Raw genomic sequence first — 113,717 nt, 5'->3', positions numbered from 1 at the left:
GCCAGGCGTCCCAGGCCATCAGGCCGACAAAGCTCAACAGCACCAGCAACGCACAACGCACGAACACCCGGCTACTCAGGTGAAACAGGCCGAACAGCAGAATCAAGGGGTAGAACATCAAGAAGGTGCCACGACTCTGGTCAAGCTGGGCCAACAGCCAGGTGTGCCAGGCGATCGCCAGCAGAATCTGCAATTGGGTCAGGCTCGGGTCATTGAAACGCAGGTTGCGCCCGCTGACAAACACCCAGCCGAGCACCACCTGGCACAACAGCAACAGGCCACCGCCAAGCAGCAAGACATCCAGGGAGGCTTGCAGGTGCCCGCTAAAGCGCGCGCCCCAGACCAGCGCCAACACCAGCACATAAGTGCCCGCAGCCAATAGAAAGCGTTTGAGTAGAAGTGTCTGCAGCGCTGTTTCGGTCACAGGTGACTCACCGTGCTCTGGCCAGGGCAGAGAAATGGGGCATGGCCAACCGCCACTTTAGGGTCTGTAGCGAATAATTGCCATTATTCGCCCGGATCGGTAAGAGGCTCAAGCAAGATCAGGCAAGAACAGTGCCCACGCCTTGCCGACCTTGGTGGGGACCTTTGGTACGTGTACCGGCGGCGGATGCGCGCTATACTGCCGCGCCTTTTTTGCGCCGACAGCCTTGCGTTGGCGCCTGTTGAAGGTCGTTTCGACACCTCGGCCAGTCCGCGTCGGAATACCTTAATGAATGTTCCCGTCTTTAAGAGGAGCGCGCTGCATGACCGTGATCAAGCAAGACGACCTGATTCAGAGCGTTGCCGACGCCCTGCAGTTCATTTCGTACTACCACCCCGTTGATTTCATCCAGGCCATGCATGAGGCCTATCTGCGTGAAGAGTCGCCGGCTGCACGCGATTCCATCGCCCAGATCCTGATCAACTCGCGCATGTGCGCCACCGGCCACCGGCCGATCTGCCAGGACACCGGTATCGTCACCGTGTTCGTGCGCGTCGGCATGGATGTGCGCTGGGATGGCGCAACCATGAGCCTGGACGACATGATCAACGAAGGCGTGCGCCGCGCCTACAACCTGCCGGAAAACGTCCTGCGTGCGTCCATCCTGGCCGACCCGGCAGGCGCGCGCAAGAACACCAAGGACAACACCCCAGCGGTCATCCACTACTCCATCGTCCCGGGTAACACCGTGGAAGTGGACGTGGCGGCCAAAGGCGGCGGCTCCGAGAACAAGTCGAAGATGGCCATGCTCAACCCGTCCGACTCGATCGTCGACTGGGTGCTCAAGACCGTTCCGACCATGGGCGCTGGCTGGTGCCCACCGGGCATGCTCGGCATCGGCATCGGCGGCACCGCCGAGAAAGCCGCGGTGATGGCAAAAGAAGTGTTGATGGAATCCATCGACATCCACGAGCTCAAGGCCCGTGGCCCGCAGAACCGCATCGAAGAGATCCGCCTGGAGCTGTTCGAGAAGGTCAACCAGTTGGGCATCGGCGCCCAGGGCCTGGGCGGCCTGACCACCGTGCTCGACGTCAAGATCATGGACTACCCGACCCACGCAGCCTCGTTGCCGGTGTGCATGATCCCCAACTGCGCCGCCACCCGTCACGCCCACTTCGTGCTCGACGGTTCGGGCCCGGCAGACCTTGAAGCGCCATCGCTGGACGCCTACCCGGAAATCGTCTGGGAAGCAGGCCCTTCGGCCCGCCGCGTCAACCTCGACACCCTGACCCCGGAAGACGTGCAAAGCTGGAAGCCGGGCGAGACCATCCTGCTCAACGGCAAGATGCTCACCGGTCGCGACGCTGCGCACAAGCGTATGGTCGAGATGCTCAACAAGGGCGAAGAACTGCCGGTCGACCTCAAGGGTCGCTTCATCTATTACGTAGGCCCGGTTGATCCGGTCGGTGACGAAGTGGTTGGCCCAGCCGGCCCAACCACCGCGACGCGGATGGACAAGTTCACCCGGCAGATCCTTGAGCAAACCGGTTTGCTGGGCATGATCGGCAAATCCGAGCGCGGCCCTACCGCTATCGAAGCGATCAAGGACAACAAGGCCGTGTACCTGATGGCCGTCGGCGGCGCTGCCTACCTGGTGGCCCAGGCGATCAAGAAGTCCAAGGTCCTGGCCTTCGCCGAACTTGGCATGGAAGCGATTTACGAGTTCGACGTCAAGGACATGCCGGTAACTGTCGCCGTCGACAGCAACGGCGAGTCGGTGCACATCACAGGTCCCGCGATCTGGCAAAGCAAGATTGCCGAGAGCTTGGCGGTGGAAGTGAAGTAAGTTACTGCGATTGCGCTTGAAGAAAAGCGGCAGCGGGCTGAACCCTCTGCCGCTTTTTCGTTATCGCGAATACAAGGTCACCCGCGACGATGCTGCCCGAACGTGCCCGGGAGTGTCCGGCAATACACGACAGAATCGGGTGGAAAGCGGCTCCTCCGTGAAACCTCCATGGAACGCATACAGCAACACCTTGCCATCCGCTTGTGCATGGACTTCCTGGATGTGATTCAGTGCAGTTCGCTGACTGCCTGCGAACCCGTGGCTACTGCCATTGCCGAATGCCGGATCAATGTTCCCTTGCGCGGTGATACACCATAGTTCAGTCACATAGCCGATTGTTGTCCCATCCCAACCTAAATCCCTACACGTTGCCAAAACGCTTCCCTGAAGTCCTGAACAGAGAAAATAGAAGCCATCACCTCGACGTACCCCCAGCAGACCACCTTCGGCAAATCCCGGGTCAAGATGACCGTCCTCTTCAAGGCCGATCAGGAGGCTGCCAAAAAAAGCAGGATAGGTGTCCATGTGACCACCGACCAATAGCCTTCCAGTATTGCTGGAGAGTAAGCTATGGAGACGGATTCTGTGGTCCGGTTGTTCGCCCGCGAATATACAGAAGCCACTGCCTTGCGCACCAAAACTGGTGTCCGCAGCGCCTTGCGCGGTCAGCCTTACCACAAAGCTGTAGTTCGCAATCTCGCCACACGCGACAATCCGCTGCTGTTCATCGAAGATGACGCTCCCAATTCTTGCCAACCTGCCACTCTCGCCGACCTGCACATATCCCCCCTGAAACGTCTCCTCCAGTTCTCCTCGTGCATTGACCTTGACAATAAAATCACCGTAGGACGAAAAAAAGCCGTCCCTGATTGAAAAAACCAGACTGCCATCCTGCGCTACCTGGCCTGTTGCGACCTCCCGGAAATTGGAAACACTCCCGAGCCTGGGCCTTGTTCCTACCCTCTCGGTCGCTGCTGCGTACAATTTAGAAACAGCCTTTGATGTGTCCACCTGAAGTTTGCCGCTGCTCGCCTCCACCAGCGTGAACGTCGCCGTTCCAGCCTGGCCATAAGCGAGATCTGGCTCACCATTGGCGTGCACCTTGGAAACAAATGCTCGTGCAGTCATACCCGCGATGAGCACGCCAATGACCAGACAATCATCAGCAGCCGTGCGCATGGCATAAAGGGGTTTCACATAACGAACATTTTCTTCCACCGGCCTGACAATTTTCAGGAACCTGGTCCCTGCTTCACCAAACTGGGAATCAACCTGACCATTGGCCAACCGCCCTTGAATATAAAATCCACTGACGGTCAAGCGATGATCTAGATAGAAATTGCGAATAGCGCCTGTGGCGAGACTGCATACCGCACCGGCCGCCTTGTCGCTGTCCGTGATGACATACCCTTCATCACCAAATGAAAGATCGATGTTTCCGTGATTAACTTGCGTTTTCATTGCATGCACTCATAGGGTCATGGGAGCACTCATTCGAACGTAGTCATACGACACGCAACAACTGACAGAAATACTAGTTTCGACGATCGAGCAGGTTGACCACCAACCGGTCGAGCCAGCCCCACAAGCGTTGCTGCACCCGCTTCCACAATGGCCGCGCATGCCAGTGCGCCAGGTCAACGGCCAGGCTCTGGGCAAAGTCGCGCTCAAAACTGGCTGCCACGTCTGCGGTTAATGGCGGGTCGATGGCTTCGACGTTGGCTTCAAGGTTAAAGCGCAGGTTCCAGTGATCGAAATTGCACGAGCCGATGCTGACCCAGTCATCGACCAGCACCATCTTCAGGTGCAGAAAGCACGGCTGGTACTCGAAAATTTTCACCCCGGCACGCAACAGCCGTGGGTAATAGCGATGGCCGGCATAACGCACCGAAGGGTGATCGGTGCGCGGCCCGGTCAGCAGCAGCCGCACGTCGACACCCCGGGAAGCAGCGCGGCGCAGCGAGCGACGGACCTTCCAGGTCGGCAGAAAATACGGTGTCGCCAGCCAGATCCGCCGCTGGCCACTGTTCAGCGCGCGCACCAGCGATTGCAGGATGTCCCGGTGCTGGCGGGCGTCGGCATAAGCCACCCGGCCCATGCCGACGCCACTGTCAGGAACCCGTGGCAAGCGTGGCAGGCCGAAATGGGTAGGTGGCCGCCAGGCGGTACGGCGCAAGTTGGCGCGCCACTGGCGATCGAAGAGCATTTGCCAGTCGGCCACCAGCGGGCCTTGCATCTGCACCATCACTTCGTGCCATTCGCTGACGTCTTCACTCGGGGTCCAGAACTGGTCGGTGACGCCAGTGCCACCGACCACCGCCCAATGCTGATCGACCAGCAACAGCTTGCGATGATCGCGGTACAGGTTGCGCAAGCCCCGACGCCAACGCAGGCGGTTGTACCAGCGCAGCTCGACGCCAGCAGCCAGCAAACGCTGGCGCAGACTGAGGGTGAAGGCCAGCGAGCCGTAGTCATCGAATAGGCAACGTACCTGTACACCGCGCTCGGCGGCCTGCACCAGGGCCTGGACCATGGCTTCGGCGCAGGCCCCCGCCTCTACCAGGTACAGCTCCAGGTCAACCTGGTGTTCGGCACGCACGATGGCGGTGAGCATGCGCGGAAAGAATTGCGGACCGTCGATCAATAGCTCGAACTGATTGCCATCGCGCCAGGGAAAGACCGGCCCGGCCATATCAACGCGCCGTGAAAATCAGCACCGCAGCCACCGGCACCGACGGGCTGATGGACTTGAGCCCGGCCAGCTTGCGCAGGGTGGCAAGGCCAGGGAGCAAGTCGAAATCATCGGCGCGCAGCATCAACGGCTCCAGGGTCACGACCTGAAAACGCCGCTCGTCCAGGCGGGTCGCCAGCAACAGAGCGCTGTAACTGTGCTGCTTGCCATGCAGACCGACGGTCAGCGGCAGGCGCAGTTCCACCTGGGCGCCGTTGGCCAGGTCGTTGATCGGGCGCAGGTCGATCTGCGCGCTGACGGTGGCCTCGGGAAACTTGGCGAACTCGAACAGCTCTTTGCGCATGCGCTCGTCACGCAGCGGTACGCCACTGCTGTTGGAGTCCATCTCGATCTGCAGTTCGGCGGCGCCCTTGCGATCGACCTTGCCATGCAAGACGAGGAAGCGATGCACCTCGGCCGTTTCGCCGTTCTTGCTGGAGATAAACGACAGGCGCGACGATTCGCCGTCCAGGTGCCAATTGGCCTGGGCAGGGAGGCTCAAGACGACCAGCAGGGTAAGCAGAAGACGCGGCAGACTGAACATGTGAAATCCTGTAACACAATGGTCGTCAACCTTACCCGGCTGCCTTCACGGCAGCAAGCGACAGCCCACGTGCGGCCCTTGCCATTGCGCTTGGCTGATTACTCCCAGCCCTTCAGCGCTGATCAGCCGCTGCTGGGCATCCTCGTCCAGGCGACTCAACGGCAGGTACTGCTGCACATAACCCCGGCAATAGCGGGGGTCGAAATTCATGACATAGCGGCACGAGCAATACTCCTTGGCCGAATAGGCGCTGAGAATACCGGGGAAATCCGCCAGCGCCTGACGTTCGTACCAACCCCAGGCGCCTGCCAGCAGGATCAGCACCAGCCCTACGCGCTTCATGGTCGTGCCTCGCTGGTCGCTGCCAGTACCCGCTTTAGTAGTTCGTTATGGGCGAAGCTATCGTCACGATCATCGGCAAAACGCACGATCACCAACTTACGCGCAGGCAGTACATACAGAGCCTGGCCCCAGTGCCCGAGGGCTGCGTAAGTGTCGGATGGCGCATCCGGCCAGGGTTGCGGGCTGCCGGGCAACGCCTGGTTGAGCCACCAGTGCCCACCCGGGTTTGCTTCGCCAGGTTGCGAAGTGGCCTGCACGAACGGCTGGCGATTGAACGCAACCCAATCACTGGCCAGCAATTGCCGTGATTGCCAACGGCCTTCACGCAGCATCAACAACCCGATGCGCGCCAGATCACGGGCACTCAGGTACAGGTAGGAAGACCCCACCAGGGTGCCAATGCCATCACGCTCCCACACGGCACTGCCAATGCCCAGGGGCTCGAACAAAGCATGCCAGGGGTAGTCCGCATACCCCGCTTCGCCGACCATACCGCGCAAGGCGGCCGCCAGCACATTGCTGTCCCCGCTGGAGTAGAGAAAGCGCTGCCCGGGACTGGCCGCCTCAGGCCTCGCCGCGGTGTAGCCAGCCATATCACCGCGGCCGCGGGTATAGAGCATTGCCACTACCGATGACTTGAGCGGCGCGTATTCGTAGTCTTCCTGCCAGTCGAGACCGCTGGCCCAGTGCAGCAGGTCTTCGATACGCATCTGGGGATGGGCGCGCATGGGCGGGTAGAAACGCGCCACCGGATCCTGCAGGTCAAAGCGGCCCTCGGCGTGGGCGACACCCAAAAGGGTCGCCAGGACGCTCTTGCTGATTGACCAGGTCAGGTGCGCGGTGTGCGCCGTGTTGGGCGCAGCATAGTGCTCATACACAATGCGCCCGTCGGCGATCACCAGCAGGGCGTCGGTACGCACGCCCTGGCGTTGTTGATCATCACGTGGCGCGAAGGCATAGCGTTCGACCGCCTGCCAGGCGCCTGGGTTGGCATTATCGGCAACCGGCCAGTCAGGTACAGGCCAGTACTCTGCGGCCGACACGGCCTTGCTGAAGGCAAGAACAGCCAGTATCCACCACGCCACTCTGCTCATGCCGCTCACTCAAGGCCAGGATTCGCCTAGCCTGCCAGCGGCTCATGACAATCCGGCGGCGGCCCAGGCCTTGGCCAGGCGCTTGGCACGGGCAGCGCTGGCGATCTCCAGCAGGCCCTGGTCGCGTTGCCAGAGGCTGGCCCACTCGCCGGGGCCTGCCAGCAGGACCTGGTTGATTTCCTCTTTCAAGGCGTTGAACTGGGCAAACAGGCCGCCCAACAACAAATGGCTGGCCGCGACATCAGCGCACTGGCGAGTGCTTTCTGCACAGCCGCCGAGCAGGCCGATCAGGCGCAACTGCAAGCTTTGCGGCCAGCCGCTTTCCTGGCCGACGCCATACAGCCAGGCACTCAGGGCGCTGAGCACATAAAGATCCTCCAGCGAGCGGAAGGGTTTGACGTAGGCATCCCAGCCGTCCCCGGCCAAGCGCTCGCACAATGCACCGTCCAGGTGCAGGCGGGCATGGCCGACTTCCGGCATCAACGGCAAGGCTGGCAGGGTTTCCAGGCGTACACCCGGCTCGCCGGCATAGACCACCGCCAGGCTCAGTTCCACCGGCTGCCCGGGCGCTTCGCAACGCGCCGCCACCAGCAGCCACTCGGCATCGAGCCCGGCGGTGACAAAGTCCTTGCTGCCCGTCAGGCGCAGATCATCCAGACGCACGTGCATGTCCGCCGGGCGCACGCTGCGCCGCTCACTGGCGCACAGGGCGCCCAGACTCTGCGGCGCACTGGGCCACAGCACCCGCAGCGCCGCCTGGTAACCGACCAGGAAGGCCAGGCCCGGGGTGTTCATGGCCCGCCCACCGAGTACCGCCAGCTCGAAAGGGCTGACCGGGCCCAGGCGCGCCAGCAGGCTGGAATAGGTGTCGGCCAGCGTGGCCGCCTGTGAGTGTCGTTGTCGGTCGTTGAGTCGTTGCAACCAGGCCATCGAAGCGCTCCTTGGGGGCTGTCATACAAGCATCACCAATTCTTCACGGGGGTGACACCGCATCTACCTAGGCTGAGCTTGCACAACAAAGTCGACCGGCCGCAACCCCATGGCTGGCTTATGGAGACACGCAATGACTCGGATCGCTCGCTCTGGCGACAACAGCACTGAACGCCGTCTGCAAGCCGAACGCCTGGTCGGCCCGGCCGCCCTGCAGGAAGCCCAGGCCCTTCGCTTCAGCGTATTCAGCGGTGAATTCAAGGCCAAGCTCAAAGGCGCCGAACTGGGCCTGGACATGGATGACTACGACATTCATTGCCGCCACATCGGCGTACGCGACCACAGTAACGGCCGTCTGGTCGCCACTACCCGCTTGCTCGATCACCAGGCCGCCAACAGCCTGGGGCGCTTCTACAGCGAAGAGGAGTTCAGCCTGCACGGCCTCGGCCACCTGCAGGGGCCAATCCTGGAGCTTGGCCGCACCTGCGTCGATCCGGCCTACCGCAATGGCGGCACCATCGCCGTGCTCTGGGCGGAACTGGCCGAAGTGCTCAACGAAGGCCGCTACAGCTACCTGATGGGCTGCGCCAGCATTCCCATGCAGGATGGCGGTGTGCAGGCCCACGCGATCATGCAGCGCCTGCGCGAACGCTACCTGTGCACCGAGCACCTGCGCGCCGAACCGAAAAACCCCTTGCCCAGCCTGGCCCTGCCGAACAACGTCATCGCCGAAATGCCGCCGCTGCTCAAGGCGTACATGCGCCTGGGAGCGAAAATCTGCGGCGAGCCGTGCTGGGACGAAGACTTCCAGGTCGCCGACGTGTTCATCCTGCTCAAGCGCGACGAGCTGTGCCCGCGTTATGCCCGTCACTTCAAGGCGGCAGTCTGATGCAGCGCCTGCGCGTCTATGCACGCGTAGCACGGGTGCTGTTGGTGGTGCTGTTCGGCCTGGGCATGGCGGCACTGTTCAGCCTCTATGAACGCTTACGCGTGCCGGCCTCGATCGAGCGCCGCCAACGCTGGTCGCAACTTTTCATGAACACACTGAGCAACGCCCTGCCGTTCAAGGTACGGGTGGTCGGCAAATTGCCGCAGCAGCCAATGCTGTGGGTCAGCAACCACGTGTCCTGGACCGACATCCCGCTGCTGGGCAGGCTGGCACCGCTGTCGTTTCTGTCCAAGGCTGAAGTGCGCACCTGGCCGGTGGCCGGCTGGCTGGCACTCAAGGCCGGCACCCTGTTCATTCGTCGCGGCGGCAACGACAGCCAGTTACTGCGCAAACAGATCAGCCAGCACCTGCAACAGGACTGTGCGCTGCTGATTTTCCCTGAAGGCACCACCACCGACGGGCGCAGCCTGCGCACCTTTCATGGCCGTCTGCTGGCCAGCGCCATCGACACGCAAACACCGCTACAGCCGGTTGCCCTGCGTTACCTGCGCAACGGCCAAAGCGACTCGATCGCGCCATTTATCGGGGATGATGATCTGCTCTCGCACCTGTTCCGGCTGTTTGCCAATGATTGCGCCGAGGTCGAGATTCATTTGCTCGCACCGATTGCCAGCACCGGTGAAGAACGCGCCGCGCTGGCCTTCAAGGCTCAGCACGCGATCCAGCTGGCACTGTTCGGCAGCGAGCCGGTTGTCCAGGCGCAACGTCGGGCCAAGGCTGCTTAGGTGTTGGCCCTGGCAAAGCGCTGCAGCTCTGGATAGAAATTACGAAAGTCTTCCAGCAACGGCTGGTACAGCGCCGCCACCTCCTCCACCGCGCCAGCCATGCCTTCGGGTCGCGACAGGCGCCGGGCGATCCCGCGAAACACCTGCTCAAGCACCGCGAACTCGCGGTAAGACCCTAGCCAGTCATCGGCAGCCATGAAAGGCGCAATCTGCGCCAGACGTCCAGGCAAGGCCGGTTCTGCGGCCAGCACCCGGTACACATGGTCAGTGAACTGGCCCAGCGGCTGCTCGGCGTAATCCTGCCAGTGCAAGGCCAGGCAGTGATCGAAAAACACATCAAGGATTATCCCGGCATAACGCCGCCGCTCCCGGGGAAAACGCGCCAGCGCCGCCAGTACCAGCGGGTGGCTGTCGGTGTAGACATCGATTTGCCGGTGCAGCCGGATGGCCGCTTCCAGCGGCGGGGGAAAGTGCCCCTGCAACGGTCCTTTGACGAAATCGCCATACAGGCTGCCGAGCAATTGCTCGGGCTGCTGACCGCCAAGGTGAAGGTGTGCAAGGTAGTTCATGGAGAGGGATTCTAGCACCCCGGCACCCCGGCACCCATATCGTTATAATCCGATATAGCGATTTACGCTGAGCTCAGAACCACATCATATTTGTATATCGCGAAATACCGATTTATATTTCGCCACATCGCGATATAACGCTACACACACCACGAGCCCAACCATGCCTCTCGATCTCGACGAAATAATAAAAGCCCTGGCCCACCCAGTACGGCGAGAAATCCTCAACTGGCTGAAGGACCCCGACGTGCAGTTTCCCGACCAGCACCACAGCACCGAACACGGTGTGTGTGCCGGGCAGATCGATCAACGCTGCGGCCTGTCGCAGTCGACCGTCTCTGCCCACCTGGCCACCTTGCAGCGCGCAGGCCTGATCAGCAGCCAGAAGATTGGCCAATGGCATTTCTTCAAACGCAACGAGGAGACCATCCAGGCCTTCCTCCAGCAGATGAGCCAAGAGCTCTGACAAGGACCTTGCAATGCCCCTTTCACTGATAATCCTGGCGCTCAGCGCCTTCGCCATCGGTACCACCGAGTTCGTCATCATGGGTCTGTTGCCGGAAGTGGCGGCAGACCTGGGTGTATCGATTCCCGGCGCCGGCTGGCTGGTCACCGGTTACGCCCTGGGCGTGGCCATCGGTGCGCCGTTCATGGCCCTGGCCACCTCGCGCCTGCCGCGTAAAGCGGCGCTGATTGCGCTGATGGGCGTATTTATCGTCGGCAACCTGCTGTGCGCGGTGGCCAGTGACTACAACTTGCTGATGTTCGCCCGGGTGGTGACAGCCCTGTGCCACGGCGCCTTCTTCGGCATCGGCTCGGTGGTGGCGGCAAGCCTTGTGCCGGCCAACCGTCGTGCTTCGGCGGTGGCGCTGATGTTCACCGGCCTAACCCTGGCCAACGTTCTGGGTGTGCCACTGGGCACCGCGTTGGGACAAGAATACGGCTGGCGCTCGACCTTCTGGGCGGTGACCGTAATCGGCGTGATTGCCTTGATCGGCCTGGTCCGCTTCCTGCCATTGCGCCATGACGAAGAAAAACTCGACATGCGCGCCGAACTTGCCGCACTCAAAGGCGCCGGCATCTGGCTGTCGCTGTCGATGACCGTGCTGTTCTCAGCCTCGATGTTCGCCCTGTTCACCTACGTGGCGCCGCTGCTCGGTGACGTCACTGGCGTTTCGCCTCAGGGCGTGACCTGGACCTTGCTGCTGATCGGCCTGGGCCTGACCCTGGGCAACATCCTTGGCGGCAAGCTCGCCGACAAGCGCCTGAGCGCCACCCTGATCGGTGTATTCGCCAGCATGGCGGTGGTTTCCACGGTACTGAGCTGGACCAGCGCCGCACTGATTCCGGCAGAAATCACCCTGTTCCTCTGGGCCACGGCAGCCTTTGCCGCCGTACCCGCCCTGCAGGTCAATGTGGTGACCTTCGGCAAGGCGGCCCCCAACCTGGTCTCGACCTTGAACATCGGCGCTTTCAACCTGGGCAATGCCCTCGGCGCCTGGGTCGGCGGAACCGTCATCGCCCAGGGCCTGGGGCTGACCCGCGTACCCCTGGCCGCCGCCGCGCTGGCCGTGCTGGCGCTGATCGTCACCCTGATCACTTTCAGCCAGGGCGGCAATAAAGCCCAACTGGCACCTGCCACTCACTGATAAGCCTTGAGGTATTTATGACGACGCTTTTTGATCCGATCACCCTCGGCGACCTTGAACTGCCGAACCGCATCATCATGGCCCCGCTGACCCGCTGCCGCGCCGACGAAGGCCGGGTACCCAACGCGCTGATGGCCGAGTACTACGTACAACGGGCCAGCGCCGGGCTGATCCTCAGTGAGGCCACCTCGGTGACGCCCATGGGCGTCGGCTACCCGGACACCCCGGGTATCTGGTCCAACGATCAGGTGCGCGGCTGGACCAACGTGACCAAAGCGGTGCATGGCGCCGGCGGGCGGATTTTCCTGCAGCTGTGGCATGTGGGACGTATCTCCCACTCAAGCTACCTCAATGGTGAAACCCCGGTCGCGCCGAGCGCCATCCCGGCCAAAGGCCACGTCAGCCTGGTGCGACCACTGGCCGACTACCCGACACCCCGTGCCCTGGAAACGGCAGAAATCGCCGACATCGTCGAGGCCTACCGCACCGGTGCCGAGAATGCCAAGGCAGCCGGTTTCGACGGCGTTGAAGTACATGCCGCCAACGGCTACCTGCTCGACCAGTTCCTGCAGAGCAGCACCAACCAGCGCGATGACCAGTACGGTGGTTCGCTGGAGAACCGCGCACGGCTGCTGCTGGAAGTCACCGACGCGGTGATTGAGGTCTGGGGCGCACAGCGGGTCGGCGTACACCTGGCACCACGGGCCGATGCCCATGACATGGGCGATGCCAACCGTGCCCAGACCTTTACCTATGTCGCCCGGGAACTGGGCAAGCGCGGCATCGCCTTTATCTGCTCACGGGAGAAGGAAGCCGACGACAGCATTGGAGCGCTGATCAAAGAGGCCTTTGGCGGCCCGTACATCGTCAATGAGCGCTTTACCAAAGCCAGCGCCAACGCGTCACTGGCCAGCGGCAAAGCTGATGCCGTGGCCTTTGGTATTCCGTTCATTGCCAACCCGGACCTGCCGGCGCGGCTGGCGGCGGATGCGCCGCTGAATGAACCGCACCCAGAGACCTTCTATGCCAAGGGGCCGGTGGGTTATATCGATTATCCGCGGCTGTAAGTGCCGAAAGCATCGCGGGGCAAGCCCGCTCCCACATGGTGGGGGCGGGCTTGCCCCGCGATGAGGCCCTCAAGGCCGGGCGTTGATCTGCTGTTGCAGGTTCTGCACCTGGCTTTGCAGGGTGTTGATGTTGCGAGTCACCTGACCCCGAAACGCATCGAACTCCACCGTCGATGCACCACTACCGGCCGCTGGCGCCGGACGGTTCTCCTGCTCGCTCTTGAGCACGATCAAGTCCTGCTCCAGGCGCTGAATCGCTGCCGCCGGATTGCCCTGTTTCTTCAACACCGCGACATCGCCACCGAGGCTCTTGAGTTCACCCTCAAGCTTGCCTCCATCCACCTGCGCCGCCTTCAACGCTGCCAGCTCAGTGCTCACCGCTTTCAACTGCTCCTGCAACTGCGTTTGCAGCTTGGCGTTGGCCGCCTGTTGCTCGCTGGCCTGGGCCAGGACCTGCTCCAGGCGTTTGCCCAGATCACCCGTCTGCCCGGCCACGCCCTGCTGTTGCTTGCCCTGCTCGCTAAGACTCGTCTGCAACTGCCTGATCTGCAACTTCAGCGCCTCGCTGTCGGTGCTGACACTGCTCTCACTGGCGGCAACCTTGCCACTGATCGCCTGCAGGCGCCCCGCCGCGTCTTCACTGATGCGGGCAAAGCTCTCCTGGGTGGCAACCAGTTGCTGCTCCATCAGGGATATCTGCTGAAAACTCCACCAGCCAAGGCCAGCCAGGGCAATGAACGAAGCGCCGAGCAACGCCCACAAGGGGCCGGTGCTGGCCGCCTTGAGTTGAGCATGCGCAGCCGCCGGACCACCACGGCGCACTCCCGCTACCGGGACGAAATCGTCGTCATCACGGTTACCGGCACTCAAGGTCGGCACGTTATCGAAATCATCTGGAGCATCGTTACGCATGGGATCCCTTCAACCACGGTGATAGCAAATGGTCAGTAGTATAAAGCCTGATCAGCGCACTGATCGACCGCAACGTCTGACTTCAGTTCAGTGCTTACCGGATGCAAAGTCCTGGGCTTTCCACCAACCGCAAAACTCATCCAGCGCCGACCACAGGCTGACGCCGGGGCGGTAATCAAGAAACTGCCGGGCGCGACTGATGTCGAGGGTGAAGTCCTTGCTCATCACCTGCATCCCCAGGCGCGACAGTGTTGGTTGCGGACGCCCCGGCCAGAGCAGGCAGGCGCCTTCGTTCAAGGCGGCAAGGCTGTAGGCCAGGCCGTAGGAGCGATAGCGGGTGACCTGTGGCAGTTGCATCTGCCGCATCACGTAATTGACTACATCCCACAACGGTAACGGCTGACCATTGCTGATGTTGTAAGCCTGGCCCAACGCGGCATTGTCAGCGAGCAAAGCGCTGATCAGTGCTTCGTTGAGGTTCTGTACGCTAGTGAAGTCGACCTTGTTCAGGCCATTGCCGATAATCGCCAGGCGTCGCTTGCGCTGCATCTGCAGCAAGCGCGGGAAGATGCTGACGTCGCCGGCACCGGTGACAAAACGCGGGCGCAGGGCCAGGACCTCAAGACCGAACTCCTGGGCGCCGAAGACTTTCTGTTCTGCCAGGTACTTGGTGGCCCCGTAATGGTCGTGCAAGCGCCGCGGCACTTGGTCTTCAGTGATGCCCAACTGCGAACGGCCATTGAAATAGATCGACGGCGACGACAGGTGCACCAGGCGCCGCACATGCTCCTTCAAGCAGGCCTCGACCACGTTTTCAGTGACCACCACGTTGCCTTGATAGAAATCCTGGTAGCGCCCCCAGTTGCCCACCGCCCCCGCACAATGCACCACCGCCTCGACGCCTTGACACAGGCGCCGGGCCAGGTCCGGTTCGTTCAGGTCACCGGGGATGAACTGCGCGCCGCGCCGCACCAGGTGCTCGACGCCTTCGGCGCGACGGCCGTTGACCCGGACGTCAAAGCCCTGCTCCAGGGCAAAGCGCGCAAAGCGCCCGCCAATGAAGCCGCTCGCGCCGGTGACCAGAATTCGCATGTAACACTCCGCCTAAACCAGGTTTTTCAGATACTGCTGACGCCGCCGGTGCCTACAAGGGCACCAGCCATTGCCCGGCCGTGAGGCGCAGGTGTTCCGTCAGTTGGCCAAGCAACTGCCCGCCGTTGCGCCAATGATGCCAGTACAAGGGCACATCGATGGGTTTATCCGCGGATATTTCTACCAGCCGTCCGCTGGCCAACTGGTCGCGCACCTGCAGCTCCGGCACGAGGCCCCAGCCCAGGCCCGCCTCGGTCATGCGCAAGAAACCCTCGGATGAGGGGCACAAGTGATGCAGGAAACCATCTTCAATCCCCAGCGACGCCAAATACCGGTGCTGGAGAAAATCATCCGGCCCGTACACCAGCGCCGGTGTACGCGACAAGCGGGCGGCGTCGAAACCTGCTGGAAAGTAGCGGGCCATGAACGCCGGGCTGGCCAGGGCGCGGTAGCGCATGGCCCCGAGCAGCAAGCTACGAGCACCGGCCACCGGACGCTCACTGCCACACAGGCACGCTGCCACTTCACCCGCACGCATGCGCTTGAGGCCAACCTCCTGGTCTTCGACCACCAGGTCCAGCAGCACCTGTTGATCGGCGCAGAACTCACCGACCGCCCCTGCCCACCAGGTCGCCAGGCTGTCGGCGTTGAGGGCGATGCGCAGGCGCTCGGGCATGCCTTCTTCGTCCAGCGCCGGCACCTGGCTCTGCAGGTCGCGCTCCAGCAGGCGCACCTGCTGCACATGGTTGAGCAAGCGCCGACCGACATCGGTGGGGCTCGGCGGATTGGCGCGCACCAGCACTGGCTGGCCAACCCGCGCCTCGAGCAACTTGATGCGCTGGGAGATCGCCGACTGCGACAAGCCCAGTACCTGGGCGGCCCGCTCAAAACCGGCCTGCTCGATCACCGCCGCGAGAGCAGAAAGCAGTTTGTAATCGAACATTATTTTTCCTAATGCCTGATCAGCTTTATTTGTTTTTCTTATACAGATGAAATCCCCACAATGGCCAGTATCTTCTTTTGCATTTGCGCCCGCGCCCCGCGAGCGTCCGTGGAGTCTTCCCTATGTGGCAAAGCTACCTGAACGGCCTGCTGGTCGCCTTCGGCCTGATCATGGCGATCGGCACGCAAAACGCCTTCGTCCTGGCGCAAAGCCTGCGTCGTGAGCATCACCTGCCGGTGGCGGTTCTGTGCGTGGTCTGTGATGCCCTGCTGGTCGCCGCCGGCGTGTTCGGACTGGCCACCGTGCTGGCACAAAACCCGATGCTGCTTGCGGTAGCGCGTTGGGGCGGCGCGGTATTCCTGCTCTGGTACGGCGCCAAGGCCCTGCTGCGTGCCTGCTCCAAACAAAGCCTGCAACAGGGCGAAGGCCAGGGCCTGCGCTCACGCCGGGCAGTGTTGCTCAGCGCCCTGGCGGTAACCCTGCTCAACCCCCACGTGTACCTCGATACCGTGCTGCTGATCGGCTCGCTGGGCGCCCAGCAGACAGTGCCTGGCGCCTATGTGGCCGGCGCCGCCAGCGCCTCGTTGCTGTGGTTCTTCACCCTGGCTCTGGGCGCGGCGTGGCTGGCCCCGTGGCTGGCGCGGCCGGGCACCTGGCGGCTGCTCGACCTGATGGTGGCGGTCATGATGTTTGCCGTGGCGGCGCAACTGATCATGACCTGAGACGCCGCTGGTCTGCCACCGGCAAAGGCTCTGGAACCTCTTTCCCATACACTTGTTGCGTGGTTAAGCACTGGCCCCGGTGCTATGATCGAGCCCTTGCGTCGCAAAGAGTACAGACTCGCCGACGCACTCCGGCCGCCCGTGATCGGCCTTGCGCTCACCGCAACAGACCTGATTAGGAGAATCACCATGGCTTTTGAATTGCCGCCGCTGCCTTACGCCCACGACGCCCTGCAGCCGCACATTTCCAAGGAAACCCTGGAATACCACCACGACAAGCACCACAACACCTATGTCGTGAACCTGAACAACCTGGTGCCAGGCACTGAGTTCGAAGGCAAGACCCTGGAAGAGATCGTCAAGACTTCCTCGGGCGGTATCTTCAACAACGCCGCTCAGGTCTGGAACCACACTTTCTACTGGAACTGCCTGGCGCCAAACGCCGGCGGTCAACCAACCGGCGCCCTGGCTGAAGCCATTACTGCTGCGTTCGGTTCTTTCGACAAGTTCAAGGAGGAGTTCACCAAGACCTCGGTCGGCACTTTCGGTTCCGGTTGGGGCTGGCTGGTGAAGAAAGCTGACGGTTCCCTGGCCCTGGCCAGCACCATCGGCGCCGGCAACCCGCTGACCAATGGCGACACCCCGCTGCTGACCTGCGACGTCTGGGAGCACGCCTACTACATCGACTACCGCAACGTCCGTCCGAAATACGTCGAGGCGTTCTGGAACCTGGTCAACTGGAAGTTCGTCGCCGAGCAGTTCGAAGGCAAGGCCTTCACTGCCTGAGACGGCTGCTGATCGAAACTTTTCAGCACGTATCGAGCGCCCGAAGAGCCCACCCTTGCGGTGGGCTTTTTTGTTGGCGACTGCGCTGCAACATTTTTCATCCTATTTCCCGCGCCAGGTATCTTGCCGCGAACGCAGGGCGCGCTAACATCAAACGTTGGGAAACTCGTTCCTACCGATTAAAGTCGCAAGGCCGGGCAACCGATACAGTGATCGCGGGGATGCATCCTGCGCCTGGAGTTGGACCACAGCACCTTGATGGCGCTGGAGAAGTCCTGTTGACGGCCGATAGTGGATTGCCAAGTTTGATGGCAAAATGATGCCATGCGCATGGATTAAGGAAACCCCATTGAAGCTGGAACTCAAGAACAGCTTATCGGTCAAGTTGCTCAGGGTAGTGCTGCTCTCGGCGTTGATCGTCGGTGTAGTTCTCAGTTGTGCGCAGATCGTCTTCGATGCTTACAAGACCCGCCAAGCCGTCGCCAGTGACGCCCAGCGGATCCTCGACATGTTCCGTGATCCTTCGACCCAGGCGGTATATAGCCTGGACAAGGAAATGGGCATGCAGGTCATGGAAGGTCTATTCCAGGACGAGTCCGTGCGCATGGCCTCCATCGGCCATCCCAACGAAACCATGCTCGCAGAGAAATCCCGCCCGCTGCAGGAAGTGTCCAGTCGCTGGCTGACCGACCTCATTCTGGGCCAGGAGCGCAGCTTCACCACCCAACTGGTCGGCCGCGGCCCCTACAGTGAATATTACGGCGACCTGAGCATCACCCTCGACACCGCCTCTTATGGCGAAGGCTTTCTGGTCAGCTCGGTGATCATCTTCATTTCCGGGGTGTTGCGCGCCCTGGCCATGGGCCTGGTGCTGTACCTGGTCTATCACTGGATGCTGACCAAACCGCTGTCCAAGATCATTGAGCACCTTACCCAGATCAACCCCGACCGCCCCAGCCAGCACCAGTTGCCGCTGATCAAGGGCCACGAAAAGAACGAACTGGGCGTGTGGGTGAACACCGCCAACCAGTTGCTGGCATCCATCGAGCGCAACACCCACCTGCGCCACGAGGCCGAGAACAGCCTGTTGCGCATGGCCCAATACGACTTCCTCACCGGCCTGCCGAACCGTCAGCAGTTGCAACAGCAACTGGACAAAATCCTCGTCGATGCCGGTCGCCTGCAACGCCGGGTGGCAGTATTGTGCGTCGGTCTGGACGACTTCAAGGGCATCAACGAGCAGTTCAGCTACCAGGCCGGCGACCAGTTGCTGCTGGCCCTGGCCGATCGCCTGCGTGCCCACAGTGGCCGGCTCGGCGCCCTGGCGCGCCTGGGCGGCGACCAGTTCGCCCTGGTCCAGGCCGACATCGAGCAACCCTACGAGGCGGCCGAACTGGCCCAGAGCATCCTCGATGACCTCGAAGCGCCCTTTGCCCTCGACCATCAGGAAATCCGCCTGCGCGCCACCATCGGCATCACCCTGTTCCCCGAAGACGGCGACAGCACCGAGAAACTGCTGCAAAAGGCCGAGCAAACCATGACCCTGGCCAAAGCTCGCTCGCGCAACCGCTACCAGTTCTATATCGCCAGCGTCGACAGCGAGATGCGCCGGCGTCGCGAACTGGAAAAGGACCTGCGCGAAGCCTTGTCTCGCAACCAGCTGTTCCTGGTCTATCAACCGCAGATCAGCTACCGCGACCACCGCGTGGTCGGTGTCGAGGCGCTGCTGCGCTGGCAGCATCCGGAGCTGGGCATGGTGCCGCCTGACCAGTTCATCCCCCTGGCCGAGCAAAACGGCAACATCATCAGCATCGGCGAGTGGGTGCTCGACCAGGCTTGCCGGCAATTGCGCGACTGGCACGACCAGGGCTTCAGCGAACTGCGCATGGCGGTCAACCTGTCCACCGTGCAGTTGCACCACAACGAACTGCCGCGGGTGGTCAACAACCTGCTGCAGATCTACCGCCTGCCCCCACGCAGCCTGGAGCTGGAAGTCACCGAGACCGGCCTGATGGAAGACATCAGTACCGCTGCCCAGCACCTGTTGAGCCTGCGCCGTTCCGGGGCGCTGATTGCCATTGATGACTTTGGTACCGGCTACTCCTCGCTCAGCTACCTGAAGTCGCTGCCGCTGGACAAGATCAAGATCGACAAGAGCTTCGTCCAGGACCTGCTCGATGATGACGACGATGCCACAATCGTTCGCGCCATCATCCAGTTGGGCAAGAGCCTGGGCATGCAGGTCATCGCCGAAGGTGTGGAGACCGCCGAACAGGAGGCCTACATCATTGCCCAGGGTTGCCACGAAGGTCAGGGCTACCACTACAGCAAACCTCTGCCAGCCCGGGAGTTGACCGCGTTCCTCAAACAGGCGCAGCGCAACCAGGTTTCGATCCTGTAACCCTTGTCTGCATGGCCCGAAGAGGCAGAAACACGCATTTGAATATTTACGTGACTGCCTCTTTACAGAAAATGCAAATCTTTCGCATTATGTTGCAGTTTTGCGTGCCCCGGTACGCTTGTCCAACCTCTCGACGCAGGAATTCGCCATGATTCGTATGCCTCTGGCCACCGCCAGTCTGTTGGCCATCGCCATCTCTCTCGCCGGTTGCGGCGACAGCAAGGACAAAGCCGCCGCACCACAAACGCCGGCCGCCAGCACCTCCGCTGCCGCTCCTGCCGCCGCAGGTGCTGTCGACGAGGCAGCGGCCAAGGCCGTGGTCAAGCATTACGCCGATATCGTCCATGCGGTCTACAGCGACTCGCTGAGCACCGCCAAGACCCTGCAAACCGCTGTCGACGCCTTCCTCGCCAAGCCCAATGCCGAGACCCTGAACGCTGCCAAAGCTGCCTGGATCGCCTCCCGCGTGCCGTACCTGCAGAGTGAAGTGTTCCGCTTCGGCAACACCATCATCGACGACTGGGAAGGTCAGGTGAACGCCTGGCCGCTGGACGAAGGCCTTATCGACTACGTCGACAAGAGCTACGAGCATGCCCTGGGCAACCCTGGCGCTACCGCCAACATCATCGCCAACACGCAAATCCAGGTCGGCGAAGACAAGATCGACGTCAAGGACATCACCCCGGAGAAACTGGCCAGCCTGAACGAGCTGGGCGGTTCCGAAGCCAACGTTGCCACCGGCTACCACGCGATCGAGTTCCTGCTCTGGGGCCAGGACCTCAATGGCACCGGCCCAGGCGCCGGTGCCCGTCCAGCATCCGATTACCTCGAAGGCCAGGGCGCTACCGGCGGCCACAACGAGCGCCGTCGTGCCTACCTCAAGGCCGTGACCCAACTGCTGGTCAGCGACCTCGAAGAGATGGTCGGCAACTGGGCGCCAAACGTGGCAACCAACTACCGCGCCACCCTTGAAGCCGAGCCTGTCGCCGACGGCCTGCGCAAAATGCTGTTCGGCATGGGCAGCCTGTCGCTGGGCGAACTGGCTGGTGAGCGCATGAAGGTATCCCTGGAAGCCAACTCGCCTGAAGACGAGCATGACTGCTTCAGCGACAACACCCACAACTCGCACTTCTACGACGCCAAGGGCATCCGCAACGTCTACCTGGGCGAATACACCCGCACCGACGGCACCAAGCTGACCGGCCCGAGCCTGTCCTCGCTGGTCGCCAAGGTCGACGCCGCTACCGACAGCACCCTCAAGGCTGACCTGGAAGCCACCGAAGCCAAGATCCAGGTGATCGTCGACCACGCCGCCAAAGGTGAGCACTACGACCAACTGATCGCCGCCGACAACACCGCCGGCAACCAGATCGTGCGTGACGCCATCGCTTCCCTGGTCAAGCAGACCGGCGCGATCGAACAAGCCGCAGGTAAACTGGGCATCACCAATCTGGCACCGGACACCGCTGATCACGAGTTCTGATTCGGCAGCGGTTTAAAGAGGCGGCCTTCGGGTCGCCTTTTTCATTTACAGCATCGCGGGGCAAGTCGGGTCGACGCATCGCCGCTCCCACAGATTTCATCAAGCAAACGCAAATCCCTCTTATTCAATTACCCCGACCCTGCTAAGCTTGCACGCCGGTTTTTGCCCAAGCCCCAGGATCATTGATGTCCTCGTTGCTTCCCCGCCTCAGTCCCCTGCTTCTGGCCCTGTTCCTGGCCGGTTGCGACGACGCCCCGCGATTCACCCAGGCCGAGCCCGGTGAAGCACTGGCCGGTGGCAAGGCGACAGTGAACAAGCGCGACCAGAATGCCTACTCCATGCCCTCGGCCAACCTGGCGCCGAGCCGACGCCTGGACTTCAGTGTCGGTAACAGCTTCTTCCGCAATCCCTGGGTGATCGCCCCGTCGACCACCACCGCCCGCGACGGCCTCGGCCCGTTGTTCAATACCAACGCCTGCCAGAACTGCCACATCAAGGATGGCCGCGGCCACCCGCCCGGCCCAAACGCGACGAACGCGGTGTCCATGCTGGTACGCCTGTCGATCCCCGACCAGCCGCAATACGCCAAAATCATCGAGCAGCTGGGTATCGTTCCAGAGCCAGTTTACGGCGGTCAGTTGCAAGACATGGCGGTGCCCGGTGTCGCCCCGGAAGGCAAGGTCCGGGTCGAATACGAGCCCCGGCAGGTCACCTTCAAGGACGGCACCACAGTCGAGCTGCGCAAGCCCCGGCTGCAAATCACGCAGCTAGGCTATGGCGCCATGCACCCGGACACACGCTTCTCGGCCCGCATCGCCCCGCCGATGATTGGCCTGGGCCTGCTTGAGGCCATCCCCGAGGCGGCGATCCTGGCCAATGCCGATCCGGATGATCGTAACGGCGATGGCATCCGTGGCCGTGCCAACCAGGTGTGGGACGATGCCCAGGGCAAGACTGTGCTCGGGCGCTTTGGCTGGAAGGCCGGGCAGCCGAACCTCAACCAGCAGAATGTCCACGCCTTCTCCGGCGACATGGGCCTGACCACCAGCCTTCGGCCTATGGACGATTGCACCCAGGCGCAAACCGACTGCCTGAACGCACCCAATGGCAACGGTGCCAATGGCGAGCAGGAAGTCAGTGACAACATCCTGCGCCTGGTGCTGTTCTACACCCGTAATCTCGCCGTGCCGATGCGCAAGGATGTCGACTCGACCCAGGTGCTGGCGGGCAAGAACCTGTTTCACCAGGCCGGTTGCCAAAGCTGCCACACCCCGCAATTCACCACGGCCAGCGACGCCGCCGAGCCGGAGCTGGCCAACCAGCTGATTCGCCCCTACAGCGACCTGCTGCTGCATGACATGGGCCCGGGCCTGGCGGACAACCGCAGCGAGTTCGCCGCTAGCGGCCTGGACTGGCGCACCCCGCCGCTGTGGGGCATCGGCTTGAACGAGACTGTCAGCGGTCACACCCAGTTCCTTCACGATGGCCGCGCCCGCAACCTGCTCGAAGCCGTGCTCTGGCACGGCGGCGAGGCCGAGGCGGCCAAGCAGCATGTACTGACCTTCAATGCCGAGCAGCGCGCCGCGTTGCTGGCCTTTCTGAATTCACTTTAAGCAAAGGAGCCGGGCATGTTCCGTCCCAAACTGTTGTTCACCAGCCTTGCCGCCCTCGCCCTTGGCGCCTGCTCGCCGCAAGACCCACAAGCGGTGACCTCGGCGGCGATCGCCAAACAGGTGATCCTGCCGACCTACAGCCGCTGGGTCGAAGCTGACCGGCAACTGGCCGTCAGCGCCCTGGCCTTCTGTGAAGGCAAGGCCGATCTGGCCACAGCCCGCGCCGACTACCTCCACGCGCAAAAAGCCTGGGCCGAGCTGCAACCACTGTTGATCGGCCCGCTGGCCGAAGGCAACCGCGCCTGGCAGGTGCAGTTCTGGCCCGACAAGAAGAACCTGGTTGGCCGCCAGGTCGAGCAACTGGTCAACGCTGACACGCCGGTCGATGCTCAGACCCTGGGCAAATCCAGCGTTGTTGTGCGCGGCCTGTCGGCTTACGAATACATTCTCTTCGACAGCAAGCCAGACACTGCCAACGCCGAACAGAAAGCCCGCTACTGCCCACTGCTGGTGGCCATCGGCGAACACCAGAAGACTCTGGCCGAGGAAATCCTCAAGGGCTGGAACAGCACCGACGGCATGCTCGCGCAGATGACCAAGTTCCCCAACCAGCGCTATGCCGATTCCCACGAGGCCATCGCCGACCTGCTGCGCGCCCAGGTCACCGCCCTGGACACCCTGAAGAAGAAGCTTGGCGCGCCCATGGGCCGCCTGAGCAAGGGCATCCCACAACCACTGCAGGCAGAAGCCTGGCGCAGCCACACCTCGCTGAAGAGCCTGGAAGCCAGCCTGATCGCCGCCCAGACCGTCTGGGTCGGGGTCGATAACAAGGGCCTGCGCGGCCTGCTGGGCAAAGACCAACAAGCCCTGGCCGACAAGATCGACGCCGCCTACGCTGACTCGATCAAGCTGCTGGCCAGCAACCAGAAGAGCCTGGGTGAGTTGCTCGACGACGAAGCCGGTCGCCAGCAGCTCAACACTCTTTACGACAGCCTCAACGTCGTCCACCGCCTGCACGAAGGCGAACTGGCCAAGGCGCTGGGCATTCAGCTGGGCTTCAACGCCAACGACGGTGACTGATCATGTTGCGACGCCAGGCTCTCAAACTCGGTAGCGTTGTGCTCAGCGCCCTCACCCTCGGCGGCTGGACCCTGTTTCGCAACAAGAGCGGTACACCGCTGCTGCTCTCGGCGCGCGACGATGGCGACGGCAGGCACTACGCCGTTGGCTACCGCCTGGACGGTACTCAGGTGTTCGCCACCCAGGTGGGCCAGCGTTGCCACGACATCATCAACCATCCCGAGCAGCCGATTGCCCTGTTCGTCGCCCGTCGCCCCGGCACCGAGAGCTACCTGATCGACCTGCGCGACGGACGCTTGCTGCAGACCATCGCCTCGCAGCCGAACCGGCATTTCTACGGCCATGCGGTGATCCACAAGAGCGGTGAGTGGCTGTACGCCACAGAGAACGACACCACCGACCCTGGTCGCGGCGTACTCGGTGTCTACCGCTTCGACGGCGAGCGTCTGAACCATACCGGCGAAATCTCCACCCATGGCATCGGCCCGCACCAGGTGTCGTGGATGCCTGACGGCGAAACCCTGGTGGTGGCCAACGGCGGCATCCGCACCGAGGCCGAAAGCCGGGTGGAGATGAACCTCGATGCCATGCAGCCAAGCCTGGTGCTGATGCAGCGCGACGGCACCCTGCTGAGCAAAGAGCTGCTCAGCCAGCAAATGAACAGCGTGCGCCACCTGGCAATTGCCGCCGATGGCACCATCGTCGCCGGCCAGCAGTACATGGGCGCCAGCCACGACACCGCCGAGCTGCTGGCGATCAAGCGGCCGGGCCAGGCGTTCACAGCCTTCCCGGTGCCCGAGCAGCAGTTGCAGTCAATGGCCCACTACACGGCCAGCGTCGCCGTTCATAACCAATTACGCCTGGTCGCCCTGACGGCGCCCCGGGCCAACCGCCTGTTTATCTGGGACCTGGACAGCGGCCAAGTACGCCTGGACGCCCCTATGCCAGATTGCGCCGGGGTCGGCGCCGTGGCAGATGGCTTTGTCGTGACCTCCGGCCAGGGCCGTTGCCGCCTGTACGATTGCCGCAAAAGCGAGTTGATCGGCCAGCCGCTGCAACTGCCTTCGGGGCTCTGGGACAACCACCTGCATCTGGCCTGAAAATAGCCTGGAACACAGGCTTCCCTGCCCCGGTCAACAGAGTACTATTCGGCTACAGCGCACGTGGGCAGGAACGCCCGTTGTCGTGCCAAACGAACAATAACGAGTTTCCAAGGAACTGGACTATGCTGCGCCGCCGCATGCTGATCATGTTGGGTGTTGTCCTGTTGCTCGTGCTGATTCTGGGGGGCTACAAGGCCTTTACCATCTATCAGCAAATCCAGTTGTTCTCGGTCCCCAAGCCTGCGATCAGTGTAGCGGCGACCGAGGCCAGCGAGCGCGTCTGGCAGAACCGTCTGCCTGCAGTCGGTAGCCTCAAGGCGCTGCAAGGGGTCGACCTGAGTCTGGAAATCGCAGGCACAGTCAAAGCCCTGCTGTTCGAGTCCGGGCAGAAGGTCAGCAAGGGCCAGCAGTTGCTGCAACTGGACAGCGATGTCGAAACCGCACTGCTGGGTACCGCCCTGGCCGACCTGGGCCTGGCTCAGGTCGACTACAACCGCGGCAGCCAACTGGTCGGCAGCCAGGCCATTTCCAGGGGTGAGTTCGATCGGTTGAGCGCACAGTTCAAGCGCAACAAGGCGGTGGTCGAGCAACTCAAGGCGGCACTGGCGAAAAAAAGCATCAATGCGCCTTTCAACGGCACCATCGGCATCCGCCAGGTGGACGTCGGCGATTACCTGGCCAGCGGTACGGTCATCGCCACCCTGCAGGACCTGAGCAGCCTCTATGTCGACTTTTTCGTCCCGGAACAATCGATCCCCAGGCTAAGCATCGGCCAGCAGGTGCTGGTCAATGTTGCCGCCTACCCGCAGGAACATTTCCCCGGCAGCATCAGCGCTATCAACCCCAAGGTCGAAGACAGCACTCGCAACGTGCAGGTCCGCGCCACCCTGGCCAACCCCGACGGCAAGCTGCTACCGGGCATGTTCACCAGCCTGCAGGTGCTGTTGCCCGACCCGCAGCCGCAGGTGGTGGTGCCGGAAAGCGCAGTGACCTACACCCTGTATGGCAACTCGGTGTATGTCGCGGTGCCGAAGGAGGCTGAAAAGGCCGAAGACAACACCCAGGTCCAGCCGCCCCTCATAGCCGAACGCCGCTTCGTTGAAACCGGCGAACGCCGTGATGGCCTGGTGGTCGTCCACAAAGGTCTCAAGGCTGGCGAAACCGTAGTCACCGCTGGCCAACTGAAACTGACCCAGGGCGCCTCGATCAGCATCAGCCCGGATAAGGCCCTGCAAGCGCCAACCAGCCCGCCGCGCGGCAACTGATCAAGGAACCGTCATGGCCTTTACCGATCCGTTCATCCGCCGTCCGGTGCTGGCCAGTGTGGTCAGCCTGCTGATCGTACTGCTGGGCTTGCAGGCCTGGAGCAAGCTGCCGATCCGCCAATACCCACAGATGGAAAACGCCCTGATCACCGTGACCACCGCCTACCCCGGGGCCAACGCCGAGACCATACAGGGCTATATCACCCAGCCACTGCAGCAAAGCCTGGCCAGCGCCGAAGGCATCGACTACATGACCTCGGTGAGCCGGCAGAACTTCTCGGTGATTTCGATCTACGCGCGTATCGGCTCGGACAGCGACCGATTGTTCACCGAACTGCTGGCCAAGGCCAACGAGGTCAAGAACAAGCTGCCCCAGGATGCCGAAGACCCGGTGTTGAGCAAGGAAGCCGCCGACGCCTCGGCACTGATGTACGTAAGCTTCTACAGCAGCGAGCTGAGCAACCCGCAGATCACCGACTACCTGTCGCGGGTGATCCAGCCCAAACTTGCGACCCTGCCAGGCATGGCCGAGGCAGAGATCCTTGGCAACCAGCTGTTCGCCATGCGCCTGTGGATCGACCCGGTGAAGCTGGCCGGCTATGGCCTGAGCGCCAATGACGTGACCCAGGCGGTGCGCGGCTACAACTTCCTCTCCGCCGCTGGCGAGCTCAAGGGCGAATACATTGTCACCAGCATCAACGCCACCACCGAGCTGAAAACCGCCGAAGCCTTCGCCAACATCCCGCTCAAGACCAACGGCGACAGCCGGGTGCTGCTCGGCGATGTGGCACGGGTCGAAATGGGCGCGGAAAACTACGACACAGTCAGCTCTTTCGATGGCACGCCATCGGTGTACATCGGCATCAAAGCCACCCCGGCAGCCAACCCGCTGGAAGTGATCAAGGAAGTGCGCAAGCTCATGCCCGAGCTTGAAAGCCAACTGCCATCGAACCTCAAAGCCTCGATTGCCTACGACGCGACACTGTTCATCCAGGCCTCGATCGATGAGGTGGTGAAAACCCTGGTCGAAGCAGTGCTGATCGTCATCGTTGTGGTCTTCCTGTTCCTAGGGGCCTTGCGTTCGGTGCTGATCCCGGTGATCACCATTCCGCTGTCGATGATCGGCGTACTGTTCTTCATGCAGTTGATGGGGTATTCGCTCAACCTGCTGACACTGCTGGCCATGGTGCTGGCCATTGGCCTTGTGGTCGATGACGCCATCGTCGTGGTGGAAAACATCCACCGGCATATCGAAGAAGGCAAATCGCCCCACCAGGCGGCCCTGGAAGGTGCACGCGAAATCGCCATGCCGGTGGTGTCGATGACCATTACCCTGGCCGCCGTCTATGCGCCAATCGGCTTTCTCGAAGGCCTTACCGGCGCGCTGTTCAAGGAGTTCGCCCTGACCCTGGCCGGCGCCGTGGTGATCTCTGGCATCGTCGCCCTGACCCTGTCACCAATGATGTGCGCCCTGCTCCTGCGTCACGAAGAGAACCCCACGGGCCTGGCCCACCGCCTGGATGTGTTGTTCGAGCGGCTCAAGCAGCGCTACCAGACAATCCTCCACGCCACCCTCAACACCCGGCCGGTGGTGCTGGTGTTCGCGTTGATCGTGCTGTGCCTGATTCCGGTGTTTTTGATGTTCACCAAGAACGAGTTGGCGCCGGACGAAGACCAGGGCGTCATCTTCATGATGGCTACCGCCCCGCAGCCGACCAACCTCGACTACCTGAACAGCTATACCGACGAGTTCGTCCAGATATTCAAGGCGTTTCCCGAGTACTACTCGTCGTTCCAGATCAATGGTTTCAATGGTGTACAGTCGGGCATCGGCGGCTTCCTGCTCAAACCCTGGAACGAACGCGAGCGCACCCAGATGGAGCTGCTGCCGCTGGTCCAGGCCAAGCTTGAGGCCATCAGTGGCCTGCAGATCTTTGGCTTCAACTTACCCTCGCTGCCCGGTACCGGCGAAGGCTTGCCGTTCATCTTCGTGATCAATACCGCCAATGACTACGCGTCATTGCTGGAGGTTGCAGAACGGGTCAAAGCGCGCGCGCAGGCTTCCGGCAAGTTCGCCTTCCTCGATATCGACCTGGCCTTCGACAAACCCGAGGTGGTAGTCGATATCGACCGGGCCAAGGCCGCGCAGATGGGGGTGTCCATGGATGCTCTGGGCGGCACCCTGGCAACACTACTGGGTGAAGCGGAGATCAACCGCTTTACCATCGATGGGCGCAGCTACAAGGTCATTGCCCAGGTTGAACGCCCCTACCGCGACAACCCCGACTGGCTAAATAACTACTACGTGAAGAATCAGCAAGGACAGATGCTGCCGTTATCGACCCTGATCAGCATCAGCGACCGCGCCCGACCGCGCCAGCTCAACCAGTTCCAGCAGCTGAACTCGGCGATCATCCAGGGTTTTCCAATGGTCAGCATGGGTGAGGCGCTAGATACCGTACGTACCATCGCCCGTGAAGAAGCGCCAGAAGGCTATGGCTTTGACTATGGCGGCGCGGCGCGTCAGTTTGTCCAGGAGGGCAGTGCCCTGTGGGTAACCTTCGGCCTGGCCCTGGCGATCATCTTTTTGGTGTTGGCCGCCCAATTCGAGAGCTTTCGCGACCCGCTGGTAATTCTGGTGACTGTGCCGCTGTCGATCTGCGGGGCATTGATCCCGCTGTTCCTGGGTATCTCGAGCATGAACATCTATACCCAGGTGGGCTTGGTAACCCTGATCGGGCTGATCAGCAAGCACGGTATCCTGATCGTCGAGTTTGCCAACCAGTTACGTGTGCAGAAGGGCCTGAGCGCCCGCGAGGCAGTGGAGGAAGCCGCCTCCATCCGCTTGCGCCCGGTGTTGATGACTACTGCGGCAATGGTTTTTGGCATGGTGCCGCTGATCCTGGCCACTGGCGCCGGAGCAGTCAGCCGCTTCGATATCGGCACGGTGATCGCAACCGGAATGTCGGTGGGCACGCTGTTCACCCTGTTCGTGCTGCCGTGCATCTACACCTTGCTGGCCGCTCCTGCAGCGCTCAACCGCTAGCGCGAACGCCCTGGCTCAGGCCGAACAGCAATAACAGCAGATCGTGGTCTGGCTTGGCATCGACCTGGGGCTTTAATACCCGTGGCAACGGGCATTGCGCGCCGGCGTCGATCTTGCTGAAGATCTGCGGCCGCGGCTCTTCCCACGCCGCCACCGCAGCGGTTGCCACGCCCAGGGCGACGAGCAGAAACAGACCTCTAGCTATTTCTAGTTTCATTACTCTAAACCTTTGACAGGGCTGCCAAACGCCTTTTGGTAAAAATAGAGCAGTTTTTGCCACTCTGCGTCGTTGAAAGACGAGTGGCGGCGCAATTGTTTAAGGTCATTGGCGGCAGCGCGCTGGCAACTGATACGCCGGCGGCACTTTTCCAGGTCCAGTAGCGCCACTTCAGCACGGGCTTGGGCGCCTTCGCCAATGACTTTGACGAATACATGCTTGCCATACAAACAACCGTGCTGCCAATGACCACGGTGCATGCGCGCCAGGTTGCCGGCCAGGTCCTGCAGCACTCGCTCAAGCAGCGCCGGGTGATAGCGCTCACGAGCGCCATCGGCGAACCAGCTGTCGATATCCTCGAACCCCTCCAGTGCCTCGCTGACCAGCAATGCCCGCCACTGGTGCTCGGCGTCGCGCTCGACACCGCAATAGACAATATGCGGCACCCGCACCCCAAGCTGCTCGAAACTGTTCAGGGCATCGTATTCGCGCAGCACGGTAGGGCGGCCGAAGGGATGCAACAGGCTGCGATAGATGTGGCCTATCTGGCGCTTGGCATAAAACGTATGGCCAGTGTCGTCGCTCAGCCGCTGTACACCACTCTCGCCGCCGCGGCGCTGGTTGGGCTCTTCCACCCATTCGCCCTGCTGCTGCCAAAAATGATCGAACTGATCCTTGTTCGTCGTTGCTGCTGTGCGCTCGAACCCCATGCCCCGCTTACCCCTTACGCAATAGATAGACTCGCCACATGGCATAGAACGGCAGGAAATCCAATCGTTCCTGAATGCGGAAACCTGCGGCCTCAAATTCCTCTTCAACCGTAGCAACTGGTAACACAAAGCGATTCTGGTAACTGCCCTCCCCATTTTTCGCGGAACGCTGTTGCTCGAGTTTTTTGCGTCGCCAGGCTTTGAAATTGCCGTCCACCCACAGCGAAACAATCACGCTGTCGCGGGTAACCCGTTGAAATTCAGAAAGTAATGTTTTTCGGTGGGCTGCTTCGCCGATGTGGTGCATCAGCCGCATGCAGAAAATACTGTCGACCGCGTTATCCGGTAAATCGATGGCGAACGCAGATGTCTGCAAAGTACGTACCCGTTCCACCACATGCGCCGGTTGCGAGGCCCGTGCGGTCTCGAGCATGGCTTCGGAGTTGTCGGCACCGATGATCACCCGGTTGGGCTTTTCCGCCAGCAATGGCCAGAAGCGCCCGGCGCCACACGGCAGGTCAAGGACCAGCCCGGGTTCACCCGCCAGAGCCAGGGCGCGACGGGCCAACTGCTCGTCACGCTGATGGGACATCCTGCGCGCCATACCATCATGATGCTTGAGGAAATACTCTTGGGCGTGCTGTTGGTCGTACTTTTCCGAAAACTCGAGTTTGATGGGACTACGCATGGTGCATCTCCTGACTCCAATGCGCCCACCTTAGGTAGGCAAGCGTTGGCGTCAGGTCATGCCGGTGTGAAAAATTTGTTAATTGCCGTGACAAAGGTTTCAATTAATTACAGAAATTTACAGCTGGACGATCACCCTATTGCCCCTCTGGCCTGTGCTCGGGGGCCAGGCTCAGATCCACATAAAAACGGCACCCGTGGGGCACCATGGCCGTTAGGCTGACGGTCCAGCCCTGGTCATCGCAAATCCGCTGGACCAGTGACAAGCCCAGGCCCAGGCCTTCGCCGCGCCTCTCATCACCGCGTACGAACGGTCTGAACATCGCTTCACGCTGCTCTTCAGGAATCCCTACACCACTGTCCTCGACCAGAAAGCCCGCAGGTTCCAGCGTCAAGCGTATGAAGCCCCGATCGGTGTAATGTGCAGCGTTGCGCAACAGGTTGCCCATGACCGCCTGGAGAAAGGTGGCGTTGTACAACATCGAGGGGGCGGCGTTGGCGTCGTACATCAAGGTCAGGCCTTTCTGCTCGATGGTGTCACGCCAGACGCCAATCAGGTCGTCCGCCACTTCCTTCATGCTCGCTTGCGAGGCGACAGCGCCTTCATCGCGTTGGGCGCGGGCAAGCATCAGGAAGGTTTTCACCAGTTCCTGCATCTCTTCGGTAGCCCGGGCAATGCGCTCGACCTGCGAGCGCACCCGGGGCTCGATGTTCGGGTTGACCAGCAACAGCTCACAGGAGCTGGCCAGTACCATCAGCGGGGTACGCAGCTCATGGCTGACATCACTGGTAAACAGCCGTTCTCGGGTCAGGGCATCGCGCAAACGACCGAGGGTGTCGTCGAAGGCTACCGCCAACTGACCCACTTCGTCCTCCGCATAATCCGGCGCCAGTGGTGGCGCCAGGCCAAGCAATTGATCACGGTGACGGACCTGGCGAGCCAAGCGAACAACCGGTGCCATTACCCGTCGCGCCAGAACCCAACCCAGAAACACAGCCAGCGCCAGGCTCAGGACGAAGCCGACTACCACAACCGCAAACAGCACCCGCTCACGCTCTTCGAAATCACTCTGGTCCTGGAGCAACACGTAACGCCGGCCATCAACGATCTCGACCATCGCGTGATAAGACAGGTCTTCACGAAACACTTCATGAAAACCGCGATCAAGATGGCGCAAGTCTTTGGGCAATTCGAATTCGTCGCGCCCGCCGCTGAAATAGAACAATTGGTCCGGCCGCGGGCGATGGCTCCAGTCGCCGACGCTGTCCATGCGCAGCAAACGCTGCAGATCACCGCCCAGCACGGCGGAAATCAGCCGCTCTTCAACCAGGTGTACCGTGGCGACGATGCCGAAGGCGAACGCTCCGGCCACCAGCGCGCTCATCAAGGCAAAGGCAATAATGATCCGCTGGGCAAGGCTCTGCTTAAACTCCATCACGGCCCTCGGCCAGGCGATAGCCGACGCCGTGGACGGTGTGCAGCAAGGGCTTTTCAAACGGTTTGTCGATCACCTGGCGCAATTGATGAACATGACTGCGCAGGCTGTCGCTGTCGGGACAATCATCTCCCCACAGGGCCTCTTCGAGCACTTCGCGACGCAGCACATGTGGGCTCTTCTGCATCAGCACCGCCAGCAGTTTGAGGCCAACCGGGTTGAGCTTGAGCAACTTGCCTTCGCGGGTCACCTCCAGGGTGTCCAGGTCGTAGATCAGGTCGCTGATCTGCAGGGTACGCCGGCCCCCGCCTTGGGCTCTGCGCAGTACCGCCTCGATACGCGCAGCCAGCTCCGACAGTGCAAACGGCTTGAGCAGATAGTCGTCAGCACCGGAGCGAAAGCCCTGCAGACGGTCATCCAACTGGTCCCGGGCGGTGAGCATGATCACCGGGGTGTCGCGCCGGGCATCTTCGCGCAGGCGCTTGCACAGGGTGTAACCGTCAATGCCTGGGAGCATGATATCGAGCACGATCAGGTCATAGTGCTCGGTGGCGGCCAGATGCAGGCCGGACAGGCCATCCTGTGCGCAATCGACGGTGTAACCCTTGAGGCCCAGGTAGTCAGCCAGGTTGGCAAGGATATCGCGGTTGTCTTCAACCAAAAGAATTCGCATGGAGTGTCTCCTGTCCGGCGTTTTTGCCCGCTTGGCAGGCGCAGCTTAAGGCCATCAGCCACGCTCGGCTAGGGCGCGGCGACTTTATTGAAGGTTAACGTTTTTTTCACTCAGACTTCACGCACAAGCGATGGCGAAGCCCAGAGAATCACCGGTCGAACTGACCTGCCTGGACCTGACATGCTCCTACGTGCCCCTTCCCGCCCGCTCAACATGTGGATTGCCCTTGGCATCCCGACCATCACTGCGCTGATCTTGATTCTGCTGGAGCTGACCTCACTGGACATGGACCTGGCCAAGCTGGCGTTCGACCCGGTGGCCGGAGAGTTCATTGGCCGTCACAGCTACTTTCTTGAAGATATCCTGCATGATCGGGCCAAACAGGTGGTGATCGCCATGGGGGTGGCAGCTATCGTCGCCTTCATCGCCAGTTTTTTCTGGCCACGGCTGTTCAGCTGGCGCCGCGAACTGGGTTGCCTGGTCCTGGCCATGGGGCTGTCGACCGGCTTTGTCACACCGGTCAAGGCGGTGACGGCGGTGCAATGCCCGTGGAGCCTGAGCGAGTTCGGTGGCAAGCAAACCTACAGCGAGTTGCTCAGCCCGCGTCCGCCAACCGACAAGCCCGGTCGCTGCTGGCCAGGTGGTCACGCTGCCACGGGGTTCACCTTATTTGCGCTGTTCTTTGTCCTGCGTGACCGTCGTCCACGACTGGCACGGGCGGCATTGCTGATCGCATTTGGCCTGGGCACGCTGTTTTCGATCGGGCGCATGCTGCAGGGCGCGCATTTTTTTTCGCACAACGTCTGGACCGCAGTGTTTTGCTGGCTGATCAGCCTGGGTTGTTACTACTGGGTGCTGTACCGCCGGCCTGTTGAACTGAAGCAGAATGCACTGGCTCCTACGGTGTAAAAATCAGGCATAAAAAAAAGCCCCGCACAAGGCGGGGCTCTTTAGCGAACGGGTAAGGCTGACTTACATCATGCCGCCCATGCCGCCCATACCACCCATGCCGCCCATGTCTGGCATGCCGCCTGCACCCGCTTCAGTTGGAGCATCAGCAATCATGGCTTCGGTGGTGATCATCAGACCGCCGATCGAAGCTGCAGCCTGCAGCGCCGAACGGGTTACCTTGGCAGGGTCGAGGATACCCATTTCGATCATGTCGCCGTACTCGCCAGTAGCAGCGTTGTAACCGAAGTTGCCGGAACCTTGCTTGACCTTGTCGACCACAACGCTTGGCTCGTCGCCGGCGTTGGCGACGATCTGGCGCAGTGGCGCTTCAACAGCGCGACGCAGCAGCTGGATACCAACGTTCTGCTCTTCGTTGTCGCCTTTGAGGTCGGCAATGGCTTGCAGAGCGCGAACCAAGGCAACACCACCGCCAGGTACCACGCCTTCTTCGACGGCTGCACGGGTAGCGTGCAGGGCGTCTTCAACGCGAGCTTTCTTCTCTTTCATTTCGACTTCGGTGCCAGCACCGACCTTGATAACGGCAACACCGCCAGCCAGTTTGGCCAGGCGCTCTTGCAGTTTTTCACGGTCGTAGTCCGAGGAAGTCTCGGCAACCTGAGCGCGGATCTGGGTGATACGTGCCTGGATGTCGGCTTCTACACCAGCGCCGTCGACGATGATGGTGTTTTCCTTGGACAGGGTGACACGCTTGGCGTTACCCAGGTGCTCCAGGGTAGCGGACTCCAGGCTCAGGCCGATTTCTTCGGAGATCACAGTACCGCCGGTCAGGACAGCGATGTCCTGCAGCATGGCCTTGCGGCGGTCGCCGAAGCCAGGGGCCTTGACCGCAGCAACCTTGACGATGCCGCGCATGTTGTTGACGACCAGGGTCGCCAGCGCTTCGCCTTCGACGTCTTCAGCCACGATCAGCAGCGGACGGCCGGCCTTGGCAACGGCTTCCAGCACTGGCAGCAGTTCGCGGATGTTGGAGATCTTCTTGTCAACCAGCAGCAGCAGAGGGCCATCCAGCTCGGCGACCATGGTGTCTGGCTTGTTGACGAAGTAAGGGGACAGGTAGCCGCGGTCGAACTGCATGCCTTCGACGACCGACAGTTCGTTTTCCAGGCCCGAGCCTTCTTCGACGGTGATCACGCCTTCTTTACCGACTTTTTCCATGGCTTCGGCAATGATGTCACCGATGGAGTTGTCAGAGTTGGCCGAGATGGTACCGACCTGAGCAATGGCCTTGGAGTCGGCGCATGGCTTGGACAGGGACTTCAGCTCTTTGACGATGGCGATGGTGGCTTTGTCGATACCACGCTTGAGGTCCATCGGGTTCATGCCGGCAGCAACGGCTTTCAGGCCTTCGCTGACGATAGCCTGAGCCAGGACGGTAGCGGTGGTGGTACCGTCGCCTGCTTCGTCGTTGGCCTTGGAGGCTACGTCTTTGAGCAGTTGGGCGCCCATGTTTTCGAAGGCGTCTTTGAGTTCGATTTCCTTGGCAACCGACACACCGTCTTTGGTGATGGTCGGAGCGCCGAAGCTCTTGGCCAGAACAACGTTACGGCCTTTCGGGCCCAGGGTGGCTTTTACAGCGTCAGCCAGAACGTTGACACCAACGAGCATTTTCTTACGGGCGGAGTCGCCGAATTTTACGTCTTTAGCAGCCATGATCGTTTAATCCTTGAATACTTTGGAGTAACGGGAAACCAGCGGAATCAGCCTTCGATGACAGCGAGAATCTCGTTCTCAGCCATCACCAGCAGGTCTTCGCCGTCAACTTTCACAGTGTTGCTGCCCGAGTAAGGGCCGAAAACCACCTTGTCACCCACTTTCACGGCCAGCGCACGCACTTCACCGTTGTCCAGGATGCGGCCGGTACCTACAGCAAGGACTTCACCGCTGTTGGCTTTTTCGGCAGCCGAACCTGGCAGAACGATACCGCCAGCGGTTTTCTTCTCTTCTTCGCTGCGACGGATAACGACGCGGTCATGCAGAGGACGAAGCTTCATTGTCGATCTCTCCTAATTGTGGTTTTCATCGGCCGGTATCGACACCGGCGGGTTGATGCATGCGGCTTGGCCGCTCGTAGCCCGCGGTGCGGACCACACATGTAATGTCTGGTGCAAATCACCAGAAACCTTGCGGTGACCCATACATGAGGTCGCCAAGGGCAATTACAAGGCTTGCAGACGAAAATTTTTAGCGATCGCCCCTGCGCAATGCAAAACGGCCCCACAAGGGACCGCTGGCAAACCACAGGTATCTGTTACAGATCTCGCGGGCCCCGCAGGTTGGGCTGATCGGGGTCGTCACGGCCCACCACCTCGCCTTCAATCACCGTTGGCTGGTGGCCACGACCTGTTGGGCCGGGGCGCGTCATGAACGGCTCGTCACCAAAGGCACGCTGGTGCATGGCCTGGGCTTCGGCGCGCTCGCGCATCTTGCGCCCGAGCAGGCGACGCGTGAATGGTAGCAGGCACACCAGGCCAAGCACATCGCTGATAAAGCCCGGCAACAGCAGCAAACCGCCACCGAGTGCCAGCATCAGGCCGTGGAACATGTCTTCGGCAGGCAACTCGCCACGCTGCAAGCTCTCGCGGGCACGCAGGGCGGTGGCAAGACCTGCCACCCGCACCACCAGCACACCCAGGGCGGAGCCGGCAATGATCAGCAGCAGCGCCGGGAAAAAGCCGATCGCGGTGCTGACCTTGAAAAACACATACAACTCCAGCACCGGAAAAATCAGAAACAGCAATAGAAAAGCACGCATCAACGGTTCCTCTGCGCAAGATGTCCTTGCAGTAGACCTTTAATGGATGCGGTCCATCGCCATTTCAAGCCTCGGTAGTTTCACGCGCCGGCCATTGATCGGCGCGAGCCAGAAAAACCAGGGCTTCGCGCACTTGTATCGGCGTATTGCAAGGCGCCGCGAAGGGCAACCAGTACAGCCCCTGGCCAATGCGCAGGTGCATGCCCTCGCTGTCGATACCGACCATCTGCGCCGCCCCCTGTGGCAAGCCACTGAGCTGGACGTAATGTTCAATGGCGTTGGCATGATCGCTGTTCATGTGTTCGATCATGCTCAGCTCGGCCTTGCCGGCAAAGGGGTTGGCCAGGTTCAGGTGATCGATCCAGTGGATCGCGCCGAAACCGCCAATGTAGCGATGGCGTACCGGTTTGAGCACCCAGAAGTCAAAATCGTGGGCTTTATGATAGTTGGCCGAATCGGGAAAGTAGCGATAGTAACGTTCTGCCGCAGCGTCCACCGCTTCAGGATCGACCAGTTTGTGTGCCTCGGCCAGTACCGTCAGGCGGCCCACGGCCTGGACATCTTCGGCGTCACGCTCGCCTACCAGCAAAGAGCACTTGGGGTCTTTTTGCAAGTTGTGGGTATGCTGGGCAATACGGCTGATAAGGATCATCGGGTTGCCCTCCGCGTCCAGGCAGTAGGGCACCACCGAGCCGAAGGGAAAGCCCGGCATCGACTTGGAATGGGTCGACAGCACCCCACGGTATTCCTTGAGCAGCAGCTCCCGTGCCTGTGTTGCGGCTTTAGCGCTCACTGTATGACTCCCCGCTCGATAATCATCGTAATGCTGGCCGTATGTGCAAGCACTCGACCAGGTCAGTTAACCGACAAAATAATCATTATCGCCCGGGGTTGCCAGCGCGCTTACCAGGCGACGCCGAAACCTGCGGTATAGCGGGTCTTGTCCAGGTCGCTGTCACGGGTGCCGCTGATGATGTCTTTCTCGGCCTTGAGGTTGAGCGAGGCCCATTCGGTGACCTTGTAGCGCAGGCCCATCTCTGCATCCAGAGCATACTCGGCGACGCCGCCCAGTGGCTTGCCAACTTCGCCGTTGGTGAAGAACTCGACGCGCTTGCCAATCAGGTAACGGTTGTAGTCCCACTTCATGGCCAGTGCGTAGAAGTTGTCTTTGCCACCGTCGGCATATTCATAGTCAGTGCGGTTGACCAGGGAGCCGAGGGAGAACGCGCCCAGTTCGTCATCCCAGAACTGGTAACCCGGGCCGGTACCCACGGTGCGCTGGCGGGCCAGGTCTTCGACATGGTCACGCTTGAACTCCAGGCGGCCCTGCCAGAACCATTTCTCGGTGATGAACCGGTCCAGCGCGTACTCGGCACTCCAGTTGTTGGTGGTGGTGACCTCGTCCTTGCTCTCGCGGTTGTACTCGCCTTCGGCCTGGTGCCGCCAGCGGCCATGGCGCGCTGAAGTCTTGAAGTCGATGTCGTAGTCGTCGCTGTCGGTCTCGGCGCGCTTGTAGTCCAGCGCCAGGTCGACGTTGCCCTTCCACGACAGGTCTTCAACCACAGGCTTGGGCTTCATGATCTGCTGGATACTGGCCAGCTCGACGGTTTTGGGCACATCACCATTGGCCAGGATGACCTTGCCGTTGTCGGCCGCCTGCAGCGACTTGGCTTTCTCACCGGTATAGGCGTCCTGCTTGACCAGCAGTTCCTGATCGCTCTCCAGGGTTTTCACCTGCTTCCAGTCCAGGGCAATGGAGCCGCCGTAGGATGTTTCGAGCAACAGTTTGCCGCCATCGAAGACCTTGATCTTGCCACTGAGCTTGTCACCGTTCTTCATCCATACGGTGTCGGCAAGGGCTGGGGAACAGGCAGCAGCGAGGGCAACGCACAGCAGGGCTCTAGAAAACATAAGCAGCAACGGACTCGGGTTGGCGAAAAAGTCGGGCATTATCCAGATACCCGCCATCAGAGCAAGGACTGACCAGCAACCATGTCGATGAGTTCAATTCTTATTTGCCGGCCTGACCCGGCGTTCCCCGCACCACACGGGCGCATCCGTTGATGAACGGGACGCCTGGCGATCCGACCGCCAGCAGCGAAGCCCGACGAATGGCACTGTATCTGGTGCTCGGGCAAGTCCCTGCAGGCAAGGTCATCAGCTATGGCGAGCTGGCCCAGTTGGCCGGCCTTGGCCGCGCAGCGCGCTGGGTCGGGCGTACCCTGAGCCAGCTACCCGGCGATACCCAACTGCCCTGGCACCGGGTGCTGGGTGCGGGAGGCCGCCTGAGCCTGGCCCTGGGAACCCCCTCCGGCGACGAACAGCGTGCGAGGTTACGGGCAGAAGGCGTCACCTTGCACAATAATCGTGTGGATATGTCGCGCCATGGCTGGCGCCCAATGGAGCACAGCGGTTAGAGTGCGCGCTTTGTTTTCGTAAACTTGAGGCAGATGTTGGCCCATGCCCCGTAAAACCTGGCGCGCTGCGCTCGCTGCCTATGCCAGCCCGTCGACACTGGTGCTGTTGTTGCTTGGCTTTGCCGCCGGCTTGCCTTACATGCTGGTGTTTTCGACCCTGTCAGTATGGTTACGCGAAGCGGGCGTAGCCCGTGAAACCATCGGTTATGCCAGCTTGATCGGCTTGGCTTATGCCTTCAAGTGGGTGTGGTCGCCTCTGCTCGACCAATGGCGCCTGCCATTGCTTGGCAAACTCGGGCGCCGCCGTTCCTGGCTGGTGCTGTCACAGATCCTGGTGGTTATCGGCCTGGTCGGCATGGGCTTCTGCGACCCGCAAAAGCACCTGTCGTGGCTGATCGCCCTGGCGGTGCTGGTGGCCTTTGCCTCGGCGACCCAGGACATTGCGGTTGACGCCTACCGCCTGGAAATCGCCGACGACCAGCGCCAGGCGGCCCTCGCTGCCAGCTACATGGCCGGCTACCGGGTTGCCGCGCTGCTGGCCACCGCCGGTGCGCTGTTCTTCGCCGAAGGCTTCGGCTCCACCGGCTTCAGTTACCTGCACAAGGCCTGGACCGGCACCTACGTGCTGTTCGGCGTGCTGATGCTGCCTGCGCTCATCACCACCTTGCTGATGCGTGAACCCCCGGTACCGTTGCGTACCCAGCTGTCGGCCGCACGCTACGGCCTGGCCCATCAGTTGGCGTCGGTGTTCGTGCTGATCATCCTGCTGGTGTCGGTACCGGCGACCTTCACCCAGCTGTACAACACCGACTTTGCCAGCGTGCTGTTCGAAGGCGTGAGCCTGCTCGACCTGTTGCTCGAAGACCGCGCTTTCTTGCGTGCGATCCTCTACATCACCCTCACCGCCCTGTGCCTGTCGTCCATGGGCCGCCGCGGCCTTGCGCCGGTGCTGACACCGGTCAACGACTTCATCACCCGCTATCGCTGGCAGGCGCTGCTGCTGCTCGGGCTGATCGCCACCTACCGGATGTCCGATACGGTCATGGGTGTGATGGCTAACGTGTTCTACATCGACCAGGGCTTTACCAAGGACCAGATCGCCAGCGTCAGCAAGATCTTCGGCCTGATCATGACTCTGGTAGGCGCCGGTTTCGGTGGCCTGCTGATCGTGCGTTTCGGCATCCTGCCAATCCTGTTCATTGGCGGCGTAGCGTCGGCGGCGACCAACATCCTGTTCCTGATGCTCGCCGACATGGGCGCCAACCTGCAGATGCTGGTGGTGACCATTTCCCTCGACAACTTCAGTTCAGGCCTGGCCACCTCGGCGTTTGTCGCCTACCTGTCGAGCCTGACCAACCTCAAGTTCTCGGCCACCCAATACGCCCTGCTGAGCTCGATCATGCTGCTGTTGCCACGATTGATTGGCGGCTATTCGGGGGTCATGGTGGAGAAGTTCGGCTACCACGACTTCTTCCTGATCACCGCCCTGCTCGGCGTGCCGACCCTGATCCTGATCGCCTTGCAATGGCGTCAGGAGCGAGGCAGGCCGGAGCCGGTCGAGCACTCGGTGGCTGAACGCCCCTGAACAGCGCTGAGGCTATTGAAGGCGTTACTCCTGGATAGCCTCAGGCAAGTCGACAGAAGCGCCCAGAACGATCCTCAGCGGCCACAGCGCCAGCATGCCTGCCACACCCGCCGCCAAGGCGAAGTGCAACAGGCTGGCAACGCCGCGCTCACAGGCCTTGGTGCCAGGCGAGAGCGCGTGTCGAGGCCAAAAAGTCTGGCGGCTCACACGCATTCGCCAGATGTGTAGATACCTATGCAGATCGCGGGGCAAGCCCCGCGATTGCGTCGGTCATTATTGCACCGCCGCTTCCTGCACCACGCGGATTACCCGCTGTGGAAAGGGAATGTCGATGCCTTCGGCCTTCAGGCGGTCACGGGCATGCTCGTTGAGCATGAACATCACATCCCAGTAGTCGGCGGTGTTGACCCAGATGCGCAGCGATACGGTGATCGAGCTGTCGCCCAACGTCGAAATCACCGCTTGTGGCGCCGGGTCCTGATGCACCCTTGGGTCCTGGGCCAGCTCCAGCAGTACGTTGCGGGCCTTTTGCAGGTCAGCGTCATAGTCAACGCCCACATCGAACACCACCTTGCGCGTCGGCTGGCGGTTGGTGTTGGTGATGATGCCGTTGGACAGGCTGCCGTTCGGCATGATCACCGTCTTGTTGTCGCCGGTACGCAGCACGGTGTGGAAAATCTGGATGCTGTCGACGGTACCCGCCACACCCTGGGCTTCAATCCAGTCGCCGATACGAAACGGACGGAACAGCAGGATCAACACACCACCTGCGAAGTTGGCCAGGCTGCCCTGCAGGGCCAGACCGATAGCCAGGCCTGCGGCACCGATGGCAGCGACGAACGAGGTGGTCTCGATGCCGATCATCGAGGCTACGCTGACAATCAGCAGGATCTTCAAAATGATGTTGGCCAGGCTGCTGATGAAGCCTTGCAGGGCCAGGTCGGCATTGCGCAGGGCCAGCAGTTTGCCCAGACGATAAGTGACCTTGTTGATCACCCACCAGCCGATGGCCAAGGTCAGCAGCGCCAGCAATAGGCGGCTGCCGTACTCCATCATCAACGGAAGCCAGGTTTGCGAAGCCTTGACCAGTTGGTCGACCTCAGCGTTTAAATCCATCGTATGTTCTCCTGATGCCGAGCGGCAAAGAGCTGAAAAAGACCTGCCGCAAACGTTTCAGCGGCGCCTGGGCCCTCGGACGCCAAAAAGGCGCCAAGGTTCCAGGCTCCGTGACGTCAGTCGCGGAAATTGTTGAATTGCAGGGGCATTCCGAACTCTTTGGCGCGCAAGGCAGCGATCGCTTCTTGCAGGTCGTCGCGTTTCTTGCCGGTGACACGCACCTGCTCGCCCTGGATGGCAGCCTGGACCTTGAGTTTGGCGTCCTTGATGTGAGCGACGATCTTCTTCGCCAGTTCTTTGTCGATACCCTCTTTGAGCACCGCTTCCTGCTTCATGACCTTGCCCGAAGCGAAGGCGTCCTTCACTTCCAGGCACTGCACGTCGATCTTGCGCTTGACCAGGGCCAGCTTGAGGATGTCGATCATCGCCTCGAGCTGGAATTCGGCTTCAGCGGTCAGGTTGACGGTCAGTTCCTTTTCCTTGAACTCGAAGCTACCCTTGCCCTTGAGGTCATAGCGGCGGTCCAGTTCCTTGACCGCGTTTTCCACGGCGTTGGTGACTTCGTGTTTATCCAGTTCCGATACCACGTCGAACGACGGCATACCTTTTCTCCAAAAAATAAAGGCACCCTCGCGGCTCTGCTTGAAGAGCGCGATGGAGCGCGCAGGGTTTGACGGTTAAAATACCGGATCATTATAACGGTTGCGAAACGCTGATGAGCAGCACCTGGCATATTCTCGGCGCCGGCAGTCTGGGCAGCCTCTGGGCCTGTCGGCTGGCCCGTGCAGGCAAACCGGTCCGGCTGATCCTGCGCGACAAGCTGCGCCTGCAGGCCTATGAAGCCGCAGGCGGCCTGACCCTGATCGAGCAGGGCAAGGGGCAACTGCAGGCAATCCCGGCGCAGTTGGCCGACGACAGCACGCCAATCCACCGTTTGCTGGTGGCCTGCAAGGCTTACGACGCCGAGCAGGCCGTGGCACAACTGGCGCCGCGCCTGACCAAGGATGCCGAGCTGATCCTGTTGCAGAACGGCCTGGGAAGCCAGGAAGCGGTGGCCAATCGCGTGCCCCACGCCCGCTGCGTGTTCGCCTCCAGCACCGAAGGCGCGTTCCGTGAACAGGACTGGCAGGTGAACTTCGCCGGTCATGGCTTCAACTGGCTGGGCGACCCGGCCAACCCCGGTGCCCCGGACTGGCTCGACGATCTGACCGATGCCGGCATTCCCCACCAGTGGACCCCGGACATCCTCACCCGGCTGTGGCGCAAGCTGGCGCTCAACTGCGCTATCAACCCGCTGACGGTGCTGCATGACTGCCGCAATGGCGGCCTGCAAGAACATCACTGCGAAGTCACCACCCTGTGCGCCGAGCTTGCCGAGTTGCTGCAGTACTGCGGCCAGCCGCAAGCGGCCGAGGGCCTGAGTGAAGAAGTCGAACGAGTGATCCATGCCACCGCAGCCAACTATTCTTCGATGTACCAGGATGTTCGCCACGGCCGACGCACCGAAATCCATTACCTGCTCGGCCATGCCTGCCGCACTGCCAGCCGCCATGGGCGGCAGCTCCCACACCTGGAGCGGCTGTACCGGCGCCTGGTCGAACACCTGAACACGCGCGGATTGCCCTGCGACTGAGCGCGGCGCTACCCTGCCCCTTCACCTTCAGACCAGGACTACGTCTTTCACATGACCTTGCGCGAACGCCTGGAGAACCTGCCTGTCGGCCAGAAACTGCTGGCCGCCCTGCTGGTGCTGCTGATTACCATCTTGCTGGTGGCCAACCTGACCTTCATCAGCGCCGCCTACTGGATTTCCCAGGAGAGCATGGCCCCGCAGGCCCTGCAGACCATTGGCCGGCTGGTATCCAATCCGCAACTGGCGCAACAGGCCAGCGACTCGCCCGAAGCCGCCAAGGCCCTGCTCAAGGAACTCGACAGCTACACCCCGTTGCGCGCCGCCGCCCTGTACGGCAGCGACGGCAAGATTCTGGCGCAGGTGCAGCATGGAGAGGCCCTGCCGCTGCCCAAACGCTACCGCAACATCGACAACTGGCGCCTGACCGAATTTCGCAGCACGCAACTGGTGAGCCTGCCACGCGCCGGCGGCCCGCCCGGCCACCTGTTGCTGGTGGCCAGCAGCGAATTGCCGATGGCCTTCTACACCGGCACCCTGACGGCCAGCCTGGGTATCCTGGTGTTCAGTATTTTGCTGTGGATGATCATCGCCCGGCAGATCAAGCGCCTGATTACCCAGCCAATCCACCAGCTCGAAGAGCTCTCGCGCCAGGTCACCCGCGAAGAAAACTACGCCCTGCGCGCCAAACGCGGCAACGATGACGAGATCGGCAGCCTGGCCGACGCCTTCAATACCATGCTCTCGCGCATCGAAGCCCGCGAACAGCAGCTCAAGCGCACCCGCGACGAATTCCAGGACGCCTACGACCAGGCCCAGGGCCTGGCCGAGGAAACCCGTCACACCAACCGCAAACTGGAGCTGGAAGTCCAGGTACGCAGCAAGATCGAGAAAAAACTCACCGGTTTTCAGAATTACCTCAACAGCATCATCGACTCCATGCCCTCGGCACTGATCGCCCTCGATGAGCAGCTCTATGTCACCCAGTGGAACCAGGAAGCCAGCGCACTCTCCGGGACGCCCTTGGACGAAGCACTGAACCAGCCGATCTTCCTCGCCTTCGAACCACTCAAGCCGTTCCTGCCGCAGCTCAAGGAGAGCGTCGAGAAGCACCGGGTGGCGAAGATCGAGCGGGTAACCTGGACCAAGGACGATGACGCTCGCCACTACGCCCTGACCTTCTACCCGTTGATGGGTGGCGGCGGCCGCGGCGTGGTGATTCGTATCGATGACATCACTCAGCGCCTATCACTGGAAGAAATGATGGTGCAATCGGAAAAGATGCTCTCGGTCGGCGGCCTCGCGGCGGGTATGGCGCATGAGATCAACAACCCTCTTGGCGCCATCTTGCATAACGTCCAGAACATTCGCCGGCGGCTGTCACCGGACCTGGCAAGAAACCTCGAACAAGCCGATGAGACCGGTATTGATCTGGCCGCCGTCAACCGCTACCTGCAAAACCGCGAAGTGCCACAGTTGCTCGACGGCATCCAGCAGGCTGGCGCCCGCGCCGCCAAGATCGTTACCCACATGCTCAGTTTCAGCCGCCGCAGCAACCGCCAACTGGCGCCCTGCGACCTGCCGGCGCTGATCGACCAGGCGGTGGAAATTGCCGGTAACGACTTCGACCTGACCATTGGATTCGACTTCAAGGGCCAGGCCATCGTCCGCCAGTTCGACCCCAACCTCGGGCCGGTGCCCTGCACCGCCAACGAGCTTGAGCAAGTGCTGCTCAACCTGTTGAAAAACGCCGCCCAGGCCATTCACCTGCGCCAGGACGACAGCGAACCTGGGCGTATTACCCTGCGCACCCGACTCAACCCGCCGTGGGCGGAGATCCAAGTGGAAGACAACGGCATCGGCATGCCCGAGGCGGTGCGCAAACGTACCTTCGAGCCGTTCTTCACCACCAAGGAGATCGGCCAGGGCACCGGCCTTGGCCTGTCAGTGTCGTATTTCATCATCACCAACAATCACAAAGGGCAGATGGAGGTGCAATCAGCACCGGGCCAGGGCACCTGCTTCACCTTGCGCCTGCCACTTGCCCACCTGAAAACGGAGTCTTGAGCATGGGTTTTCGTTTGTCGAAGATCTACACCCGCACTGGCGACAAAGGTGAAACCGGCCTGGGCGATGGCCGCCGCGTGCCCAAGGACCACCCGCGGGTCGAAGCCATTGGCGAGGTCGACAGCCTCAACAGCCAGTTGGGCGTGTTGCTGGCCGGGCTGGCCGAACAGGGGCTGGATGAGCTCAGCGAGGTCCTGGCGCCTTGTCAGCACCGCTTGTTCGACCTGGGCGGGGAACTGGCGATGCCCGCTTACCAGGCGCTGAACAACGCCGAAGTGGAGCGCCTGGAGGCGGCCATCGACCGCTGGAACGAAGAACTGGGGCCGCTGGAGAACTTCATCCTGCCCAGTGGTTCGCTGCTGATTGCCCAGGCCCATGTGTGCCGTAGCCTGGCGCGCAGTGCCGAGCGGCGTTGCCAGCAATTGAACAGTGTCGAGCCATTGGCCGGGGTGGGACTTTCGTATATCAATCGGTTGTCGGATTTGCTGTTTGTGGCGGCGCGGTTGATTGCGCGGCGCCAGGGGGTGGCCGAGGTGTTATGGCAGGCTGCGGCTAAACCTTGAGGGCCTCATCGCGGGGCAAGCCCGCTCCCACAGGTTCATGTGGGAACAGGCTTGACCCGCGATTGACTCAGGCCTCGGGCCAGAACGCGCGGATCCCCGCCACACCTTGGGCGCCATGCTGCCAGGCAAGCTCACGCTCTGCCGGGCCGACGCCACCGAGTACATACACCGGCTTGTTGAAGCCTTGGATCAATTGCTGCACCCGCCCCCAACCCAACGGTACGGCCTCGGGATGGGTCTGTGTCGCCAGCACTGGCGACAGGGTGACAAAATCCACGTCCATCTGTTCGGCCAGTGCCAGCTCTTCAGCGTTGTGGCAGGACGCCGCCAGCCAGCGCTCCTTGGGGAACGGCCGACCCTTGCTGGCGTATTTGCGCAGTTGCTCGCTGGTCAAGTGCCAGCCAGCCGCCGGGAAATCACCCAGCCACTCCAGCGGGCCCTTGAGCATCAACTGCGCCTTGCCGGCACACAGCCCGACCGCATCCACCGCCACATCGCGGTACTTGGGGTCGTACATGTTCGGTGCACGCAGTTGCACCAGCTTGATCCCGCCAGCAATGGCTTTCTGGATACCACGCAACATCTGCGGGACTTCCAGGCCTTCGGGGGTGATAAGGTACTCAGCCGGCAGACGCGCGGCGGCAACGATCGGCTGGTTGGCGGCGGGAAAGTCATATTGCGGCAGCTCCCGCGCGCTGACCCAGGCCAGCGGCTGGCCTTCGGCGCCATGGGGTTCGCCGGTAAAACCGTTGACCTCCCAGACATCCAGCAGCACCTGCTTGTCGGGGTAATCGTGCTTGACCTTGATCAGCGGCCGCGCCGCCGTGACGACGATGCCCAGCTCTTCCTGCAGTTCACGGCCCAGGGCCACTTCGACCGCTTCGCCGTCTTCGACCTTACCGCCAGGGAACTCCCACAGGCCGCCCTGATGTTGCTTGTCGGCGCGGCGAGCAATCAGCACTCGTCCGTCGCTGCCGCGAATGACTGCGGCGGCTACATGTACACGTTTCACCCTTCACGCTCCGCCAGGCCAGCTTTTTGCCAAGCCTGGAAGGCTGGCCACTGGTAAATGGTTTCAATGTAGGCCGCAGCGTCTGCCGGCACTTCAACCCGATAGGTGCGCAGACGCACGGCAATCGGGGCAAAGAAGGCGTCGGCCAGACTCAGGCGGCCGAACAAGTACGGACCTGCCTCTTTGGCTGTCAGGCGGCATTCGGACCAGAGCGCGACGATACGGTCGATGTCGACCTGCACGTCCAGCGGCACGGTTTCCAGCGCTTCATCGCGGGACAGGTCGAACGGCATGTTGCCGCGCAGGGCGAAAAAGCCACTGTGCATCTGCGCACAGGCCGAACGGGCCTGAGCACGGGCGGCGATGTCGGCGGGCCATAGGTTGGCGTGCGGGTGACGCTCAGCCAGATACTCGGCGATGGCCAGGGAGTCGGCGATCACCCCGTGCTCGCTCTTGAGCAGCGGCACCTTGCCGCTAGGCGAGTGTTCGAGCAGGCGGGCGCGGGTATCGGGCTGGTTGAGTTTGATCAGGGTTTCGTCATAGTCGACGCCGGCCAGTTCAAGGGCCAGGGCGCCGCGCAGCGACCAGGAGGAATACAGCTTGTCGCCGATGATCAGTTGGTAGCGCATGGTTCGGCTCCATCAGGGACTTTTCGCGGCTCAAGCCCGCTCCCACAGTAGGAGCGGGCTTGCCCCGCGATAAGGTCAGGTACGGTATTCGGCGTTGATTTTCACGTACTCGTGGGACAGGTCGGTGGTCCAGATGGTTTCGCTGCACTGGCCACGGCCCAACTCGATACGGATGGTGATCTCTTGCTCGGCCATCACCGCCGAGCCCTGGGCTTCGGTGTAGCTGGCGCTGCGCCCGCCTTTGCTGGCGATGCACACATCGCCCAGGTAGACGTCGATCAGGCTGACGTCCAGGTCCGGTACACCAGCACGGCCAACGGCGGCGAGGATTCGGCCCCAGTTCGGGTCCGAGGCAAACAGTGCGGTCTTGATCAGCGGCGAATGGGCCACGGCGTAGCCGACGTCCAGGCACTCCTGATGGTTGCCGCCGCCATTGACTGCAACGGTGACGAACTTGGTCGCGCCTTCGCCGTCACGCACGATGGCCTGCGCCACTTCCATGCACACTTCGAACACGGCCTTTTTCAGCGCTTCGAACAACGGGCCGCTGGCCTCAGTGACTTCAGCGACATCGGCCTTGCCGGTGGCAATGAGCATGCAGCAGTCGTTGGTCGAGGTATCGCCGTCGATGGTGATGCGATTGAACGACTTGTTCGCGCCGTCGAGGATCAGGTCCTTGAGCACCGCCGGAGCCACCTTGGCGTCGGTGGCGATGTAACCGAGCATGGTCGCCATGTTCGGGCGGATCATGCCTGCGCCCTTGCTGATACCCGTAACGGTAATGGTCACGCCATCATGCTGGAACTGACGGCTGGCGCCCTTGGGCAAGGTATCGGTGGTCATGATGCCGGTGGCGGCAGCGGCCCAGTTGTTTTCCGACAGATCGTCCAGGGCTGCCTGCAGGGCGCCTTCGATCTTCTCGACCGGCAGCGGTTCACCGATTACACCGGTGGAGAATGGCACTACGGCACTGGCATCAACGCCGGTCAGCTCGGCCAGTTTGGCACAGGTGCGTTCGGCCGCAGCCAGGCCCGGCGCGCCGGTGCCGGCGTTGGCGTTGCCGGTATTGGTCAGCAGGTAGCGCACGCTGCCCTGCACGCGCTGCTTGGCGAGGATGACCGGGGCGGCGCAGAAGGCGTTCAGGGTGAACACGCCAGCGACGCTTGCGCCTTCGGCGCAGCGCATCACCACCACGTCCTTGCGCCCCAGACGCTTGATGCCCGCGGAGGCGATGCCGAGTTCGAAACCTGGAACCGGGTGCAACGTTGGCAAAGGACCAAGACCAACAGCCATGAAAGCGCTCCTAGAAAAAATGCACCGGGTCGAGATTACCGGCACTTGAGATGGAACAACGCCGCGACGGTGGGGACCAGTCGCGGCGCGGTGTTCAGATGTCAGCGAGGTACAACGGCAGTTTGATCAGTCGATCTTGCCATGGCACTGCTTGAACTTCTTGCCCGAACCGCACCAGCATGGCTCGTTGCGGCCCAGCTTCTGCTCGTTGCGCACAGGCGCGGCGGCCACGGCAACGTCAGCGCCTTCATCCTGCGGCTCAGCGTCCAGGCCTGGGGCCTCGGCGTGCTGGAACTGCATGCGTGACGCCAGCTCTTCGGCTTCGCGGCGCAGACGGGCTTCTTCCTCGACCGGATCTTCACGGCGTACCTGAACGTGCGAGAGCACGCGGATGGTGTCGCGCTTGATCGAGTCGAGCAGTTCCTGGAACAGGTTGAACGACTCGCGCTTGTACTCCTGCTTCGGGTTCTTCTGTGCATAGCCGCGCAGGTGGATACCGTGACGCAAGTGGTCCATGGTCGACAGGTGGTCTTTCCACAAGTCGTCGAGTACGCGCAGCAGGATCTGCTTCTCGAAGGTGCGCAGGGCTTCGGCGCTGGCCTGCTCTTCCTTCTCGTTGTAGGCCGCCAGCAGCTCGGCCATGAGTTTGGCGCGCAGGGTTTCCTCGTAGAGGTGATCGTCTTCGTCGAGCCATTGCTGGATCGGCAGCTTGACCCCGAAATCGCTGGCCAGGGCCGCTTCCAGGCCAGCCACGTCCCACTGCTCGGGCAGCGACTGTGGCGGAATGTGCTGGGCGACGGTGACGTCGAGCACTTCCTGGCGGAAGTCAGCGATGGTGTCGCCAATGTTGTCAGCTGCCAGCAGGCTGTTACGCATGTGGTAGATGACTTTACGTTGTTCGTTGGCGACGTCGTCGAATTCGAGCAGTTGTTTACGAATATCGAAGTTGCGGCCTTCGACCTTGCGCTGGGCTTTCTCGATGGCGTTGGTCACCATGCGGTGCTCGATGGCCTCACCGGACTGCATGCCCAGCGCCTTCATGAAGTTCTTCACCCGGTCCGAGGCGAAGATACGCATCAGGCTGTCTTCGAGCGACAGGTAGAAACGGCTCGAACCCGGGTCGCCCTGACGGCCGGAACGGCCACGCAACTGGTTGTCGATACGGCGCGACTCGTGACGCTCGGAGGCAATCACATGCAGGCCACCGGACTCGATCACCTGCTGGTGACGCTTCTGCCAGTCGGCCTTGATCTGCGCGACCTGCTCAGGTGTCGGGTTCTCCATGGCAGCGACTTCAACTTCCCAGTTACCGCCCAGGAGGATGTCGGTACCACGACCGGCCATGTTGGTGGCGATGGTCAACGCACCCGGGCGACCGGCCTGGGCAATGATCTCGGCTTCTTTTTCGTGGTACTTGGCGTTGAGCACCTTGTGATCGATGCCTTCCTGCTTGAGCAGGTTGGACATGTGCTCGGAGGTCTCGATCGTCGCCGTACCGACCAGGACCGGACGACCCACGGTCATGCTTTCCTTGATGTCGGCGATAATTGCCTGGTACTTCTCTTCGGCAGTCAGGTACACCAGGTCGTTGAAGTCCTTACGGGCCAACGGCTTGTTCGGCGGGATCACCATCACGTTGAGCGCATAGATCGACTGGAACTCGAACGCTTCGGTGTCGGCAGTACCGGTCATCCCGGACAGCTTGCTGTACAGGCGGAAGTAGTTCTGGAACGTGGTCGAAGCCAGGGTCTGGCTTTCAGCCTGGATGTTCAGGTTCTCTTTCGCCTCGATCGCCTGGTGCAGGCCCTCGGACAGACGGCGGCCCGGCATGGTACGGCCGGTGTGCTCGTCGATCAGCAGGATCTGGCCGTCCTGAACGATGTACTCGACGTTGCGATGGAACAGCTTGTGCGCGCGCAGGCCAGCGTAGACGTGGGTCAACAGGCCCAGGTTGTGCGCAGAGTACAGGCTCTCGCCCTCGGCCAGCAGGCCAACCTGGGTGAGCATCTCTTCGATGAACTGGTGACCGGCTTCGTTGAGCTCAACCTGACGGCTCTTCTCGTCGATGCTGTAGTGACCCTCTTGGGTAACCTGGCCCTCTACTTCCTCGATGTGCTGCTTGAGGCGCGGGATCAGTTTGTTGATCTCGATGTACAGCTTGGAGCTGTCCTCGGCCTGACCGGAGATGATCAGCGGGGTACGCGCTTCGTCGATCAGGATCGAGTCGACTTCGTCGATCACGGCGAAATTCAGCTCGCGCTGGAATTTCTCTTCCATGCTGAAGGCCATGTTGTCGCGCAGGTAGTCGAACCCGAATTCGTTGTTGGTGCCGTAGGTGATGTCGGCGGCGTAAGCGATGCGCTTCTCTTCCGGCGGCTGGAACGGCGTGACGACGCCGACCGTCAGGCCGAGGAATTCGTACAGCGGACGCATCCAGTTTGCGTCGCGGCGGGCCAGGTAGTCGTTCACCGTGACCACGTGCACGCCTTTGCCCGACAAGGCATTGAGGTACACGCCCAGGGTTGCGACCAAGGTCTTGCCTTCACCGGTACGCATTTCTGCGATCATGCCTTCGTGCAAGGTCATGCCGCCGATCAGCTGGACATCGAAGTGACGCATGCCCATGACCCGCTTGCCCGCTTCACGGGCGACCGCGAAGGCTTCAGGCAGCAGTTGGTCGAGGGTCTCGCCTTTGGCCAGGCGCTCTTTGAACTCTGCGGTCTTGGCGCGCAGCTGCTCATCCGAGAGGGCCAACATCTGCTCTTCGAAGGCATTGACGATCTGTACCGTCTTGAGCATGCGTTTGACTTCACGCTCGTTCTTGCTTCCAAAAAGTTTTTTTAACAAAGGCGCAAACATATCGACAGGATCTTCCACACGTAGGGATGGAGGGCGGCCCCGTGAGTCGCCCGTGCAGCCCTTATGGCCGCATGCGAACGAGCATTCTACCCGGAAACGATGGTGAGGAAAGTGGCGGATTCCACGATGCTGGCACAGCGCTTTTACGGGGCTTGGTTAAAATAAGGCCTTTTTCGCCAACTTCAAGTCATTGCAACATGAAGTTTTACCCTGAGCGCCCGTATACGGCGGGGCGCGGGCGATCTGCTAAGATGGCTTCTCTGTAACTTCAGGTGTCCCTAACATGGCTTTTCGCCCTTCGCCGGCTCGCGCCCCCGCCGTTCTTTTACGCGAGGCCCGGCCGCTCAAAGCCCTGTTCAGCCAGGCCCAGCGCCTGGCGCAACTGCAAAAGCTGCTCGACAGCCAGTTGCAGCCGGCGGCACGCGAACACTGCCATATCGCCTCCTGGCGTGAAGGCACGTTATTGCTGATCGTCACCGACGGCCACTGGGCCACCCGCCTGCGTTACCAGCAAAAACGCCTGCAACGCCAGTTGCAGACTCTCGAGGTGTTTGCCAGCCTGACCCGGATTTTGTTCAAGGTGCAGCCGCCGACCACCCAGAGCCAGGCCGTCGGGCATACCGCAGACCTCTCCACGCGCGCCGCCGAGAGCATCCAGGCGACCGCCGACGGTATCAGCGATCCGAAACTGCGCGCAGCGCTGGAACGTCTGGCCAGTCATGCGCGGGACAAGGATCAGCAACCTGGGTAGGAGCGGGCTTGCCCCGCGATGCGATGCGACTGACAGACTGCTATCGCGGGGCAAGTCGGCCGCCGCACCGCCGCTCCCACAGACCACCCATAAAAAAGGCCACCCGAAGGTGGCCCAAAGAAACTAAAGAAGAGAGTGTTCGTACTTACACTGCCGCAACCGGACGCATGTAAGAGATCGGTGCCGTGCTGGCATCTTCGAAAGTCACCACTTCCCAGGCATCTTTTTCCTCGATCAGCTTGCGCAGCAGCTGGTTGTTCAGCGCGTGTCCGGACTTGTAGCCCTTGAACTCGCCGATCAGGCTGTTGCCCAGCAGGTAGAGGTCGCCAATGGCGTCGAGGATCTTGTGCTTGACGAATTCGTCTTCGTAGCGAAGACCGTCTTCGTTGAGCACGCCGTCCTTGTCGACCACGATGGCGTTTTCCACACTGCCACCGAGTGCGAGGTTGTTCTTGCGCAGGTACTCGATGTCACTCATGAACCCGAAGGTACGGGCGCGGCTTACTTCCTTCACGAACGAGGTGCTGGAAAAGTCCACGCTGGCACTTTGGGTCCGGTTGTGGAACACCGGGTGATCGAAATCGATCTCGAAACTCACCTTGAACCCGTCGAACGGCAGGAAAGTGGCGCGCTTGTCGCCGTCTTCCACTGTCACTTCGCGCAGGATGCGGATGAACTTCTTGGCTGCGTCCTGTTCTTCCAGGCCGGCAGATTGAATCAGGAATACAAAGGGTCCAGCGCTACCGTCCATGATCGGCACTTCGGACGCGGAGAGCTCGACGTAGGCGTTATCGATGCCCAGGCCAGCCATGGCCGAGAGCAAATGCTCAACCGTGTCTACCTTGGTATCGCCATTGACCAGTGTCGTCGACATGGTGGTCTCGCCGACGTTGGCCGCGCGGGCAGGAATTTCCACCACGGGGTCGAGGTCGGCACGGCGAAATACGATGCCGGTATCCACAGGTGCAGGTTTGAGGGTCAGGTAAACCTTCTCCCCGGAGTGCAGGCCGACACCTGTGGCACGGATAATATTCTTCAGGGTGCGTTGTTTAATCATGGCATTGGCCGCTTCAGCGCAAATTGCGAACTGGTATCAACAAAGGCTGAGGATAATACCAGACCCGGCCTTTGCTGAACACCAATCACCCTTATACCCCTGATAAATTTCATTAATCGGCCTGACGACGCAGGAATGCCGGGATGTCCAGGTAGTCCAGATCGTCTTGCGGATTAAGTTTTGCAGCAGCAGCACCGGCGTGAGCCTGGTTGCGCATCACGGTCGGACGCTCCAGATCACGGTAGTTCACCGAGGACTGCTCGTTGCGTACCGGGGCCGGAGCCGGGGATTGCGCGGAAGCGGTCTGCATGGTGTTGTCGATAACCTTGACCGGCTTCTCGATTTTCGCACCCAGGCCAGTGGCAACCACGGTAACGTGCAGCTCGTCGCGCATGTCCGGATCGATAACAGTACCGACCTTGACCATGGCGTGATCGGAAGCGAAGGCCTCGATGATACTACCGACGTCCGAGTACTCGCCCAGCGACAGGTCAGGACCTGCGGTGATGTTGACCAGGATGCCGCGAGCGCCCTGCAGGTTGACGTCTTCGAGCAGCGGGTTGCGGATGGCTGCTTCAGTCGCTTCACGTGCACGGTTAGGACCGCTGGCGCAGCCGGTACCCATCATGGCCATGCCCATCTCGCTCATCACGGTACGCACGTCGGCGAAGTCGACGTTGATCATGCCCGGACGCTTGATGATGTCGGAGATACCGCGAACGGCACCGGCCAGCACGTCGTCAGCCTTGGCGAACGCCGACAGCAGGCTTGCGTCCTTGCCCAGGATGGTCAGCAGCTTCTCGTTGGGGATGGTGATCAGCGAGTCGACGCTGTCAGCCAGTGCACGGATGCCCTCATCGGCAATCTGCATGCGCTTGCGGCCTTCGAACGGGAACGGCCGGGTGACCACGGCAACGGTAAGGATGCCCATCTCCTTCGCCACTTCGGCGATGATCGGCGCCGCACCGGTACCAGTACCGCCGCCCATGCCGGTTGTGATGAACACCATGTTGGTGCCTTGCAGCACTTCGGCGATGCGCTCACGGTCTTCCAGCGCGGCCTGGCGGCCAACTTCCGGATTGGCACCAGCACCCAGGCCTTTGGTCACGCCGGTACCCAGTTGCAGAATGGTGCGTGCGCCGATGTTTTTCAGCGCCTGAGCATCGGTGTTGGCGCAGATGAACTCGACGCCTTCGATGTTGCTCTTGACCATATGATTAACGGCGTTGCCACCGCCGCCACCGACACCAATCACCTTGATGACCGGACTTTGCGGGACGTTGTCTACGAGCTCGAACATTTTCCCTCTCCTTACAGTTCTCTAGTTTTTGCGCCTACTACTACTGCTTTGAAACTTTAAAAGTTGCCCTGGACCCAACGTTTGAAGCGTTCGAACGCTGGAGCCTTCGGTTCATCGCCATAGCTGTTGCTGCTGCTGATACCGGTCAGGGTCAAGCCGTCGGACTGCTTTTGCAGGCCGTAGGTCAAAAGGCCCACACCGGTGGAATAGATCGGGTTGCGCACCACATCGCTAAGGCCGCGAACACTGTGCGGCACGCCCAGGCGTACCGGCATGTGGAAGATTTCTTCGGCAAGTTCCACCGCACCTTCCATTTTCGAGGTACCGCCGGTCAGGACGATGCCCGCCGGTACCAGGTCTTCGTAGCCACTGCGACGCAGTTCGGCCTGAATCAGGGTGAAGAGCTCGTCGTAACGTGGCTCGACCACCTCGGCCAGGGCCTGGCGCGACAGTTCGCGCGGCGGACGGTCGCCGACGCTCGGCACCTTGATGGTTTCACCAGCGCCGGCCAGCTTGGCCAGGGCACAGGCGTAACGGATCTTGATCTCTTCGGCGTACTGGGTCGGCGTGCGCAAGGCCATGGCGATGTCGTTGGTCACCTGGTCGCCGGCAATCGGGATCACTGCGGTGTGACGGATCGCGCCTTCGGTGAAGATCGCGATGTCGGTGGTGCCGCCGCCGATATCGACCAGGCACACGCCCAGCTCTTTCTCGTCGTCGGTCAAAACCGAATAGGCCGAGGCCAGTTGCTCAAGAATGATGTCGTCGATTTCCAGACCGCAGCGGCGCACGCACTTCTCGATGTTCTGGGCAGCATTGACCGCGCAGGTGACCACATGGACCTTGGCTTCCAGACGCACGCCGGACATGCCCAGGGGCTCGCGCACACCTTCCTGGTTGTCGATCACGTAATCCTGCGGCAGGGTGTGCAGGACCCGCTGATCGGCAGGAATGGCCACGGCCTGGGCGGCGTCGAGCACGCGTTCAAGGTCCGCCGCGCTGACTTCGCGATCACGAATCGCAACGATGCCGTGGGAGTTCAGGCTGCGGATGTGATTGCCGGCAACACCGACGAACGCCGAGTGAATCCGGCAACCCGCCATCAGCTGGGCTTCTTCGACCGCGCGCTGGATCGACTGCACGGTGGACTCGATATTGACCACGACGCCCTTCTTCAACCCGCGCGAGGGGTGAGTGCCAATACCGACGATTTCCAGGGTGCCGTCGGCGGCGACTTCGCCCACCAGAGCCACAACCTTGGAGGTGCCGATATCCAGCCCGACGATCATTTTGCCGCTATGCGCATTTGCCATGGGTCCTGCCTCTCTCTAATTCTTCGCAACGGCGGGTTGGGCCGTCGTCGGTGCATTCGGTTCCCGCCAGCCAACAGCCAGGCCATTGGCATAACGCAGATCGATGCGGGCGATGTTCGTGATCTGTTCTTTTAGTGTCTTGTCGTAAATGGCAATGAAGCGGCGCATCTTTTCCACCAGATGATCGCGTCCCAGCAGCAGTTCGATACCTGGCCCAGCGCTTCCGGCACCGGTGGTCAGGAACCAGCTGCCGCGCTCGCGCAACTCCAGCCGGGCAATCGAAAAGCCCATCGGCCGCAACATCTGGCTCAGGACCTGATATTGCTGCATTACTTTTTGCTGTGCCCGCTGCGGCCCGAACAGCTGCGGCAGGTGTTCATAGTTGGCCAATTCACGCGGGGTGAAAGCCTGGCCCTGGTTATTGAGCAAGGCTTCGTCACCCCAGCGCGCGACGGGCAGCTGTTCTTCCAGGCGGATCACTACTTCATCCGGCCACACCCTGCGCACTTCGGCGTGGGCGATCCAGGGCATCTGCTCCAGTTCCGCACGCATGCTTGCCAGGTCGACGGTGAAAAAGCTTGCCGCCACGTACGGAGCGATACGTTGCTGCACCGCCTGCTGGCTGATGTAGCTGAGGTCACCCTGCACGGCGATCTTGGTAATCGGCCGGTCGGCGTACGGCATCAGGCGCTGAGCACCCTCATAGGCGCCAAAGCCGGCGACGACCAGCAACACCGGCCACAGCAGGCGTTTGAACACGTTGAAGTTGGCCTTGGGCAGGCGCGCCGACAGTGGCTCCTTGGCCACCATCCGGCTAGCACCACGCGGCACCGGCTTGTTACGGCCGGGGGCGGGTTGCTGATGACGTAACATCGCGCCTTGCATGGGCTTAACCTCGCGCCTCTACGCTAGCCGCCAGGATCGCCAGCACCAACTGCTGGAAGTCCAGACCGGCCGCGCGTGCCGCCATGGGGACCAGACTATGATCAGTCATGCCTGGTGCGGTGTTGACCTCGAGCAGCCAGAAACGCCCCTGCTCGTCCTGCATCACGTCCACACGGCCCCAGCCGGCGATGCCAACGGCGTCGCAAGCACGGGCGGTCAGGTCGATCAGCTCTTGCTCTTTCGCCGCGTCCAGGCCGCACGGGATGCGGTACTGGGTATCGTTGGCGATGTACTTGGCGTCGTAGTCGTAGAAGGTATGCGGGGTACCCAGGGCGATTGGCGGCAAAACCTGGCCACGCAACACGGCCACGGTGAACTCCGGACCCTTGATCCATTGTTCAACCAACACTTGCGAGTCATAGGTGGCGGCGTCTTTCCAGGCAGCGATCAATTCATCGACGCTGCTCACTTTCGCCATACCGATACTGGAGCCTTCATGGGCCGGTTTGACGATCAAAGGGAAGCCCAGTTCCGCACCTGCAGAAATACAATCGGCTTCGCTGCTGAGCACCGCGTGACGCGGGGTCGCAATACCCAGGCTGTGCCAGACCTGTTTGGTCCGCAGCTTGTCCATGGCCAGCGCCGAAGCGAGGATGCCGCTGCCGGTGTAAGGGATGCCCAGGCACTCCAGCAGGCCCTGCATGCTGCCGTCTTCACCGCCACGGCCGTGGAGGATGATGAAAGCGCGATCGATCTTCTCGCTCAGCAGGCGCTGCAGCAGATCGTCACCGACGTCGATGGCGACCACGTCGACACCGGCGCTGGTCAGCGCCTGGATGACCGCAGCACCGGATTTCAGCGAAACCTCGCGTTCGGCGCTCTTGCCGCCGTAGAGCACGGCGACGCGGCCGAAATCTTTGACCGCCAGGGTCGAGTGCAATTTATCGTAGGCATTAACAGTCATTTGGACTTCCCCTGACTGGCAACGGCACCAGCGAACAACGGACTCTTGAGCAATTGCGGGGCCAGGCCACCGATGTCACCGGCCCCCTGGCACAGCAGGATGTCACCGGCGCGCAGCAGCGGCTTGACCAGTGGCGCCAGTTCGATGCCACGCTCGATGTAGATCGGGTCGAGCTGACCTCGCTGGCGAATGCTGTGGCACAGCTGGCGGCTGTCGGCACCGGGGATCGGCTCTTCGCCGGCCGGGTAGACTTCCATCAGCAACAGCACATTGGCATCGGCCAGGACCTGGACGAAATCGTCGTACAGGTCGCGGGTACGGCTGTAGCGGTGCGGCTGGTAAACCATCACCAGGCGCCGCTCAGGCCAACCGCCGCGCACGGCCTTGATTACCGCGGCAACTTCGGTCGGGTGGTGGCCGTAGTCGTCGACCAGCATCACGCTGCCACCGTCCACCGGCAGTTCGCCGTAAACCTGGAAGCGCCGCCCCACCCCCTGGAACCCCGAAAGGCCCTGGACAATGGCTTCATCGCTGATGCCCTCGTCGGTGGCAATGGCAATGGTTGCCAGCGCATTGAGCACGTTGTGGTTGCCCGGCATGTTGACCGACACGTCCAGCGGCTCGCGATCGCGGCGCAGTACGGTGAAGTGAGTCTGCATGCCCGACTGGCGAACATTTATCGCACGCACGTCGGCTGCTTCGCTGAAACCGTAAGTGACCGCCGGGCGCTTGACCTGCGGCAGGATCTCGCGCACCACCGGATCGTCCAGGCACATCACCGCCAGCCCATAGAACGGCAGGTTGTGCAGGAACTCGACAAAGGTCTTCTTCAGCTTGTTGAAGTCGCCTTCGTAAGTCGCCATGTGATCGGCGTCGATGTTGGTGACCACCGCGACCAGCGGCTGCAGGTGCAGGAAGCTGGCATCGCTCTCATCGGCTTCGGCGATCAGGTAGCGGCTGGTACCCAACTGGGCATTGGTGCCGGCTGCATTGAGACGGCCACCGATGACGAAGGTCGGGTCCAGGCCACCCGCGGCAAATACCGAGGCCAGCAGGCTGGTGGTGGTGGTCTTGCCGTGGGTACCGGCAACGGCGATGCCGTGGCGGTAGCGCATCAGCTCGGCGAGCATCTCGGCCCGCGGCACTACCGGAATACGCCGTTCTAGGGCAGTGGCGACTTCCGGGTTGGCCGTGTTGATGGCGCTCGACACCACCAGCACATCGGCGCTGGCAGCGTTCTCGGCACGGTGACCGATGAAAATCTGCGCACCGAAGGACTCCAGACGCTCAGTGACCGGCGAGGTTTTGAGGTCGGAGCCCGACACCTGGTAACCCAGGTTCAGCAGCACTTCGGCAATACCGCACATGCCCACGCCGCCGATGCCGACGAAGTGGATGCGACGGATACGGCGCATTTCCGGTTGTGGGATGGCTTTCTTGCTTTCAACCATGGGCCACCTCCAGACAGATATCGACCACGGTGCGGGTAGCCGCGGGCTTGGCCAGGCGCCGGGCAGTGGCGGCCATGGTGGTAAGTTTTTCCGGTTGCATCAGCACCTCGTTCAGGCGTTCAGCGAGTTGCGCTGCGCCAGTTGTCGCTTGTGGCATCAGGAAGGCAGCGCCTTCACGGGCCAGATAATGGGCGTTGTGGGTCTGGTGGTCGTCGATGGCATGGGGCAAAGGCACCAGCATCGAGGGCAAGCCGGCCGCAGCCAGCTCGCTGACCGTCAGCGCACCTGCACGGCAGACCACCAGGTCAGCCCAGCCATAGGCATGGGCCATGTCCTTGATGAACGGCTCTACCTGAGCCTCGACACCCGCCTGCTGATAACGCTCGGCGGTAATCTGGTCATGCTGCTTGCCGGCCTGGTGGAAAACCTCGGGACGAATCTTCTCAGGCACCTGGGCCAGGGCCAGGGGCAGCAATTTGTTCAGCGGCTCGGCACCCAGGCTTCCGCCGAGCACCAGCAAACGAGGCCTGCGCGCGCCTAGGGGCTCGCGCAGGGTTTCCATGAACAGTTCGCTGCGCACCGGGTTACCGGTGGTGCGCAGTTTGTCCGACGCCGCGAAGGTGTCGGGGAAAGCTTCGCAGACTCGACCAGCCAAGGGCACCAGCAGCCGATTGGCGGTACCGGCGCGGGCGTTCTGCTCGTGAATCACCACCGGCACGCCGCACAGCCGTGCAGCTACGCCACCGGGGCCGGTCACGTAACCACCAAAGCCGACCACGCACACCGGGTTGAGCTGACGAATGATCCGCCGCGCCTGCAGCACAGCCTTGACCAGGGTGAACGGCGCCTTGAGCAGCGACAGCTTGCCCTTGCCACGCAGGCCGGTGACCTGGATCAGGTGCAACGGCAGGCCTGCCTGGGGCACCAGTTCGTTCTCGATACCGCGAGGGGTGCCCAGCCAGTGCACGCTGTAGCCGCGCGCCTGGAACTCACGGGCGCAGGCCAGCGCCGGGAACACGTGGCCCCCGGTGCCGCCCGCCATGATCAGTACGTTCTTGCCGTTAGCGGCCATGATTCGGCTCCTCGGCAAAATCGCTTTCATCGAATTCGTGTTCTTCACTGCCCAGGTGCGTACGGCTCTCCCACTCGATGCGCAGCAGCAAACCGACACAGGCGCAGCAGATCACCAGGGAGCTGCCACCGTAACTGAGGAACGGCAGGGTCAGGCCCTTGGTTGGCAGTAGACCGACGTTCACACCGATATTGATCAAGAATTGACCAATCCACAGGAACGCCAGGCCAAAGGCCATGTACGCGGCAAAGAACTGCTTGGCTTTTTCTGCCCACAGGCCGATGTACAACGCGCGCACGGTGACGAACACGAACAGCGCCACGGTGACCAGCGAACCGACCACGCCAAGCTCTTCAGCCAGCACCGAGAAAACGAAGTCGGTATGCGCTTCAGGCAGGTAGAACTGCTTCTGCACGCTGTTGCCCAAGCCAACGCCGAGCCACTCGCCGCGACCGAAGGCGATCAACGCCTGGGTCAGCTGGTAACCGGAACCGAACTGATCCGACCAAGGGTCGGTAAAGGTGATCAGTCGCGCCATCCGGTAGGGTTGGGCCTGAACCAGAACAAACACCGCCGCCACCGCCAGCACCACCATCAGACTGAAGCGGAACAAGCCGACGCCGCCGAGGAACAGCATCGCTGCCGCCGCGCCCATCATCACTACCGTGGCACCAAAGTCCGGCTCCATCAGCAGCAGGCCGGCCATGGGTAGCAGGACGATGAACGGCTTGAAGAACCCCATCCAGCTCTCACGCACTTCGCGCTGGCGACGCACCAGGTAACCGGCCAGATAGATGACCACGAAGACCTTGGCGATTTCCGAGGGCTGGACGTTGAAGAAGCTGAAGCCGATCCAGCGCATCGAACCGTTTACCTCACGGCCGATGCCCGGTACCAGTACCAGCACCAGCAGCGCGAAGGCGCCGACCAGCATGGTGAAGCCCATCTTCTGCCAGGTGGCGATCGGCACCATCATGGTGACGATGCAGGCAAAGATGCCGATGGCCACGTACACCAGGTGGCGGAACATGTGATACAGCGGGTTGCCCGACTGCGCCGCGGCCACTTCCGAAGATGCCGAGGTGATCATCACCAGGCCAATGCCCAGCAGCGCCAGGCAACCGGCGAGCATGGCGAAATCGAGGTCGATGCCGCGACCGCTGATCAGCGGCGATGGATAAGGCTTGATGATGCCGAAGATCATGCCAGCCCTCCTACGGCCTGGGCGAACAGGCGCCCACGCTCTTCGAAGTTCTTGAACATATCCAGGCTCGCGCAGGCCGGCGACAGCAAAACCGCATCGCCAGGCTGGGCCTGTTCGGCGCAGACCTGCACGGCCTCATCGAGGGTCGCGACGCGAATCAGCGGCACGCTGTCACCGAAGGTCTCGGCCAGGCGCTCGGCATCGCGGCCAAGCAGCACCACGGCGCGGCAATTGGCGGCGACTGGGGCCTTGAGCGCGGCAAAATCGGCACCTTTACCATCGCCGCCGGCGACCAATACCAGCTTGCCGTCGATGTCTGCACCAAGGCCTTCAATGGCCGCCAGGGCGGCGCCGACGTTGGTCGCTTTGGAATCGTCGTACCAATTCACGCCGTTGCGTTCACGAAGCCACTGGCAACGGTGGGCCAGGCCCGAGAAGGTGCGCAGGCTGGACAGCATGGCATCCATCGGCAGGCCGACAGCGTGGCCCAAGGCCAGGGCCGCCAGCGCGTTGGACTGGTTATGGGCACCGCGAATCTTCAGCTCACGCACCGGCATCAGGTGCTGGAATTCGAAGGACAGGTACTTCTCGCCGCCCTCTTCACGCAGGCCGAAGGCCTTGAAGTCGGGAGCGTTCAGCCCGAAGGTCCATACCGGTTGGCCCTCGGACAGCAGCGGCCGGCTCAGGGCGTCCTGGCGGTTGACCACAACCTGGCGAGCACCCCGGAAGATCCGGTGCTTGGCCAGGTGATAGGCCGGCAGGCCGCTGTATCGGTCCATGTGGTCTTCACTGACATTGAGTACGGTGGCCACTTCGGCATTGAGCTGGTCAGTGGTTTCCAACTGGAAACTCGACAGCTCCATCACGTACAGCTCGATGTCGTCGCTGAGCAGGTCCAGCGCCGGGGTACCGAGGTTGCCGCCGACCGCCACACGCTTGCCCGCCGCAGCGGCCATTTCACCGACCAGGGTGGTGACCGTGCTTTTCGCGTTGGAACCGCTGATGGCAATGATCGGCGCCTTGGCGTTGCGGGCAAACAGCTCGATGTCGCCCGACAGCTTCACGTCGCGGGCGGCGGCCTGCTGCAGGGCCGGGGTAGCCAGGGCCAGGCCGGGGCTGACATACAACTCGTCGGCACGGCAGAGAAACTCAACGTCCAGCTCGCCACAGCGCACTTCCACCTGCGGGAAATCACGACGCAGGGTGTCCAGTTCCGGCGGGTTCTCACGGGTGTCGGCGACCGCAAAGGCAACGCCCCGGTTCGCCAGGAAGCGAACCAGGGACATGCCGCTCTTGCCGAGGCCGACAACGATGCGGAAGTGGTCAGAAGCGATCAAGGACACGCGTTTCTACCTCAGTTTCAGGGTGGCAAGGCCGATCAGCACCAGAATCACGGTGATGATCCAGAAGCGGACGATCACCCGAGGCTCGGGCCAACCCTTGAGTTCAAAGTGGTGGTGGATCGGCGCCATGCGAAATACACGCTTGCCGGTCAGCTTGAACGAAGCCACCTGGATCACCACCGACAAGGTCTCCATGACGAACACGCCGCCCATGATGAACAGGACGATTTCCTGGCGCACGATCACGGCGATGGTGCCCAGTGCAGCACCCAGTGCCAGGGCACCGACGTCGCCCATGAACACCTGGGCCGGATAGGTGTTGAACCACAAGAAGCCCAGACCGGCACCGATCAGCGCGCCGCAGAACACGATCAGCTCACCCGCGCCCGGGACGTAAGGGATCAGCAGGTATTCGGCGAATTTCACGTTACCCGACAGGTAGCAGAAGATGCCCAGGGCGCCGCCGACCATGACGGTCGGCATGATCGCCAGGCCATCGAGACCGTCGGTGAGGTTCACCGCGTTACTGGAGCCGACGATGACGAAATAGGTCAGGACCACGAAACCGATGCCCAAAGGAATGGTGACATCCTTGAGCATCGGCAAGATCAGGGTGGTTTCGACGCTGGTCGGGGCGGTCATGTACAGGAAGATCGCAGCGCCCAGGCCAAACACCGATTGCCAGAAATACTTCCAGCGGCTTGGCAGACCGCGCGAGTTCTTCTCGATCACCTTGCGGTAGTCATCGACCCAGCCGATAGCCCCGAACAGCAGGGTAACGATCAGCACCACCCAGACATAACGGTTGCTCAGGTCGGCCCACAGCAAGGTGCTGATACCGATGGCGGAAAGAATCAGGGCGCCACCCATGGTCGGGGTGCCGGATTTGGACAGGTGCGATTGCGGGCCGTCGTTACGGACCGCTTGGCCGATCTGGCGAATCTGCAGGGTACGGATCATCCATGGGCCCAGCCACAGGGCCAGCGACAACGCGGTCAGTACCCCCAGAATCCCGCGCAGGGACAGGTACTGAAAGACCGCGAAGCCTTTGTAGAACTGTTGCAGATACTCAGCCAGCAGCAGCAGCATTAATGTTTCTCCCCGCTGGAACCGCACAAAGCAACCACGACGTTCTCCATCGCAGCGCTGCGCGAACCCTTGATCAAAATAGTGGTATTGGTGGCCTGCTCGGCGCGAACGGCGTCGATCAGGTCAGCTTGATTAGCGAAATGTCGGGCATTGGTGCCGAACGCTGCTACCGCATGAGCCATGTTGCTGCCCACTGCATAGAGTGCCGAAACCTTGTCTTTGGCGTACTCGCCTACCTGCCGATGCCCTTCCTCAGCCCACTGGCCCAATTCGCCGATATCCCCGAGCACCAGGACGGTGCGGCCGGAAAAGCCGGCGAGTATATCAACGGCAGCGCACATGGAGGTGGGGTTTGCATTGTAAGTGTCATCAATTACCCGCACGCCGTTGGGCGCCATCTGCACCACAGTGCGGCCCTTGACCGGTTGCACGGCATTGAGCCCCTGGACGATGCCGTCCAGCGTCAGACCAAAGGCATGGGCGGCAGCGGCGGCGGCCAATGCATTGGCCACGTTGTGGGTGCCGAGCAGGTTGAGCTGGACACGACCTTTACCCAACGGGCTGTGCAGGTCGAACGCTGGGCAACCGCGCTCGTCCTGGGCGATGTTGCCAGCGTAGAAGTCCGCGTCGGCGTTGCTCAGGGCAAACGTCAGCACCTGGTGATTGCCGGCGCGCTGTTTCCAGATGCCGAAGGCCTTGTCATCAAGGTTCAATACGGCCACGCCATCCTGCCCCAGACCTTCGAGGATCTCGCCCTTGGCTTCAACAATCTTATCTGGCCCGCCGAACTCGCCGACATGAGCGGTGCCGGCGTTGTTGATCAGCACCACCTGCGGCCTGGTCAAGCCGACGGTGTAGGCGATTTCGCCGACATGGTTGGCGCCCAGCTCGATGACTGCGGCGGTGTGTTCCGGTGCCAGTTCGAGCAGGGTCAGAGGCGCGCCGAGATCATTGTTCAGATTGCCGCGCGTCATCAGTACCGTGCCACGAGTGGCGAGGATGCTGGCGAGCATCTCCTTGACCGTGGTCTTGCCGCTGGAGCCGGTGATAGCGGCGACCGGCTTATCGAAGGCGGCGCGGTTCAGGGCGCCCAACTGGCCCAGGGCCAGGCGGGTATCGGCGACCACCAACTGAGGCAGGCTGCTGCCCGATACTTCGCGCTGCACCAGGGCAGCAGCGGCGCCCTTGGCAGCAACGTCGTTCAAATATTCGTGACCGTCGAAACGCGGCCCGGCCAGGGCAACAAACAGCTGCCCGGCAGTGATTGCACGGCTGTCGATGCTGACGCCATTGAAGGTTGCGTCCTGGCCAGGCAGGTGGCCCTGCAGGGGCGCAATCAGCTGGCTGAGGGACAATGGCTTAAGCATGCGGGGCCTCCCACGCGGCGAGGGCCTTTTCGGCTTCTACCAGATCGGAAAAGTCGTGGCGCTCGCCATTGATCTCCTGATAGTCCTCATGCCCTTTGCCGGCCAGGACGATGACATCGTCAACGCCGGCACTGGCGACCAACTGCGCAATGGCCAGGCCGCGACCGACAACGAACTCGACGGCATCAACCCTGGCAAAACCTGGACGGATGTCGGCGAAGATCTGCTGCGGATCTTCAGTGCGCGGGTTGTCGTCGGTGACCAGCACACGGTCAGCCAGGCGCTCGGCCACTTCGGCCATCAACGGGCGCTTGCCGCGATCGCGGTCACCACCGCAGCCGAACAGGCAGAGCAACTGGCCTTTGGCGTGCGGGCGCAACGCCTGCAGTACTTGTTCCAGGGCGTCGGGCGTGTGGGCGTAATCGACCACCACCAACGGTTTGCTGCCACCCCCCAGGCGCTGCATACGGCCGATCGGGCCTTCCAGCACAGGGGTGACGGCGAGAATTTCATCCAGCGCATAGTCCAGCGCCATCAGTGTACCAACCGCCGCCAGCATGTTGCTCAAGTTGAAGCGGCCAAGCAGGCGGCTGCGCAGGGTACGTTCGCCCTGGGCCGTGACGATCACCGCACGCACGCCATCGTCGTCAAAATGCGCTTCGCGGCAGTACAACGAAGCACTGCTGTCTTTGAGGCTGTAGCTGATCAGACGCGACTCGGCATGCTCGCCCGCCAGGCGGCGGCCGAAATCATCATCCAGGTTGACCACCCGGCAGCGCAGGTTCGGCCAGGCGAACAGACGCGCCTTGGCATCTTCGTAGACCTGCATGCTGCCGTGGTAATCCAGGTGATCGCGGGACAGGTTGGTCATCACCGCGATATCGAATTCCAGCGCCGCAACCCGACCCTGATCCAGGGCGTGGGAGGAAACCTCCATGGCGACGGCTTTCGCTCCGCCCTTCTTCAGGTCATTGAGGGTCGCCTGCACGGCAATCGGATCTGGCGTGGTCAAGCGACCGCTTTGCAGCTCGCCATAGAACCCCGTGCCCAGCGTGCCGATCAGGCCACAGCGCTGACCGAGTTTGTCCAGGGCCTGAGCCACCAGTTGAGTCACACTGGTCTTGCCGTTGGTACCGGTGACGCCGACCAGATCCAGCTGACGGCTCGGCTCGCCATAAAAGCGCCCGGCAATATCCGACAACTGGGCAATCAGGCCTTTGACCGGAATCAGCGGCACATCGGTAATCGGCAGCACAGTCGCGCCTTGCGCCTCATAGGCGACAGCCGCCGCACCGCGCTTGAGCGCATCGGCAATGTGCTCGCGACCGTCAACCTGTGCACCGGGGACCGCCAGAAACAGATCGCCCGGACGTACATTGCGGCTGTCCAGGGTCAACTCGCGAATCGACGGATCGCGGCTGGCCTGAGTAAAAAGCTTGCTCAATGGCATTGTCATTAACCACGCCCTCCTTTGGCGGGCGCAGCATTGACCTGCTGCGGTGGAGTTTCCGGCGGCAGGTTGTCCGGCGGAATGTTCATCAGACGCAGCGTACCGGACATCACCTTGCTGAAGACCGGCGCCGATACCAGGCCACCGAAGTAGCCGCCCTTGCTCGGCTCATCGATGACCACGACCACGGCATAGCGCGGGTCGCTCATCGGTCCGAAGCCGGCAAACAGCGAACGGTACGAGTTTTCGGTGTAGCCCTTGGAGCCGATGGTGGCTTTACGCGCCGTACCCGATTTGCCGCCCACGTGGTAGAACGGCACCTGGGCACGGAACACCCCGCGCGGCGCTTCAATGACCTGCTGGACCATGCCCTGGATGGTCTCGGCGACCTCCTTGGGCACTACCTGGGTCGACTCCGGCGCCTTGTCGACCTTGAGTATGCTCAATGGCACCATCTTGCCGTCGTTGGCCAGCGCCGCGTAGGCATGTACCAGTTGCAGGGCAGTAACCGACAGGCCGTAGCCGTAGGAGAGTGTCGCGGTCTCGGCCTTGCGCCATTCACGGTGGTTCGGCAGGTTGCCGACGCGTTCGCCCGGGAAGCCCAGGCCAGTGTATTGGCCCAGCCCCAGCTGGGACATCACCCGGTAGATCGACTCGCCACCGATATCGAAGGCAATCTTGCTCATGCCGACGTTACTGGAGTTGATCAGAATGCCGGTCAGGTCAAGGATCGGACCTTCGCTCTTGGACACGTCACGAATGGTGTACCGGCCCAACTGCAAGGTGCCCGGATAGACCTCGACCTTGTCGGTCGGTTTCCAGCGCCCGCTTTGCAGGGCCGCACTCATGGACAGTGGCTTGACCGTCGAGCCAGGCTCGAACACGTCAATGATCGCCCGGTTGCGCATGGCCGCCGGGAACATGCTGCGGCGGTTATTGGGGTTGTAGGTCGGCTGGTTGACCATGGCCAGCACTTCGCCAGTCTTGACGTCGAGGATCACCAGGCTACCGGCCTTGGCTTCCTGCTCGGCAATGGCGTTGCGCAGTTCGCGGGTCGCCAGGTATTGCAGGCGCAGGTCGATCGACAACGCCAAGGTCTTTCCGGCCTTGGCGTTTTTAGTTACCTGGATGTCCTTGATCAGCCGGCCGCGCCGGTCCTTGATCACCTGTCGCTTGCCGGGCACGCCCGCCAGCCACTCATCGTAAGCCAGCTCCACCCCTTCGCGACCGTGGTCGTCGAGGTCGGTAAAACCGACCATGTGCGCGGCGACATCGCCGGCCGGGTAAAAACGACGAAATTCCTCGATGCCATAGACACCGGGCACCTTGAGATCGAGCACAACCTGGCCCTGTTCCGGGGTCAGGCCACGGACCAGATAGATGAACTCCTTGCTGGCCTGTTGCTCCAGGCGCGCCGACAGTTGCTGCGGGTCCTGCTTGAGCGCGGCAGCCAGGGCCGGCCAACGGTCTTTGGCCGCCTGCATTTCTTTCGGGTTGGCCCACAGGGTGGTCACCGGCGTACTGACTGCCAGCGGTTCGCCGTTACGGTCAGTGATCAAGCCACGGTGCGCAGGAATAGGAATATGCCGCAGGCTACGGGCGTCGCCCTGGCCCTTGAGGAAGGCACGATCGACCACCTGCAGGTCGATGATTCGCCAGGCAATCGCACCGACCATCAAGGCCAGCAGGGCAATGACCACACGAAACCGCCAAGGGTAGAGTGCGCCTTCGAGTTTCATCATGGCGCCACCATCCGTACTTCGTTAGCGGCCGGAATACGCATCTTCAGTTGTTCACTGGCGAGGTTTTCAATACGGCTATGGGCGGTCCAGGTGCTCTGCTCAAGAATCAGTCGCCCCCACTCCGCCTGAGCCTTGTCGCGTTCGCTGAGCTCGCCGTACAGGGTGTTGAGCAGTTGACGGTTCCAGTGCGCGCTGTAGGACACCGCCACCGAGGAAACGAGCACGGCAACAAACAGCAGAAGCATCAGGAAGCTTCCGCCTGGCAAAGGCTTGGCGAACAAGCGGCTCACCGCAGCTTCTCGGCGACGCGCATGACCGCGCTACGCGAACGTGGGTTGGCCTTGAGCTCGGCTTCGGAGGCGAACTGGGCCTTGCCGTGAACCTTGATCTTCGGCTCGAAATGCTTGTGCTGGACCGGCAGGTTGCGCGGCAGGTTGTCGGCCTCGCCCTTGACCAGCTTGCGCATGAACAGCTTGACGATGCGATCTTCCAGGGAATGGAAGCTGATCACCACCAGACGACCGCCGACTTCCAGCGCTTCGAGTGCAGCCTCGAGGCCGGCCTCAAGATCACCCAGTTCGTTGTTGACGTGAATGCGCAGGCCCTGGAACGCACGGGTCGCCGGGTTCTTGCCCTTTTCCCAGGCCGGGTTGGCGACCTTGAGCACTTCGGCAAGGTCGGCGGTGCGCTCGAACGGCTGGATTTCGCGGCGTGCAACCACGGCATTGGCCATCCGCTTGGCAAAGCGCTCTTCGCCATACTCCTTGAATACGCGCGCGATCTCTTCGGCTGGCGCAGTGGCGATGAACTGCGCGGCACTGACACCACGACTGGGGTCCATGCGCATGTCCAGCGGGCCGTCATTCATGAAACTGAAGCCGCGCTCCGGGTCATCGAGCTGTGGCGAAGAAACACCCAGGTCGAGGAGGATGCCGTTGACCTTACCGTTGATACCGCGCTCATTCGCTTCGGCACCCAGCTCGGCAAAACTGCGCTGCACAATGACAAAGCGGCCGTCTTCGGCCGCCAGCGCTTGCCCGGTGGCAATCGCTTGAGGATCTTTGTCAAAACCCAGCAGCCTACCCTGCGGCCCGAGCTTGCTGAGGATCAAGCGGCTATGCCCGCCGCGCCCGAAGGTGCCATCCAGATAGCAGCCATCGGCGCGTACGGCGAGAGCCTCGACGGCTTCGTCAAGCAGTACGGTGATGTGGTTAAAGCCGCTATCTATAGTCACAGGATCAAATCACGCAGTTCATCAGGCATGGCGCCCGGTTGTTGGATAGCTGCAAGGTCGGCTGCCGAAACCACGTTCCAGGCATCCTCGTCCCACAGCTGAAATTTATTCAGTTGCCCCACCAGCATTGCCTTCTTGTCGAGCTTGGCGTACTCGCGCAAACGCGGCGGCACCAGGAAACGCCCACTGCCATCAAGCTCCAGATCCACCGCATTGCCGATCAGCAAACGCTGCAGGCGACGGTTCTCTTCACGCAATGACGGCAACGCGCGTAACTTGGCTTCAATCAGCTCCCACTCATCGAGGGGGTACACACACAAGCAGGGATCAACCGCATCGATGGTCACGATCAACTGCCCGGAACTACGCGAATCGAGCTCGTCACGGTACCGGCTCGGCATGGCGAGACGACCCTTGGCGTCGAGGTTGATGGCGTTTGCTCCGCGGAACACGGCTGCGATTCCCCACAATGTTAGCGTTTTTGTGTCAGAAAACCCACTTCATGCCACTTTCTGCCACTTGCGCACACTATAGGAATCCGCCTACCACACCGTCAAGGCACGCTTATAAGGAAAACCCTTACAGATCGGAGATTTAGCGCACACAGAGGGGATAGAAGGACAATCCGAAAGGGATTTTGACGAAAAAACTCAAACCCACTCATACGGATAGAGAGCGAAGTTAAAGTAATTTATTAAGAGTAAGAATTTTTCGGTATTACGAAGGCTCATCTGCTATCGATTCAAGCAGAAGGAGGGAAAAGGTGGAGAGTCGATCTGTAAGCCGGGTTCTGTCGAGGACAGTCATTCCTCTACGACGGCCATCACTGGACGCCTTTAGCAACCTACCCGGTTCCAACGCGGGCCGCGCCATATGGAACCCTATTTGGTCTTGCTCCGAGTGGGGTTTACCTAGCCACGAACTGTTGCCAGTCGTGCGGTGCGCTCTTACCGCACCTTTTCACCCTTACCGGCACCGAAGTGCTTAGGCGGTTATTTTCTGTGGCACTTTCCGTAGGCTCACGCCCCCCAGGCATTACCTGGCACTCCGCCCTATGGAGCCCGGACTTTCCTCCCCCCTCTATTGCGGAACAATAGAAGGCAGCGACTGTCCAATCGACTCTCCGCTGCAAAGGTTAACGGTAGCGGGCTCCAAGAACAAGCGCTAAAACAGATAATGGCACTATAGAATCACTGGTCTTTCTGTTTTTCCAGTGCCGCCTGGTACAGCAGGTTCTTGCGCACGCCGGTGATTTCCGCCGCCAGGGCAGCGGCGCGCTTGAGCGGCATCTCCGCCAGCAGCAGGTCAAGGATACGCATGGCCTCGCTACTCACCGCCTGCTCATCCTCTGGCGCGCTATAGCCCGCTACCAGCACCACGCACTCGCCACGCTGCTGATTGCTATCGGCCTCGACGAAGGCGCGCAGTTGCGCCAGCGGCAAACCCTTGAGGGTCTCGAAGGTCTTGGTCAGCTCACGGGCCAGCAGCGCCGGACGCTCAGCGCCGAACACCTGCTCCATATCCTGCAGGCACTCGAGAATGCGGTGCGGCGCTTCGTAGAAAATCAGCGTACGCGGCTCTTCCTTCACCTGGCTCAGACGCGCACGACGTCCTACGGCCTTGGCTGGCAGAAAGCCTTCGAAGATGAATCGGTCCGACGGCAGGCCAGCGGCCGACAGCGCCGCGATCAGAGCGCAAGCACCCGGCACCGGCACCACCGCAACGCCTGCAGCACGCGCCTGGCGCACCAGGTGATAGCCAGGATCGGAAATCAGCGGTGTGCCAGCGTCGGAAATCAGCGCAACGTTGTCCCCGGCCAACAGCCGGGTGAGAAAGCGGCTGCCCTCCTCGCGCTCGTTATGCTCGTGGCACGCGGCCAGGGGAGTATTGATGCCAAAATGTTGCAACAGACGAATGGAATGACGGGTGTCCTCGGCGGCGATCAGCGCCACGTCGCCGAGTACTTTCAAGGCCCGGGCGCTCATGTCATCCAGGTTGCCGATCGGCGTGGCCACCACATAAAGCGTGCCGGAAGTGGTTTGGGAAGCCCCTGGAACATCAGTCACTGCACACACCTGTCATCATGATCAAAGCGCCATTGTAGCCCGAGACTTGGCAACATTGGGCAACCAGAGGCGCCGCAAAGCCGCGCTACACGACCTATATTGAAGGATTAACGCCAGCAAGATCGCGCCCCGGCCAGCGCTTGGGTACAATTGCCAGTTAATTTGATCGAGTAACAGGACCCTTACATGATCGCTTGCCTGCGGCTGTTCACAGCCCTTTGCCTCGCCGCCCTGCTGGCAGCCTGCGCCAGCTCGCCCTCGTCGAGCCTCGGCGAACTGCCGCGCACACCGGATGCCAGCATCGAGCAACTGCTTGAACAGGCCACCACCAGCAAGACGCCGGAGCAGGCCGCCCTGCTGCGCCTGAGCGCCGCCGACATGGCCTACAAGCAAAAGGACAATGCCCGTGCTGCGCGCATCCTTGAGCAAGTGCCGTTGGAGCAACTCAAACCGGCCCAGCAGATTTTCGCCAGCACCCTGGCAGCAGAACTGGCGATGAGCCGCAACCAGCCGAAAATGGCCCTGACCGCCATGAGCCACCCGAGCTTGGCACGCCTCAACGAACTGCCGGACGACCAGCAAGTACGCACCCGCAGCGTGCATGCCGCCGTGCTCGAAGCCAACGGCCAGCCGCTGGCTGCCGCCCAGGAGCGCGCCCAATTGACACCGCTGCTCAAGGGCGAGGCTGCCAACGCCAACAATGACGCGATCTGGAACCTGGTTGCCGCCACCCCGCGCGAGCAGCTCAACGCCCTGAGCGGCGGCACCGACACCATGGCCGGCTGGGCCAGCCTGGCTTTGGCGGTAAAAGGCGCCGGCACCGTTGAGCAGCAACAGGCTGCCATCGACTCCTGGCGCGCTCAGCATGCCGATCATCCGGCTGCAGCGCAGCTGCCGCCATCGCTGATCAAGCTAATGGAACTGACCAGCCAGCCACTGACCAAGATTGCTCTGCTACTGCCCCAGGAAGGCCAACTGGCCGGTGTCGCCCGCGCCCTGCGTGACGGCTTCATGGCCGCCCACTTCCAGGCCCAGCAAGCTGGGCAAAAGCCACCGACCATCGAAGTCTTCGACAGCTCGCGCCTGACCTCGCTGGACGACTTCTACCGCCAGGCCCAGGCCTCGGGCGTGCAACTGGTGGTTGGCCCGCTGGAAAAACCGCTGGTTAAAAAACTTGCCGCCTACCCGCAACTGCCCATCACTACCCTGGCCCTGAACTACAGCGATGCAGGCCAGAAAGGCCCCGAGCAGTTGTACCAGTTCGGCCTCGCCGCTGAAGACGAAGCCCGCGAAGTCTCTCGCCGGGCCCGCGCCGACGGCATGGTGCGCGCCGTGGCCCTGGTACCAAAAGGCGAATGGGGCGACCGCGTGCTCAAGGCCTTCCGCCAGGACTGGGAAGCCAACGGCGGCACCCTGCTGGCTGCCCAGCACATCGATCAGCCGGTCGCCTTGGCCCAGCAGATCGCCGACCTGTTCCAGTTGCGCCAGAGCGAAGGCCGCGCCAAGAGCCTGCAAAACACCGTGGGCGGCGCCGTATCAGCCCAGCCTTCGCGTCGCCAGGACATCGACTTCATCTTCCTGGCCGCCACCCCGCAGCAAGGCCAGCAGATCAAGCCAACCCTGAACTTCCAGTACGCCGGCGACGTACCGGTATACGCCACTTCGCACGTGTACAGCGCCAGCGGTGACGTCAACCAGTACAACGACATGAACGGCGTGCGCTTCTGCGACACCCCATGGCTGCTCGACAGCGGCAACCCGTTGCGCCAGCAGGTCGAGCGCCAATGGCCGCAAGCCGCTGGCAGCCTGGGCCGCCTGTACGCCATGGGTATCGACGCCTTCAGCCTGGCGCCACGCCTGGGCCAGTTGCGCGCACTACCTGAGAACCGCATCGACGGTCTGTCCGGCAGCCTGAGCATGAACGAAAACCAGCGCATCGAGCGGCAACTACCCTGGGCCGAGTTCTCCGGCGGCCAGATCAAGCGCCTGCCCGATACCCCACGCTGATGCCCGACAGTTCGCGCAAGCAGGCCGGCCAGGCCGCCGAACGGCAAGCCCTTGAATACCTTCAGGGGCAAGGCCTGCAACTGCTGGCGCAGAACTGGCGATGCACACGCGGCGAGCTTGATCTGGTCATGCTCGACAGCGATACAGTAGTATTCGTCGAAGTCCGCTACCGGTTGCACGCAGACTTTGGCGGTGCGCTCGCCAGTATCGACGGGCGCAAGCAGGACAAACTGGTGCTAGCCGCCGAGTCTTTTCTGCAAAAGGAACCACGCTGGGCCAACCACCCCTGCCGTTTCGATGTCATCGCCTTGCAAGGCAGAGGCCATTGCGGCCCACCACTGGACTGGCTGAAAAATGCCTTCGAGTGCTGAACCCGCAATAGCCACGCCCCATTACCCCTACAACTTTTTTGCTCTTTGCTTCACGGGCTGCACAGTCATGTGCCGGGACCTTTTTTGTATACTCCCGACGCGCCCGGCCAGCCGCCCTACTTAAGGTCACACTGATGGACATGCAATCCCGAATTCGCCAGCTTTTTCAGGCCAGCATCAACACCAAGCAACAGGCGATGGAAGTCCTTGCACCACACATCGAGCAAGCCAGTCAGGTCATGGTCAATGCGCTGCTCAACGAGGGCAAGATGCTTGCCTGCGGCAACGGCGGCTCGGCCGGCGATGCCCAGCACTTCTCTTCCGAACTGCTCAACCGCTTCGAGCGCGAACGCCCGAGCCTGCCGGCCATCGCCCTGACCACCGACAGCTCGACCATCACCTCGATCGCCAACGACTACAGCTACAACGAAATCTTCTCCAAGCAGATCCGCGCCCTGGGCCAGCCCGGCGACGTGCTGCTGGCGATTTCGACCAGCGGTAACTCGGCAAACATTATTCAGGCGATCCAGGCCGCACATGATCGCGAAATGATTGTCGTAGCTCTGACCGGACGCGATGGCGGTGGCATGGCCTCGCTGTTGCTGCCAGAAGACGTCGAGATTCGTGTTCCGGCCAACGTCACCGCACGTATCCAGGAAGTCCACCTGCTGTCGATCCACTGCCTCTGCGACCTGATCGACAGCCAACTGTTCGGGAGTGAAGAATGACCCCTAACCGCCTCGGCCTGCTGGCCCTGACCCTGTGCCTGAGCCTCACCGGTTGCAGCTCGATAATCACCGCAAGCCGCGACAAGCCGATCGAGGATGACCGCGGCACCCGCACCTTCGGCAGCAAGATCGATGACTCGCTGATCGAGACCAAGGTTTCGGTGAACGTCGCCAAGGCCAACCCTGACCTGGACAAGAACTCACACATCGTTGTCAGCAGCTTCAACGGCATCGTCCTGCTCGCCGGGCAAACCCCGCGCGCCGACCTCAAGAGCCTCGCCGAACAGGCCGCCGGCCAGGTTCAGCGCGTGAAGAAAGTGCACAACGAACTGCAGGTGCTGCCGCCCTCCTCTCTCCTTGCGCGCAACAACGACGCCTGGCTGACCACCAAGATCAAGACCCAGATGCTCACCGACAGCAACATCCCCGGTTCGCGCATCAAGGTGATCACCGAGAACGGCATCGTCTATATGCTCGGCCTGCTGACCCAGCAGGAAGCCAGCCGCGCCACCAACCTGGTGCAAAGCGTGTCGGGCGTGCAGAAGATCGTTAAATTGTTCGAATACATCGACTAATAAACCTATCGCGGGGCCAGCCCCGCGATCATCGCCAAGGAATCACCATGAAAAACGGCCTGCTGCCAACCCTGCTGATTGGCGCCTTCGCCACCCTGGCCGGCTGCTCCACCCCAAGCCAGATCACCCTCAACGACGGCCGCGAATTCCAGGCCGTCGACGCGCCTCGCTATGATCGCGCCGCCGGCTTCTACGAGTTCAAGCAGCTCGACGGCAAGGTGATCAAGGTCAACAAGGACCAGGTCCGCACCATCACCGACCTCTAATCCAGGCCGGTAGACACAAAAAAGGCGATCCCTGCGGATCGCCTTTTTCGTTACTTGACCACCTTCAGGCTTGGACGCCCGCTAGGTCGTGGCGGCTGGCCACCGGCCGGTGGACCGTCGTCATCCGGCTCGACGGCCTCATCCTCTTCTTCGTCTTCATCGTCGAGCAGCGGTGGCTCAAGTTCAAAGACCATGCCCTGGCCGTTCTCCCGGGCATAGATACCCAGAATCGCACCGGCCGGCACGAACAGGGTGTGGGCAACGCCGCCAAAGCGGCCCTCGAAGCTCACAGCGTCGTTATCCATGTGCAGGTGACGTACGGCACTGGGTGAGATGTTCAGGACGATCTGACCGTCACTGGCGAAGCTCTGGGGTACCTGCACCGCCGGGTATTCGGCATTGACCAGCATATGTGGCGTGCAGTCGTTGTCCACGATCCACTCATAGAGTGCACGGACCAGATAGGGGCGACTGGAGTTCATCGACAGCTCCTTAAAACCTAGCGCATTTCACGTTCAGCAGCGGACAGGCTTGCCTGGAAGGCTTCGCGGGCAAACTGTCGCTCCATGTAGTCGAGCAACGGCTTGGCCGGCCGCGGCAGTTCGATACCCAGCAACGGCAAACGCCAGAGTATGGGCAATAGACAACAATCGACCAGACTTTGCTCCTCACTGAGGAAACAAGGCTTGTCGGCAAACAACGGCGACACCCCGGTCAGGCTCTCGCGCAATTCCTTGCGCGCTTGGACGCGTGCGGGCTCCTTGCTGCGCGGATCGAGAATCAGGTCCACCAGCGCACACCAGTCGCGCTGGATCCGGTGGATCAGCAAGCGGCTGTTGGCCCGCGCCACCGGATACACCGGCAACAGCGGTGGATGCGGATAACGTTCATCGAGGTATTCCATCACCACGGTCGACTCGTACAACGCCAGGTCTCGATCGACCAGGGTTGGCACGCTGCCATAGGGGTTCACTTCAACCAGCTTGGGCGGCAGGCGACCAGGATCGACATTGATGATCTCGACACTGACACCCTTCTCGGCGAGAACGATGCGCACCCGATGAGAATAATGGTCAGCGGGGTCGGAGTAGCAGGCTAACCGGTTGGTCACGCCCATAGTGGTCCTCCTCGCGTATGAATTTATAAAAGCTGCAAATGCAAACGCGCCCTGGAGGCACCTCTGTGATCCAGAGGCGCCCCAGGGCGCGTTCAACTACCAGAAACTACTGCGTGATCAGTGCACGTCCTTCCAGTATTCGCGCTTGAGCAGGTAAGCGAATACGAAGAAGAAGGCCAGGTACAACAGCACATAGGTACCGATGCGCTGGCTTTCCAGTTTGACCGGGTTGGCCGAGTAGGCCAGGAAGGTCACCAGGTTCTTGACCTTCTCGTCGAACTGCTCTGGCGTCAGGGTACCGGATTTCGGCTCCACGGTCAGCTGGTCGCACGCTTCATGGGTCAACGGCGAGCCGGTCAGCGGGTCATATTGCTTCTTGCCATCGACCACGGTCTGCACTTGCTTGCAGCCAATCACCTGGTTGCCTTGCAGACCAACCAGCACGTTAGGCATGCCCACGTTCGGGAAAACCTTGTTGTTCACCCCGTACGGACGCGACTTGTCCTCATAGAAGCTGCGCAGGTAGCTGTACAGCCAGTCGGTACCGCGCACCCGGGCAACCAGGGTCAGATCAGGTGGCGCCGCACCGAACCAGGTCTTGGCATCGTCTGGCTTCATGCCGATTTTCATGTGATCGCCAATCTTGGCGCCGGTGAACACCAGCTTCTCGAGCATCAGCTCGTGAGGAATACCCAGGTCATCGGCAACCCGCTCGTAACGCTGGAACTTGGCGCTGTGGCAACCCATGCAATAGTTTGCGAAGGTGCGGGCGCCGTCCTGCATGGCGGCCTTGTCGGTCAGATCGATATCCACCGTGTCCAGCACCGGACCATGCTCGGAAGCGGCGAAGGCCAGTGTTGGCATCAGTGCCATGATCATTACTGCAAATAGCTTTTTCATCAGCCAGTCACCCTTTCCGGAACCGGTTTGGTCTTCTCGAGCCTGGTGTAGAACGGCATCAGAATGAAGTAGGCGAAATACAGGAAGGTGCATACCTGCGAGAGCAAGGTCCGACCCGGGGTGGGCGCCAGAACGCCAAGCACGCCCAGGATCACGAACGAGATGCAGAACACCACCAGCCAGCTCTTGCTCATCCAGCCCTTGTAGCGCATGGATTTGACCGGGCTACGGTCCAGCCAAGGCAGGACGAACAGCACAGCGATCGCAGCACCCATGGCGATGACGCCCAGGAGCTTGTCCGGCACCGCCCGCAAGATTGCGTAGAACGGTGTGAAGTACCAGACCGGGGCAATGTGCTCAGGGGTCTTGAAGGCGTTAGCCTGTTCGAAGTTCGGTTTTTCCAGGAAGTAACCGCCCATTTCCGGGAAGAAGAACACGATTGCACAGAACACGAAGAGGAACACGACGACGCCGACGATGTCCTTCACGGTGTAGTACGGGTGGAACGCGATGCCATCCAGCGGCACGCCGTTTTCGTCTTTGTGCTTCTTGATGTCGACGCCATCAGGGTTGTTCGAGCCCACCTCGTGCAGCGCCAGGATGTGCAGCACCACCAGACCGAGGATGACGATCGGCAGGGCTACCACGTGCAGGGCGAAGAAGCGGTTCAGGGTGATGCCGGAGATCAGGTAGTCACCGCGGATCCACTGGGTCAGGTCGTCGCCGATCACCGGAATGGCACCGAACAGCGAGATGATCACCTGGGCACCCCAGTAGGACATCTGGCCCCATGGCAGCAGGTAACCCATGAAGGCTTCAGCCATCAGCGCCAGGTAGATCAGCATGCCGAACACCCAGACCAGCTCCCGAGGCTTCTGGTACGAGCCGTACAGCAGGCCACGGAACATGTGCAGGTAGACGACGATGAAGAATGCCGAAGCCCCGGTGGAGTGCAGGTAGCGCAGGATCCAGCCGTATTCGACGTCACGCATGATGTATTCGACCGAGGCGAACGCCTCTTCGGCCGACGGCGTGAAGCTCATGGTCAGCCATACGCCGGTGACGATCTGGTTGACCAGCACCAGCAGGGCCAGGGAGCCAAAAAAGTAGAAGAAGTTGAAGTTCTTCGGGGCGTAGTACTTGCTGAGATGGTCTTCCCACATCTTGGTCGCGGGGAAGCGGGCGTCAACCCAATCCATTAACTTACTCATCACGCGTTCTCCTGATCGACGCCGACGACGATGATGTCGTCCGACTCATAAGAGTGCGGCGGCACTGGCAGATTGAGCGGTGCCGGCTGCGATTTGTAGACGCGGCCAGCCAGGTCGTAGTGCGAACCGTGGCACGGGCAGAAATAGCCACCAACCCACTTGGGACCCAGGTCGACAGGTGCCACTTCCGGGCGGAAGGTCGGCGAACAGCCCAGGTGGGTGCACAGGCCGACCAGCACGAGAATCTCCGGCTTGATCGAGCGGTTCGACGGATCGACGTAGGTCGGCTGCACCGAAGCCTTGGACTCGGGGTCAGAGAGGTCGCCGGTAATCTTCTTGAGGTTACCGAGGATCTCTTCGGTACGACGGACGATGAACACCGGTTGGCCGCGCCATTCAGCAATCATCTGCTGACCAGGCTCTACCTTGGCGATATTGACCTTCACCGGTGCACCAGCGGCTTTCGCCTTGGCACTGGGAAACCATGACCCTACGAACGGGACCGCAGCCCCCACCGCTCCTGCAGCACCCACCACGGACGTGGCTGCTACGAGGAAGCGACGCCGGCCTGCATTGACGCCGTCATTGCTCATTCAGTCCTCTCCCATCAGCTTTATGGCCTGTTGCAACAGGCATCTACTAAGTAATTTCTGAACCGCTAAAAATTTGCCGCATGGTAATGAAAAGACCCTTCTCTGACAAGGTGATTAGCCCAGTGCCACCCCGCTATCCCTTGTAACTCTTGACTTGCGTCTATGCGGCAAGTTGTCACAGTAAACAACAGCATAGTTATTCAAGACATAAAAAAAGCCCGGTTCCACCAGGAACCGGGCTTTTTTTGAACGCCGAAGCGAAATTAACGCTTGGAGTACTGAGGACGCTTACGTGCTTTACGCAGACCCACTTTCTTACGCTCGACTTCACGAGCGTCGCGGGTGACGAAGCCAGCACGACGCAGAGCGCCACGCAGGGTTTCGTCGTAGTCCATCAGTGCACGGGTGATACCGTGACGGATTGCACCGGCCTGGCCGCTGACACCACCACCGATAACGGTGACGTAGATGTCGAACTTTTCGGTGGTCTCGGTCAGTTCCAGCGGCTGGCGTACTACCATGCGCGCGGTTTCACGACCGAAGAACACGTCCAGAGAACGGTTGTTGATGGAGATGTTACCGGTACCTGGACGCAGGAAAACGCGAGCGGTTGCGGTCTTGCGACGGCCAGTGCCGTAATTTTGAGTCGCCGACATAATGAACTATTCCGTTAAATCTTCAGTTCTTGGGGCTGCTGAGCAGTATGAGGGTGAGTAGCGCCCGCATAGACTTTCAGCTTACGGTACATGTCGCGACCCAGTGGGTTCTTAGGCAGCATGCCTTTAACCGCGGTCTCGATCACGCGCTCTGGGGCCTTGGCGATCAACTTCTCGAAGTTGATTTCCTTGATACCGCCCGGGAAGCCGGAGTGGGAGTAGTAAATTTTGTCCGAAGTCTTGGCACCAGTGACACGGATCTGCTCGGCGTTGATGACGACGATGTAGTCGCCGGTGTCAACGTGAGGAGTGTACTCTGGCTTGTGCTTGCCACGCAGACGGCTCGCGATCTCAGTGGCGAGACGACCCAGGGTCTTGCCAGCAGCATCAACGACGAACCAGTCGCGTTTTACTGTTTCCGGTTTAGCAGTAAAAGTTTTCATTCTTTATAGCCTCAGGGGCCGCCCAGCGAAAATAAGACGGCAGATCTTACTGGATAGTGCGCACCTTGACAAGTCAAGGACACAGCCGCACACGGACGCTATCGGGGGCTCGGGTCAGCGCGTCCAATATTCGGCAGGGTTCTTCTGTGAGCGGGGCATCACTCCCACCACACCGAGAGGGGCTGAATTATCCAGATTGCGAAAAAAAATTCAACCTGCTTTTATGCTTCTTTTACTCAGGAAGCCGTCGCATGGACTATCGCCAGCTGGGCCGAACCGACCTCAATGTCAGCGCCCTGTGCCTGGGCAGCATGACCTGGGGCGAGCAGAACGACCAGACGCAGGCCTTCGCCCAGATCGAACGGGCCAAGGCCGCCGGGATCAACTTCATCGATACCGCCGAGATGTACCCCGTCCCTCCCCGTCCGGAAACCTACGCCGCCACCGAGCGAATCATCGGCGAGTGGTTCCGCCAGCGCGGCGATCGCGCCGACTGGATCCTGGCCAGCAAGGTCGCTGGCCCCGGCAACGGCATCAACCATATTCGCGACGGCCTGCTCAAGCACAACCGCCAGCACATCGTGGCCGCCCTCGACGACAGCCTCAAGCGCCTGCAGACCGACTGGATCGACCTGTACCAGTTGCACTGGCCCGAACGCAGCACCAACTTCTTCGGCAAGCTGGGCTACCAGCACGCGCCGCAGGACCTGTTCACCCCACTGGAAGAAACCCTCGAAGTACTCGACGAGCAGGTCAAGGCCGGCAAGATCCGCCACATCGGCCTGTCCAACGAAACCCCATGGGGCACCATGAAGTTCCTGCAACTGGCCGAAAGCCGTGGCTGGAGCCGCGCGGTATCGATCCAGAACCCCTACAACCTGCTCAACCGCAGCTTCGAGGTGGGCCTGGCGGAAATCGCCATCCGCGAACAGTGCGGCCTGCTCGCCTACTCGCCCCTGGCTTTTGGCATGCTCTCGGGCAAATACGAGAACGGCGCGCGCCCCGCCGCAGGCCGCCTGAGTTTGTTCAACCGCTTTTCACGCTACTCCAATCCGCAAACCGTGGCCGCTTGCAGCCGCTACGTGAAGCTGGCACGCGACCACGGCCTGGACCCGGCACAGATGGCCCTGGCCTTCGTCACCCGCCAACCGTTCGTGACCAGCAACATCATCGGCGCCACGACCCTTGAGCAACTGGACAGCAACCTGGCCAGCGTCGACCTCAAGCTCAGCGATGAGCTGCTGGCGGGCATCGAGGCCATCCACCAGGAGCAGCCCAATCCCGCGCCATAGAGACTGCGGGTGCGGGCTTGCCCCGCGCCCTCAAAACCGAGGGTAGACACAATCGCCAAAAAATAAGACGATCCAGCCGGTGATTGACCACTCTACCCTATAAGAATAAAGAAAATGATGTTTACCCAACCCACGGCGTCCTTGCGGCGCGTCAGCATCCTGGCCATCGACAATGTCTTCGCATCGACCCTGATGCAGGCCAAGGATTTCTTCCACCTGGCCAGCCTGCGCTACAGCAAGCAATTGGGTCTGGGCCTGCAACCGATGTTCGAAACCCGCCTGGTGAGCCCTGACGGCCAGCCTGTGCGCAGTTTCAGCGACGTGATGCTGCCGGTCGACAGTGGCCTGGAGCAGGCCGACATCATCATCCTGCCGGCCTTCTGGGACGATTTCGACGCCCTGTGCCAGCGCTACCCGCAAGTGCTGCCCTGGCTACGTGAGCAGCACGCCCGCGGCGCGGTGCTCTGCGGCGAAGCCAGTGGCGTGTTCTGGCTGGCCGAAGCCGGGCTGCTCGATGGCAAGGAGGCGACCACCTACTGGCGCTTCTTCAGCCAGTTCGAGGAGCGCTTCCCCAAAGTCAGCCTCAACCAGGACAAGCACCTGACCGACGCCGACAACCTCTACTGCGCCGGCGGCACCACCTCGGCCTGTGACCTGTATATCTACCTGATCGAGCGCTTCTGCGGAGCCAATGTGGCGCAAGCGGTGGCCCGCGACATCCTCTATGAAGTGCAGCGTAACTACACCCCGGGACGCATGGGCTTTGGCGGGCAGAAGCTGCACCAGGATCTGATCATCCTGCAGATCCAGCACTGGCTCGAAGAGCATTTTGCCGACAAGTTCCGCTTCGAGGACGTCGCCCGCAACCACGGCATGAGCATCCGCAATTTCATGCGCCGCTTCCAGAGCGCTACCGGCGACAAGCCGCTGCACTACCTGCAACGGCTGCGCATCGAAACCGCCAAGGGTTTGCTGTCGGGCACACGCAAGAGCATCAAGACCATCAGTTATGAAGTGGGTTATGACGACGCGAGTTTCTTTGCCCGGTTGTTCAGGCAGCACACGGAGTTGTCGCCGAATCAGTATCGGCAGCAGTTCATGCAGGAGGCCTGAAGGCCTCATCGCGGGACAAGCCCGCTCCTTGTGGGAGCTGGCTTGCCAGCGATGAAGGCGCCGCCAATTAAGGCTTGTGCGCCCGCGAGAGGAATTCGTGGGACTGCATCTCCAGCAAGCGGCTCAGGGTACGCTGGAACTCGAAGGTCAAACGACCGCCGGTGTACAGGTCCTTGAGCTCGACCTCGGCCGAGATGATCAGCTTGACGTTGCGGTCATAGAATTCGTCGACCATGTTGATGAAGCGCCGGGCGATGTCGTCGGTCGCCACACTCATCTGCTCAACGTCGCTAAGCAACACGGCATGGAAGATCTTGCCCAGCTCGATGTAGTCGTTCTGGCTGCGCGGGCCATCGCACAGTTCGCGGAATTCGAACCAGGCAACGTCATCGCAAGTACGCAGCGCGCGGATCTCGCGGTTCTCGATCATCAGCACGTCGTTCTCGACCGCCTGGGTGCATTCGGGCGTCAGCGCACGGAAGCTCTTGCGCAGGCTTTCGTGGGCGGCTTCGTCGAGCGGGAAGTGGAACAGCTCAGCCTGCTCCAGGTGGCGCAGGCGATAGTCGACGCCGCTGTCGACGTTGACGATCTCGGTGTTCTGCTTGATCAGGGCAATCGCCGGCAAGAAGCGCGCACGCTGCAAGCCATCTTTGTACAAACCGTCGGGCACGATGTTGGAGGTGGCCACCAGGGTCACGCCGTTCTTGAACAGCTCTTCCATCAGGGTGCCGAGGATCATCGCGTCGGTGATGTCGGAGACGAAGAACTCGTCAAAGCAGATCACCCGCGCCTCTTCGGAGAAGCGCTTGGCGATGATGGTCAGAGGGTTCTTCTCGCCCTTGAGGGTTTTCATTTCCTCATGGACGCGCTTCATGAAGCGGTGGAAGTGCGTACGCGACTTCTGCTTGAACGGCAGCGCTTCGAAGAAGGTATCGACCAGGTAGGTCTTGCCGCGGCCTACCCCACCCCAGAAGTACAAGCCCTTGACCGGTGCCTGGTCCTTCTTGCCGAACAGCTTGCCGAACACACCTGGCTTGCTGTTCTGCGCCGCGATCAGATCGTCGTACAGGCGCTGCAGATGACGCACAGCCGTTTCTTGTGCGGCGTCATGGAAGAATTCAGGGCGTTTGAGATCTGCTTGATATCGTTCTAGGGGCGTCATAATTCGTTAGCAAGGTAACAAAAACGGGCCGTCACTGTAGCGACGGCCCGGGATAATGGCAATCAGACTTCCGATAAGCCGTTCAGTCCTGCTGGGGCATCAGGGCCGCGCGCAGGGATTCGATTGCCGCGTCACGGGCAGCGCCATCGGCAAACTGCGGGCCATCACCGACACACTCGCCTTCCAGCCACAGGCTGAAGCCCAGGCCTTCATGGCGTACATCGAGCTCACCGCCCAACTGCAGTTGCTTGCTCACCACACCGGCGGTCTTGCCATCGGCGAAATTGCGCGACAACAGCAGTTGCTCGCCATCGGCGGCCAGCAGGCGGAAGCGGAAGCTGCCGTCGTCTTCACGGAAGCTGACGAAGCGCGCCGTCTTGGCCGCCTTCTTCTTGACCTGGGCAGTGCCCTGCTCGACGCTGCGGAACGAACGCAGGCCCACCGCCTCACGCAACTCCTCAAGGAACGGCGTAGCGACCTTGCGGGCTTTTTGCGCACCGGCCAGGAGGATGTCTTCCAGGTCGGCCGGGCGGCTGATCAACTGGTGATAGCGCTCGCGTGGCTCGCTCAACTGGCCATCGAGCAACTGGAACAGGCGCTGCTTGGCTTCGCCCCAGCCCAGGCCCTGCAGCAGTTCGCTACGGAATTCGTCAGCTTGCGTGGCAGTGGCGAAGGCCTGGAACAGGGTGAACAGGTGCGCGTTGTCCGGATCCTTGGCTTCGCCCGGGGCGCGGGAGTCGGTGACGATGCGCGAGATGGCATCCTTCATGTCCTTGGCGCTGCTGAACAACGGGATGGTGTTGTCGTAGCTCTTGGACATCTTGCGCCCGTCCAGGCCCGGCAGGGTGGCCACGCTCTCCTCGATCAGCGCTTCGGGCATGGCGAAGAATTCCTTGCCCTGGCCGAACAGGTGATTGAAGCGCTGACCGATATCGCGGGCCATCTCCACGTGCTGGATCTGGTCGCGGCCGACCGGCACCTTGTTGGCGTTGAACATCAGGATGTCGGCAGCCATCAGTACCGGGTAGCTGTACAGGCCCATGCTGATACCCGCATCCGGGTCTTCACCGTTCTCGACGTTCTTGTCCACCGAGGCCTTGTAGGCGTGCGCACGGTTGAGCAGGCCCTTGGCCGCGACGCAGGTCAGCAGCCAGGTCAGCTCGGGGATTTCCGGGATGTCGGACTGACGATAGAAAGTCACTCGTTCCGGGTCCAGGCCACCGGCCAGCCAGGTCGCGGCGATTTCCAGGCGCGAGCGCTGGATGCGCTGCGGGTCATCGCATTTGATCAGGGCGTGGTAGTCGGCCAGGAAGTAGAACGAGTCGACACCCGGCTCACGGCTGGCGAGGATCGCCGGGCGGATGGCACCGGCGTAGTTGCCCAGGTGAGGCGTGCCCGTGGTGGTGATACCGGTAAGGATGCGCGTGGTCATGGGTAATCGCTTATCAGGCTTGTATCAGTTCGAAAGGCGCGGCAGCACCAGTTCCTTGAGGTCGGTGAGCTTGCCATGGAAAAAGTGTCCGCATTCTGCCACTTTCAGCAGCTCATGGGGGCGTGACAGTGCGTCGGACCAATCGTAGACGATCTGTGGCTCGATCACTTCGTCGGTTTCTGGCTGGATGACGGTCAGCGCGCAAGCCTGCGGCAGCGCATCCTGGTCCCTGAGGCGCATCACTGCCGGCGCCACCATGAACAAGTGCTTGAGCGAGATGTCGCTGGCTTCCAGGCGCCCGCCAAGGCTGGCCGCAACAAAACCGCCGAACGAGAAGCCCATCAGGGTCAATGGCAACTGCGGATGCTTTTCCAGCAACCAGTTGGCCGCCGCCTGGGCATCGTCCACTTCGCCGCTGCCCATGTCGTGGCTGCCGGCACTGGCGCTGACACCCCGGTAGTTGAAACGCAAGGTAATGTAACCGGCATCGCGAGCGGTGCGTTGCAGCATCGACACTACCTTGTTGGTCATGGTGCCACCCTGCACTGGGTTGGGATGGCACAGCAGCACGACGCCGCGGGCGTCGGCGACATCGAGGTACAAGGCTTCCAATTGGCCGACCGGGCCATCGATGAATACGGGGGTTTCGCGGATAAGCAAGGATAAACTCCGTGACCTGGGGAAGGGTCGACTCGTCTAGCTGAATGATTCTGTCTGAGATATTTGCGATGGTTCGCGGTATACAGCGCAGGTCCGAGCCGTTAACGTAAAGCAAAGCCGTTTATAGAGGAAGGACTCGTGGAACTCTCGCTCTTAGTTTGGTTGTTGCCGACCCTGGCCCTCGTCGTGGGTGTCGTCGTTGGTTTCCTGGTCGCCCGCCTGCTGCCCAATGCTGCGCCGAGCAGCACCCAGCGTCAGCTGGACGATATCCAGGAACGTTTCGACAGCTACCAGAATGAGGTGGTTACTCACTTCAACAGTACGGCTGCGCTGGTCAAGAAACTGACCCAGAGTTACCAGGACGTCCAGGATCACCTGGCCGAAGGCGCCAACCGCCTGGCCCTGGACGAACTCACCCGTCAACGCCTGCTGGCCGCCCTGCACTCCGAAGCCGTGCAGCCAGCGCGTGATCGCCTGACCCCACCCAAGGACACCGAGGTGCCACGCGACTACGCACCCAAAGCGCCCAACGCACCGGGCATGCTCGATGAGCATTACGGGCTCAAGCGCTGAAAACACAAACCCCGCCAACTGGCGGGGTTTTTATTGGCGCTGCTGTTGCAGGAGCGGGCTTGCCCCCCGATGAGGCCAGCACAACCTCAGCAATTCCAGGGTGCATCTGCCCCTCTGTGCCCATACTTCTGCCGCGCCTCATCCAGCACCCGCTGCTGCACCACACCCTGGCGCACCAGGCTGTGCAAACTGGCCAGCACAATACTGAAGCGATCAACCTCGAAGAAACGCCGCAACTGCTGGCGGGTATCACTGCGGCCAAAACCATCAGTCCCCAGCGTCACATAAGGTGCTTGCACGTATTCGGCAATCAGTTGCGGCCAGGCCCGTACATAGTCGGTCGCGGCAATCACCGGCGCATCACCATCAAGGCAGCGCTGCACGTGGCAGAGATCAGTACTGCCCTGCCCCAGCCGGCTGCTGCGATCGACATCCCGTGCCTCCCGCGCCAGTTCGCTGAAACTGGTGACACTGAACACTTCACTGGCAACCTGCCAGTCGCCGGCCAGCAATTCACTGGCGGCGATGACTTCGCGCAGGATCGCCCCAGAGCCCAACAGGCGCACCCGCCCCTGAGCACCAGATACCTGCTGTTCGACATAACGGTACATGCCGCGCAAAACCTCTTCATGCACCTGCGCTGGCAGGGACGGCTGTGGATAGTTTTCGTTCATCACCGCGACGTAATGGAATTCATCGCGCTGTTCAGTGAGCATGCGCCGCGCCGCATATTCGAGGATCACCGCCAACTCGCCGGCAAAACAAGGCTCCCAGGCGCGGCAGTTGGGCACCATCGAGGCCATGACCAGACTCGATCCATCCTGGTGTTGCAGGCCTTCACCCCCCAGCGTGGTACGCCCGGCCGTGGCCCCCAACAGCAAGCCACGGGCCCTCTGATCGGCGGCGGCCCAGATCAGGTCGCCAACGCGCTGGAAACCGAACATCGAGTAATAGATGTACACCGGCAGCATCGGCTCGCCATGCACCGCGTAGGACGTTGCAGCCGCCACCCAGGAAGAAATCGCCCCGGCTTCGGTGATGCCCTCCTCCAGTAACTGCCCGTCACGCGCTTCCTTGTAGGACAGCAGCGACCCTGCATCTTCCGGCTCATAGCACTGTCCCAGGGGCGAATAGATGCCGATCTGGCGGAACAGGCTGGCCATGCCGAACGTGCGCGCTTCATCCGCCACGATCGGCACCACACGCGGCCCCAACTGCGGCGCTTTGAGCCAGGCACTGAGCATGCGCACGGCGGCCATGGTGGTGGACATTTCTTTACCGTCAGCCTGCAGGGCGAAGCCGCCCATGCTCTCCAATGCAGGCACCGGCACCGGGCACACATCGCTGCGCCGGGCAGGCAGCGGCCCACCCAGAGCGGCGCGACGCTCGCGCAGATAGCGCATTTCCGGGCTGTCGTCGGCTGGGCGATAAAACTGCAATTGCTCGACCTGAACATCCGACAACGGCAAATGAAAGCGGTCACGGAACGCCAGCAAGGCCTGCACATCGAGTTTCTTGGCCTGGTGCGCGGTCATTCGCGATTCACCGGCGGCGCTCATGCCATAGCCTTTTTTAGTCTTGGCCAGAATCACCGTCGGCCGGCCCTTGCAAGCCTTGGCGGCGGCGAAGGCGGCGTACAGTTTGCGAAAATCATGGCCACCGCGCTTGAGCGCGTTGATCTCGGCTGAACTCATGTGCTCGACCAGCTTTTGCAAGGCCGGCTGCTGATTGAAAAAGTGCTCGAGGTTGTAGGCGCCATCCTTGGCCCCGAGGTTCTGGAACTGGCCGTCAGGTGTCGCCGCCAACTGGCGCAGCAAAACGTGCTCGGTGTCACGGGCAAATAGCGCGTCCCACTCCGAGCCCCACAACACCTTGATCACATTCCAGCCAGCGCCACTGAACAGGGCCTCCAGTTCCTGAATGATCTGGCCGTTGCCACGCACCGGGCCATCCAGGCGCTGCAAGTTGCAGTTGACCACGAAGGTCAGGTTATCCAGTTGCTCGCGGGCGGCCAGGGTCAGGCCGGCAATCGACTCCGGCTCGTCCATCTCGCCATCGCCGAACACGCCCCAGACGTGCCGGGTGCTAGTGTCGAGCAACTGGCGGTTGTGCAAGTAACGCATGAACCGCGCCTGGTAGATGGCATTGATCGGCCCGATACCCATGGAGCCGGTGGGAAACTGCCAGAAGTCGGGCATCAGCCACGGATGCGGATAAGAACACAGGCCCTTGCCTGCAACCTCCTGCCGGTAGCTGGCCAGTTGCTCTTCGCTCAGCCGGCCTTCAAGAAAGGCCCGGGCATAAATGCCCGGTGCCGAATGCGGCTGGAAAAATACCAGGTCCGCGCTACGTTGCTCAGCGCCAGCCTCGCCACGAAAAAAATGCTGAAAGCCGACCTCGAAGATCTCTGCCGCCGAGGCATAACTGGCGATATGCCCGCCCAGGTCGCCATAGGCGTGGTTGGCCCGCATCACCATGGCCAGGGCGTTCCAGCGCAGAATGCTGGTGATTCGCTCATCGAGTTCAAGGTCGCCCGGGTAGGCGCCCTGCTGCTCCACCGACAAACTGTTGCGGTAGGCCGAGAAGGCTTGGACGCTGTGTTCCAGACCCAGCTCGCGGGCATGGGCCTGCAACTGCCCCAGCAAAAACCGCGCACGTTCAGGGCCACAGTGCAGCAGGGTCGACTCCAACGCCTCCAGCCACTCGGCGGTTTCCCCCGGGTCGCTGTCCGGCTGCGGATCGCCCAGGCGTCGCGGCACACCTTCGCCAGGCACAAGGTTCATCATTGCCACCATTGCATTGACCTCGTCCGTGAAAGGTTCAGGCGCAGGCCTTGAGCGCCTGTTGAATATCCGCCAGCAGATCGTCGAGGTCCTCAAGGCCCACCGACAACCGCACCAGCCCTTCAGAAATGCCGTACTGCGCACGCTCCTCTGGGGTATAGCTGGAGTGGGTCATGCTGGCCGGGTGCTGGGCCAGGGATTCGGCATCGCCAAGGCTGACGGCACGGCTGAACAACTGCAGGGCGTTCATGAAACGCCGACCGGCGGCGATGCCACCCTTGAGTTCAAAAGCGATCATACCGCCCGGCATGCGCATCTGCCGTTTGGCCAGTTCGTACTGAGCAAACCCTGGCAGGCCGGGGTAATTGATCAATTCAACTTCCGGCTGTTGCTCCAGGTATTCGGCGATGGCCTGGGCGTTACTGCAGTGGCGCTCCATGCGCAGGGTCAGGGTTTTCATCCCGCGCATCAACAAAGCGGCGTCGTGGGGCGACATCACCGCACCGGTCATGTCTTTCAGGCCTTCCAGGCGAATCCTGTCAACCAGGGCCTTGCGTCCTACCACCAGGCCGGCAGTGATATCACCATGGCCGCTGAGGTACTTGGTCGCCGAGTGCACCACCAGGTCAGCACCCATTTCCAGCGGCCGCTGCAAATAAGGGGTGCAATAGGTGTTGTCGACCACCACATTGATACCGTGCTGATGGGCAAGCGTGGCGACCGCGGCGATATCGGCCATCTGCATATTGGGGTTGGCCGGGGTTTCGAAATAAATCACCCGGGTGTTGTCATTGATCGCGGCAGCGACCGCCTGCACATCGCTCATGTCGACATGCCGGACCTTGACCCCGAACTCACCAATACCATGGTGCAAGAAGGCGAAGGTGCAGCCATACAGGGTCCGCCCCACCAGCACTTCATCGCCGGGGCGCAGCAGGGTCCATAGCGTGGCAGTGATTGCCCCCATTCCCGACGCCAGGGCCAGCCCGGCCTCACCACCTTCCAGCGAAGCCATGCGTTGTTCGAGCAGGGCCAGGGTGGGGTTGGAAATTCGGCTATAGAAGTGTCCGGCCTCTTCTCCGGCGAAGCAGGCCGCGCCGTACTCAACCGTAGGAAAGGCGAAGGTAGCCGTCTGATAGACCGGCGGCACCAAGGCACCGTTGTGCTCAAGTGGGTCATAACCGTGGTGGATGGCGCGGGTGGCAAAACCTGAATTATTGTTGGAGCCGCTCATGGCAAACAGCCTCTAGTGGTTTGTTATAAGCTTATGCCACTGAGGTACTGAATTTTTTCCAAATATGACCTCCCTCGCGGAGGGTTATTGACATAAAAACAACAATTTCAGACCAGGGAGGGTAAAACATGCCTACAACCATCGATCGGACCGATCGTGCATTGCTCGCGGCGCTGCAGGACAACGCTCGGCTGACCGTGTCCGAACTGGCCGATCAGGTATCGCTGACCACCTCGCCGTGCTGGCGACGGATCAAGCTGCTGGAAGAATCCGGCTACATCACCGGCTACCAGGCCATCCTTTCGCCCAAATCCCTGGGTTTTGGTGTAACAGCGTTTGTCAGCATCATGATGGATTCGCACACCAAGGAAATGGCCCGCGCCTTCGAGCAGCGGCTGATGGAAATTCCCGAAATCGTCGCTTGCCACAACATCTCCGGGCGTTACGACTTTCTCCTGGAAATCCTCGCGCGGGATCTGGAATCGTTTGGTGAGTTTGCCCGGGAGGTGCTGCAGACCTTGCCGGGGGTGAAAGAGATCTACTCGAGTTTCTCGTTCAAGGCCGTGAAGGAGAAGCGGGTGATTCCGGTGTCGGAGAAGCACATCTGAGCTCAATCAGTCATGATCGCGGGACGACTCGACTGGCCCGCGATACTCCACTGGGAAATCTGCACCATGTAGGAAACGAATTTCTCGCTGCTGAGAAAGTCCTTACTTAAACAGCCAACTCGCACGACAGACATCACTGCCCACAAATCTGCATCCTGTTCTGGAGGCGCACCAGGAAGCATTTCACCGGTGCATGACTTCCATACAAGGGGCGTTCTGGATGAGAGTAAGCACGGCTGCATATTTCACCTATCCATTCTCCAAACCGAACCTGGCCCGCATGCAGAAAGGCTATCCACCCCGAGCGCCTTTTTCAGAGACAGTCAAAAACCGCCGGTCCTATGAAATGCGTCATATCGTGCCGACGCGCGAAGGTGGCGAGATGAACGACATGGACAACCTGCGAATCCTGACGCCAAAACAATGCATCAGCCTCTACGGTGACCTGCAATGATGTTACTGAAGGGCAACTTTGCTGAGTACACGGCAACCGAGTTCGAATGGCTGCTCAAGGAAATCATCGAAGCCGCCGGTTCCGAGTTTTACCAGGACACCTTGCTTGAGCATTTCATCGCAGTGACAGAGCATCCTGAAGGGTCAGATCTGATTTTTTACCCGGCTGATGGTAAAACCCAGACACCAGGGAAGATTATTCAGCGGATCGTGGGATGGCGAGCGGCTAACGGCCGGGCTGGATTGAAAGGGGGTTGAGTCGGGCCCCATCGCGGGGCAAGCCCGCTCCCACTGTTCGATAAATTTTGGCCCACAAAAAACCCCACCGAGGTGGGGTTTTCTGTTTACAGGCAATGCCTAGATCGCGCCACGCTTGCGCAGCAACTCCAGCACCTGCTTGACGCCGTCTTCCAGGCTGAGGTTCTGGGTGTCGATCACCAGGTCAGCATCCAGCGGTACGTCATACGGGAAGCTTTCGCCCGGGATGTTGTCGCCAGCAGCGGCATACAGGCCCTGAGGGTCGCGCTCACGGCATGCCAAAGGCGAAGCCTGGACGTAGACGGTAAGCAAGCGTTCCTTGCCGATCAGCGCCTTGGCCTGTTCTCGGCCTTCGGCGTCCGGGGCGACGAAGGCGGCCAGGGTCAGCAGGCCGGCTTCGTTGAACTGACGCGCGACGTGCGCGGCACGACGCCAGTTCTCGGTACGCCCGGCACGGTCTTGTGGCAGGCCCTTGTTCAGGTCGTGACGCAGGTTCTGGCCATCAAGCACGTACACCGCACGGCCCATGTCGAACAGCTTGCGCTCGACGGCATAGGCCAGGGTGCTCTTGCCCGCGCCCGAAAGGCCGCTGAACAGCACAGTGGCTGGCTGCTGGCCGAAGCGCAGGGCACGTTCTTCCGTATCCACGTGGGCAAGTTTGCCATGCTGGCCAACGGTGCCATGGGGCACAACCGGTGGCGCGATGATCATGCCGGCGCCAACGGTGCCGTTGGTCAGGCGGTCGATGACAATGAACGCACCGGTGGTGCGGTTGCTGTCATAGCCGTCCAGGGCGATCGGAGCGTCGAGACTGACCTTGACCTTGCCGATCTCGTTCAGTTGCAGGGCACTGGCCGCACCCTGCTCCAGGGTGTTCACATCGACCTTGTGGGCGATGCTGGCAATCGAGCCCGGCACGTAGCTGGTGGCGCGCTTGATGTCGTATTTCTTGCCCGGCAGCATCGGCTCTTCAGCCATCCATACCAGCATGGCGTCAAACTGGTCGGTAACCGGCGGCACGTTGTCGGCATGCACCAGCAGGTCGCCACGGGAGATGTCGATCTCGTCTTCCATGGTCAGGGTCACGGCCTGGCCGGGGCCGGCGTTTTCCAGCTCACCTTCGAAGGTGACAATGGACTTGACCCGGCTGCTCTTGCCCGACGGCAGCACGACGATTTCATCGCCCTTGTGCACCACGCCGCTGGCCAGGGTACCGGCAAAGCCACGGAAGTTCAGGTTAGGACGATTGACGTACTGCACCGGGAAACGCAGGTCGGTGAAGTTGCGGTCGGCCGCAACTTCGACGGTTTCGAGGATTTCCATCAGCGCCGGGCCCGTGTACCACGGCGAACGCTCGCTGCGGTTGACCACGTTGTCGCCCTTGAGCGCCGACATCGGCACGAAATGCAGGCTGCTCGGGGCCATGTTGATGGCTTCGGCGAACTTCAGGTAGTCGGCCTTGATGCTCTCGAACACGCCCTCGTCAAAGCCTTTGAGGTCCATCTTGTTGACCGCGACGACGATGTGCTTGATGCCCAGCAACGAGGCAATGTAGCTGTGTCGGCGGGTCTGGGTCTGCACGCCGTAGCGGGCATCGACGAGGATAATCGCCAGGTCGCAGGTCGAGGCACCGGTGGCCATGTTGCGGGTGTACTGCTCGTGGCCCGGGGTGTCGGCGATGATGAACTTGCGCTTGGCGGTAGAGAAGTAGCGGTAGGCCACATCAATGGTGATGCCCTGCTCGCGCTCGGCCTGCAGGCCATCCACCAGCAACGCCAGGTCGATATCGTCACCAGTGGTGCCGACTTTCTTCGAATCGCGGGTGATGGCTTCCAGATGGTCTTCATAGATCATCTTCGAGTCGTGCAGCAAGCGCCCGATCAGGGTGCTCTTGCCGTCGTCGACGTTACCGCAGGTGAGGAAGCGCAGCAGTTCTTTGCGTTCGTGCTGGGCCAGGTAGGCGAGGATGTCCTCGCTGATCAGATCAGATTGGTGCGACATGAAGAGACCCTAACTTAGAAATAGCCCTGACGTTTTTTGTCTTCCATGGAGCCTGCGCCATCGTGATCGATGACCCGGCCCTGGCGCTCGGAAGTGCGCGTCAGGAGCATTTCCTGAATGATGTCGGTGAGGCTTTCGGCCTCCGACTCCACCGCGCCCGTCAACGGGTAGCAGCCAAGGGTACGGAAACGCACTTTCTTCTTGACGATGCGGGCCTTCTCTTCCTCCGAGAGGTGCTCGAGGATGCGCGCGTCGTCGATCATGATCAGGGTGCCGTTCTTCTCGATGACTTCGCGTTCGGCGGCGAAGTACAGCGGCACGATCGGGATGCCTTCAAGGTAGATGTACTGCCAGATATCCAGCTCGGTCCAGTTCGACAGCGGGAACACGCGAATCGATTCGCCCTTGTTGACCTTGCCGTTGTACAGGTTCCACAGCTCTGGGCGCTGGTTCTTCGGGTCCCAGCGGTGCTTGCTGTCACGGAACGAATAGACGCGCTCCTTGGCCCGCGACTTCTCTTCGTCGCGGCGCGCGCCACCAAAGGCGGCATCGAAGCCGTACTTGTCGAGGGCCTGCTTGAGGCCTTCGGTCTTCATGATGTCGGTGTGCTTGGCACTGCCGTGGGTGAACGGGTTGATGCCTTGGGCGACGCCATCAGGGTTGACGTGAGTAATCAGCTCCAGGCCCATTTCCTCGACCATCTTGTCGCGGAAGCTGTACATCTCCTGGAATTTCCACTGGGTGTCGACGTGCATCACCGGAAACGGCAGCTTGCCCGGGAAGAAGGCTTTGCGCGCCAGGTGCAGCATCACGGCCGAGTCCTTGCCAATCGAGTACAGCATCACCGGGTTATCGAACTCGGCGGCCACCTCACGAATGATGTGGATGCTTTCCGCCTCCAACTGTTTCAAGTGCGTCAGTTTGTCGACCATGGCTACTCACGGAAATACGATCTTATGGACGGCCAGCGGGCCGTGTTCGAGCGAGCCACTGTATCACAGCGCCCAATTCTATTTAGACGGCCAACTAGAACGAAACAGTATAAGAATATGCCCTGCCGTTTTAGCTTCAAATCGGGTTCGGGCAGTCAATGAACAGGTGCTCCAGGGCAAAGCGCCGGGCCAGGTAATCACCCAGCGCCTGCACCCCATAACGCTCGGTGGCATGGTGGCCGGCGGCAATGAAACTGATGCCGTTTTCGCGGGCGCTGTGGAAGGTCTGTTCGGAGGCCTCGCCACTCAAGTACAGGTCGACACCGGCGGCAATCGCCTGGTCGATGTAACCCTGGCCACCGCCTGTACACCAGCCAACCCGGCGGATGATCTGCTCGCCTTCGATCAGCAGCGGCTCGCGGCCCATCACCTCCTGCACCTTGCGGGCAAAATCCCGGGCCGACATCGGCTCGACCAGCGATCCGACCAGGCCAACCACCCGTGGATTCTGCGGGTCCAGCGGGCCTTCGACGGTGATGTCGAGCTGGCGTGCCAGTTGCACGTTATTACCCACCTCCGGGTGCAGGTCGAGCGGCAGGTGATAGGACAACAGGCTCAGGTCGTTTTTCAGCAGGGTCTTCAGGCGGCGCTGCTTCATACCGGTGATGCACGGGTTTTCGCCCTTCCAGAAGTAGCCATGGTGCACCAGCACCAGGTCGGCGTTGGCCTCGACGGCGGCGTCGAGCAAGGCCTGGCTTGCGGTGACGCCGCTGACGATGCGGGTCACCTGCGGGCGGCCCTCGACCTGCAGGCCGTTGGGGCAGTAGTCCTGGATTTTGGCGCTGCCGAGGTAGCGTTCGGCTTCCTCGACCAGGGTACTCAGGGCAACAGCCATGGAAAGACTCCTCAATTTCGCAGTTCAGCGCGGCCCAAGGCCCCGTATAATGAACGCCATTATGGGCCGTCGCCGGGTTTGGGGAAACCAACGGCAGTTGCCAGGGGGTATTGGTTGTTGGCTTTCGTGACGATTTAACAGTTCCTGCACAAGCCGGAGCGCAGTATGATCGCGCGCGTTCACGCCCCCCAGCTGTTTGCGGCCCTCTGCCAACTCCCAGGATTCGTTCAATGTTCAAGGCTTTGCGTTACTTTGGCTGGCCGCTGCTGGTCGGCGTGCTGATCGCCCTGCTGGTCATCCAGCGTTTTCCACAATGGGTCGGCCTGCCCAGCCAGGACGTCAACCTGCAACAGGCCCCGCAAACCACGCGGATCATGCAGGGGCCGGTGTCCTATGCTGACGCTGTGAGCATCGCCGCCCCGGCGGTGGCCAACCTGTACACCACCAAGGTGGTCAACAAGACCGCCCACCCGCTGTTCGAAGACCCGCAGTTCCGCCGTTTCTTCGGTGACAACCTGCCCAAGCAGCGCCGTTGGGAGTCGAGCCTGGGTTCGGCAGTGATCATGAGCCCCGAAGGCTACCTGCTGACCAACAACCACGTGACCTCCGGCGCCGACCAGATCGTGGTGGCGCTCAAGGACGGCCGCGAAACCCTGGCACGGGTGATCGGCAGCGACCCGGAGACTGACCTTGCGGTACTCAAGATCGACCTGAAGAACCTGCCCTCGATCACCATCGGCCGCTCGGACAACATCCATATCGGCGACGTCGCCCTGGCCATCGGCAACCCCTTCGGCGTCGGCCAGACCGTGACCATGGGCATCATCAGCGCCACCGGGCGCAACCAGCTGGGCCTGAACAACTACGAAGACTTCATCCAGACTGACGCCGCCATTAACCCGGGCAACTCCGGTGGCGCGCTGGTCGACGCCAATGGCAACCTGACCGGCATCAACACCGCGATCTTCTCCAAGTCCGGCGGCTCGCAGGGTATCGGTTTTGCCATTCCGACCAAGCTGGCGCTGGAGGTGATGAAGTCGATCATCGAGCACGGTCAAGTGATTCGTGGCTGGCTGGGTATCGAAGTGCAGCCGCTGAGCCAGGAACTGGCCGAGTCGTTCGGCATGCAGGGGCGTCCGGGGATCGTGGTAGCGGGCATTTTCCGCGACGGTCCGGCGCAGAAGGCCGGCATGGAGCTGGGTGACGTGATCCTGAGCATCAATGGTGAACCGGCTGGCGATGGCCGTCGTTCGATGAACCAGGTGGCGCGGATCAAACCCAACGACAAGGTGGCGATCCAGGTCATGCGCAATGGCAAGGAGCTCAAGCTGACTGCCGAGATCGGCTTGCGCCCACCGCCGGCACCAGCAGCCAAAGAAGAAAACTAAAGCATCGCGGGGCAAGTCGGGTCGCCGCATCGCCCCGCGATGGCATCAGTGCAGAATCTGGCTCAAGAACAGCTTGGTCCGATCATTCTGCGGCCGGTCGAAGAAGTCGTCCGGTGCCGCCTGCTCCACAATCTCGCCTTTGTCCATGAAGATCACCCGGTTCGCCACAGTGCGGGCAAAGCCCATCTCGTGGGTCACGCACAACATGGTCATGCCGTCTTCCGCCAGGCCGACCATGGTATCGAGCACTTCCTTGACCATCTCCGGGTCCAGCGCCGAGGTCGGTTCGTCGAACAACATGATCTTCGGCTTCATGCACAGCGCCCGGGCAATCGCCACCCGTTGCTGCTGACCACCGGACAGCTGCCCGGGGAACTTGTTGGCCTGCTCCGGAATACGCACGCGCTCAAGGTAGTGCATGGCGATTTCTTCGGCCCTGCGCTTGGGCATCTTGCGTACCCACATCGGCGCCAGGGTGCAGTTCTGCAGAATGGTCAGGTGCGGGAACAGATTGAAATGCTGGAACACCATGCCGACTTCGCGGCGGATCGCTTCGATCTGCTTGAGGTCGTTGGTCAGCTCCACCCCATCGACGACGATCCGCCCCTGCTGGTGTTCTTCCAGGCGGTTGAGGCATCGGATGGTGGTCGACTTGCCCGAACCCGAAGGCCCGCACAGCACGATGCGTTCGCCCTGGCGCACGTTCAGGTTGATGTCCTTGAGTACGTGGAACTGGCCGTACCACTTGTTCACACCCTGCATCTGAATAATGCCTTCAGGGCTCACAGACTGTTTGATCGCTTCACTCATGGGAACACTCCTAACGCTTGTGGCCTGTGTCCAGCTTGCGCTCCAGATGCATGGAGTAGCGGGACATACCGAAACAGAAAATCCAGAAAACCAGGGCGGCGAATACATAGCCCTCGGTCGCCATGCCCAGCCAGGTGGGGTCGGCAGCGGCCTGCTTGACGCTGTTGAGCAGGTCGAACAGGCCGATGATGATCACAAGGCTTGTGTCCTTGAACAGGGCAATGAAGGTGTTGACGATGCCGGGGATCACCAGCTTCAGGGCTTGCGGCAGAATCACCAGGCACATCGAGCGCCAGTAGCCCAGGCCCATGGCCGCAGCGGCTTCGTACTGGCCCTTGGGAATGGCCTGCAGGCCGCCGCGCACCACCTCGGCGATGTACGCCGACTGGAACAGGATCACCCCGATCATGGCCCGCAGCAGCTTGTCGAAGCTCATGCCTTCAGGCAGGAACAGCGGCAACATCACCGAGGACATGAACAGCACGGTAATCAGCGGCACGCCGCGCCAGAACTCGATGAAGGTCACACAGACCACCTTCACCGCCGGCATGTTCGAACGCCGCCCCAGCGCCAGCAAGATCCCCAGCGGCAAGGCGCCGACGATGCCCACGGTGGCGATCACCAGGGTCAACATCAGCCCGCCCCATTGGCTGGTCGGTACCGTGGCCAGGCCCAGGTAACCGCCATGCAGCAGGGTGTAGGCGATGATCGGGTACAGCAGCAGAAAGCCCAGTCCGTAGATCGCCTTGCGCGGGAAACGCGAGATGAACAGCGGCGCGGCGCCAATCACCGCAAGCCACACGGTGAGATCAACGCGCCAGCGCAGTTCGCTTGGGTAGTAGCCGTACATGAACTGGCCGAAGCGCTGCTGGATGAACACCCAGCAGGCACCGTCCTTGGTGCAGTCGGCGCGGGTGGTGCCGACCCAGTTGGCGTCGAAGATCGACCACTGCAAAAGCGGCGGCACGATCAGCCATACCAGGTATACGGCAAACAGCGTCAGCAGGGTGTTGAGCCAGCTGGAGAACAGGTTGGCGCGCATCCAGGCGACAACGCCGACGGCTTTGACCGGTGGCGGCATATCAGGTTTGAAAACATGGGTACTCATGCGCTTGTCCTCACCGCTCGATCAGCGCAATGCGCTTGTTGTACCAGTTCATCAGCAACGAAATGCTGATGCTGATAGCCAGATAGACGCTCATGGTGATGGCGATCACCTCGATGGCCTGGCCGGTCTGGTTGAGCACGGTACCGGCGAACAACGAGACCATTTCCGGGTAGCCGATACCGGCTGCCAGCGAAGAGTTCTTCGCCAGGTTCAGGTACTGGCTGGTCAGCGGCGGAATGATCACCCGCAGTGCCTGAGGAATGATCACCTTGCGCAGCGTCGGCCCCTCGCGCAGGCCCAGGGAGCGGGCCGCCTCGGTCTGACCGTAGCTGACCGAACGGATACCCGAACGCACGATCTCGGCGATAAAGGCGGCGGTGTAGATGGTCAGCGCCAGGGTCAGCGCCAGCAGTTCCGGGATCAGCACCCAGCCGCCGACGAAGTTGAAGCCCTTGAGCTGCGGCATTTCCCAGTGCACCGGCGCGCCGAACAGCAACACGCACAGCGCCGGAATGCCAAAGAACAGGAACAGGCCGACCCAGAATTTGTGGAACGGCTCGCCGGTGGCCTCAAAGCGCCGGTTGGCCAGGCGCACCATCAGCACAATGGCGATGATGGCCAGTACCAGGGCGACGACGAACGGCCAGAATCCTTCGGCCATGGACGCACCGGGCATGTTCAGGCCCCGGTTGCTGATAAAGAAGGTGTCGCTCAGATTGATGCTGCCCCGCGGTCCCGGCAGGGTCAGGAACACCGCGAAGTACCAGAACAGGATCTGCAACAGCGGCGGAATGTTACGGAAAGTCTCGACATACACCGTGGCCAGCTTGCTGATCATCCAGTTCGGTGACAGTCGTGCCACACCGATGATGAAGCCCAGCAGGGTCGCGAGGATGATGCCAATGAAGGTCACCAGCAGGGTGTTGAGCAGGCCAATGACGAAGACCCGCGCATAACTGTCCTGTTCGGTATAGGGAATCAGGTGCTGGGCGATGCCGAAGCCGGCACTGCGTTCGAGAAAGTCGAAGCCCGAGGTGATCCCGCGGTGCTGCAGGTTGGTCTGGGTGTTGTGAAACAGGTACCAGCCTAGCCCGACCACGAAAGCGATGGTAAGTATCTGGAACAGCCACGCACGCACACGTGGATCGCTCAGGGATAGTCCCTTGGGTGCGCCGATATTATTTTGCATGTAATGCCCCGCAAGGAAGGGAACCGAACAGCCTGCAGCGGCGAATTGCCGCCGCAGGCCCCAACCGTCAGCGCACCGGTGGCGCGTACTGGATGCCGCCGTTGTTCCACAGGGCGTTCAGACCACGGTCGATTTGCAGTGGGGTTTCCTTGCCCAGGTTTTTCTCGAAGACTTCACCGTAGTTACCGACCTGCTTGACGATCTGCACCACCCAGTCCTTCGGCAGCTTCAGGTCTTTGCCGTACTCGCCGTCGGCGCCGAGCATGCGGCCCACGTCAGGGTTCTTGGTGGCCTTGGCTTCGGCTTCGACGTTCTTCGAGGTGATGCCCATCTCTTCGGCGTTGAGCATGGCGAACAGGGTCCACTTGACGATGCTGAACCACTCTTCATCACCTTTGCGCACCACCGGGCCCAGTGGCTCTTTGGAGATAGTCTCCGGCAGCACCACGTAGTCGGTCGGGGCAGCCAGCTTGGAGCGCTGTGCGTAGAGCTGCGATTTGTCGGAGGTCAGCACGTCGCAACGGCCGGATTCCAGCGACTTGGCGCTCTCGTCGGAGGTATCGAAGGTGATGGGGGTGTACTTCAGGCCATTGGCGCGGAAGTAGTCGGAAACGTTGAGTTCGGTGGTGGTACCGGCCTGGATGCAGATGGTTGCACCGTCCAGTTCCTTGGCACTGGAAACACCCAGCTTCTTGTTGACCAGGAAACCGATACCGTCGTAGTAGGTAACACCGGCGAACACCAGGCCCATGCCGGCGTCACGGGAGCTGGTCCAGGTGGTGTTGCGCGACAACACGTCGACTTCACCGGACTGCAACGCGGTGAAGCGCTCCTTGGCGTTGAGCTGGCTGAACTTGACCTTCTTGGCATCGCCAAACACTGCAGCGGCCACCGCGCGGCAGACGTCGGCGTCGATACCGACGATGTTGCCCTTGGCATCCGGCACCGAGAAGCCTGGCAAGCCGTCACTGACGCCACATTGAACGAATCCCTTCTTTTGTACTGCGTCCAGGGTCGCACCTGCCTGTGCGAAACCGCTGATACCCAACGCGGTCGCAGCGGTAACCACTGCCAGTGTGGATTTCAACATCTTCATTCAAACCTCCAGTTTTGCTCTTGTTGTGTGAGCCGGGATTGCACCGCACCCTTATGAGGCGCATCCGACCCGTGTTGGCTTGTTTTTGGGTCAATTGGCGCAATGCGCTGTTCTGTGACAGCCTTGGGGACCGCTAACGGGTGTTACCGTCCAAAACGTGTAACCTCGCATCAGAATATTCGTAGCAAAGCGCGTACCACACTGAAGGGCTAAAGCGTTTCAGTTCACGTCAATAGGAAAACTTGCAGCGTTGCGACAGGTTTTTCCCGGATTTACCCGACGCGCCTTCATTTCATGCACGCAAACAAGAGCGCGCGCACACTTTCGGAGCAGTCATGACCCACCCGCTGATTCTTGAACCACAAAAAAACGCTGATGCCTGTGTGATCTGGTTGCACGGCCTTGGGGCCGACCGTTACGACTTCATGCCGGTCGCCGAAGCCCTGCAGGAAGTATTACTGACCACCCGCTTCGTCATGCCCCAGGCGCCAACCCGGCCGGTGACCATCAACGGTGGTTATGAAATGCCCAGCTGGTACGACATCAAGGCCATGACCCCGGCGCGGGCCATCGACGAAGATCAACTGAAGGCTTCTGCCAACCAGGTCATCGAGCTGATCAAGGCTGAACAGGCCAAAGGTATCGACCTGGCACGTATCGTTCTCGCCGGCTTCTCCCAGGGTGGCGCGGTGGTGCTGCACACTGCCTATATAAAGTGGCAAGAAGCATTGGGTGGGGTAATCGCCCTCTCGACCTACGCACCGACCTTCAGCGACAGCGTTGAACTGACCGCCTGCCAGCAACGCACCCCGGCCCTGTGCCTGCACGGCGTCTATGACCCGGTGGTACTGCCGGCGATGGGCCGTACTGCCTTCGAGCACCTCAAGCAGTGGAGCGTCAACGTCGAGTGGAAGGAGTACCCGATGGAGCACGCGGTGCTACCTGAGGAAATCAACGATATCGGCGAGTGGCTGATCAAACGCCTGCGCTAAATGCAGACTTCCCTGTAGTTGTCAGTGCAATCCACTACGCCGCGCCCGAATCTTGCATTACACTGCCCGGCGTACATTCCTTAACCAATTGATGAGATGACCGTGCTCAAAGCACTCAAGAAGATGTTCGGCAAGAGCGAGGTTGAGCAACTCGCCACCGAAACCGCTGCCGCCGTGACGCAGCCGCCCGCAGCCGCCCAGGCCCCTGCCCCGTCGGCTCCGCTCAAGACCGAGACCGCAACCCCTGCACCCGCGCCGGTCCGCACCGAGAAGCCGGCCGAGGCCAAGCCGCGCCGTGAGCGCAAGCCAAAACCTGCAGCCTCCACCTGGAAGCTGGAAGACTTCGCCGTCGAGCCGCAGGAAGGCAAGACCCGTTTCCATGACTTCAAGCTGTCGCCCGAGCTGATGCATGCGATCCACGACCTGGGCTTTCCTTACTGCACGCCGATCCAGGGCCAGGTCCTGGGTTACACCCTGCGTGGCAAAGACGCCATCGGCCGGGCCCAGACCGGTACCGGCAAGACCGCAGCCTTCCTGATTTCGATCATCACCCAACTGCAGCAGACCCCGCCGCCCAAAGAGCGCTACATGGGTGAGCCACGGGCACTGATCATCGCGCCGACCCGCGAACTGGTGGTGCAGATCGCCAAGGACGCCGCAGCGCTGACCAAGTACACCGGCCTCAACGTCATGACCTTCGTCGGCGGCATGGACTTCGACAAGCAGCTCAAGGCCCTGGAAGCCCGTCACTGCGACATCCTGGTCGCCACCCCGGGCCGCCTGCTGGACTTCAACCAGCGCGGTGAAGCGCACCTGGACATGGTCGAAGTGCTGGTACTGGACGAAGCCGACCGCATGCTCGATATGGGCTTCATCCCCCAGGTCCGGCAGATCATCCGCCAGACCCCGCCCAAGAGCGAACGCCAGACCCTGCTGTTCTCGGCAACCTTCACTGAAGATGTGATGAACCTGGCCAAGCAGTGGACCACCGACCCTGCGATCGTCGAGATCGAACCGGAGAACGTCGCCAGCGAAACCGTCGAACAGCACGTCTATGCCGTGGCCGGCAGCGACAAGTACAAGCTGTTGTACAACCTGGTGACCGAGAACAAGTGGGAACGGGTGATGGTCTTCGCCAACCGCAAGGACGAGGTGCGCCGCATCGAGGAGCGCCTGGTGCGCGACGGCGTCAACGCCGCCCAACTGTCGGGCGACGTGCCGCAGCACAAGCGGATCAAGACCCTGGAAAACTTCCGCGAAGGGCGCATCACCGTGCTGGTGGCCACCGACGTGGCCGGTCGCGGCATCCACATCGACGGCATCAGCCACGTGATCAACTTCACCCTGCCCGAAGATCCGGACGACTACGTGCACCGCATTGGCCGTACGGGCCGTGCCGGTACCAGCGGCGTGTCGATCAGCTTTGCCGGTGAGGATGATTCCTACCAGTTGCCGGCCATCGAAGAGCTGCTGGGACGCAAGATCAGCTGCGAAATGCCGCCGACCGAGTTGCTCAAGCCGGTACCGCGCAAGCATCACTGATCGCTGTAACACCATCGCGGGGCAAGCCCGCTCCTACACCACCCTGTAGGAGCGGGCTTGCCCCGCGATGCTTTTTACACCGCTCCATATTGCCCAAATAAACAAAAAGTCCATAATAGACAAAATAGTTCATTTGGAGCTTCGCATGTCTGCGCCTCTCGTCATCGATCAACAGCACGCCCGTCAACTGCTCGCCCAAGTGGATGTCCCGCAGATCCTGCGCAACCTGTTCCGTGACCTGGCAGCCGGACAAGCGGTGCAACCGCCCCAGCAACTGGTGGAATTCCCGGCGGGCCAGGGCGATTTCATCAACTACGGCGGCGTGCTGGCCGAACAGCGTGTATACGGGGTCAAGACCTCGCCCTACATCGTCCGCAATCAGGGCCCGCTGGTTACCGCCTGGACCCTGCTGATGTCCATGGACAGCGGCCAGCCCCTGCTCCTGTGCGATGCCGGCGAGCTGACCACCGCGCGCACCGCCGCCACCACCGCCGTCGCCGTCGATGCGCTGGCAGCCGCTGACGCCCGCCGCCTGACCCTGATCGGCAGCGGCCCGATTGCCCGCGCGCACCTGCATTACGCCCGCAGCCTGCGCCCCTGGCAGGACATCCGCCTGTACTCGCCAAGCCTGAGTCAACAGTCGGCCGAGCAGCGCCAGGCCCTGACCGATCTCGATCCACGCCTGCTGCTGAGCGACAGCCTGGAGCAGGCAGTGCTGGATGCTGACGTGATCCTGTTGTGCACTTCCTCGGCCAGCCCGGTACTCGACCCGCGCCTGCTGAGCAAACCTGCGCTGATCACCTCGATCAGCACCAATGCGGTCCGGGCCCATGAAGTACCGCCAGCGACCCTGAACGAAATGGACGTCTACTGCGACTACCGGGTAACCACGCCAGGCAGCGCCGGCGAGATGCGCATCGCCGCCGAGCAACATGGCTGGCAACCCGAAGCCATCGTCGGCGATCTGGCGCAACTGATCAGCGGAGCAGTGCAAAAGCCGAGCTACCAGCGCCACGCCTTCTTCCGCTCCATCGGTCTGGGCCTGGAAGACATTGCCCTGGCCAACGCCCTGTACCGCCTGCAACGCGCCGACTGAGGAGCCCCACATGCACCACGCTGATTTCATCATTATCGGCGCCGGCATTGCCGGTGCCTCCACTGGCTTCTGGCTGGCCGGCCACGGCCGGGTGCTGCTGCTTGAGCGCGAGGCGCAGCCGGGTTACCACTCCACTGGCCGCTCGGCAGCGCTGTACACCGCCGCCTATGGCACACCGCAGGTGCGCGCCCTGACCCTGGCCAGTCGTGAGTTTTTCGACCATCCGCCGGCGAACTTCGCCGAGCACCCGCTGCTCAGCCCGCGCGGGGAAATGACCGTCGACTTCAACGGCGACCCTGAGGAGCTGCAACGCCAGTATCAGAGCGCCAAGGCCTGTGTGCCGGAAGTCGAACTGCTCAGCGCCGAACAGGCCTGCGCGCGTCTGCCAGTGCTGCGCCGCGACAAAGTGCATGGCGCCCTGTACGACCCCAGCGCCAGCGACATCGACACCGACGCCCTGCACCAGGGCTACCTGCGCGGCATTCGTCGCCAGCAGGGCGAGGTCCACAGTGATTGCGAAGTGCAGCACCTGGGCCGCGCCGCCGACGGCCTCTGGCAGGTGCAGACCAGCCGTGGCACCTTCACAGCCCCGGTATTGATCAACGCCACCGGGGCCTGGGCCGACCAGATCGGTGAACTGGCCGGGGCCCAGCCGCTGGGCCTGCAGCCAAAACGTCGCGCGGCGTTCATCTTCGCCGGCCCCGAAGGCGTCGACAGTCATGCCTGGCCCATGTTGGTCAGCCTCGACGAGTCGTTCTACATGAAACCCGACGCCGGCATGCTGCTCGGCTCCCCGGCCAATGCCGACCCGGTCGAGCCCCATGACGTGCAAGCAGAAGAGCTGGACATCGCCATGGGCATCTACCAGATCGAAGAAGCCACCACCCTGAGCATTCGCCGCCCGACCCGCACCTGGGCCGGGTTGCGCAGCTTCGTCGCCGACGGCGACCTGGTCGCAGGCTTCGACCCCAAGGTACCCGGGCTGTTCTGGGTTGCCGCGCAAGGCGGTTATGGCATCCAGACTTCGCCGGCCATGGGCCAGGCCAGCGCTGCCCTGGTACGTGGCCAGGAGCTGCCCGAGGCGCTCAAGGGTTTTGGCCTGAACGCCGCGATGCTGTCGCCGCGCCGCTTGCAAGGATGACGCCCGGCCGCGATTGCGGCACACTCCCAGCGCCCTTTCGCCAAGGGCGCTGACACCGCCTGGAGCCTGCACGAATGCCCACACCCCACGCCGATCCTGCCCTGCACAACTACCGGACCATCGCCGACGCCATCGCCACGCTGTTCTTCCCCCACGCTGAAGTGGTGCTGCACGATTTACGCAGCCAGAAGATCGACTACATCGCCAACAACCTGTCCAAGCGCGAGATTGGCGATGATGCGGCCCTGGAGGACATGCTCGAAGAAGGCACCGACGAGACCAACATCGGCCCTTATGAAAAGCTCAACTGGGACGGGCAGAAGATCCGCTCGCTGAGCACCGTACTGCGAGACCCGGCCGGCAAGCCAATGGCGCTGCTGTGCATCAACCTGAATATTTCCCTGTTCGAGAATGCCAAGGCGGCGCTGGACCTGTTCCTTTCGCCAAGCAAGCTGATCCCGCAACCCGACGCGTTGTTTCGCGATGACTGGCAGGAGCGTATCAACACCTTTCTCAACAGTTGGCTGCGCCAGCGCCAACTGAGCCTCAACCTGCTCAGCCGCGACCACAAGCGCGAGCTGGTGCTGGCCCTGCACGCCGAAGGCGCGTTCAAGGGCAAGAGTGCGGCCAACTATGTGGCCAATGTGCTGGGAATGGGAAGGGCGACGGTGTACAAGCACCTGAAGGAGCTCAAAGCCTGATAACGCTCAGGCCTTGAGTGAGGTGGCGATCAGTCGCCGTAGATGTCCGACTTGAAGTACTTGGCCTGGATCTTCTGGTACTCGCCGTTGGCGCGCAGGTCATCGATGGCCTGATTGAGCTTGCCGACCAGCTCGCCGTTGCCCTTGCGCACGGCGATGCCGGCACCTTCACCAACGTATTTCGGATCTTTCAGCTCTGGACCGGTGAAGGCATAGCCCGCGCCACGCGGCATGGACAGAAAGTCTTCCAGCGGGATGGTGTCGGCAAAAATCGCATCCACGCGTCCTGATGCCAGGTCCATGTAGATTTCTTCGTTGTTGCTATAGCGCTTGACCGTGATGCCCTTGGGCTCGAACACTTCGGTGGCATAGCGATCGGTGGTGGTCGCGCGCTGCACACCCACCGTCTTGCCCTTAAGGCTCTGGTACTGGTCATCGACCTGCGCACCCTTTTTCATCACCAGCCGCGATGAGGTGAAATAGTACTTATGGGTGAAATCCACCGACTTCTTACGGTCGTCGTTGATGGTCATCGATGACAGCGCTGCGTCAATCTTCTTCACCTTCAGTGAAGGGATCAGGCCGTCGAACTCGACCTCCTTCCATTCACACTTGACCTGCATCTGCGCGCACAGGGCATTGCCGATGTCGTAATCGAACCCGACGATCTCGCCTTTGTCATTCTTCGAGGCAAAGGGTGGGTAGGCAGCTTCGATGCCGATGCGCAAGGTCTCTTGCGCGGCGAACAGACTGCTGCTGGCCAACAGGCTCATGGCCAGACCGCTGATCAGGGTGAACTTGTTCATGACGGATCTCTCTCGCTCGTTGTTGGAGGTGTGTTGCAAGACAGAGGGGATGGGGCAGGCAGGGGTCAGCCTGGAATCAAATGGTACTTATAATTCCATACTGGACTTTTCTGTATTAAAACTCAACAAGCAAAAAACGCGGATACTGTGGGAGCTGGCCTTGCCAGCGATCGAGCGCGCAGCGGTCGTCATTCAGGCAACACCTAATGTGCTGGCTGCACTGGCCTCATCGCTGGCAACGCCGGCTCCCACAGAGGGTTACCAACGCCCGGCAGCCTCTTCATCACTGTGCTTGCCCTCGACCCAACGCGGGCCATCGCCGGTCTGTTCCTTTTTCCAGAACGGCGCACGGGTCTTGAGGTAGTCCATGATGAAATTGCAGGCGTCGAATGCCGCCTGGCGATGGGCACTGGCGACGCCGACGAAGACGATCGGCTCACCGGGCTCCAGGCTACCGATACGGTGCAGCACTTCGACCTTGAGCAACGGCCAGCGCTGCTCGGCTTCGACCACGATCTTGGCCAGGGCCTTTTCGGTCATGCCTGGGTAATGCTCAAGGAACATACCCGCCACGTCCTGGCCATCATTGAAGTCGCGCACATAGCCGACAAAACCCACCACCGCCCCCACACCGACATTGGCCGCGTGCATGGCGTTGACTTCGACACCCGGATCAAAAGCTTGGCTCTGGACTCGAACGCTCATCTCAGCCTCCGGTGACAGGTGGGAAGAAGGCCACTTCGTCACCGTCTGCCAGTGGCTCATCGAGCTTGCACAGCTCTTCGTTGCGCGCGCACATGAGGTTCTGCTCGCTGAGCACTTCATGCTTGCCACCTTTGGCCACCAACGCCTTGCGCAGGTCATCCAGAGTCGCGAACGAACCGTCGAGCTTTTCGGCATCGATACCTAGCACTTCCCGGTAACGGGCGAAATACATCACCTTAATGCTCATTTGACTTCATCCGCCTGGTAATGGCCGCTCTTGCCGCCGAGCTTCTCCAGCACTCGCACGCCGTCGATGATCATGCCGCGGTCGACCGCCTTGCACATGTCATAGATCGTCAGGGCCGCGACGCTGGCAGCGGTCAGGGCTTCCATTTCCACGCCAGTCTGCCCGGCCAGTTTGCAGCGGGCAACAATGTGGACGGTGTCGTTGCCTTCGGCGCTGAGCTCGACCTTGACGCTGGTCAGCAGCAACGGGTGGCACAACGGGATCAGATCGCTGGTCTTCTTCGCCGCCTGGATGCCGGCGATGCGCGCCACGGCAAACACGTCTCCCTTGGGATGTTCGCCTTCAACGATCATCTGCAGGGTTTGCGGGAGCATGCGCACCCGTGCTTCGGCAACGGCCTCACGCGATGTCACGGCTTTTTCGGTGACGTCGACCATATTGGCGCGACCTTGGGAATCGAGATGAGTCAGCACAGCTTTCCTCCTGTTCAGGAGCAAAGAGTGTAAACCCTGGGGTCAGCTCTTCGAAGCGAAAAAAACCGGGCGGCTGGACCGCCCGGTATCTGGGGGTTACAGGTGGGACTCGGCGTACTCGGCCAGAATCGAGCGCGGCACGCCCTGCAGGGTGATATGCACGCCGTTGGGGAAGTCCTTGAAGCGCTCGGTCAGGTAGGTCAGGCCCGAGCTGGTCGCGGACAGGTAAGGGGTGTCGATCTGCGCCAGGTTACCCAGACAGATCACCTTGGAACCAGTACCGGCGCGGGTGATGATGGTTTTCATCTGGTGCGGGGTGAGGTTCTGGCATTCGTCGATCAGGATCAGGCTCTGCTGGAAACTGCGGCCACGAATGTAGTTCAGCGACTTGAACTGCAGCGGCACCCGCTCAAGGATGTACTCGACACTGCCATGGGTGTTTTCGTCATCCATGTGCAGGGCTTCGAGGTTATCGGTGATTGCCCCCAGCCAAGGCTCCATTTTTTCCGCTTCGGTACCCGGCAGGAAGCCGATCTCCTGGTCCAGCCCCTGCACGCTGCGGGTGGCGATGATCCGCCGGTAACGCTTGCTGACCATGGTCTGCTCGATGGCGGCAGCCAAGGCCAGGATGGTCTTGCCGGAACCAGCGGCGCCGGTCAGGTTGACCAGGTGAATGTCCGGGTCGAGCAAGGCGAACAGCGCCAGGCTCTGGTGGATGTCGCGAGGCTTGAGGCCCCAGGCTTCCTGGTGCAGCAACGGTTCCTGGTGCAGGTCGAGGAGCATCAGCTCGCCGTCCTTGATGCCCTTGATCCAGCCGACGAAGCCCTGCTCGTCGATGATGAACTCGTTGATGTGTACGGCCGGCAGGTTGTCAGTCATCTGCACCCGGTGCCAAGTACGGCCGCGCTCCTGACGGGTCTCGACCTTGCTGACGCGGTCCCAGAACGAGCCGGTGACACTGTGATAGCCCTTGGAAAGCAGAGAAACGTCGTCAACCAACTGGTCAGTGCTGTAGTCCTCGGCCGCGATCCCACAGGCGCGGGCCTTGAGGCGCATGTTGATGTCTTTGGTCACCAGCACCACGTCCAGTTCCTTGCGCCGGGTGCGCAGCTCGAGCAACTGGTTGATGATGATGTTGTCGTTGAGGTTTTCCGGCAGCAGACGGTTGGGCTCGTTGCGCGCGCTCATCAGAATCGACAGGAAGCCCTTGGGGCCGCTCTTGCCACGCTGGATCGGCACGCCCTGCTCGACATCGGCAGGTGAGGCGTTGCCCAGGGTCTGATCAATCAGGCGGATGGCCTGGCGACATTCGGCGGCAATCGTGTGTTTGCCGGTCTTGAGTTTGTCGAGCTCCTCCAGCACCGTCATCGGGATGGCGACATGGTGCTCCTCGAAGTTCAGCAACGCGTTTGGATCGTGAATCAGTACATTGGTATCGAGCACATAAAGGATTGGCTGGTTGGAGGAAGTGCTGCGTCCTTGATCATCCATACTCGGTCACCTTTGTGGGAGCCAGACGACGCAATACCTGGGCGGTGCTGCGCCGCGAAGTGGCCGCCGGTTCTCCCCTGGCCCGCGTCGTTACGGATAGGGAGCTGCGAACAAAGAATGGGCCGTAGGACGCCACCTGTGCTGCAGGGTTCGGCGGTCTGTCTTCGTAATACCGCAAAACCCATGACCGAAAAAAGCGTTTTTACGTTTTTTTAAAGTTTATTTTTCGATCGACCCATTAGCCCTTGGCGCAGGGTCAAAGCACCGCTACAGTCATAAATCCAGTCAGGTGAAATGACTGCGACGTTTTATTTCCTGCCGCCAGCAGGTTCTAACCTTTTCACAACTTTTCGCCGAAATTCCTGCAATTTTCCCAGCCAATTCCACTTTGCGCCGTTTGCTTGAGCAACCAGGCCACCGCCTCCTGCGCCTTGGGCTGGGCATCGTGAAACTGGATCAGCCCCTTGCGCCACAACAGCATCAGGGTCAGCACCCGTTGCGCCGACTGTTCGCTACTCAATGCGCCCTGATCCTGGGCGTCGATGTCCCACAACGCCACCTGCAAATGCTGACCGGCAAAGAATGCCTGGCTGTCGGCCCGGCGCTGGCCGTAAGGCGGCCTGAACAACGGCACATACTGCTGCGGCAAGTCACTCTGCACCCGCGCCTGGCTGCGCAACACCGAGTCCTGCCAGCCCTGCCACTGCCCATGGGAACGGTACTGCCAGCCTTGCAGGCCAACGCACTGGCCTTGGTAAAGCGCACGCAGGTCAGCCAGCGACGTCTTGTCGCGGCGCCGCTGCAGGCTGTCGCCCAGCACGAAGAAGGTCGCGCCCAGCCTTTGCCGGCGCAGGAACTCGGTCAGGCCATCGGTACTGCCTCCTGCCAATGAAGGGCCGCCGTCGAAGGTCAGCATGAACAGCCGGTCATTGAGCTCATCACCATTGCGCTCAAGGTCGGAAAACCGCTCGATCTCGCTGGAGGTCTGCGGGAACAGCGCGGCCTTGCGCAGCAGTTCATCCAGGTAGCGCTCATGGAAGGCCCGGCTTGGCTCGGCCCAGCCGGCGTAAAACGAATCGGCGGCGACTTCGAAGGTTGCCGTCTGCTTGCGAAAATCGGCCAGGTCGTCAATGGCGTAACAGAACGACGCATCCTGTTCGCAGCTCTTCTGGGCCAGGTCATAGTTGCGCCACAAGCGCTGCCACAGGCGCTGGCGCAGTGAATTGACCGACAGCAGATTGACCTGGCGCAGGTTCAGCCGCGCCGCCAGGGCGCCCTGGTCAAGCCCCTCGCTTTCGCCCAGTACCCGGGCAAAGCCGAGGATCTCGGCGCGCGAGGCGACATCGAACAGCGCCGGGCTGTCGAGCTGTTCCGGCCAGTGGCTGCGGTCGAAAGTGGCGACCGGCGCTGGCGCGGCCTGGGCAGTGAGGCTGAACAAACCAGCCAGTAAGAGAAGGGCAATGCGCACGTTCGGGCTCTCCGTTTTTCTCGCCGCGCACTATAGCGCCAAGTGTCGGAATGGTCTGTGGCTATTGCCTTGATAGCTGGAGATCGCCGCCCCCGCCCCGTAGAATCGGCGCCACGAACCAAGGAGCCGACCTGATGCTGACGGTGATTTCCCCCGCCAAGACCCTCGACTACGACACCCCGCCGGTGACCCAGCGCTACACCCTGCCCCAGTACCTGGACGACTCCCAGGAGCTGATCGTGCAACTGCGCGAGCTGTCACCGCCGCAGATCAGCGAGCTGATGCACCTCTCCGACAAGCTGGCCGGGCTCAATGCCGCGCGTTTCGGCAGTTGGACCCCGGCCTTCACCCCAGACAACGCCAAGCAGGCGCTGCTGGCGTTCAAGGGCGACGTGTACACCGGCCTCGACGCGCAAACCCTGGGCGAAGACGACTTCAGCTATGCCCAGGAGCACCTGCGCATGCTCTCGGGCCTGTACGGGCTGTTGCGCCCGCTGGACCTGATGCAGCCGTACCGGCTGGAGATGGGCACCAAGCTGGCCAACGCCCGTGGCAAGGACCTGTACGCGTTCTGGGGCACGCGCATCAGTGAATGGCTGAACCAGGCGCTGGCCGACCAGGGCGACGACCTGCTGCTGAACCTGGCCAGCAACGAGTACTTCAGCGCGGTCAAACGCAGCGCCCTCAAGGCCCGGGTGATCAACACCGAATTCCGCGACTTCAAGAACGGCCAGTACAAGATCATCAGCTTCTACGCCAAGAAGGCCCGGGGCATGATGAGCCGCTTCGTGATCCAGGAACGCATCAACGATCCCGAGCAGCTCAAGCAGTTCGATGTGCAGGGCTACTACTACAGCGCCGAGCTGTCGAAGGCGGACAACCTGGTGTTCCTGCGCGATCATCCGGGCGAGTAAGCGCAATCGCGGGGCAAGCCCGCTCCCACCGAGTCGACTACCCTCTTGTGGGAGATTCTATGGTT

Annotated in this window: 109 protein-coding genes and 1 other RNA gene (1 of these 110 running past the window's edge); 40 read left to right on the top strand and 70 right to left on the bottom strand. The window is 61.4% G+C overall.

Features of this window, described 5'->3' with window-relative positions:
* Positions 1-424, bottom strand: partial view of a GGDEF domain-containing protein gene (locus M5G17_RS16840; RefSeq protein ID WP_273894047.1) — the 5' portion only. It extends 689 nt beyond the left edge of the window; only the first 424 of its 1,113 coding nucleotides appear in the window; the start codon lies at positions 422-424; its stop codon lies beyond the left edge, outside the window.
* A 322-nt stretch (positions 425-746) separates the two neighbouring features.
* Here M5G17_RS16840 and M5G17_RS16835 point away from each other — a divergent pair, with 322 nt between their 5' ends.
* Positions 747-2,270 (top strand): fumarate hydratase, encoded by a 1,524-nt coding sequence (locus M5G17_RS16835; protein ID WP_273894046.1) that lies wholly within the window; start codon positions 747-749, stop codon positions 2,268-2,270.
* A 60-nt stretch (positions 2,271-2,330) separates the two neighbouring features.
* Here M5G17_RS16835 and M5G17_RS16830 read toward each other — a convergent pair whose 3' ends face one another.
* The 6 genes from M5G17_RS16830 to M5G17_RS16805 form a co-directional block, all read right to left on the bottom strand.
* Positions 2,331-3,731 (bottom strand): hypothetical protein, encoded by a 1,401-nt coding sequence (locus M5G17_RS16830; RefSeq protein ID WP_273894045.1) that lies wholly within the window; start codon positions 3,729-3,731, stop codon positions 2,331-2,333.
* 73 nt (positions 3,732-3,804) lie between these two features.
* Positions 3,805-4,962: a phospholipase D-like domain-containing protein gene (locus M5G17_RS16825; RefSeq protein WP_273894044.1), complete on the bottom strand. Its 1,158-nt coding sequence runs from the start codon at positions 4,960-4,962 to the stop codon at positions 3,805-3,807.
* Between the two features lies 1 nt (position 4,963).
* Entirely contained in the window at positions 4,964-5,545 is a 582-nt protein-coding gene (locus tag M5G17_RS16820; protein WP_273894043.1) for a YceI family protein, read from the bottom strand.
* Positions 5,546-5,590: 45 nt separating this feature from the next.
* A complete protein-coding gene (locus M5G17_RS16815) occupies positions 5,591-5,887 on the bottom strand; it encodes an amidase (RefSeq protein WP_273894042.1) in 297 nt (98 codons plus the stop codon).
* Complete coding sequence (locus M5G17_RS16810) at positions 5,884-6,981, bottom strand: serine hydrolase domain-containing protein (protein ID WP_273894041.1); 1,098 nt, start codon at positions 6,979-6,981, stop codon at positions 5,884-5,886. The genes M5G17_RS16815 and M5G17_RS16810 overlap by 4 nt, the downstream gene beginning before the upstream one ends.
* Positions 6,982-7,023: 42 nt before the next feature.
* Positions 7,024-7,911: an acyl-CoA dehydrogenase middle domain-containing protein gene (locus M5G17_RS16805; protein ID WP_273894040.1), complete on the bottom strand. Its 888-nt coding sequence runs from the start codon at positions 7,909-7,911 to the stop codon at positions 7,024-7,026.
* Positions 7,912-8,044: 133 nt separating this feature from the next.
* Between M5G17_RS16805 and olsB the strand changes: the two genes are divergently transcribed.
* Positions 8,045-8,800, top strand: coding sequence for an L-ornithine N(alpha)-acyltransferase (gene olsB / locus M5G17_RS16800; protein WP_273894039.1), 756 nt, complete (start codon positions 8,045-8,047; stop codon positions 8,798-8,800).
* Positions 8,800-9,585 carry a lysophospholipid acyltransferase family protein gene (locus tag M5G17_RS16795; protein WP_273894038.1) on the top strand — a complete coding sequence of 262 codons (786 nt, stop codon included), beginning with the start codon at positions 8,800-8,802 and terminating at the stop codon, positions 9,583-9,585. Before olsB ends, M5G17_RS16795 begins: the two co-directional genes overlap by 1 nt.
* On the opposite strand, the gene M5G17_RS16790 is transcribed toward M5G17_RS16795, so the two are convergent.
* Positions 9,582-10,154 carry an acyl carrier protein phosphodiesterase gene (locus M5G17_RS16790; protein ID WP_273894037.1) on the bottom strand — a complete coding sequence of 191 codons (573 nt, stop codon included), beginning with the start codon at positions 10,152-10,154 and terminating at the stop codon, positions 9,582-9,584. The two genes, M5G17_RS16795 and M5G17_RS16790, sit on opposite strands and share 4 nt — an antisense overlap.
* A gap of 163 nt (positions 10,155-10,317) precedes the next feature.
* Between M5G17_RS16790 and M5G17_RS16785 the strand changes: the two genes are divergently transcribed.
* Genes M5G17_RS16785 through M5G17_RS16775 form a run of 3 tightly spaced genes read left to right on the top strand, consistent with a single transcriptional unit; the run spans position 10,318 to position 12,870 of the window.
* Positions 10,318-10,620, top strand: coding sequence for an ArsR/SmtB family transcription factor (locus M5G17_RS16785; protein WP_273894036.1), 303 nt, complete (start codon positions 10,318-10,320; stop codon positions 10,618-10,620).
* 13 nt (positions 10,621-10,633) lie between these two features.
* Positions 10,634-11,803 carry an MFS transporter gene (locus tag M5G17_RS16780; protein WP_273894035.1) on the top strand — a complete coding sequence of 390 codons (1,170 nt, stop codon included), beginning with the start codon at positions 10,634-10,636 and terminating at the stop codon, positions 11,801-11,803.
* Between the two features lie 17 nt (positions 11,804-11,820).
* Positions 11,821-12,870, top strand: a complete 1,050-nt coding sequence (locus M5G17_RS16775; RefSeq protein ID WP_273894034.1) for an alkene reductase — start codon at positions 11,821-11,823, stop codon at positions 12,868-12,870.
* Between the two features lie 69 nt (positions 12,871-12,939).
* On the opposite strand, the gene M5G17_RS16770 is transcribed toward M5G17_RS16775, so the two are convergent.
* From M5G17_RS16770 to M5G17_RS16760, 3 genes are all read right to left on the bottom strand, one after another.
* Positions 12,940-13,782: an ATPase gene (locus M5G17_RS16770; protein ID WP_273894033.1), complete on the bottom strand. Its 843-nt coding sequence runs from the start codon at positions 13,780-13,782 to the stop codon at positions 12,940-12,942.
* Between the two features lie 87 nt (positions 13,783-13,869).
* Complete coding sequence (locus M5G17_RS16765; protein ID WP_273894032.1) at positions 13,870-14,874, bottom strand: NAD-dependent epimerase/dehydratase family protein; 1,005 nt, start codon at positions 14,872-14,874, stop codon at positions 13,870-13,872.
* A gap of 52 nt (positions 14,875-14,926) precedes the next feature.
* Entirely contained in the window at positions 14,927-15,817 is an 891-nt protein-coding gene (locus M5G17_RS16760) for a LysR family transcriptional regulator ArgP (RefSeq protein ID WP_273894031.1), read from the bottom strand.
* Between the two features lie 122 nt (positions 15,818-15,939).
* On the opposite strand from M5G17_RS16760, the gene M5G17_RS16755 reads away from it, so the two are divergent.
* The 9 genes from M5G17_RS16755 to M5G17_RS16715 all read left to right on the top strand — a co-directional run bounded on the left by M5G17_RS16755 (position 15,940) and on the right by M5G17_RS16715 (position 29,316).
* A complete protein-coding gene (locus M5G17_RS16755) occupies positions 15,940-16,539 on the top strand; it encodes a LysE/ArgO family amino acid transporter (protein WP_273894030.1) in 600 nt (199 codons plus the stop codon).
* Between the two features lie 189 nt (positions 16,540-16,728).
* Positions 16,729-17,325 carry a superoxide dismutase gene (locus M5G17_RS16750; protein WP_273894029.1) on the top strand — a complete coding sequence of 199 codons (597 nt, stop codon included), beginning with the start codon at positions 16,729-16,731 and terminating at the stop codon, positions 17,323-17,325.
* A 349-nt stretch (positions 17,326-17,674) separates the two neighbouring features.
* Positions 17,675-19,726 carry a putative bifunctional diguanylate cyclase/phosphodiesterase gene (locus M5G17_RS16745; RefSeq protein ID WP_273894028.1) on the top strand — a complete coding sequence of 684 codons (2,052 nt, stop codon included), beginning with the start codon at positions 17,675-17,677 and terminating at the stop codon, positions 19,724-19,726.
* Positions 19,727-19,874: 148 nt separating this feature from the next.
* Complete coding sequence (locus tag M5G17_RS16740) at positions 19,875-21,209, top strand: imelysin family protein (protein ID WP_273894027.1); 1,335 nt, start codon at positions 19,875-19,877, stop codon at positions 21,207-21,209.
* 185 nt (positions 21,210-21,394) lie between these two features.
* Positions 21,395-22,822, top strand: coding sequence for a di-heme oxidoreductase family protein (locus M5G17_RS16735; RefSeq protein ID WP_273894026.1), 1,428 nt, complete (start codon positions 21,395-21,397; stop codon positions 22,820-22,822).
* 15 nt (positions 22,823-22,837) lie between these two features.
* Positions 22,838-23,902 (top strand): imelysin family protein, encoded by a 1,065-nt coding sequence (locus M5G17_RS16730; RefSeq protein WP_273894025.1) that lies wholly within the window; start codon positions 22,838-22,840, stop codon positions 23,900-23,902.
* A 2-nt stretch (positions 23,903-23,904) separates the two neighbouring features.
* Entirely contained in the window at positions 23,905-25,002 is a 1,098-nt protein-coding gene (locus tag M5G17_RS16725) for a DUF1513 domain-containing protein (RefSeq protein ID WP_273894024.1), read from the top strand.
* Positions 25,003-25,127: 125 nt separating this feature from the next.
* Entirely contained in the window at positions 25,128-26,270 is a 1,143-nt protein-coding gene (locus tag M5G17_RS16720; protein ID WP_273894023.1) for an efflux RND transporter periplasmic adaptor subunit, read from the top strand.
* Between the two features lie 13 nt (positions 26,271-26,283).
* Positions 26,284-29,316 (top strand): multidrug efflux RND transporter permease subunit, encoded by a 3,033-nt coding sequence (locus M5G17_RS16715; protein WP_273894022.1) that lies wholly within the window; start codon positions 26,284-26,286, stop codon positions 29,314-29,316.
* On the opposite strand, the gene M5G17_RS16710 is transcribed toward M5G17_RS16715, so the two are convergent.
* The 5 genes from M5G17_RS16710 to colR form a co-directional block, all read right to left on the bottom strand.
* The gene (locus M5G17_RS16710; protein ID WP_130266133.1) at positions 29,306-29,533 is read right to left on the bottom strand and encodes a hypothetical protein; all 228 of its coding nucleotides are present in this window, start codon (positions 29,531-29,533) and stop codon (positions 29,306-29,308) included. The two genes, M5G17_RS16715 and M5G17_RS16710, sit on opposite strands and share 11 nt — an antisense overlap.
* Complete coding sequence (locus M5G17_RS16705; protein WP_273894021.1) at positions 29,533-30,243, bottom strand: lipopolysaccharide kinase InaA family protein; 711 nt, start codon at positions 30,241-30,243, stop codon at positions 29,533-29,535. Before M5G17_RS16705 ends, M5G17_RS16710 begins: the two co-directional genes overlap by 1 nt.
* Positions 30,244-30,250: 7 nt before the next feature.
* The gene (locus M5G17_RS16700) at positions 30,251-30,931 is read right to left on the bottom strand and encodes a class I SAM-dependent methyltransferase (protein ID WP_273894020.1); all 681 of its coding nucleotides are present in this window, start codon (positions 30,929-30,931) and stop codon (positions 30,251-30,253) included.
* 136 nt (positions 30,932-31,067) lie between these two features.
* Positions 31,068-32,366, bottom strand: coding sequence for a sensor histidine kinase (locus M5G17_RS16695; RefSeq protein WP_273894019.1), 1,299 nt, complete (start codon positions 32,364-32,366; stop codon positions 31,068-31,070).
* Positions 32,356-33,039, bottom strand: a complete 684-nt coding sequence (gene colR, locus M5G17_RS16690) for a two-component system response regulator ColR (protein ID WP_045197381.1) — start codon at positions 33,037-33,039, stop codon at positions 32,356-32,358. The genes M5G17_RS16695 and colR overlap by 11 nt, the downstream gene beginning before the upstream one ends.
* A 180-nt stretch (positions 33,040-33,219) precedes the next feature.
* Here colR and M5G17_RS16685 point away from each other — a divergent pair, with 180 nt between their 5' ends.
* Positions 33,220-33,948, top strand: coding sequence for a phosphatase PAP2 family protein (locus M5G17_RS16685; protein WP_273894018.1), 729 nt, complete (start codon positions 33,220-33,222; stop codon positions 33,946-33,948).
* A 63-nt stretch (positions 33,949-34,011) separates the two neighbouring features.
* Here the strand turns inward: M5G17_RS16685 and groL are convergent, their stop codons facing one another.
* The 5 genes from groL to M5G17_RS16660 form a co-directional block, all read right to left on the bottom strand.
* Positions 34,012-35,661 (bottom strand): chaperonin GroEL, encoded by a 1,650-nt coding sequence (gene groL, locus M5G17_RS16680; protein ID WP_273894017.1) that lies wholly within the window; start codon positions 35,659-35,661, stop codon positions 34,012-34,014.
* 47 nt (positions 35,662-35,708) lie between these two features.
* Positions 35,709-36,002 carry a co-chaperone GroES gene (locus M5G17_RS16675; RefSeq protein WP_273894016.1) on the bottom strand — a complete coding sequence of 98 codons (294 nt, stop codon included), beginning with the start codon at positions 36,000-36,002 and terminating at the stop codon, positions 35,709-35,711.
* Between the two features lie 257 nt (positions 36,003-36,259).
* Positions 36,260-36,763: an FxsA family protein gene (locus tag M5G17_RS16670; protein WP_273894015.1), complete on the bottom strand. Its 504-nt coding sequence runs from the start codon at positions 36,761-36,763 to the stop codon at positions 36,260-36,262.
* 64 nt (positions 36,764-36,827) lie between these two features.
* Positions 36,828-37,556, bottom strand: a complete 729-nt coding sequence (locus M5G17_RS16665; protein WP_273894014.1) for a HugZ family pyridoxamine 5'-phosphate oxidase — start codon at positions 37,554-37,556, stop codon at positions 36,828-36,830.
* A 110-nt stretch (positions 37,557-37,666) separates the two neighbouring features.
* Positions 37,667-38,674 (bottom strand): DUF481 domain-containing protein, encoded by a 1,008-nt coding sequence (locus M5G17_RS16660; protein ID WP_273894131.1) that lies wholly within the window; start codon positions 38,672-38,674, stop codon positions 37,667-37,669.
* 152 nt (positions 38,675-38,826) lie between these two features.
* Here M5G17_RS16660 and M5G17_RS16655 point away from each other — a divergent pair, with 152 nt between their 5' ends.
* A complete protein-coding gene (locus M5G17_RS16655; RefSeq protein ID WP_273894013.1) occupies positions 38,827-39,180 on the top strand; it encodes an MGMT family protein in 354 nt (117 codons plus the stop codon).
* 43 nt (positions 39,181-39,223) lie between these two features.
* A complete protein-coding gene (locus M5G17_RS16650) occupies positions 39,224-40,765 on the top strand; it encodes an AmpG family muropeptide MFS transporter (RefSeq protein ID WP_273894012.1) in 1,542 nt (513 codons plus the stop codon).
* A gap of 273 nt (positions 40,766-41,038) precedes the next feature.
* On the opposite strand, the gene M5G17_RS16645 is transcribed toward M5G17_RS16650, so the two are convergent.
* Both M5G17_RS16645 and M5G17_RS16640 read right to left on the bottom strand, forming a co-directional pair.
* Positions 41,039-41,881 carry a mechanosensitive ion channel family protein gene (locus tag M5G17_RS16645; protein ID WP_273894011.1) on the bottom strand — a complete coding sequence of 281 codons (843 nt, stop codon included), beginning with the start codon at positions 41,879-41,881 and terminating at the stop codon, positions 41,039-41,041.
* A 116-nt stretch (positions 41,882-41,997) separates the two neighbouring features.
* On the bottom strand, positions 41,998-42,483 hold the full coding sequence (locus tag M5G17_RS16640; RefSeq protein WP_010220808.1) for a YajQ family cyclic di-GMP-binding protein: 486 nt from the start codon (positions 42,481-42,483) through the stop codon (positions 41,998-42,000).
* Between the two features lie 113 nt (positions 42,484-42,596).
* Here M5G17_RS16640 and M5G17_RS16635 point away from each other — a divergent pair, with 113 nt between their 5' ends.
* The 3 genes from M5G17_RS16635 to M5G17_RS16625 are packed head-to-tail and all read left to right on the top strand — an operon-like array spanning position 42,597 to position 46,141.
* On the top strand, positions 42,597-43,514 hold the full coding sequence (locus M5G17_RS16635; RefSeq protein WP_273894010.1) for a putative 2-dehydropantoate 2-reductase: 918 nt from the start codon (positions 42,597-42,599) through the stop codon (positions 43,512-43,514).
* Positions 43,515-43,565: 51 nt separating this feature from the next.
* Positions 43,566-45,578 carry a sensor histidine kinase gene (locus M5G17_RS16630; protein WP_273894009.1) on the top strand — a complete coding sequence of 671 codons (2,013 nt, stop codon included), beginning with the start codon at positions 43,566-43,568 and terminating at the stop codon, positions 45,576-45,578.
* Positions 45,579-45,580: 2 nt separating this feature from the next.
* The gene (locus M5G17_RS16625; protein WP_273894008.1) at positions 45,581-46,141 is read left to right on the top strand and encodes a cob(I)yrinic acid a,c-diamide adenosyltransferase; all 561 of its coding nucleotides are present in this window, start codon (positions 45,581-45,583) and stop codon (positions 46,139-46,141) included.
* Between the two features lie 67 nt (positions 46,142-46,208).
* On the opposite strand, the gene M5G17_RS16620 is transcribed toward M5G17_RS16625, so the two are convergent.
* From M5G17_RS16620 to secA, 4 genes are all read right to left on the bottom strand, one after another.
* Positions 46,209-47,153: a Nudix family hydrolase gene (locus M5G17_RS16620; RefSeq protein ID WP_273894007.1), complete on the bottom strand. Its 945-nt coding sequence runs from the start codon at positions 47,151-47,153 to the stop codon at positions 46,209-46,211.
* Positions 47,150-47,782, bottom strand: a complete 633-nt coding sequence (locus M5G17_RS16615; RefSeq protein WP_273894006.1) for a glutathione S-transferase family protein — start codon at positions 47,780-47,782, stop codon at positions 47,150-47,152. The genes M5G17_RS16620 and M5G17_RS16615 overlap by 4 nt, the downstream gene beginning before the upstream one ends.
* Before the next feature lie 75 nt (positions 47,783-47,857).
* Complete coding sequence (argJ, locus tag M5G17_RS16610) at positions 47,858-49,075, bottom strand: bifunctional glutamate N-acetyltransferase/amino-acid acetyltransferase ArgJ (RefSeq protein WP_273894005.1); 1,218 nt, start codon at positions 49,073-49,075, stop codon at positions 47,858-47,860.
* 126 nt (positions 49,076-49,201) lie between these two features.
* Positions 49,202-51,934, bottom strand: a complete 2,733-nt coding sequence (gene secA, locus M5G17_RS16605) for a preprotein translocase subunit SecA (protein ID WP_273894004.1) — start codon at positions 51,932-51,934, stop codon at positions 49,202-49,204.
* 283 nt (positions 51,935-52,217) lie between these two features.
* On the opposite strand from secA, the gene M5G17_RS16600 reads away from it, so the two are divergent.
* Positions 52,218-52,685 (top strand): DUF721 domain-containing protein, encoded by a 468-nt coding sequence (locus M5G17_RS16600; RefSeq protein ID WP_273894003.1) that lies wholly within the window; start codon positions 52,218-52,220, stop codon positions 52,683-52,685.
* A 145-nt stretch (positions 52,686-52,830) separates the two neighbouring features.
* Here the strand turns inward: M5G17_RS16600 and lpxC are convergent, their stop codons facing one another.
* The 18 genes from lpxC to rsmI form a co-directional block, all read right to left on the bottom strand.
* Complete coding sequence (gene lpxC, locus M5G17_RS16595; RefSeq protein ID WP_115085438.1) at positions 52,831-53,742, bottom strand: UDP-3-O-acyl-N-acetylglucosamine deacetylase; 912 nt, start codon at positions 53,740-53,742, stop codon at positions 52,831-52,833.
* A gap of 112 nt (positions 53,743-53,854) precedes the next feature.
* Positions 53,855-55,042 carry a cell division protein FtsZ gene (gene ftsZ, locus M5G17_RS16590; RefSeq protein ID WP_273894002.1) on the bottom strand — a complete coding sequence of 396 codons (1,188 nt, stop codon included), beginning with the start codon at positions 55,040-55,042 and terminating at the stop codon, positions 53,855-53,857.
* Positions 55,043-55,098: 56 nt separating this feature from the next.
* Positions 55,099-56,355: a cell division protein FtsA gene (gene ftsA / locus M5G17_RS16585; protein ID WP_130266159.1), complete on the bottom strand. Its 1,257-nt coding sequence runs from the start codon at positions 56,353-56,355 to the stop codon at positions 55,099-55,101.
* 15 nt (positions 56,356-56,370) lie between these two features.
* Positions 56,371-57,240, bottom strand: a complete 870-nt coding sequence (locus M5G17_RS16580) for a cell division protein FtsQ/DivIB (RefSeq protein WP_273894001.1) — start codon at positions 57,238-57,240, stop codon at positions 56,371-56,373.
* Positions 57,241-57,244: 4 nt separating this feature from the next.
* Entirely contained in the window at positions 57,245-58,204 is a 960-nt protein-coding gene (locus M5G17_RS16575) for a D-alanine--D-alanine ligase (protein ID WP_273894000.1), read from the bottom strand.
* The gene (murC, locus tag M5G17_RS16570) at positions 58,201-59,655 is read right to left on the bottom strand and encodes a UDP-N-acetylmuramate--L-alanine ligase (RefSeq protein ID WP_273893999.1); all 1,455 of its coding nucleotides are present in this window, start codon (positions 59,653-59,655) and stop codon (positions 58,201-58,203) included. Before murC ends, M5G17_RS16575 begins: the two co-directional genes overlap by 4 nt.
* Positions 59,648-60,727 (bottom strand): undecaprenyldiphospho-muramoylpentapeptide beta-N-acetylglucosaminyltransferase, encoded by a 1,080-nt coding sequence (gene murG, locus M5G17_RS16565; RefSeq protein WP_273893998.1) that lies wholly within the window; start codon positions 60,725-60,727, stop codon positions 59,648-59,650. Before murG ends, murC begins: the two co-directional genes overlap by 8 nt.
* A complete protein-coding gene (gene ftsW / locus M5G17_RS16560; RefSeq protein WP_130266164.1) occupies positions 60,717-61,931 on the bottom strand; it encodes a putative lipid II flippase FtsW in 1,215 nt (404 codons plus the stop codon). Before ftsW ends, murG begins: the two co-directional genes overlap by 11 nt.
* Entirely contained in the window at positions 61,928-63,274 is a 1,347-nt protein-coding gene (gene murD, locus M5G17_RS16555) for a UDP-N-acetylmuramoyl-L-alanine--D-glutamate ligase (RefSeq protein WP_273893997.1), read from the bottom strand. The genes ftsW and murD overlap by 4 nt, the downstream gene beginning before the upstream one ends.
* 6 nt (positions 63,275-63,280) lie before the next feature.
* Positions 63,281-64,363 carry a phospho-N-acetylmuramoyl-pentapeptide-transferase gene (mraY, locus tag M5G17_RS16550; protein ID WP_273893996.1) on the bottom strand — a complete coding sequence of 361 codons (1,083 nt, stop codon included), beginning with the start codon at positions 64,361-64,363 and terminating at the stop codon, positions 63,281-63,283.
* Positions 64,363-65,730 (bottom strand): UDP-N-acetylmuramoyl-tripeptide--D-alanyl-D-alanine ligase, encoded by a 1,368-nt coding sequence (locus tag M5G17_RS16545; RefSeq protein WP_273893995.1) that lies wholly within the window; start codon positions 65,728-65,730, stop codon positions 64,363-64,365. Before M5G17_RS16545 ends, mraY begins: the two co-directional genes overlap by 1 nt.
* Positions 65,723-67,186 (bottom strand): UDP-N-acetylmuramoyl-L-alanyl-D-glutamate--2,6-diaminopimelate ligase, encoded by a 1,464-nt coding sequence (locus M5G17_RS16540; RefSeq protein WP_273893994.1) that lies wholly within the window; start codon positions 67,184-67,186, stop codon positions 65,723-65,725. The genes M5G17_RS16545 and M5G17_RS16540 overlap by 8 nt, the downstream gene beginning before the upstream one ends.
* Entirely contained in the window at positions 67,186-68,919 is a 1,734-nt protein-coding gene (locus M5G17_RS16535; protein ID WP_273894130.1) for a peptidoglycan D,D-transpeptidase FtsI family protein, read from the bottom strand. The genes M5G17_RS16540 and M5G17_RS16535 overlap by 1 nt, the downstream gene beginning before the upstream one ends.
* The gene (gene ftsL / locus M5G17_RS16530) at positions 68,919-69,212 is read right to left on the bottom strand and encodes a cell division protein FtsL (protein ID WP_273893993.1); all 294 of its coding nucleotides are present in this window, start codon (positions 69,210-69,212) and stop codon (positions 68,919-68,921) included. Before ftsL ends, M5G17_RS16535 begins: the two co-directional genes overlap by 1 nt.
* A complete protein-coding gene (rsmH, locus tag M5G17_RS16525; protein WP_420793381.1) occupies positions 69,209-70,156 on the bottom strand; it encodes a 16S rRNA (cytosine(1402)-N(4))-methyltransferase RsmH in 948 nt (315 codons plus the stop codon). The genes ftsL and rsmH overlap by 4 nt, the downstream gene beginning before the upstream one ends.
* Entirely contained in the window at positions 70,153-70,608 is a 456-nt protein-coding gene (mraZ, locus tag M5G17_RS16520; RefSeq protein ID WP_273893992.1) for a division/cell wall cluster transcriptional repressor MraZ, read from the bottom strand. The genes rsmH and mraZ overlap by 4 nt, the downstream gene beginning before the upstream one ends.
* 311 nt (positions 70,609-70,919) lie before the next feature.
* An RNA gene (gene rnpB / locus M5G17_RS16515) (RNase P RNA component class A) lies at positions 70,920-71,279 on the bottom strand.
* Positions 71,280-71,346: 67 nt separating this feature from the next.
* Positions 71,347-72,222 carry a 16S rRNA (cytidine(1402)-2'-O)-methyltransferase gene (gene rsmI, locus M5G17_RS16510; protein ID WP_273893991.1) on the bottom strand — a complete coding sequence of 292 codons (876 nt, stop codon included), beginning with the start codon at positions 72,220-72,222 and terminating at the stop codon, positions 71,347-71,349.
* A gap of 186 nt (positions 72,223-72,408) precedes the next feature.
* On the opposite strand from rsmI, the gene M5G17_RS16505 reads away from it, so the two are divergent.
* From M5G17_RS16505 to M5G17_RS16485, 5 genes are all read left to right on the top strand, one after another.
* A complete protein-coding gene (locus M5G17_RS16505) occupies positions 72,409-74,229 on the top strand; it encodes a penicillin-binding protein activator (RefSeq protein WP_273893990.1) in 1,821 nt (606 codons plus the stop codon).
* Positions 74,229-74,600, top strand: coding sequence for a YraN family protein (locus M5G17_RS16500; protein WP_273893989.1), 372 nt, complete (start codon positions 74,229-74,231; stop codon positions 74,598-74,600). The genes M5G17_RS16505 and M5G17_RS16500 overlap by 1 nt, the downstream gene beginning before the upstream one ends.
* Positions 74,601-74,734: 134 nt before the next feature.
* Complete coding sequence (locus M5G17_RS16495) at positions 74,735-75,328, top strand: phosphoheptose isomerase (protein ID WP_116550244.1); 594 nt, start codon at positions 74,735-74,737, stop codon at positions 75,326-75,328.
* Positions 75,325-75,903 (top strand): BON domain-containing protein, encoded by a 579-nt coding sequence (locus M5G17_RS16490; RefSeq protein WP_130266174.1) that lies wholly within the window; start codon positions 75,325-75,327, stop codon positions 75,901-75,903. The genes M5G17_RS16495 and M5G17_RS16490 overlap by 4 nt, the downstream gene beginning before the upstream one ends.
* A 47-nt stretch (positions 75,904-75,950) precedes the next feature.
* Positions 75,951-76,169, top strand: coding sequence for a YgdI/YgdR family lipoprotein (locus tag M5G17_RS16485; protein ID WP_038998857.1), 219 nt, complete (start codon positions 75,951-75,953; stop codon positions 76,167-76,169).
* Positions 76,170-76,219: 50 nt separating this feature from the next.
* On the opposite strand, the gene M5G17_RS16480 is transcribed toward M5G17_RS16485, so the two are convergent.
* The 7 genes from M5G17_RS16480 to rplM form a co-directional block, all read right to left on the bottom strand.
* Positions 76,220-76,651: a ClpXP protease specificity-enhancing factor gene (locus M5G17_RS16480; RefSeq protein ID WP_273893988.1), complete on the bottom strand. Its 432-nt coding sequence runs from the start codon at positions 76,649-76,651 to the stop codon at positions 76,220-76,222.
* A gap of 17 nt (positions 76,652-76,668) precedes the next feature.
* Positions 76,669-77,286: a glutathione S-transferase N-terminal domain-containing protein gene (locus tag M5G17_RS16475; protein ID WP_130266177.1), complete on the bottom strand. Its 618-nt coding sequence runs from the start codon at positions 77,284-77,286 to the stop codon at positions 76,669-76,671.
* 117 nt (positions 77,287-77,403) lie between these two features.
* Positions 77,404-78,186, bottom strand: a complete 783-nt coding sequence (locus tag M5G17_RS16470; protein WP_273893987.1) for a cytochrome c1 — start codon at positions 78,184-78,186, stop codon at positions 77,404-77,406.
* A complete protein-coding gene (locus M5G17_RS16465; protein ID WP_130266179.1) occupies positions 78,186-79,397 on the bottom strand; it encodes a cytochrome b in 1,212 nt (403 codons plus the stop codon). Before M5G17_RS16465 ends, M5G17_RS16470 begins: the two co-directional genes overlap by 1 nt.
* A complete protein-coding gene (gene petA, locus M5G17_RS16460; RefSeq protein ID WP_010220763.1) occupies positions 79,397-79,990 on the bottom strand; it encodes a ubiquinol-cytochrome c reductase iron-sulfur subunit in 594 nt (197 codons plus the stop codon). Before petA ends, M5G17_RS16465 begins: the two co-directional genes overlap by 1 nt.
* Positions 79,991-80,253: 263 nt before the next feature.
* The gene (gene rpsI, locus M5G17_RS16455) at positions 80,254-80,646 is read right to left on the bottom strand and encodes a 30S ribosomal protein S9 (protein ID WP_115085418.1); all 393 of its coding nucleotides are present in this window, start codon (positions 80,644-80,646) and stop codon (positions 80,254-80,256) included.
* Between the two features lie 14 nt (positions 80,647-80,660).
* A complete protein-coding gene (gene rplM, locus M5G17_RS16450) occupies positions 80,661-81,089 on the bottom strand; it encodes a 50S ribosomal protein L13 (RefSeq protein ID WP_130266180.1) in 429 nt (142 codons plus the stop codon).
* A 251-nt stretch (positions 81,090-81,340) separates the two neighbouring features.
* Here rplM and M5G17_RS16445 point away from each other — a divergent pair, with 251 nt between their 5' ends.
* Together M5G17_RS16445 and M5G17_RS16440 are read left to right on the top strand one after the other, a co-directional pair.
* The gene (locus M5G17_RS16445; protein WP_273893985.1) at positions 81,341-82,381 is read left to right on the top strand and encodes an NADP(H)-dependent aldo-keto reductase; all 1,041 of its coding nucleotides are present in this window, start codon (positions 81,341-81,343) and stop codon (positions 82,379-82,381) included.
* 216 nt (positions 82,382-82,597) lie between these two features.
* Positions 82,598-83,494 carry a GlxA family transcriptional regulator gene (locus M5G17_RS16440; protein WP_273894128.1) on the top strand — a complete coding sequence of 299 codons (897 nt, stop codon included), beginning with the start codon at positions 82,598-82,600 and terminating at the stop codon, positions 83,492-83,494.
* A 67-nt stretch (positions 83,495-83,561) separates the two neighbouring features.
* Here the strand turns inward: M5G17_RS16440 and zapE are convergent, their stop codons facing one another.
* The 3 genes from zapE to M5G17_RS16425 all read right to left on the bottom strand — a co-directional run bounded on the left by zapE (position 83,562) and on the right by M5G17_RS16425 (position 86,748).
* Positions 83,562-84,656: a cell division protein ZapE gene (gene zapE, locus M5G17_RS16435; RefSeq protein ID WP_273893984.1), complete on the bottom strand. Its 1,095-nt coding sequence runs from the start codon at positions 84,654-84,656 to the stop codon at positions 83,562-83,564.
* 82 nt (positions 84,657-84,738) lie between these two features.
* Positions 84,739-86,088 (bottom strand): tryptophan--tRNA ligase, encoded by a 1,350-nt coding sequence (locus M5G17_RS16430; protein WP_273893983.1) that lies wholly within the window; start codon positions 86,086-86,088, stop codon positions 84,739-84,741.
* Positions 86,089-86,112: 24 nt separating this feature from the next.
* The gene (locus tag M5G17_RS16425) at positions 86,113-86,748 is read right to left on the bottom strand and encodes an alpha/beta hydrolase (protein ID WP_273893981.1); all 636 of its coding nucleotides are present in this window, start codon (positions 86,746-86,748) and stop codon (positions 86,113-86,115) included.
* 138 nt (positions 86,749-86,886) lie between these two features.
* On the opposite strand from M5G17_RS16425, the gene M5G17_RS16420 reads away from it, so the two are divergent.
* On the top strand, positions 86,887-87,321 hold the full coding sequence (locus tag M5G17_RS16420) for a Z-ring associated ZapG family protein (protein WP_038998843.1): 435 nt from the start codon (positions 86,887-86,889) through the stop codon (positions 87,319-87,321).
* An 86-nt stretch (positions 87,322-87,407) separates the two neighbouring features.
* On the opposite strand, the gene mdeB is transcribed toward M5G17_RS16420, so the two are convergent.
* Together mdeB and M5G17_RS16410 are read right to left on the bottom strand one after the other, a co-directional pair.
* On the bottom strand, positions 87,408-90,104 hold the full coding sequence (gene mdeB / locus M5G17_RS16415) for an alpha-ketoglutarate dehydrogenase (RefSeq protein WP_273893977.1): 2,697 nt from the start codon (positions 90,102-90,104) through the stop codon (positions 87,408-87,410).
* 37 nt (positions 90,105-90,141) lie between these two features.
* Positions 90,142-91,338 (bottom strand): methionine gamma-lyase, encoded by a 1,197-nt coding sequence (locus M5G17_RS16410; RefSeq protein WP_273893975.1) that lies wholly within the window; start codon positions 91,336-91,338, stop codon positions 90,142-90,144.
* A 128-nt stretch (positions 91,339-91,466) separates the two neighbouring features.
* Here M5G17_RS16410 and M5G17_RS16405 point away from each other — a divergent pair, with 128 nt between their 5' ends.
* From M5G17_RS16405 to M5G17_RS16400, 3 genes are all read left to right on the top strand, one after another.
* Entirely contained in the window at positions 91,467-91,946 is a 480-nt protein-coding gene (locus tag M5G17_RS16405) for an Lrp/AsnC family transcriptional regulator (RefSeq protein WP_038998839.1), read from the top strand.
* 193 nt (positions 91,947-92,139) lie between these two features.
* Complete coding sequence (locus tag M5G17_RS27450) at positions 92,140-92,400, top strand: hypothetical protein (protein WP_337993359.1); 261 nt, start codon at positions 92,140-92,142, stop codon at positions 92,398-92,400.
* Entirely contained in the window at positions 92,397-92,657 is a 261-nt protein-coding gene (locus tag M5G17_RS16400; protein WP_273893973.1) for a bacteriocin immunity protein, read from the top strand. Before M5G17_RS27450 ends, M5G17_RS16400 begins: the two co-directional genes overlap by 4 nt.
* Positions 92,658-92,756: 99 nt before the next feature.
* Here the strand turns inward: M5G17_RS16400 and cysN are convergent, their stop codons facing one another.
* The 3 genes from cysN to M5G17_RS16385 all read right to left on the bottom strand — a co-directional run bounded on the left by cysN (position 92,757) and on the right by M5G17_RS16385 (position 96,485).
* On the bottom strand, positions 92,757-94,658 hold the full coding sequence (gene cysN / locus M5G17_RS16395) for a sulfate adenylyltransferase subunit CysN (protein WP_273893972.1): 1,902 nt from the start codon (positions 94,656-94,658) through the stop codon (positions 92,757-92,759).
* 14 nt (positions 94,659-94,672) lie between these two features.
* Positions 94,673-95,590, bottom strand: a complete 918-nt coding sequence (gene cysD / locus M5G17_RS16390; protein ID WP_273893970.1) for a sulfate adenylyltransferase subunit CysD — start codon at positions 95,588-95,590, stop codon at positions 94,673-94,675.
* A gap of 136 nt (positions 95,591-95,726) precedes the next feature.
* Complete coding sequence (locus M5G17_RS16385; protein WP_273893967.1) at positions 95,727-96,485, bottom strand: Nif3-like dinuclear metal center hexameric protein; 759 nt, start codon at positions 96,483-96,485, stop codon at positions 95,727-95,729.
* A gap of 230 nt (positions 96,486-96,715) precedes the next feature.
* On the opposite strand from M5G17_RS16385, the gene algW reads away from it, so the two are divergent.
* A complete protein-coding gene (gene algW / locus M5G17_RS16380) occupies positions 96,716-97,873 on the top strand; it encodes a Do family serine endopeptidase AlgW (protein WP_273893966.1) in 1,158 nt (385 codons plus the stop codon).
* 45 nt (positions 97,874-97,918) lie between these two features.
* On the opposite strand, the gene M5G17_RS16375 is transcribed toward algW, so the two are convergent.
* From M5G17_RS16375 to M5G17_RS16360, 4 genes are all read right to left on the bottom strand, one after another.
* Positions 97,919-98,683, bottom strand: coding sequence for an amino acid ABC transporter ATP-binding protein (locus M5G17_RS16375; protein ID WP_273893965.1), 765 nt, complete (start codon positions 98,681-98,683; stop codon positions 97,919-97,921).
* A gap of 10 nt (positions 98,684-98,693) precedes the next feature.
* Complete coding sequence (locus M5G17_RS16370) at positions 98,694-99,791, bottom strand: amino acid ABC transporter permease (protein WP_273893964.1); 1,098 nt, start codon at positions 99,789-99,791, stop codon at positions 98,694-98,696.
* 10 nt (positions 99,792-99,801) lie between these two features.
* Entirely contained in the window at positions 99,802-100,980 is a 1,179-nt protein-coding gene (locus M5G17_RS16365; protein WP_273893963.1) for an amino acid ABC transporter permease, read from the bottom strand.
* A 67-nt stretch (positions 100,981-101,047) separates the two neighbouring features.
* Positions 101,048-102,076, bottom strand: coding sequence for an amino acid ABC transporter substrate-binding protein (locus M5G17_RS16360; protein WP_273893962.1), 1,029 nt, complete (start codon positions 102,074-102,076; stop codon positions 101,048-101,050).
* Positions 102,077-102,411: 335 nt separating this feature from the next.
* Here M5G17_RS16360 and M5G17_RS16355 point away from each other — a divergent pair, with 335 nt between their 5' ends.
* The 5 genes from M5G17_RS16355 (at position 102,412) to M5G17_RS16335 (ending at position 107,548) form a co-directional block, all read left to right on the top strand.
* On the top strand, positions 102,412-103,068 hold the full coding sequence (locus tag M5G17_RS16355) for an alpha/beta hydrolase (protein ID WP_273893961.1): 657 nt from the start codon (positions 102,412-102,414) through the stop codon (positions 103,066-103,068).
* 102 nt (positions 103,069-103,170) lie between these two features.
* Positions 103,171-104,610 (top strand): ATP-dependent RNA helicase RhlB, encoded by a 1,440-nt coding sequence (rhlB, locus tag M5G17_RS16350; protein WP_273893960.1) that lies wholly within the window; start codon positions 103,171-103,173, stop codon positions 104,608-104,610.
* A gap of 145 nt (positions 104,611-104,755) precedes the next feature.
* Positions 104,756-105,706, top strand: a complete 951-nt coding sequence (locus tag M5G17_RS16345; protein WP_273893958.1) for an ornithine cyclodeaminase family protein — start codon at positions 104,756-104,758, stop codon at positions 105,704-105,706.
* A gap of 10 nt (positions 105,707-105,716) precedes the next feature.
* Positions 105,717-106,847: an NAD(P)/FAD-dependent oxidoreductase gene (locus M5G17_RS16340; RefSeq protein ID WP_273893956.1), complete on the top strand. Its 1,131-nt coding sequence runs from the start codon at positions 105,717-105,719 to the stop codon at positions 106,845-106,847.
* 74 nt (positions 106,848-106,921) lie between these two features.
* The gene (locus tag M5G17_RS16335) at positions 106,922-107,548 is read left to right on the top strand and encodes a helix-turn-helix transcriptional regulator (protein ID WP_273893955.1); all 627 of its coding nucleotides are present in this window, start codon (positions 106,922-106,924) and stop codon (positions 107,546-107,548) included.
* 29 nt (positions 107,549-107,577) lie between these two features.
* Here the strand turns inward: M5G17_RS16335 and M5G17_RS16330 are convergent, their stop codons facing one another.
* The 6 genes from M5G17_RS16330 to M5G17_RS16305 form a co-directional block, all read right to left on the bottom strand.
* Entirely contained in the window at positions 107,578-108,354 is a 777-nt protein-coding gene (locus M5G17_RS16330) for an ABC transporter substrate-binding protein (RefSeq protein ID WP_273893954.1), read from the bottom strand.
* A 258-nt stretch (positions 108,355-108,612) separates the two neighbouring features.
* Positions 108,613-109,059 carry a molybdopterin synthase catalytic subunit MoaE gene (gene moaE, locus M5G17_RS16325; protein WP_273893953.1) on the bottom strand — a complete coding sequence of 149 codons (447 nt, stop codon included), beginning with the start codon at positions 109,057-109,059 and terminating at the stop codon, positions 108,613-108,615.
* 1 nt (position 109,060) lies between these two features.
* Positions 109,061-109,306 (bottom strand): molybdopterin converting factor subunit 1, encoded by a 246-nt coding sequence (moaD, locus tag M5G17_RS16320; RefSeq protein WP_130266201.1) that lies wholly within the window; start codon positions 109,304-109,306, stop codon positions 109,061-109,063.
* The gene (gene moaC, locus M5G17_RS16315; protein WP_273893950.1) at positions 109,303-109,779 is read right to left on the bottom strand and encodes a cyclic pyranopterin monophosphate synthase MoaC; all 477 of its coding nucleotides are present in this window, start codon (positions 109,777-109,779) and stop codon (positions 109,303-109,305) included. The genes moaD and moaC overlap by 4 nt, the downstream gene beginning before the upstream one ends.
* Positions 109,780-109,875: 96 nt before the next feature.
* Positions 109,876-111,270 (bottom strand): PhoH family protein, encoded by a 1,395-nt coding sequence (locus M5G17_RS16310; protein ID WP_273893949.1) that lies wholly within the window; start codon positions 111,268-111,270, stop codon positions 109,876-109,878.
* A gap of 340 nt (positions 111,271-111,610) precedes the next feature.
* Positions 111,611-112,738 carry a polysaccharide deacetylase family protein gene (locus M5G17_RS16305; protein WP_273893948.1) on the bottom strand — a complete coding sequence of 376 codons (1,128 nt, stop codon included), beginning with the start codon at positions 112,736-112,738 and terminating at the stop codon, positions 111,611-111,613.
* 134 nt (positions 112,739-112,872) lie between these two features.
* On the opposite strand from M5G17_RS16305, the gene yaaA reads away from it, so the two are divergent.
* Entirely contained in the window at positions 112,873-113,652 is a 780-nt protein-coding gene (gene yaaA / locus M5G17_RS16300) for a peroxide stress protein YaaA (protein ID WP_273893947.1), read from the top strand.
* Positions 113,653-113,717 lie beyond the last annotated feature (65 nt).

This window comes from Pseudomonas rubra, from assembly GCF_028656935.1.
Taxonomy (GTDB): Bacteria; Pseudomonadota; Gammaproteobacteria; order Pseudomonadales; family Pseudomonadaceae; genus Aquipseudomonas; species Aquipseudomonas rubra.
Note: the sequence above shows the minus strand (reverse complement) of the source record. Positions and strands in the feature narration are given on the sequence as shown.

Excerpts from the sequence above, each read along its gene's own strand:
- M5G17_RS16820 (WP_273894043.1), bottom strand. The coding sequence starts at position 5,545 with ATGTTCAGTCTGCCGCGTCTTCTGCTTACCCTGCTGGTCGTCTTGAGC.
- cysD (WP_273893970.1), bottom strand. The coding sequence starts at position 95,590 with ATGGTCGACAAACTGACGCACTTGAAACAGTTGGAGGCGGAAAGCATC.
- petA (WP_010220763.1), bottom strand. The coding sequence starts at position 79,990 with ATGAGCAATGACGGCGTCAATGCAGGCCGGCGTCGCTTCCTCGTAGCA.
- rplM (WP_130266180.1), bottom strand. The coding sequence starts at position 81,089 with ATGAAAACTTTTACTGCTAAACCGGAAACAGTAAAACGCGACTGGTTC.
- M5G17_RS16630 (WP_273894009.1), top strand. The coding sequence starts at position 43,566 with ATGACCTTGCGCGAACGCCTGGAGAACCTGCCTGTCGGCCAGAAACTG.
- M5G17_RS16615 (WP_273894006.1), bottom strand. The coding sequence starts at position 47,782 with ATGCGCTACCAACTGATCATCGGCGACAAGCTGTATTCCTCCTGGTCG.
- M5G17_RS16700 (WP_273894020.1), bottom strand. The coding sequence starts at position 30,931 with ATGCGTAGTCCCATCAAACTCGAGTTTTCGGAAAAGTACGACCAACAG.
- M5G17_RS16715 (WP_273894022.1), top strand. The coding sequence starts at position 26,284 with ATGGCCTTTACCGATCCGTTCATCCGCCGTCCGGTGCTGGCCAGTGTG.
- cysN (WP_273893972.1), bottom strand. The coding sequence starts at position 94,658 with ATGTCGCACCAATCTGATCTGATCAGCGAGGACATCCTCGCCTACCTG.
- M5G17_RS16710 (WP_130266133.1), bottom strand. The coding sequence starts at position 29,533 with ATGAAACTAGAAATAGCTAGAGGTCTGTTTCTGCTCGTCGCCCTGGGC.
- M5G17_RS16340 (WP_273893956.1), top strand. The coding sequence starts at position 105,717 with ATGCACCACGCTGATTTCATCATTATCGGCGCCGGCATTGCCGGTGCC.
- murG (WP_273893998.1), bottom strand. The coding sequence starts at position 60,727 with ATGGCCGCTAACGGCAAGAACGTACTGATCATGGCGGGCGGCACCGGG.
- M5G17_RS16540 (WP_273893994.1), bottom strand. The coding sequence starts at position 67,186 with ATGACAATGCCATTGAGCAAGCTTTTTACTCAGGCCAGCCGCGATCCG.
- M5G17_RS16500 (WP_273893989.1), top strand. The coding sequence starts at position 74,229 with ATGCCCGACAGTTCGCGCAAGCAGGCCGGCCAGGCCGCCGAACGGCAA.
- M5G17_RS16670 (WP_273894015.1), bottom strand. The coding sequence starts at position 36,763 with ATGCGTGCTTTTCTATTGCTGTTTCTGATTTTTCCGGTGCTGGAGTTG.
- M5G17_RS16330 (WP_273893954.1), bottom strand. The coding sequence starts at position 108,354 with ATGAACAAGTTCACCCTGATCAGCGGTCTGGCCATGAGCCTGTTGGCC.
- M5G17_RS16805 (WP_273894040.1), bottom strand. The coding sequence starts at position 7,911 with ATGGCCTGGTTGCAACGACTCAACGACCGACAACGACACTCACAGGCG.
- M5G17_RS16725 (WP_273894024.1), top strand. The coding sequence starts at position 23,905 with ATGTTGCGACGCCAGGCTCTCAAACTCGGTAGCGTTGTGCTCAGCGCC.
- M5G17_RS16810 (WP_273894041.1), bottom strand. The coding sequence starts at position 6,981 with ATGAGCAGAGTGGCGTGGTGGATACTGGCTGTTCTTGCCTTCAGCAAG.
- ftsA (WP_130266159.1), bottom strand. The coding sequence starts at position 56,355 with ATGGCAAATGCGCATAGCGGCAAAATGATCGTCGGGCTGGATATCGGC.
- M5G17_RS16740 (WP_273894027.1), top strand. The coding sequence starts at position 19,875 with ATGATTCGTATGCCTCTGGCCACCGCCAGTCTGTTGGCCATCGCCATC.
- M5G17_RS16335 (WP_273893955.1), top strand. The coding sequence starts at position 106,922 with ATGCCCACACCCCACGCCGATCCTGCCCTGCACAACTACCGGACCATC.
- murC (WP_273893999.1), bottom strand. The coding sequence starts at position 59,655 with ATGGTTGAAAGCAAGAAAGCCATCCCACAACCGGAAATGCGCCGTATC.
- yaaA (WP_273893947.1), top strand. The coding sequence starts at position 112,873 with ATGCTGACGGTGATTTCCCCCGCCAAGACCCTCGACTACGACACCCCG.
- M5G17_RS16790 (WP_273894037.1), bottom strand. The coding sequence starts at position 10,154 with ATGAACTACCTTGCACACCTTCACCTTGGCGGTCAGCAGCCCGAGCAA.
- M5G17_RS16465 (WP_130266179.1), bottom strand. The coding sequence starts at position 79,397 with ATGAGTAAGTTAATGGATTGGGTTGACGCCCGCTTCCCCGCGACCAAG.
- M5G17_RS16655 (WP_273894013.1), top strand. The coding sequence starts at position 38,827 with ATGAACGGGACGCCTGGCGATCCGACCGCCAGCAGCGAAGCCCGACGA.
- M5G17_RS27450 (WP_337993359.1), top strand. The coding sequence starts at position 92,140 with ATGACTTCCATACAAGGGGCGTTCTGGATGAGAGTAAGCACGGCTGCA.
- M5G17_RS16485 (WP_038998857.1), top strand. The coding sequence starts at position 75,951 with ATGAAAAACGGCCTGCTGCCAACCCTGCTGATTGGCGCCTTCGCCACC.
- M5G17_RS16410 (WP_273893975.1), bottom strand. The coding sequence starts at position 91,338 with ATGAGCGGCTCCAACAATAATTCAGGTTTTGCCACCCGCGCCATCCAC.
- M5G17_RS16770 (WP_273894033.1), bottom strand. The coding sequence starts at position 13,782 with ATGCGTAACGATGCTCCAGATGATTTCGATAACGTGCCGACCTTGAGT.
- mdeB (WP_273893977.1), bottom strand. The coding sequence starts at position 90,104 with ATGAACCTTGTGCCTGGCGAAGGTGTGCCGCGACGCCTGGGCGATCCG.
- moaD (WP_130266201.1), bottom strand. The coding sequence starts at position 109,306 with ATGAGCATTAAGGTGATGTATTTCGCCCGTTACCGGGAAGTGCTAGGT.
- M5G17_RS16640 (WP_010220808.1), bottom strand. The coding sequence starts at position 42,483 with ATGCCGTCGTTCGACGTGGTATCGGAACTGGATAAACACGAAGTCACC.
- moaE (WP_273893953.1), bottom strand. The coding sequence starts at position 109,059 with ATGAGCGTTCGAGTCCAGAGCCAAGCTTTTGATCCGGGTGTCGAAGTC.
- M5G17_RS16795 (WP_273894038.1), top strand. The coding sequence starts at position 8,800 with ATGCAGCGCCTGCGCGTCTATGCACGCGTAGCACGGGTGCTGTTGGTG.
- M5G17_RS16575 (WP_273894000.1), bottom strand. The coding sequence starts at position 58,204 with ATGACTGTTAATGCCTACGATAAATTGCACTCGACCCTGGCGGTCAAA.
- M5G17_RS16815 (WP_273894042.1), bottom strand. The coding sequence starts at position 5,887 with ATGAAGCGCGTAGGGCTGGTGCTGATCCTGCTGGCAGGCGCCTGGGGT.
- M5G17_RS16365 (WP_273893963.1), bottom strand. The coding sequence starts at position 100,980 with ATGCAAAATAATATCGGCGCACCCAAGGGACTATCCCTGAGCGATCCA.
- M5G17_RS16785 (WP_273894036.1), top strand. The coding sequence starts at position 10,318 with ATGCCTCTCGATCTCGACGAAATAATAAAAGCCCTGGCCCACCCAGTA.
- M5G17_RS16735 (WP_273894026.1), top strand. The coding sequence starts at position 21,395 with ATGTCCTCGTTGCTTCCCCGCCTCAGTCCCCTGCTTCTGGCCCTGTTC.
- M5G17_RS16470 (WP_273893987.1), bottom strand. The coding sequence starts at position 78,186 with ATGAAAAAGCTATTTGCAGTAATGATCATGGCACTGATGCCAACACTG.
- ftsW (WP_130266164.1), bottom strand. The coding sequence starts at position 61,931 with ATGATCTTCGGCATCATCAAGCCTTATCCATCGCCGCTGATCAGCGGT.
- M5G17_RS16495 (WP_116550244.1), top strand. The coding sequence starts at position 74,735 with ATGGACATGCAATCCCGAATTCGCCAGCTTTTTCAGGCCAGCATCAAC.
- M5G17_RS16475 (WP_130266177.1), bottom strand. The coding sequence starts at position 77,286 with ATGGGCGTGACCAACCGGTTAGCCTGCTACTCCGACCCCGCTGACCAT.
- M5G17_RS16400 (WP_273893973.1), top strand. The coding sequence starts at position 92,397 with ATGATGTTACTGAAGGGCAACTTTGCTGAGTACACGGCAACCGAGTTC.
- M5G17_RS16755 (WP_273894030.1), top strand. The coding sequence starts at position 15,940 with ATGTGGCAAAGCTACCTGAACGGCCTGCTGGTCGCCTTCGGCCTGATC.
- M5G17_RS16775 (WP_273894034.1), top strand. The coding sequence starts at position 11,821 with ATGACGACGCTTTTTGATCCGATCACCCTCGGCGACCTTGAACTGCCG.
- M5G17_RS16480 (WP_273893988.1), bottom strand. The coding sequence starts at position 76,651 with ATGAACTCCAGTCGCCCCTATCTGGTCCGTGCACTCTATGAGTGGATC.
- M5G17_RS16360 (WP_273893962.1), bottom strand. The coding sequence starts at position 102,076 with ATGAAGATGTTGAAATCCACACTGGCAGTGGTTACCGCTGCGACCGCG.
- M5G17_RS16650 (WP_273894012.1), top strand. The coding sequence starts at position 39,224 with ATGCCCCGTAAAACCTGGCGCGCTGCGCTCGCTGCCTATGCCAGCCCG.
- M5G17_RS16825 (WP_273894044.1), bottom strand. The coding sequence starts at position 4,962 with ATGGCCGGGCCGGTCTTTCCCTGGCGCGATGGCAATCAGTTCGAGCTA.
- M5G17_RS16505 (WP_273893990.1), top strand. The coding sequence starts at position 72,409 with ATGATCGCTTGCCTGCGGCTGTTCACAGCCCTTTGCCTCGCCGCCCTG.
- M5G17_RS16720 (WP_273894023.1), top strand. The coding sequence starts at position 25,128 with ATGCTGCGCCGCCGCATGCTGATCATGTTGGGTGTTGTCCTGTTGCTC.
- M5G17_RS16830 (WP_273894045.1), bottom strand. The coding sequence starts at position 3,731 with ATGAAAACGCAAGTTAATCACGGAAACATCGATCTTTCATTTGGTGAT.
- M5G17_RS16765 (WP_273894032.1), bottom strand. The coding sequence starts at position 14,874 with ATGCGAATTCTGGTCACCGGCGCGAGCGGCTTCATTGGCGGGCGCTTT.
- M5G17_RS16355 (WP_273893961.1), top strand. The coding sequence starts at position 102,412 with ATGACCCACCCGCTGATTCTTGAACCACAAAAAAACGCTGATGCCTGT.
- M5G17_RS16375 (WP_273893965.1), bottom strand. The coding sequence starts at position 98,683 with ATGAGTGAAGCGATCAAACAGTCTGTGAGCCCTGAAGGCATTATTCAG.
- M5G17_RS16675 (WP_273894016.1), bottom strand. The coding sequence starts at position 36,002 with ATGAAGCTTCGTCCTCTGCATGACCGCGTCGTTATCCGTCGCAGCGAA.
- M5G17_RS16535 (WP_273894130.1), bottom strand. The coding sequence starts at position 68,919 with ATGAAACTCGAAGGCGCACTCTACCCTTGGCGGTTTCGTGTGGTCATT.
- M5G17_RS16490 (WP_130266174.1), top strand. The coding sequence starts at position 75,325 with ATGACCCCTAACCGCCTCGGCCTGCTGGCCCTGACCCTGTGCCTGAGC.
- M5G17_RS16370 (WP_273893964.1), bottom strand. The coding sequence starts at position 99,791 with ATGAGTACCCATGTTTTCAAACCTGATATGCCGCCACCGGTCAAAGCC.
- secA (WP_273894004.1), bottom strand. The coding sequence starts at position 51,934 with ATGTTTGCGCCTTTGTTAAAAAAACTTTTTGGAAGCAAGAACGAGCGT.
- M5G17_RS16660 (WP_273894131.1), bottom strand. The coding sequence starts at position 38,674 with ATGTTTTCTAGAGCCCTGCTGTGCGTTGCCCTCGCTGCTGCCTGTTCC.
- M5G17_RS16445 (WP_273893985.1), top strand. The coding sequence starts at position 81,341 with ATGGACTATCGCCAGCTGGGCCGAACCGACCTCAATGTCAGCGCCCTG.
- M5G17_RS16645 (WP_273894011.1), bottom strand. The coding sequence starts at position 41,881 with ATGGATTTAAACGCTGAGGTCGACCAACTGGTCAAGGCTTCGCAAACC.
- M5G17_RS16405 (WP_038998839.1), top strand. The coding sequence starts at position 91,467 with ATGCCTACAACCATCGATCGGACCGATCGTGCATTGCTCGCGGCGCTG.
- M5G17_RS16600 (WP_273894003.1), top strand. The coding sequence starts at position 52,218 with ATGGCTTTTCGCCCTTCGCCGGCTCGCGCCCCCGCCGTTCTTTTACGC.
- ftsZ (WP_273894002.1), bottom strand. The coding sequence starts at position 55,042 with ATGTTCGAGCTCGTAGACAACGTCCCGCAAAGTCCGGTCATCAAGGTG.
- rpsI (WP_115085418.1), bottom strand. The coding sequence starts at position 80,646 with ATGTCGGCGACTCAAAATTACGGCACTGGCCGTCGCAAGACCGCAACC.
- lpxC (WP_115085438.1), bottom strand. The coding sequence starts at position 53,742 with ATGATTAAACAACGCACCCTGAAGAATATTATCCGTGCCACAGGTGTC.
- olsB (WP_273894039.1), top strand. The coding sequence starts at position 8,045 with ATGACTCGGATCGCTCGCTCTGGCGACAACAGCACTGAACGCCGTCTG.
- M5G17_RS16695 (WP_273894019.1), bottom strand. The coding sequence starts at position 32,366 with ATGGAGTTTAAGCAGAGCCTTGCCCAGCGGATCATTATTGCCTTTGCC.
- zapE (WP_273893984.1), bottom strand. The coding sequence starts at position 84,656 with ATGACGCCCCTAGAACGATATCAAGCAGATCTCAAACGCCCTGAATTC.
- M5G17_RS16730 (WP_273894025.1), top strand. The coding sequence starts at position 22,838 with ATGTTCCGTCCCAAACTGTTGTTCACCAGCCTTGCCGCCCTCGCCCTT.
- M5G17_RS16580 (WP_273894001.1), bottom strand. The coding sequence starts at position 57,240 with ATGCAAGGCGCGATGTTACGTCATCAGCAACCCGCCCCCGGCCGTAAC.
- M5G17_RS16625 (WP_273894008.1), top strand. The coding sequence starts at position 45,581 with ATGGGTTTTCGTTTGTCGAAGATCTACACCCGCACTGGCGACAAAGGT.
- algW (WP_273893966.1), top strand. The coding sequence starts at position 96,716 with ATGTTCAAGGCTTTGCGTTACTTTGGCTGGCCGCTGCTGGTCGGCGTG.
- M5G17_RS16310 (WP_273893949.1), bottom strand. The coding sequence starts at position 111,270 with ATGGATGATCAAGGACGCAGCACTTCCTCCAACCAGCCAATCCTTTAT.
- M5G17_RS16385 (WP_273893967.1), bottom strand. The coding sequence starts at position 96,485 with ATGGCTGTTGCCCTGAGTACCCTGGTCGAGGAAGCCGAACGCTACCTC.
- M5G17_RS16835 (WP_273894046.1), top strand. The coding sequence starts at position 747 with ATGACCGTGATCAAGCAAGACGACCTGATTCAGAGCGTTGCCGACGCC.
- argJ (WP_273894005.1), bottom strand. The coding sequence starts at position 49,075 with ATGGCTGTTGGTCTTGGTCCTTTGCCAACGTTGCACCCGGTTCCAGGT.
- M5G17_RS16345 (WP_273893958.1), top strand. The coding sequence starts at position 104,756 with ATGTCTGCGCCTCTCGTCATCGATCAACAGCACGCCCGTCAACTGCTC.
- M5G17_RS16750 (WP_273894029.1), top strand. The coding sequence starts at position 16,729 with ATGGCTTTTGAATTGCCGCCGCTGCCTTACGCCCACGACGCCCTGCAG.
- M5G17_RS16780 (WP_273894035.1), top strand. The coding sequence starts at position 10,634 with ATGCCCCTTTCACTGATAATCCTGGCGCTCAGCGCCTTCGCCATCGGT.
- M5G17_RS16685 (WP_273894018.1), top strand. The coding sequence starts at position 33,220 with ATGCTCCTACGTGCCCCTTCCCGCCCGCTCAACATGTGGATTGCCCTT.
- M5G17_RS16430 (WP_273893983.1), bottom strand. The coding sequence starts at position 86,088 with ATGACCACGCGCATCCTTACCGGTATCACCACCACGGGCACGCCTCAC.
- M5G17_RS16545 (WP_273893995.1), bottom strand. The coding sequence starts at position 65,730 with ATGCTTAAGCCATTGTCCCTCAGCCAGCTGATTGCGCCCCTGCAGGGC.
- M5G17_RS16705 (WP_273894021.1), bottom strand. The coding sequence starts at position 30,243 with ATGGGGTTCGAGCGCACAGCAGCAACGACGAACAAGGATCAGTTCGAT.
- colR (WP_045197381.1), bottom strand. The coding sequence starts at position 33,039 with ATGCGAATTCTTTTGGTTGAAGACAACCGCGATATCCTTGCCAACCTG.
- groL (WP_273894017.1), bottom strand. The coding sequence starts at position 35,661 with ATGGCTGCTAAAGACGTAAAATTCGGCGACTCCGCCCGTAAGAAAATG.
- mraY (WP_273893996.1), bottom strand. The coding sequence starts at position 64,363 with ATGCTGCTGCTGCTGGCTGAGTATCTGCAACAGTTCTACAAAGGCTTC.
- M5G17_RS16635 (WP_273894010.1), top strand. The coding sequence starts at position 42,597 with ATGAGCAGCACCTGGCATATTCTCGGCGCCGGCAGTCTGGGCAGCCTC.
- M5G17_RS16760 (WP_273894031.1), bottom strand. The coding sequence starts at position 15,817 with ATGTTCGATTACAAACTGCTTTCTGCTCTCGCGGCGGTGATCGAGCAG.